Source organism: Nonomuraea sp. NPDC049419, from assembly GCF_040676995.1.
In the GTDB taxonomy this organism is placed as follows: Bacteria; Actinomycetota; Actinomycetes; order Streptosporangiales; family Streptosporangiaceae; genus Nonomuraea; species Nonomuraea salmonea.
Genome location: NZ_JBFAQB010000009.1, coordinates 164,432 through 277,310, shown reverse-complemented (window position 1 = coordinate 277,310; position 112,879 = coordinate 164,432). Strand labels below are relative to the sequence as shown.

Below are 112,879 nucleotides of genomic sequence, written 5' to 3'. Positions count from 1 at the left end.
ATGAGTCGGCGTGCTGGGTCATCATGGCCGCTTGAGCGGGGTTGCCGAGTGCGATGGAACCGGCCGCGATCGCTCCTGTGACCACGACTTTGCCGACTACCGTCACGACGCTTCCCTCCGTCGAGAGCCTCGCGTCGCTTTGAGCACCCTCGGGGCGCCCATGCGACGACCGGAAGTGCAGTCCGCCCGGTCGATAACGGTCACCGACCGACCTCGGGCCGCACCCTGGCGACCGTGTTCCTGCTCCCCCACACTCCTTGTCGCAACTGGCATGGACCGAGGGTAAGCGGAACCTTACGGGAGCCAGTCAACTCTTGGACACATCGTCTAAGAAGTCGTGATTCGATTGCGACCTAGCCCCTTTGACCACAACCGGTACACCAGCAGTAACGGCCCCACACGCTCGCACACCGCATGCCGTATGGCCGCAGCCCCACAGCAGTTGCCCACGGCTCAGGCGGCGAGCGGAGGTCAGCGATCGACCGACTGGTCGAGGGTGGGCCGGTCGAGGGTGGGCCGATCCGGGGCGGGCCGGTCGGTGCTGGGCCAGTTGATGGTGGCGAGGAGCTCCAGTTGCTCGATCTGGGCCTTTATGGACGGGACCGCGAGGCGGCAGACGAGGTGCGCTGCGCCGGCTTCCACGTAGCGGGCCAGCGTGGCGGCCACGTGCTCGGCCGGGCCCGCGACGATCGCCTGGATGGTGCGGACCGACTCGTACGGCAGCCCGTACGTCGCCCGGCAGTACGCGTCGAGCTGCCGTACACCGTCTGCCACGTCGTCGGTGATCAGCACCGTGACGAACAGCGCCGGAGTGACCACGTCCGCGGCGCGACCTGCTGAAGCCGCGGCGCGACGTACGGTGGCCAGACCCGACCGGTAGTCCGCGGGGTCGGGCGGGTAGGGCAGCCAGCCGTCGTAGAGCGTCCCGGTGCGGCGCAGTGCCGATGGGCTCGCCCCGCCCAGCCAGATCGGCGGCCCGCCCTCCTGAAGGCAGGGCGTGGACACGGGGAGCTCGTCGAAGCGCAGCACCTGGCCCGAGAACGCCCGCTCGCCCGCCCACAAGGCTCGCCACAGCGCCACCGTGTCGTCCAACCGGGCGAAACGGCGCTGCCACGGCACCTCCGACATCGCGTACTCGGGCTCCGACCTGCCGGGGAAACCCGCGCCCACCGCGATGGTGAGCCGGCCTGCCGACAGGTGGTCGATGGAGGCGAGCTCTTGTGCCGCTGTGACCGGGCGCCGGAAAGCGGGCAGCAGGGTCGCCGTGCCGAGCCTGACGCGTTCCGTCGCGGTCGCGAGTGCGGCTAGCGTGGCCAGCGGTTCGAGGCGCGGGCCGAGCAGGGTGTCGTTGGCCCACACCGAGTCGTAGCCCAGCCGTTCGGCGCGGACGCCCATGTCGATCAGCTGCCGGGCGTCGTCCCACTGGCTCTGGTTCGTCGGGAGAAGCACCCCCATGCGCACGTTCATGGGAGGGATCGTGCGCCGGTGCCGGGAATGGCGGCAATTCCCGCGAAGGAATGGACACGTCCTGCACACTGACGTGGTGGACTTCCCGCAGGCATTGCGCTCGGTCCGGCAGCGTCACCGTCTCAGCCAGCTCGAACTGGCGCTGCGGGCGGGCACGACGCAACGCCATCTCAGCTTCCTCGAAAGCGGGCGCTCCCGGCCCGGCCGATCGCTGGTGGTACGGCTCGGCGAGGCCATGGAACTGACGCTCAGGGAGCGCAACGAACTCCTGCTCGCCGGAGGGTACGCCCCCGTCTATCCGCAGACGCCGTTGGACGACCCGGCCCTGGAGCACGTACGCACCGCGCTGCGGCATGTCTTGGACGGTCACCTGCCGTACCCGGCGATCGTCGTGGACGCGCGGCATGAGCTGGTGCTCGCCAACGACGCGGTCGGGCTGCTCACCGAAGGCGTCGCCGGCCATCTGCTCCGCCCGCCGGTGAACGTGCCGCGGCTCTGCCTGCACCCCGAGGGCCTGGCACCGCGGATCGCCAACCTCGACCAGTGGGCACGGCATGTGCTCGACCGCCTCCCTCCTGGCGAACTGCACGACGAACTGTCCGCGTACGTGCCGCCCGCCGAACCAGGCCCCGACCACGTCGGCTTCGCCGTGCCCATACGGCTGCGCTCGGCTCGCGGCGAACTGCGGTTGACGACGACCATCACGACGTTCGCGACCGCCACGGACGTCACGGTCGCCGAGCTGAAGCTGGAAGCCTTCCTGCCCGCCGACGCGGCCACGGCCGCACTGCTGTCCGGCTGAGCTCGGCTCCTGGCCGCTGCGGAGAGCCCTCCGCACCTGGCGGCCCCGCGGTCCCTCGGGCTCACCGTCACGTGCACGACTTGGGCCGCGTCGCTCATCTTTGCTGAGGGGTCGACCTGGGTGAGCTTGAGTCATCGTGGCCTCGTCATTCCTCTGGTCAGTGAGGGTTGTTGGGTGGGGTGGGGGGTGCTGGGCCGGCTCGGGATCTGCCGGTCAGGGTTGTTGCGCCTAATAACGGGAGTGACAGGGGGACGGCGGTCCAGATGTCGGCTCTGTCGGTGGTGATTGCGCATTTCGTCAGCCTGGCGCCGTTCTCAGTGGCTAGTTCGGCGGCTCGGAGGCAGGCGCTCTCCGGGTCGATCAGCGCGAGCTTGGCCGCTGCCAGGGCGCTGAGGTCGGCGGCACTGTTGACGCGATGCTGGGCCACTCGTACGGAGCCGATCGTGGCGAATGCCATGGCCACCGCCATCAGCAGGCCCATCAGGGCCACGCCCCAGAGCGTGGCTGAGCCGCGTTCCCTGGCTTTGAGCAGCAGTTTCCTATGGGAGGTGGTCACGTGTTCCTCCGGCTCTTCGTCGTCATGGCTCGGTGACCGCGGTTGCTGCGGCTGACACCTGGACCGCGGGGAGGGAGACCGCCCACGGGGGGCGTACCTCGACGGTGATGTGCACCCTCGTGAGGTCGGGGTCTCGTGTGAGGGCTATCTCGGCGTTCGGGGTTGTGGCTGCTCGGACGTAGTCGCGGACCTGGTCGAGTGGTTCTCCCCTGGCGGCTGCTCGGGCTGCGGCGCGGGCGGCGTCGACGCATTCGAGCTGTACGGCGACCGCCTGGATCGCCCACAGAGCGGCGGCCAGGACGATCATGAGGGCGGGCAGCATCGCGGCGGTTTCGGCGGTGACCGAACCCCGCGATGCCGGCCCTCTGGCGCCCCTGCGTGTCCGCGAGAGGCGCCGGCTCATTCCTTGGCTACGTTGAGTGCTCGATTGATCAGGGCTGTCAGCATCTCCTGGACTTCTGTGCTGCTCACGACCTTGTAGAGGAGTGCGGCGAAGGCGCAGGCCGCGATCGTGCCTACTGCGTATTCGGCTGTGGACATGCCGCGTTCGCGGTTGACGGCCGCGTAATGGAGCCACTTGCCGACGCGCGGCCAGGGTGCTTTCGCCCGGCGGGTCGAGGAGGGCTCAGCGGCTTGGTGTGGGGTTGTGGATGGCTGCTGGGATCGGGCTTCGCCTGTGCGATCGGAGTGTTCTGGGGTGGCTTTGATGTCGTCTGGCGTGGTGGCGGGACTAGGCATCGTGCCTCCAGGTGTTGAGGGCCGGAGGTTGTCCGGCGGGGGGTTCAAAGGGTGGCGGAGGCGGGGTGGCAGACGATGGCCCGAACGCGATTCTGTGGATGAGCCTGTTGGAGGGCTCGTGGCCTGTGGATGAGCAGGTTCTGGCCGTGAGTTGTCGGGCGCCTCATCCCTGGTCCCGCCTCATTCAGTCCCTGCGCTCGACTCGTCCCGATGAGTTTTCTGCGGGGCGGGGGTCTACTACGGCGGCGGCACGCGACTGCATGTGGAGGACGACATGGCCCTTGATCTGTTCGCCGGCATCCCCGTCCGCGACTACCAGGCGGCGTTGCGGTGGTACGAGCAGTTGTTCGGGGAGAAGCCGTCGTTCATCCCGAACGACGTCGAGGCCGTGTGGGAGCTTGCCGAGCATCGGTACGTCTACATCGTCCGAGAGCCGGAACGGGCCGGGAACGCACTGGTGGTGTCGTTCGTCGAGGACCTGCGGGAACGGGTCGCGGCGATCACTCGACGCGGCATCGAGCCCGTCAAGCGGGAGACGTACGAGAACGGCGTGACCAAGGTCATCTACGAGGACCCGGAAGGGAACGAGATCGCCTTCGGCGGCATGGCGGATGACCGGCGTCCCGGAGATGACGAACCAAAGTAAGGCCCGCGCTGTCTCAATGAGTGGCGGTGACGGATAAGGCCGGTTCGCCGCGAATGTTCGCGATGCCCCTGGAGGTTCTGTGGTCGAGCGGCGGCATCTCGAATGGGAAGGGTGCTTCAACGTACGGGACCTCGGCGGGATCGCCGTAAGCGGGGGCGGGTCCGTACGTGCGGGAGCCCTGGTTCGGTCGGATAATCCTGAGCGGCTGACGGCGGCGGGATGGCGGGCACTCGTCGAGCACGGGGTTCGGACCGTGGTCGATCTGCGGAACGACGATGAGCGCCGCGGTGATGCGAGTCCTCGGCCTGAAGAGGTGACGACCGTCCACGTGCCGTTGGACGACTCCGCCGACACCGTGTTCTGGAATCAGATCTGGGAGAACGAGCTCGATGGTTCTCCGCTCTACTACCGGGTCTTCATCAAGCAGAAGGTGCGGTTCTGTGCGGAGGCCGTCGCGGCCGTGGCGCGGGCTCGGCCTGGTGGGGTGCTGGTGCACTGCGGGCTTGGGCGGGATCGGACCGGGCTCATCGTCATGTTGGTGTTGGCGCTGGCCGGGGTCTCGCCCGATGACATCGCCGACGACTATGCGTTGAGCGCGGGCCGGTTGCCTCCCTTGTTCCAAGCCCTAGGGGTCGCGGACCAGACCGATGAGATTCGCCGCATTCTCGCCCGTAAGGGCACGACTGCTCGGGATGCCCTTCTTGCGGCGCTGGACGGGTTGGAGGTGGAGAAGCAGTTGCGGGCGGCTGGGCTGACAGATGGAGATGTAGCCGAGCTCCGTGCCCGGCTGATTGAGGTGCCCACTACATAGGACTGATGAGCTGACTTTCCTGTCCTTCGGCTCCCTAGTACATAGCGCTGATGACGCATGCTGCACGGCTCATGGCTCGGCTGATGTAGTGAGTGGCTACGGGATGATGATGGTCGACGCCAGACCCGCCACTACCGGGATGATTCCCAGCAATACGAACGCCGGTAGGAAGCACAGGCCCAGCGGGGCCACTGCTTTCACGCCGACGCTTCTCGCGGCGGCGACTGCGGCTGCTCTCGATGCTTCTCTGGCGTCGTCGGCCAGGCGGGTCAGTACGTCGGCCACGGGGGCGCCGGTTTGCGCTGCTCGGCTCATGGCTCTCGACAGGTGGCCCATGGACGGGTCTTTGGCCAGGTAGGCCCAGGTCGGTTCTGGGTCGGCGCCCAGGCGTAGCTGGGTGCTCGCCCACGTCAGGCGCTCGCCCAGTGGGCCGCCTATGGCCGTCGCGGCGATCTCGGTGGCGGTGCTCACCGGGCGTCCTGCCCGGAGGCACGCGGTCATGAGGTCGGCGGCGAAGGGGAGGTCGGCGGCGATTCTGCGCTGGTCGTCCTGGGACTTGGATGGGGTTTTGCGGTGGAGGTAGAGGGCTGTCGCGGGGGTCAGGAGAGCGCCGGTGATCAGGCCTGGGGTGCCGCCGATGAGGAGTAAGGCGAGCAGGCCTGCGCATGCTGCGGTGAGGATCGTTCGCTTCGTGAGTCGGTGGGTGGCCGGTTCCGGCCAGCTGGGGGCCGGATGACGTTTTTCGGGTGGTTCTTTCGGTGGGCGTAGGCGGGTGAGGCGTTCTGCCGGGGTTTTCGGGGAGAGCCAGAGCCAGGCGGCCATGCCGGCGCACAGGGCTGACAGCAGGTGGATCATCGCAGGGTCCGATCGGGGCCGGGTCAGGATTGGGCTCGGGTGGCCATGCGGTTGGTCCACCACAGGCCGCAGACGTCGAGGGCCACGCCGGCTGTCAGGCATATGAGGCCCGGGATGCTGCCGAACAAGAAGCCCAGGGGATGCATGTTCAGGGCGGCGGCCATGAGGAGGCCGAGGGCTGGGAGGACGGCGAGCATCCTGGCCGTGGTGCGGGGGCCTGCCAGTTGGGCGGCGACGTCCTGGCGGTGGGCTTGGGCCGCTCTCAGCGTTTGCGCGACCCTGTCGATCAGGGCGGCCATGCCCGCGCCCACCGTGGTGCCCACCTCCCAGCAGGCCGCCAGCTGGTGCAGGCCCTCGCCGCCCCGGGGTGGAGCGGCCGTCCTCAGGGCTGTGGAGACGTCGCCGCCGTCTCGTGCGGCTGCCAGGACGGGGCGGAGGAGGGCTTGGTCGGGGAAATCCACTGCGGTCAGGGCTCGGGCCATCGATTCGGCTGGGGTTCGGCCGGCGGAGAGTTCCGCTGACAGGGATTGGCAGAGCTCGATCGACGCCTTTCGCCAGGCTTCGGCTTGGCGGGTGGGGCTGGGCCGGGCGAAGAGTCTCGACGGTGATGGGCGGGGGCGGGGTGGCGAGTTCCTGGTCCGCAGCAGGTTGGTGAGGCGGGTTGTGGGGGTGGAAGGGGCTGTCCACAGCCATAGGGCGCAGGCTGTGGACAACGCGGCTATGAGGGCGCTGGTCATGGGTGGCCATCCGGGTCGGCTGCGCCGGGTGGCGGTGGGCTGTAGGTGGTGCGATGGACGAGGGCCTCGTAGGCGGGGCCGGGGTGGGTGGTGCCTTGAGGGGTGAAGGTCAGGGCTGGGACGGCCTCCACCAGACCGGTTGAGGCTCTGGTCAGGAGGCAGACCTGGGCTATGCGTCTTCTGCCGGTCATTCGGTCTCGGGTCAGGTGGATGACGGCGTCCAGGGCGGCGGACAGCTGGCTGTGGACGGCTTCCCTGGTCAGGCCCGCTGCGCAGCCCAACGCCTCCAGGCGTGGGGGGACGTCGGCCGCGGTGTTGGCGTGCAGCGTGCCGCAGCCGCCCTCGTGGCCGGTGTTGAGCGCGGCCAGCAGGTCCACCACTTCCGCGCCTCTCACCTCGCCTACGACCAGGCGGTCGGGGCGCATCCGCAGGGCCTGCCTGACGAGGTCGCGAAGGTTCACCTCGCCGGCGCCTTCCAGGTTGGGTGGGCGGGTTTCGAGGCGTACGACGTGGGGGTGGAGGGGGCGGAGCTCGGCGGAGTCCTCCACCAGGAGGAGGCGTTCGCGCTGGTCGGCCAGGGAGAGCAGGGCGGACAGCAGCGTTGTCTTGCCTGTGCCCGTGCCGCCCGAGATCAGGAAGGCGAGTCGCGCGGTGACCATGGCGGTCAGGATCGGAAGGGCGGGTGGGGTGATGGTGCCGGCCTGGACGAGGTCGGTCAGGGTGAAGGTGCGGCGGGGCGGGAGGCGGAGGGAGATGCAGGTGCCTCCTGGGGCCACCGGTGGGAGTAGGGCGTGGAGGCGGACTCCTCCTGGCAGGCGGGCGTCGACGTATGGGGAGGCGTCGTCGAGGCGTCTGCCTGCCGCGGTGGCGAGGCGCTGGGCCAGGCGGCGTACGGCTCCGTCGTCGGCGAACGTCACCGACGTGCGGCGCAGGCCCGCGCCGTCGTCCACCCAGACCTCCCTAGGGCCGTTGACCAGGACGTCCGTCACGTCGGGGCGGGCCAGCAGCGGCTCCAGGGGGCCCGCGCCGATCAGATCCGCGCACAGGGCTCGGGCCACGGCGAGGATCTCGGCGTCTCCGTAGACCGCCTTCTCCGCTCTCAGCGCCACCGCCACCTGGGCTGCGGTCGGCTCGACGCCGGTTCTGGCCAGGCGTACGCGGACGGCCTCCACCAGCTCGGGAGAGACGGCCGCCGTGACAGGGATGGCGGTCATGTCGCCGGGAGCAGGTCGCGGAGGAGGGACGTGCACAGGGCGCCGAGTACGGTGCGGGGGCCCAGCCCGGGGAGTTCGCCGCGGTTGAGGGTGGCGGTGAGTCTGGGCTGGTCGGGGAGGTTGCCGGCGGACGGGATGCCCAGGGAGGACATGACCAGGTCGTCGTCCAGCACTCCCGGACGGAGGATCGCTCGGACGTCGAGGGTGTGTTTGCGCACCTCGGTGAGCACCTGGACGGTGGCCAGGATGCCGCGTACGTCGGCCGGCGCCACAGCCAAAGTCGTCTTCGCCCTGGTGAGGGCCTCTATCGCGGCCGGGTCGAGGTGTCTCGGCAGGTCGGCGACCACCAGGTCGAAGCCGCGGCGGCCCGCTTCGAGGACTGAGCGCATGGCCTGCGCGGGGATCGGGGCGACGTCGCCTCTGTGGAAGGAGAGCACGGCCAGGTCGCCGAACGCGGGAAGTGCTGCTTGCAGGGCGCTGGAGCTGATGCGCCCCTCCCTCGCCACCAGGTCGCCCCAGCGTGAACCCTTCGCCTCTTCATGGCCCAGGAGGGCGTCTATGCCTCCGCCAAGTGGGTCGGCGTCCACGAGGAGGGTGCGGAGGTGGTCGGCCGAGGCTCTCAGGGCCAGGCAGGCGGCCAGGACGCTGGCTCCCGCGCCGCCTCTGCCGCCGATCACGCAGATGGTCGCGCCCGATCTCGGGTCGGGCTCCATCGCGTCGGCCAGGCGGTCGACCAGCCTGCGCTCGTCGGTCGGCAGCGCGAGGACGGTCTGGGCGCCCACGGCCACGCATTTTCGCCACGTGTCGGGGTCGTCCGGGTCTCTGGTGACCAGGAGGACCTGGTCGCGGGACGGGGGTGAGGTGGCGGCCACGGCCTCCGCCTGGTCGGCGCCGATGGCGACGAGCGGGGCCAGGTTCCAGAACGGGCGGGCGTGGGCGGGGGCGTGAGCCACGTCGAGCTGGGCTCCGGCGGCGGCCGCTATGCGGACGAGGTCGTCGAGCAGAGCGTGGTCTTCGGTGATGACCAAGGGGCGATGCATGGTGGGCCTCCCTGCGGCCGGCGAGTGGGGAGGTCCGAGCTTGGCCGAGCGGGGCTGGGCGGCGGGGGGCCGAACGCGGTTCTGGGGATGAGTGGCGAACGAGACCTGGCCCCTGTGGACAACGCGCCTTCAAGGACTCCCAGGCTCGGCGCGGCCGGCGCCATCGGGCGCGACGGCTCGGCGCGGGAGGTGGGGAAAAGGGGCGACCCCCGCCGGGGGGGAGAGCGGGGGTCGCCTGATCGGTCCGGCTCCGGGGGGGTAGAGCCGGTCCCGTTTCAGAAGAAAGCTTTCATCACCAGACCAGAACCTGGCAAGGGACTTGCAAAGCCATCCCGAGCGAGAGCGCTCCAGTTTCGGGCGATACCTCCGTATGCTGCCCGATCGACTCGAGTTTCGTCGAGGAGCAATCTCGCATTTCCGCCAAGTTTTTTCCTCCGACCATAACGATCACATAAAGACGATCACGGAGAGTGACGACACAAGGGGGCAGGCCCATGATCGGGTAAAGGTCTTGCCCGCAGGGGTTCCCATCAGCGCGGATTCGACATAGAACGGTGTTACGGACCACCTTGTCCGGGTGCATCGACCGGGCACCCACGTGCGACCAGCCGCGGGAGGCGCGTCGTGACGGGCTTGACCCGCTCCGACGGATTGAGGTGCACGCTTGGTAACCCGGTGCGATGCACCGGCAGACGGCGTCTCGTGACAGGGACGCCGTCCGCTATGTGTGAGCCTCACTCAGCCCCGCTGCAGGGCCTCACAGATTGCAGTCGTCTCTCTGACGCCCAGGGTTACCGCAGAGGCACAGTGTTGTACCCAGGTCGCCACGCCCTCCGGAGTACCCGTCAGGTACGCCCTGAGCGCCTCGGCGTAGTCCGGCTCCAGATGCCCCACTTCGACCGCCACCAGCGACTTGGGGTCCAGCCCGTACTCGACCAGGGTCAGCCGCCCTGCCGCCCGTCCGACGACCCCGTCGGCCGAGCCGAAGGGGCGCAGCACCGCCAGCTCCCCGTGCACGACGGCGGCGAGGACGATCGCGGGCGCCTTCGTGGGGCGTTCGAGCAGGGTGAGCAGGCTCTCCATGCGCGTCGCGGTGTCGGCCGCGCCCGGCGCGGGACCCAGCGAGAGCGGGTCGGGAGCCTCGTCAGAGGACCGGGGACGTCCGAGGCTCGCCTGCTCGGTCAGACCGGCCGCGGCGACGGTGTGCAGGCGCGCGAGCACCTGCCTGGGTGCCTTGCGCCACGTCGGCCCGAGCCGCCCCATCTCAGCGGACGCCCGCAGCGCGCCCTGGACCAGCGGATCATGCACCTCGTCGCGGCGCAGCGCGTCGAGGGCCACGTCGGTGCCCTCGATGGCGGCCGACGCACGGGCGCCGCGCAGGGACGACTCCGCGGACACCGCCGGGCTGGCGCGGCGCAGGACGCGATGCCGGTAGAGCCGGTCCACGGCCTGCCGGGCCTCGTCCACCGCCTCGGGAACGCCGGGAAATTGCGCGATGACGGCCAAGGGGTCACTCACGCACCCGACCTTACCCGCGGGTAAGGGCCGGCACGGCACCCGGTGGTTCGCGGCGTGATCCGGTTGCGTACGGTAGGGCCATGGGAAGGTCGGACGGCCCGCGGAAAGGCCCGCCGGCGCCGCGCGACGGCGCTCACGAGCGGCGCTCCCCCCATTCCAGGACCCGCGCCCACGCCGTTGTCCGCCACCCCATAAACCCCGGCGAGGGGGGCCCATAAAGCATGCCCATTCCCCCGCCCGCACATTCTGAAGATTTCAGGATGACAACGTTTCAATTGCTGTTGTCATCCGCCCAGATAACCCAGGCACCCGCCGCGCAGGTCGGTACAGACCTGTCTAGACCTCTTGTGTACGGAGGCCGTGAGCTGGTGAAGTGGGACACGAACCTATCCATTCTGGCCATAGAAGGAGCACGAGGTGGCCCCGGAGACCGCTGGTAACGAGACCCAGGCGCTGTCCAACCTGCTGCAGGAGAACCGCCGGTTCGAACCGCCGGCTGACCTGGCGGCGGCCGCGAACGTGACCGAAGCCGCGTACGGCGAGGCCGCGGCGGATCGCCTCGCGTTCTGGGAGAGCGCGGCCGATCGGCTGACCTGGGCCAAGAGGTGGGACAAGACGCTTGAATGGAACCCCCCGTTCGCGAAGTGGTTCGTGGGCGGTGAGCTGAACGTCGCCTACAACTGCGTGGACCGCCATGTCGAGGAGGGCCGCGGCGACAAGGTCGCCTACCACTGGGAGGGCGAGCCCGAGGGCGACACCCGCACGCTGACCTACAGCGACCTGAAGAACGAGGTCAGCAAGGCCGCGAACGCGCTGCAGGAGCTGGGCGTCGGCAAGGGCGACCGGGTGGCCATCTACATGCCGATGATCCCCGAGCTGCCGATCGCGATGCTGGCCTGCGCCCGCATCGGGGCGATCCACTCGGTGGTGTTCGGCGGGTTCTCCGCCACGGCGCTCAAGAGCCGCATCGACGACGCCGACGCCAAGGTGGTCATCACGGCCGACGGCGGCTACCGCAGGGGCAAGCCGTCGGCGCTGAAGCCGACGGTGGACGAGGCGGTCGCGGAGTGCCCGCAGGTGGAGCACGTCGTCGTCGTACGCCGCACCGGCCAGGAGGTCGCCACCAGCGAGAAGGACATCTGGTGGCACGACCTGGTCGACCGCCAGAGCGACCAGCACGAGGCGCGGCCGGTCGACGCCGAGGACCCGCTCTACATCCTCTACACCAGCGGCACCACGGGCCGCCCCAAGGGCATCCTGCACACGACCGGCGGCTACCTCACGCAGACGGCCTACACCCACCACGCGGTCTTCGACCTCAAGCCGGAGACCGACATCTACTGGTGCACGGCCGACATCGGCTGGGTGACCGGCCACAGCTACATCGTGTACGGCCCGCTCGCCAACGGCGCCACCAGCGTCATCTACGAGGGCACGCCCGACACCCCGCACCGGGGCCGGTTCTGGGAGATCGTGCAGAAGTACAAGATCACGATTCTCTACACGGCGCCGACGGCGATCAGGACGTTCATGAAGTGGGGAGACGACATCCCCGCCAAGTACGACATGTCCAGCCTGCGCATCCTGGGCTCCGTGGGCGAGCCGATCAACCCCGAGGCGTACGTCTGGTACCGCCAGCACATCGGCCAGGACCGCTGCCCCGTCGTGGACACCTGGTGGCAGACCGAGACCGGCGCCATCATGATCAGCCCGCTCCCCGGCGTCACGGCCGCCAAGCCCGGCGCCGCCATGCGCCCGCTGCCCGGCATCACCGCCGACGTGGTGGACGACCAGGGCAACAGCGTGCCCAACGGCGGCGGCGGCTTCCTCGTGGTGCGCGACCCGTGGCCGTCGATGCTCCGCACGATCTGGGGCGACGACCAGCGCTACATCGACACGTACTGGAGCCGCTTCGACGGCATGTACTTCCCCGGCGACGGCGCCAAGAAGGACGACGACGGCGACCTGTGGCTGCTCGGCCGCGTCGACGACGTCATGCTCGTCTCCGGCCACAACATCTCCACCACCGAGGTGGAGAGCGCGCTGGTCAGCCACCCGAAGGTGGCCGAGGCGGCGGTGGTCGGCGCGACCGACCCGGTGACCGGCCAGGCCATCGTGTCCTTCGTGATCCTGCGCGGCACGGCGGAGGAGGGCGACGACATCGCGGCCGAGCTGCGCAACCACGTCGCCAAGACGCTCGGCCCGATCGCCAAGCCGCGCCAGATCCTGGTGGTGCCCGAGCTGCCCAAGACCAGGTCCGGCAAGATCATGCGGCGCCTGTTGCGCGACGTGGCCGAGAACCGCAGCATCGGCGACGTCACCACGCTGGCCGACAGCACGGTGATGAACCTCATCTCGGAGAAGCTCCCGTCCGCCAAGTCGGAGGACTGAGCCTCGTAGGTCCACGGCAGACGGCCGCTCCCAGCTCAGGGGGCGGCCGTCCGCATTTCCCCGAAAGACTCAAGGGGGCGCGGCCGAGGGCCGATAACCGGAAGCGCTATCTTGTCCGATCAGGTAGTTCTGGGAGTGGACTCGTGCTCGGTAAGTTCCCCGGCGTGTTCGGCGGCGCCTGGCGGTCCGTACGGCGTCGCGCTGGATGATGTTTGACACGGCCACCCGGCCTCGATAGGAGACGTTCATGCCGCAGACTCCCGAGGAAGAATCCCTGGGCTCGCTGGTCGCCCAGGCGAGCAGTCACATCTCGGCCTTGATCCGCTCGGAGATCGAGCTGGCCAAGGCCGAGTTCAGGTTCGACGCCAAACGGGTGGGCACGGCGGTGGGGATGTTCGCCGCCGCGGCGTTCATGGCGCACCTGTGCCTGATCCTCGCCTCGTTCACGATCGCGTACGCGCTGGCCCAGGTGCTGCCCAACTGGCTGGCGTTCCTCATCGTGACGGTGTTCTACCTGCTGGTGGCGGGCCTCGCGGTGCTGTTCGGGGTGCGCAGGCTGAAGGGACTGGCCGGGATGAAGCGGACCGCACGGTCGATCAAAGGGCTGAAGGAGATCGCCACGCCCGACGAGCAGGAGCGGCTGCCGACGCCCGCCCCCGATCGCGAGCCGGTGACCCGCGATGGCACCTGACGAGACGGCCGTCCACATCGAGGGCCCGTGGACCCACCGGGCGGTGCACGCGGGCGGCACGCGTTTCCACGTCGTCGAGGCCGGCGAGGGCCCGCTGGTGCTGCTGCTGCACGGGTTCCCGCAGTTCTGGTGGACGTGGCGGCACCAGCTCGTGTCGCTGGCCGACGCCGGCTACCGCGCGGTCGCGGTCGACCTGCGGGGCTACGGCGGCAGCGACAAGCCGCCGCGCGGCTACGACCTGCCGACGCTGGCGGCCGACGCGACGGGGCTGATCAGGGCGCTCGGCGAGACAGGCGCGATCGTGGTGGGTCACGACTGGGGCGGGCTGCTGGCCTGGACGATGGCCGTGCTCGACGCCAAGTGCGTACGCCGCCTCGTCGTCGTCTCGGCCCCCCACCCGCTGCGGCTGCGCAGCGCGCTGGTCACCGACCCGTTCGGGCAGCTCAAGGCGAGCGGGCGGCGCATCGGCTTCCAGCTTCCGCTGCTGCCCGAGCGCCGGCTCACCCGGCACGACGCGGCGCTGGTGGGGCGGCTGCTCGACGCGTGGTCGCGGCCGGGCTGGCCGGAGCCGGCGGAGTCGCGTACGTACCGGGAGGCGTTCCGCATCCCCGCCGTCGCCCACTGCGCGCTGGAATACCACCGCTGGTTCGGCCGTTCGCAGCTGCGCCCCGACGGCCGGCGCTACGCGCGCACGATGCGCACCGAGATCGAGGCCCCCACGCTGCAGTTGCACGGCGCGCTCGACACGAGCGTGCTGCCGCGCACGGCGCAGGGTTCGAGCCGCTACGTGGCGGCCCCCTACCGGTGGCGGCTGCTGGAGGGCGCCGGCCACTTCCCCCACGAGGAGATCCCCGACGTGTTCGACACCGAGGTGCTCGGCTGGCTCAACGACCCGGAGCCCGACCGATGAGAGACCGCGATCCCGAAGGCAGGCCGCGCAACGCCAGGCCGCGCGACCCGTACGGCCGGCCGCTCCCCTACGGCTCGCCCGGCATGCCGCGCGTCCCCGACGACTACGCCCCCACCACCGAGCAGGCGCTCGCCGACGGCCGCCGCTTCCTTGAGGAGGGCCTGCCGTTCAACGCGCACGAGGTGTTCGAGGGCCGGTGGAAGTGCGCGCCCGACGACGAGCGCGAGCTGTGGCAGGGCCTGGCGCAGATCTGCGTCGGCCTGACGCACCTGCAGCGGGGCAACGGGCGCGGCGCGGTGACGTTGTTCAGCAGGGGCGCGGCCAAGGCGCAGTCGTACGGCGGCGCGTACGACGCGGTCGGCAAGGCCGCCTCAGGCCTGACCCAGGACAGCGACCCCGCCGAGGCCGTCGCGCTGATCCTGGCCAGCCTGCCCCGCTAGTCGCACTTGCGGGTGCTGGCGGGCGCGGTGTCGTTGCGGCCGGCCGCCGCGTCGGGGGCGACCTCTTCGGCCGTGAGCACGTAGCCGGTCTGCTCCTCGTTGATCGCGGCGGCGAAGATCACGCCGTAGACCTTGCCTTCGGGGGTGAGCAGCGGGCCGCCCGAGTTGCCGGGCAGCACCTGGCCGCGGATGACGTAGACCTTCCGCCTGACTGTGGTGTCGCGGTAGATGTCGGGGCCCTCGGCCTCCAGCTGGCCGCCGATGCGGGCGGGCTCGGCGGTGAAGCCCTTGCCCTTGGGGAAGCCGGCGACGATGGCGCTGTCGCCGCGCGAGCCGTCGCCGTCGAAGGCGAGCTGCGGCAGGTCGAGCCCGGGGACGTGGAGGATGGCGATGTCGCGGCGCGGGTTGTAGCGGACGACGGTGGCGGCGTGGCGGTTGTCGGCGGCGTCGATGACCTCCAGGCCGCGCGTGACGCCGGCCACGACGTGGGCGTTGGTCATGATGCGGCCGGGCGCGTAGACGAAGCCGGTGCCCTCGATGTGCTTGTTGCAGCTCTCGGCGTTGCCCTGCACCTTGACGATCGCGCGGCGGGCCCGCCGCAGCTCGGCGCCCTGCAGCACGCTCTGGTCGGGCGGCTGCACGTCGATGAGCTGCCCGGCGCCGATCGCGTCGAAGACCGGCGGGAACTCCGAGCGGTCGATGAACTTCTTGAACGGCTGCTGCCAGTTGCGCGCGGCCTGCGGGATGGCTTCGTCGACGGTGGTCAGCAGCGCGGAGTTCTTGACCTGGTCGACGAGCGGGGCGAAGGACGTGGAGACGATCAGCGAGCCGATCAGCCAGGCGATGACCAGCACCGACAGCGCGCTGGCGAACGTGCCGCCGACCGCGTCGGCCACCTTGGCGGGCTCCCACGTGACGTGGCTGCGGACGACCGCGCCCAAGGTCGAGGAGGCGAACTGCCCGATCGTCGCCGCCAGGAACACGATCACGATCGCCAGCAGCGCCTGCGGCGTGTCGCCGTCGACGAGGGACTTCGAGATGGGCGGGGCGATGAACACCCCCAGCACGGCGCCGCCCACGAACCCCACGAAACTCATCGCACCGATGATGAAACCCTGCCGGTAACCCGAGACGCCGAAGGCGATCACGAGGCCGATCAGAATGAGGTCAAGCAGATCACCGCGCACGCTTCAAAGGTAACCAGCGATAGGGTCAAGTGTGCACGTCTTCGATCAGGACGGCGTCACCCTGCTGACTATCTTGAGCTTCATGCCGCCGGACGAGACAGCAGTGCGCGACCTCATCCAGGCAGCTCTGCGCGACAGCGATCCCGACGGGGCCCTGCGCTGGCACGTGATCTCGTTGCTGCGCGAGCGGGGCGACCTGGAGTCGTTCATCGAGGCACGCCGGCTGTGCGCCGCCGACAGCGTGAGCGAGCGGCTGCTGGGCGTCGACATCATGGGCATGTTGCGGCCCTTCGTCGACCGTACGCTGCCGGTGCTGCGTTATCTCGCGGCCAGCGAGGACGACGCGATGGTGCTCTACTCGGTGCTCATCGCCTTCGGCCACCTGGCCGACCCGCGCTCGCTCCCGTCGGTGATCGACCTCGCGGCGCACGACGACCCCAGGGTGCGGTACGGCGCCGCGTACGCGTTGCAGCACGTGCTCGGCGACCCGCCCGACCGGGCGGGGCTGGAGACGCTGCGCGCGCTCGCGGCCGACGACGACGCCGACGTGGCCGGCTGGGCCGCCCTCGGCGTGGCGCTCAGATCGGGCGCCTGAACGCGCGCTGAGCCTGACCCGCTCAGGTCGGGCGCCTAACGGGCGCTGAGCCTGACCACCTCGGGCGGCAGCTCCTCCACCCGCGTCGCGTCCCACGGGAGCTCCAGCCCGCCCTCGCGCAGCACGGTGTCGAGCACCATCGCGGTGAACCCCCACACCAGCATCCCCCGCACCCGGAACGCGGGCCCCGCCGTGTCGCCACGGGGATGGCGGAGCATGACGCGGTTGGCCGGATCGACCAGCTCGGCGATCGGCACCCGCTCAACAGAGTCGACCTCGTCGGGCGAGGCCGCGTGGACCGCCGACGGCTCACGCCACCAGGCGATGACCGGCGTGACGCGGTTGTCGCTGTAGGGCAGGTAGAGCTCTGGCATCGTGCAGATGACGTGCACTCCGCGCGGGTCGGCGCCGGTCTCCTCCTCGGCCTCGCGCAGCGCGGCCTCGATCGGCCCCGCGTCCTCGGGATCGACGCCGCCGCCCGGGAAGGCGGGCTGGCCCGCGTGTCTGCGCCCGCGGGTGCTGCGCTGGATGAGCAGCACGTCAGGACCGTTGGGCCCGTCGCCGAACAGCATGAGCACCGCGGCGGCCCGCCCGCGCCCGTCGACCGGCCGGAGGGGAAGGGGGACGCTGATCAGCTGCGCTTGTGTCGCCAGTTTCTCCAGCCATTCGGGCACTCGGGTCACGCATCCTCCAACACGCCGCGGGGTCGTTCACTTCCCTTCTCAGGAGAAGGGGCCTGGCCTGACGAGCTTGTCCGCCTGGGCGGGGTCGGTGGGGCCGGTGCCGTAGGAGGGGCAGAGCGCGGCGAGCGGGCACACCCCGCAGGCCGGCCGGCGGGCGTGGCAGATGCGGCGGCCGTGCCAGATCACCCGGTGGGAGAAGATCGTCCACTCGCGCCTGGGCAGCAGCCCGCCCACGACGTGCTCGATCTTGACCGGGTCGGTCTCCTCGGTCCAGCCGAAGCGGCGTACGAGGCGCTGGAAGTGGGTGTCGACGGTCAGGCCGGGCACGTCGAAGGCGTTGCCGAGCACCACGTTGGCCGTCTTGCGGCCCACGCCGGGCAGCGTGACCAGGTCTTTCAGCGTGCCGGGCACCTCGCCGCCGTAACGCTCGCAGACGCCCTGCGCCATGCCGATGATGCTGTTGGTCTTGGCGCGGAAGAAGCCCGTGGAGCGGATGATCTCCTCCATCTCCGACGGGTCCGCGGCGGCGTAGTCCTCCACCGTCGGATATTTGGCGAAGAGGGTGGGGGTCACCATGTTGACCCGCTTGTCCGTGCACTGCGCGGACAGGATGGTCGCGACGAGCAACTCCAGGGGGTTGGTGAAGTCGAGCTCGCAGTGGGCGTCGGGGTAGGTCTCCGCGAGGATGCGGTTCATCTTGCGCGCCCGCCGCACCAGGGCAAGCTGGGTCTCCGGTTTGCGCCCCGCTTTCGTCGCCATGCCGCAACTGTAGAAGCTCCCGCGAACGGTTGAACCCATGACCGGTTTTCCGCGTACAACCAGCAGGCGCGAGAAGGGGGTCCTGGGATGAGGGAGCAGGGAGCGAGGCTGGCGGAGTTCGTCGGGCAGGGCGGGCCGCTGCGCGGGCAGGCGCTGCACCGGTTCGCGGTCGGCACGGTGGCGGCCGTGGCGAAGCTGCACGCCCGGGGCGCGACCGGGCTGCGGCTCGGCAAGGAGAGCGTGGCGCTCGGCCCCGGCGGTCAGGTGCTCATCGGCTGGCGTACGTCCGGGCCGCCCGCCCACGCCGACGACGTCCGCGCGTGGGCCGACCTGGTCGTCTTCGCCGCCACCGGCTCGGAGGACGGCGACACGACCGTGCTCCCGCCCGCCCTGCGGATCGCGGTCGCGCAGTGCCGCAGACCCGACCCCGCGAGCCGTCCCACCTCGGGAGACGTGCTCAGGGTGCTGCTCAGCAGGTCCGTCGCGGCGGCGGTGGCGTCGGTGGACGACCTCTTGCACAAGGCGGGTTGAGCTTCAAAGGTGGTGCCGGTCACGATACGGGAACGGACGTCATGTACCTTTCCCTCCTGGTCCCTCCCGGACTCGACATGTCCGGGCAAGACCCGACCACTCCGGCGTTCCCCTAACCTGTGTACGCACGCCTGGAGTGGGGTGAGTCACAATGGCAGCAGAGGAGGCAGAGTGAACACCGAAGATGTGCTGGGCAAGGCCCCCCTGTTCGCCGCGCTCGACCGCGAGAGCGCCGCGGCGCTTCGCACGAGCATCACCGAAGTCCAGCTGTCCAAGGGACAGACGCTCTTCCACGAGAACGAGACCGGCGACCGGCTCTACGTCGTGCTGGAAGGCAAGATCAAGCTCTCCCGCACCTCGCCCGACGGGCGGGAAAACCTGCTCAGCGTGCTCGGGCCGAGCGAGATGTTCGGCGAGCTGTCGCTGTTCGACCCGCGGCCCCGCACGGCCACGGCTACGGCGCTGACCGAGGTCCGCCTGGCCGGGCTCGGCCACGACGACCTGCGGCCCTGGCTGACCGGCCGCCCCGAGGTGGCGCTCCACCTGCTGCGCGCGCTCGCGCAGCGGCTGCGCCGCACCAACGACGTGCTGGCCGACCTGGTGTTCACCGACGTGCCCGGGCGGGTGGCCAAGCAACTGCTCGACCTCGCCGAGCGGTTCGGCACCAAGACCGACGACGGCCTGCGGGTGCACCACGACCTCACCCAGGAGGAGCTGGCGCAGCTCGTCGGCGCCTCCCGCGAGACGGTCAACAAGGCACTCGCCGACTTCGCCGGGCGCGGCTGGCTGCGCATCGAGGCCAAGGCCGTGGTCATCCTCGACATGGACCGCCTCTACAACCGGTCGAGGTAGTCGAGCTGGGCGGCCACCGACATCTCGGCGGCCGGCCAGAGCGAGCGGTCGACGTCGGCGTACACGATCTTGACGATCTGGCGCGGCGTGCGCGCGCCCTGTTCGCGGGCCGCCCTGATCTGGTCGAGGCGCTGTCTGCGGTGGGCGATGTAGCCGTCGAGCGCGGCGATCGGGTCGGGCAGCACGGGGCCGTGGCCCGGCAGCAGCGCCCGCGCCTCCATGCTTTCGGCGGCGGCCCTCAGCTTGTCGAGGCTGCGCAAATAGTCGGCCAGCCCACCGTCGCGGGCGATGATCGTGGTGCCCCTGCCGAGCACGGTGTCGCCGGTCAGCATCGCGCGGTCGGCGGGCAGCCAGAAGCACAGCGAGTCGAACGAGTGGCCCGGGGTGCCGTAGACGCGGATCTCCAGGTCCCCGACGCTCACCACGTCGCCGTCGGCGAGCCCCTCGTCGCCGAGACGGTGGCGGGGGTCGAGGGCGCGGACGGGCGCGTTCACCATCCCGGCGAACCTCTTCGCGCCGCCGCTGTGGTCGAAGTGGCCGTGCGAGAGCAGGATCGCGGTGACCCGCCGCTCGCCCAGATGGTCGCGTACGCGGCTCAGATGCCCCTCATCGTCCGGCCCAGGATCGACAACGACCACGTCATCACCCGCGCCGATCACCCACGTGTTGGTGCCGTCGAGCGTCATCGCCGACGGGTTGGGCGCGAGCAGGTTCTCGGCGTGCTCGGTGCGTGAGCCGTCGGGCGTGCCGATCGGGATGTGCAGGCCGCTCACGACACCACCAGCCGCATCTCGCCGTCGATCTCGACGGCCTTCGGCATGACGGTCACGATGTCGCGCGGCGTGGCCAGCACCTCCGCGACGTCCGCGCAGCCGGCCAGCTCGCTCAGCGTCCGGTACGTCGGCGGCATCAGGAAGATCTCCCCCCGGTGCGCGAGGTCGAGCGCCTCGGCCGGCTGCCGCCAGACGACCTGGTCGGCCTCGCCGCCCACGTCGCGGGTGCGCTGGCCCTCGGGCAGCACCGCGACGAAGAAGCGCGTGTCGAACCGCCTGGTCTCGACCTCGGGCGTGATCCAGTGCGCCCATGCCTTGAGCAGGTCGGTCCGCAGCACCAGCCCCCGCCTGGCCAGGAACTCGGCGAACCCGAGCGCGTGGTCGATCAGCGCGAGCCGGTCGGCCTCCCAGTCGTCGCCCGTCGTGTCGGCCACCACGTCATGAGGTCCTGGACCGGCCAGCAGCACGCCCGACTCCTCGAACGTCTCGCGTACCGCCGCGCACACCAGCCCGCGCGCCACCGCCTCGTCGGCGTGCAGGACGGCGGCCCACTCGGCGGGCGAAGGACCGGCCCAGGCGACGTCGTGGTCGGTGTCGCGGACGTCGACGGAGCCGCCGGGGAAGACGTACGCGCCGGCGGCGAAGGCCATGGTGGCCTTGCGCCGCAGCAGGTAGACCTCGGGCCCCGGGCGCAGGAGCACCACCGTGGCGGCGTCCCGCGCCTGGACCGGCTTGACCCGCCCGGCCAGGACGTCCCGGGCCCGGGCGGCGAGCTCGGCTGGAAGCAGCAATCCGGTCACATGACCTCCTCTAGAACTTCACTCGGTCATGGTGACATATGCCCATTCAGCCGACTTCGGCGATCAGCTCCACCTCCACCGGCGCGTCCAGCGGCAGCGCCGCCACGCCCACAGCGCTGCGCGCGTGCTTGCCGGCCTCGCCGAACACCTCCGCGAGCAGGTCGCTGGCGCCGTTGGCCACCTGCGGCTGCTGCACGAAGTCGGGCGCGCTCGCCACGAACACCACGACCTTCACGATCCGCCGCACCCGCGACAGCTCGCCCAGCTCGGCCTTGAGCGCGGCCAGCGCGTTGAGCACGCAGACGCGGGCCTGCGCCTTGCCCTCGTCCACGCCGAGGTCCACGCCGAGCTTGCCGGTCTGGTGCAGCTTGCCCTCCAGCATCGGCACCTGACCCGAGGTGTAGACCAGGTCGCCGGTGCGCGTGGTGGGGATGTAGGAGCCGGCCGGCGTGGCGGGCGCCGGCAGCGTGTAGCCGAGCTCCTCGATCTTCTGCTCCGGCGTCACTGCTTCTCCCGCTTGAAGTAGGCGACGAGCTGCTCGGGCGTCTGGCCCTGCACGATCTGGACGAGCTCCCAGCCGTCGGCGCCGAAGTTGTCGAGAATCATCTTGGTGTTGTGGATCAGCACGGGTGCTGTCAGGTACTCCCACTTCTTCATGACGGCAGCTTATTGTGAGCAATCTCAAACGGTGGTCGTCGGCTTTCGACAAGTGACCGTTCGGTAGCCTCGAATCGTGGACTCTCCGGACACGGATTGGGCCGACGTACGTCTCCATGTCGTCACCGGCAAGGGCGGCACCGGCAAGACGACCGTCGCCGCCGCCCTCGCGCTCGCGCTGGCCGCCGGCGGCCGCAAGGTGCTGCTCGTGGAGGTCGAGGGCAGGCAGGGCATCGCGCAGGTCTTCGACCTGCCCCCGCTGCCGTACGAGGAGCGCAAGATCGCCGTCGCCCCCTCGGGGGGCGACGTCTACGCGCTGGCCATCGACCCGGAAGAGGCCATGCTCGAGTACATGGAGATGTTCTACGGCATGCGCAGGGCCGGCCGGGCGCTGACCAAGATGGGCATCGTCGACTTCGCCACCACCGTGGCCCCCGGCTTCCGCGACGTGCTCGTCACGGGCAAGACCAGCGAGGCCGTACGCAGACGCGGCAGGAACGGCCGCCGCATCTACGACGCCGTCGTCATGGACGCGCCGCCCACGGGCCGCATCACGCGCTTCCTGAACGTCACCCAGGAGGTCGCCGGCCTGGCCAAGGTCGGCCCCATCAAAAACCACTCCGACCTCGTCAGCGGCGTCGTGAAGTCCCCCGAGACGGCCGTGCACTTCGTCACGCTGCTGGAGGAGATGCCGGTCCAGGAGACCCTCGACGGCATCTCCGAGCTGCGCGCCGCCGGGCTGCCCGCGGGCGGCGTCTTCATCAACATGGTGCGCGAGTCCCAGCTGCCCCAGACCGCCCTTGACACGGCTGTCAAGGGCCGCTTCGACCCCGATGAGCTGGTGCTCGGCCTCAAGGCCGCGGGGGTCGCCGACGGCGCCCAGGCCGCCGAGCTGGCCAAGGCGCTCGGCGACGAGGTCGTCGAGCACGCCCACCGCACCGAGCTGGAGCGCGCCGAACGCGAGACGCTGGCCGGTGCCGGGCTGACCGGCTACGAGCTGCCGCTGCTCGCCGACGGCGTCGATCTGGCCGGCCTGTACGAGCTGGCAGAGAGCATGCGCACCCAGGGAGCAGCGTGAAGAAGCCGCCGGCACTCGACGTCGACGCGATCCTCGACGATCGGGGCACCAGGATCATCGTCTGCTGCGGCGCCGGCGGCGTGGGCAAGACCACGACCGCCGCGGCGCTCGGCCTGCGGGCCGCCGAGCGCGGCCGGTGCGTGGTCGTGCTGACCGTCGACCCGGCCAGGCGGCTCGCGCAGTCGATGGGATTGACCGAGCTGGACAACACCCCGCGCCTGGTCAGCTCGCCCGAGGGCGGCGGCCAGCTCTACGCGATGATGCTCGACATGAAGCGGACGTTCGACGAGATCATCGAGGCGCACGCCGATCCGGAGCGGGCCCGCCAGATCCTGTCGAACCCCTTCTACCAGTCGCTGTCCTCCAGCTTCTCCGGCACGCAGGAGTACATGGCGATGGAGAAGCTCGGGCAGCTGCGCCGCTCCGACGAGTGGGACCTGATCATCGTCGACACGCCGCCGTCCCGCTCGGCGCTCGACTTCCTCGACGCGCCCGAACGGCTCGGCCGCTTCCTCGACGGCCGGTTCATCCGGCTGCTGACCGCGCCCGCCAAGGCCGGAGGACGCAGCGCGTTCCGGCTGCTCAACGCCGGGTTCGGGCTGATGGCGGGAGCGATGACCAAGCTCCTGGGCGCGCAGGTGATCAAGGACCTGCAGACGTTCGTGTCCGCGCTCGACGCCGTCTTCGGCGGGTTCAGGCAGCGGGCCGAGATGACGTACCGGCTGCTGCAGGCGCCCGGCACGGCCTTCCTCGTGGTGGCCGCGCCCGAGCGGGACGCGATGCGCGAGGCCTCCTACTTCGTGGAGCGCCTCGCCGAGGAGCGCATGCCCCTGGCCGGCCTGGTGGTCAACCGGGTGCATGTCTCGCCCGCTTCCGGGCTCTCCGCCGCCCGCAGCGCCGCCGCCGCGGAGGACTTGGAGTCGAGGGGCGAGCACGAGCTCACCGCGGCCGTGCTGCGGCTGCACGCCGGGCGAATGCAGCTCGCCGCCCGCGAGAACCGCGAGCAGGAGCATTTCGTCTCGGCCCACCCCACGGTGCCCGTGGTGCAGGTCCGCGCCATGTCCGAGGACGTCCACGACTTGACGGGTCTGCGTCAGATCGGGACCCTGCTGGCCACCGCATAGAAGTACGGCCGGCGGCGGCGCCGGCCGTACGCGGTCGCCTGGCTGGGGTCAGCCGGCGATCAGCTCATTGGTGCGTTCGTACTCTTCCTTGGCGGACTCGAGCAGCTCTCGCCACGAGTCCACGTCGGGCCGCCGTCGAAGCAGCGCGCGACGTTCCCGTTCGGTCATACCGCCCCAGACCCCGAACTCGATGCGGTTGTCCAGCGCATCGGCGAGGCACTCGGTGCGGACCGGGCAACCCCGGCAGATCAGCTTCGCTCTGTTCTGCGCGGCGCCCTGCACGAACAGGGCATCCGGATCCGCACCCTTACAGGCGGCACGGGAGGTCCAATCCGTGATCCACATTTTTCGACCCCACTCCCCTTAGGTGGTCAGTCGTCATTTGGGGCCGACGGGCGCGGGCGCCGAGCCTCCGTATTCAGTTGCCGCAGGGAGAACGTACGCAACCAGACGTTCGGGCCGACAGACCCCAGAGGACCAATTTCTCGCGGCCATCTTGACCGGGAATGACTAGTCACCCCCGTCAGTCAAGGCGAAATGGAGTCGTGCTACCGATTCGGTCTGTCTTTCGACGTACTCTTGTAGGCGTGCAAGCCCAGGGCAAACGTCGTTCCAACCCCATCCTCAGTGTCCTGCGACTCCTCATCGCGGGCTCGGCCGCCGGGGTGCTCGCCGCCGCCGTGGCTTTGCCGGCGGTGGGCGGAGCGGGCATGTCGACCAAGACCGCCGTCGAGGGGCTCAACCTCAAGCCCGAGGACCTCGACGAGCCTCCCCTGCCGGAACGCACCGAACTCTTCGACGCTGACGGCAAGAAGATCGCGCAGTTCTACTTCGAGAACCGGCAGTCCGTCAGCCTCGACGAGGTCGCCCCGATCATGCGGACCGCTCTGATCGCGATCGAGGACTTCCGTTTCTACCAGCACGGGCCAATCGATGTGGAAGGAACGGCAAGAGCGCTGCTGAAGAATGTGACCAGCGGCGGCGTCACGCAGGGTGGTTCGTCCATCACCCAGCAGTACGTCAAGCAGGTGCTGGTCAACAAGGCCGAGACGCCGGAGGAGCAGGCGGCGGCCATCGCGCCCACGATCTCGCGCAAGCTGTCGGAGCTGCGCTACGCCATGGCGATCGAGGAGAAGTACTCCAAGGACCAGATCCTGGAGAAATACCTCAACATCGCCTACTTCGGCGCCGGCGCCCACGGCGTCCAGGCCGCCGCCAAGCGCTTCTTCGACAAGCCGGCCTCCAAGCTCAACCTGGTCGAGGCCGCCACGCTCGCCGGCGCCGTCCAGAACCCCGCGCGCACCGACCCCAACGTCGGCCCCGAGTCGCGGCAGCGCCTGCTGGAGCGGCGCAACACCGTGCTCGATCGGATGGCCCAGCTCAAGAAGATCACCCCGCAGGAGGCGGCGGCGGCCAAGGCGAAGAAGCTGGGCTTCAAGGACATCAAGGCGCCTGGTGGCTGCGAGGCCAGCAGATATCCGTACTTCTGCCTCTACGTCCAATACGAGATCCTCAACAACGAGGACTTCGGCAAGAACCGCGACGAGCGCAGGAAGCTGCTCCAGCGCGGCGGCCTGCGGATCAAGACCACGCTCGACACCAAGATGCAGGCGGCCGCCGAGAAGGCGATCAAGAGGTACGTCAGCTCCAAGGACAAGCCCGTCGCCTCGCAGGCGATGGTCGTCCCCGGCACCGGCGAGATCAAGGCCATGGCCGCCTCGCGCAAGTTCGGCCGCAGCAAGAAGAAGAACGAGATGAGCTACAACATCGTGGCCGACGCCGCGCACGGCGGCGGCCGCGGGTTCCAGCAGGGCTCGACGGCCAAGGTCTACACGCTGGCCACCGCCCTGGAGGAGGGGCTCAAGTACGGCGACGGCTTCCCCTCGCCGGCCGGCTACAAGGCCAGCGGCTACAGCGCGTTCAAGAACTGCAAGGGCCAGAACGTCGGCGACCCGTCCCACACCGTGCGCAACTCCAGCGAGGGCGGCGGCGGCTTCAAGACGCTCGAGACCGGCACCTGGGGCTCGGTCAACACGTTCTTCATCAAACTGCAGGAGAAGGTCGGCCTCTGCGACGTCGTCAAGATGGCGAAGAAGCTCGGCGTCGAGCGGGCCGACGGGCAGAAGCTGTCGGAGGTCGAGACGTTCACGCTCGGCGTCAACGAGGTCGACCCCGTCACCATCGCCAACTCCTACGCCGTCTTCGCCGCCCGCGGCAAATACTGCAAGCCGCTCGCCATCACCGAGATCAAGGACAGGAACGGCAAGGCCAAGCAGTACAAGCCGAAGTGCTCCCAGGTCCTTGAGGAGGAGGTCGCCGACGCGGTCAGCGGCATCCTGTCCGGGGTGTTCACCAAGGGCACGATGACCGACGTCGGCGGCATCGGGCGCGACGCGGCGGGCAAGACCGGCACCACCGACAACTACATGTCGGCCTGGTTCTCCGGCTACACCCCCAACCTCGCCTCCGCCGTCAGCCTGGGCGACCCGCGCGGCACCTCCGCGCACAAGCTGATCGGCATCACCATCGGCGGGCGCTACTACCCCTACGTGTACGGCTCGTCGATCTCCGGGCGCATCTGGAAGGACTCCATGCTGGAGGCGCTCAAGGGGGTCGAGCCCACCGAGTTCAAGTCGGTCGACCGGTCGCGGTTCGGCGGGTGCACCGACAACTGCGCGCCCAAGCCGAAGAAAAAGAAGAAGGGCGACGGGGGGAACCCGTTCGACATCTTCGACCGCGACGGCGGCGACCGGTTCGGTGACCGGTTCGGCGACGGGCCCGATCGCGGGCGCGGCGGTGGTGACGACCGGCGGGGCGGCCCCTTCGGCCGCGGCGGCGACACCGGCTCCCTCATCACCCCCAACCGCTGAGACGCTCTGAGGCCTCCGCCCGGGAGGGAGGAGGCCTCAGCTGCTCCAGGATGCCACCTGGCGGCCCGCCGCGGCGCAGAGAGGCGCTGGGGGCCGGGTACGCCGCGTTACTTGGCGGCGAGGCGGGCGCGTACCTGCGCGGCCACCCTGCCGCCCTCGGCGCGGCCGGCCACCTTCGGGTTGACCGCCTTCATGACCTGCCCCATGGCCTGCGGCCCCGAGGCGCCCGTCTCGGCGATGGCCTCGTCGACCAGCGCGCCCAGCTCCTCGTCGGACAGCTGCGCGGGAAGGTATCCCTCCAGCACCGCCTGCTCGGCCAGCTCGGCCTCGGCCTGCTCCTTGCGCCCGGCGTTGCCGAACGCCTCGGCGGCCTCGCGCCGCTTCTTCGCCTCCCGGGTCAGGACCTTGATGACCTCGTCGTCGGTCAGCTCTCTGGCCTCCTTGCCCGCGACCTCCTCGACGTTGATCGCGGCCAGGGCCATGCGGACCGTACGGAGACGTACCTCGTCCTTGCTCTTCAGCGAGGCCGTCAGATCGGCCTTCAGCTTGTCCTTCAAAGCGCTCATGCGCTTTATCTTGCCGCCTGCGCGGACCACCCCGACGCCATCCGGACTTCCCGTGCCGGATCTCGGGCATCATGAAGAGGTGAGGAAAGCCGCCGCAGTGCCCCTGTCCCTGCTCGGTCTCGGCCTTGCCGGGCTGGGCTACGCGTCCGTCGTCGAGCGCAACTGGTTCCGGTTGCGCCGCTTCGACGTGCCGGTGCTGGAGCGGGGGCGGCGTCCCGTACGCGTGCTCCACCTGTCCGACCTGCACCTGACGCCGCGCCGCACCATGCTCATCAACTGGGTGCGCTCGCTCGGCGCCCTGGAGCCCGACCTCGTGGTCAACACCGGCGACTCCATCGCCCACCCCGAGGCCGTCCCCGCGCTCCTGCACGCGCTCGAGCCGCTGCTGTCGCGTCCCGGCCTGTTCGTGTACGGCTCCAACGACCTCTACGCCCCCCAGCCGAAGAACCCGGCCCGCTACCTGTGGCGCACCTCCAAGAACGACCGCCGCCAGCACACCCCCAACCTGCCCTGGGAGGAGCTGGGGGCCGGCATGGCGGCCGAGGGCTGGCTCGACATGAACAACACCACCGCCCGCATCAAGGTGGGCGACCTCGACGTGGCCGTGGCCGGCATCCACGACAGCCACATCAACCGCGATCGCTACGACGTCGTGGCCGGCCCCGCCCCCGCCGACGCCGACCTCCGCCTCGGCGTCATGCACTCGCCCGAGCCGCGCAACATGACCCGCTTCGCCGCCGACGGCTACCAGCTCCTGCTGGCCGGCCACACCCATGGCGGCCAGCTCTGCGTCCCGTTCTACGGCGCTCTGGTCACCAACTGCGGCATCGACCGCGCCCGCGTCAAGGGCCTCAGCCGCCACGACTCGGCCTGGCTCCACGTCTCGGCCGGCCTCGGCACCTCGCCGTACGCCCCGGCCCGCTTCGCCTGCTTCCCCGAGGCGACCCTGCTGACGCTGGTGCCCCGGAGATAAAGGCGGTCACAAGCACCTTGGAAGTCCGCTAGACTTTCTGAAGCACGCGCAAGACGGGCGTGCGACCGGGGTGTAGCGCAGCTTGGCAGCGCGCTTCGTTCGGGACGAAGAGGTCGTGGGTTCAAATCCCGCCACCCCGACCCAGTTAGAGGGCCGCTTTCGATCATCGGAAGCGGCCTTTCTCGTTCTCCGGGTGACGAACCGCGTGGCTACGATCCCCCGTGCTCGTTGACTCCGCGTCAGGCTGTGCGTGGGACACCAAATCGATACGGAACGGTCCAAGATCGGCTCATGATCCTCCATAGGATCTTTCGCGATAAGTCTCACCACTCAGGAGGCGTCCCCGTGCGTAGCCGATCTCTGCTGACCGCCGCCCTGTTAGCCGCGTCCGTCGTCGCCGTCGCGCAGCCCGCGTACGCCGCCGCGCCCGCCGTACAGATCACGAAGATCTACTATGACTCGCCCGGGTCGCCGGACAACGGTGGGAACAGCAGCCTCAACGGCGAGTACGTGCAGGTCAGGAACATGACGAAGAAGGCCGTCAACCTGCGTGGCTGGACCGTGCGCGATGCGACGCGGCGGCAGGATCACATCTACACGTTCGGGACGTTCGCCCTGAAGCCCGGCAAGACGGTCACTCTGCGCACCGGGAAGGGCAGGGACACCGGCACCACCCGCTACTGGGGCAGGAGCGGGGGGACGCTGGCGTACATCTGGAATCAGAGCAAGGACACCGCCTACCTGCGGAACGCGGCGGGGAAGCTGATCGACTCCTGCTCGTACAACTCCTCGCGGGGGGACTACAAGATCTGCTGAGCCCGTAAGGAGCTCAGACCCGGGTCCGGCCCCCGTTCCCGCTGGTCAGAAAAGGGCCAAGGGGTGGAGGTCCTGGTACGCCACCAGCGGGCGCCCGCGCCACGTAGTTCAGGGTGCGATGTGAAAACGGCAGGGTGGCACGGTAGTGACTTCAGGCCACCTGCACCATCGAGGCGTGTGGAACCATACGGCTGTGCCAGACGATGCCATCCACGGGGGTTTCAACCAGTTCGCCGCTCATCTCGTGGCCACCGCCGCCGCTCCGCTCGACCCCGCGTCGGCGGACGGTCCGCAGGTGCTGTACTGGCCTGGGCGCAGGCTGCTGGTGCAGCGTGGGGACACCGAGCTGGCCGTCCGCGACCTGGACGGGGAGGGGATGGAGGTCCGCTTCCCCGCGCCCTGGCCCCGCCGGTACGGCTCGGTGGCGGTCTCTCCCACCGGTGATCTCGCCGTGTTCGCCGGCGTGCACGCGCTGCGAGCCGTGGATTCGACCGGCACGGTGCGGTGGGAGATCCGGCACGGTTGTTGGTCCGCCGCCGTGTGCACCAAGGCCCATGCCTCGTTCTCCGAGTACGCCGACGACTACCACCACGGCCACGCTGACAGCGGCTCGGCGGCCTTCTCCTCAGACGGCAAGCTCCTCTGGGCCCACATCCGCAACCACGAGGGACGCGACGTCAACGAGGAATGGCTGATCCTCGACCCCGCCGACGGCACGGTGCTGACCCGCGCCGAGACGATGACCGTGGGATCGGGCTCCATCCACTTCCCCCATCCGGACCCGGCGTACATGGGGCTGACGGTCGGCGGAGGCGAGGAGAACTCGCCCGTGCTGTGGGGGCACTGGGACGGCGCGAACCTCACCGTCCAGCGGTTCGTCGAGGAGGTCCTCCTAGCCGTGAGCCCGTCCGGGGAGCACTTCCTGACCACGGACCCGGGGCAGTGGACCCTCTATCTGCACCGGGCGAAGGATGGCCTCGAACTACGGCATCTGGACTCCGACGAAGCCGTGCCCCTTCCCCTGGGCTCGGACGACGACCGCGTTCGGTGGGACTACGAGGCGGCGGCGTTCCCCTATGACGACACTGCCGTGGTCGGCACCGAGGGCTACGCGGAGGACCCCCGCCACTGGCTCGTCGACCCACGTACGATGGCCCTGCGCGGCCAGGTCGCCTACCCCTTCGCCGTCTCGGGCGCTCCCCGATCAGCGGGGCAGGCCGCCTGGTACACGGTCTCCAAGGACCGAACCATCCTCCACCTGTGGAACCTGCCGCACCGGGATTGCTGAGTCAATGGGCTCCACCCCAAGACCCTGGCACTCGGCGACCGCGCCGCCTTCAGCCCACGATGAAAGGCTCACTACTGGCGCGTACGGAAGACCGTGAGGAGGATCATCAGGACATAGACCGCCACCACGAGCAGGGCCGAGCCCATCACCAGGAGGATCGGCGGGAAGAAGAAGGAGCCCACGGCGCAGATCGCGCCCAGGAGCATCAGGGCCAGGCCGCCCGCGCGCTGTGAGCGCTGCCAGGCCAGGGCCAGGGCGCCGTTGGGGCCGTCCGGCATGCGGGACGGGCTGATCTTGGGCAGGACGTTGCCCAGGCCGATCAGCATGATCCCGATCGCCACCCCCATCGCCTGCTCCAGCGGGAACTCGTGGCCGGCCGCCCTGGACAGCAGGCCGGTCTGGAGGGTGACCAGCAGCAGGGGCAGGACGACGAAGAGCACGTTCATCGATCGCGTCTGGGAGCGCGGCGAGGCGACGAGCCGGGGGTCGACGTAGTGACGCATGCGGCCGCCGATGACCGTCGAGACGGTCATGATCGCGCCGACCACGACCAGCACGCCGGGCAGGGCGAAGGCCATGACGACGCGCGGCACGGTGACGCCGGAGCGGGTCTCGGTGGCCTCGCGGGTGACGATGGTCTCCGGGAGGGAGTCCCACAGCGTCCAGGCGATGGCGACCATGACGATGAAGCCCACGGCGGAGACCACGATGCCCGCCCACGGCAGGCGTGCCGCGGTGGGATCCGCGGGCTCTTGGTTCTGGACGCGGGTCCGGTCCATGCGGCCTCCTCCGATCGACGTGACATTTCAGAACGTAGATCAACTGCACCGGCCGCGGCATCCCTCGTGCGGCACGGACAGGTCATGTTGAACGGCCGGGCGGCCATGACCGAAGTCATGGGCGACCATTTGTCGCCGTTATTACTTTTTCATTCTTTCGCGACGCATCAAAATAGCCTTTTTTCTCGACTTTTTCTCCGGGCCGCTGACACGCTCCGTGTTCGCGCCCGTTTAAACCATCGACCATAACGCCGCCTGCGGCATATGGCCAGACGCCGGAAAGAAATGCCAGAGAACTTTCACGGAGCGTGACTTTCCAGATCCTTATCGCGTCCCGCTCCAGCCCAGCCGACAAGCTCCCGGCAGGTCCATACGACCGCCATTCCTCACTCTGGGTGATTGGACAAGTCTTCCGGCCTGCTTATCGTTTTGAGCTGTACCCGGAACATCGGTGCGGGAGGCGCTGGGATGAAACTGCAGTACTTCGAATACTGTTTCGCCGACCGGCTCTTCTATGAGGAGCCGGCCAAGTGGGAGACCGCGCAGAAAGGCTACCGGCAGGCGGAGAGCCCGGCGCCCGACGGCTGGCGTACCGGCCGTAAAGGCCCTTGGTACAACTACATGTGCGAATCGTCGGACCTTCCCGCGCAGGGCTGGAAGATTCACGTCTCGGCCACCCGGGAAACCGCGCAGCAGGTGCTCGACATCACCGCCGATTACTGTTTCGAGCGGAAGATCCCGTTCAAATTCCTGACCAGTGAGGCGGCGTTCATCGGCCGCAACCTCAAGTACGCCGAACGCGGCGGCAGCGGGAAGTTCATCACCGTCTACCCGGCCGACGACGTCCAGCTGGAGAAGATTCTGGACGACCTGGACCCGAAGCTGCAGGGGCTCGGCGGGCCGTACATCCTGAGTGACCTGCGCTGGAAGGACGGGCCGCTCTACCTGCGCTACGGCGGGTTCGTCGAGCGGTTCACCCGTAACGACCTGGGTGAGCCCGCCATGGCCATCGAGACGCCCGACGGCGAGCTGGTGGTCGACAAGCGCGACCCGGTCTTCCACGTGCCCGACTGGGTCGAGCCCCCGCCATTCCTGCAGCCGTTCCTCGAGGACCGGAAGAACAGCGAACCGCCGGCCGACTTTCCGTACGAGATCGAATCAGCCCTGCATTTCTCGAATGGCGGCGGAATCTACAGCGCGGTCGAGAAGGCCACCGGCAGGAAAGTGGTGCTCAAGGAGGCGCGGCCTGGCGCCGGGCTCGACCAGGTGGGCCGCGACGCGGTGAGCCGGCTCAAGCGGGAGTACGAATTCCTCAAGCAGCTCGCCGACGTGGACGCGGTCGTCGACTGCTACGACTACTTCGAGCTCTGGGAGCACCACTTCCTGGTGCAGGAGCTGGTGGACGGCGTCACGCTGAACAAGCGCATGGTGGCGAAGACCCCGCTGATCAGGGCGAACGTCACCGACGAGGAGCTGCGCGAGTTCACCGAATGGGCGGTGGACATGGCGGACCAGCTCGAAGAGGTGGTGGCGACGCTGCACGAGCGCGGCATCGCCTTCGGTGACCTGCACCCGAACAACATCATGGTCACCGAGGACGGCCGGGTACGGCTGGTCGACTTCGAGCTGGCCACCTACGTGGACCAGGAGCAGCGCATCGGCATGGGCGCGCCCGGCTTCGTACCGCCGGACACGCGCGAGGCACTGTCCGCCGACCTGTATGCGCTCGGCTGCCTCAAGATCGCGCCCTTCATCCCGCTGACCGTCCTGTTCACCCTCGACACCACGCGGGCCCGCGCGCTGGTCGAGTTCGTCGAGAGCCGGTTCCCCACGCCTGCCGGCTGGGGCGAGCGCGTGCTCGAACTGCTCGACCTCGGCCCGTCCGACTGGGCGGGCACCGAGGAGCAGATGGCGCGCACCAGCGTCCTCATCGGCGGCTACGACGGCACCGAGCGCGACTGGCCGGCCATCGAGGCCTCGATCGCCCGGGCCGTGTGGGGCAGCGCCACCCCGGACCGCGCGGACCGGCTCTTCCCCGGTGACGTCGAGCAGTTCAAGCTGGACGGCTACGGCTTCGCCTACGGCGCCGCCGGCGTCCTGTACGCGCTGGCGAAGTCCGGCCACGGCCGGAACGAGGAGCACGAGCAGTGGCTGCTCGACCGGGTACGCGACCACAAGGGCCTGCACCGCCTCGGCTTCTACGACGGCCTGCACGGCATCGCGTACGCGTTCGAGGAGATCGGCCGCAGGGACGCCGCGCTGGAGGTCCTCGACCTGATCTCCAAGGCGGGCCGGGTCACGCTCGCCGACGAGTTGCTCACCGGGCTCAGCGGGGTGGCGCTCAACCAGCTCTACTTCGCCACCAAGCTGGACGATCAGGGCCTGCGGGACGCGGCGCTGAAGAACGCCCAGGAGATCGCGGACAGGCTGCTCAACCAGCCGCCCCTGGCCCTGGGCGAGGACGGCAGGCACCGCAGGGCTGGACTGCTGCACGGCGCCTCCGGCCAGGCCCTGCTGTTCGTCCGGCTCTTCGAGGACACCGGTGACTCGGCCTTCCTCGACCTCGCCGAGCGCGCCATCGGCTACGAGCTGGACTGCTGCACGCACTTCGAGGACAACGACGTCCTGTACGTCAACGAGGGCTGGCGCACCATGCCCTACATCGGCACGGGCTCGACCGGCATCGGGCTGGCGCTGAGCGAGCTGCTGCGGCACCGGCGTACCGACGAGCTGTCGACGGCCATGGACCGGTTGCAGCGCGCCGCGCACGCGGAGTTCCACATCTGCCCGATGGTGTTCTACGGTACGGCCGGCCAGATGGGCTTCCTCCAGCACATCCGCCGGCTCTACGAGGGCACCGGCCATCTCGACGAGCTGATCGCGACCAAGCGCGACCGCCTGCGCCTGTACATGGTGGGGCTCAAGGGCGAGATCGCCTTTCCCGGTGACCAGCTCATGCGGCTGTCCATGGACTTCGGCACCGGAAGCGCGGGCATCCTGCACGCCCTGGCCACCCTGCGCGACCCGGACCTGCCCCTGCTTCCCTTCCTCCATCCCTTCTCGAGCCGCGAGAGCGGCTGAGAGACAAGACCGGCCCCAACCGGCGGGAGGCCACAAGGCCCTCCGATCCGCCCCCCATATCACGAGAAAGGAAAACCCACCATGTCGTTCATCCTCGACCTGCAGAGCCGCACCGTCGCGGCCGACCGGGCCAACGGCGACTACGAGCCGCTGGGCCCGAGCAGCCTCAGCCCGTCGCTGTGCGTCAGCGGCTGGACCCTCGTCGGCTGCTGATTCTCACCCCCGAAAGGAGAAAGCCGATATGTCGTACATCCTGAACCTCCAGGGCATCCGCGCCGAGCAGAGCGCCGACCGCGGCATGGCCCAGCCGAGCTCGGCGAGCCTGTCCTTGTGCTTCAGCAACGCCAGCTGGGCCTTCTGCTGAGCCTGCGCCGACCGCTTAAGGAGACATCGCCATGGGTTACGTGCTCAACCTCCAGGAGATGACGCGGAACGGCGCCCCCGCCGACGACGACGCCGCGCTCTCGATCAGCACCAACAGCTGGTTCGCCTGCCAGAGCAGCGCCAGCCAGATCTTCTGCATCACCACCTGATTCCGGCAGACCACGCGCAGAAACGGAGAAACCCATCATGAGCTTCGTTCTCGACCTCCAGGTGAAGAGCGTCAGCGAGGGCAAGGCCGCCGACGGCCCCGAGCCGCAGAGCCTCAGCTTCTTCAGCCCCGTCACCTGCTTCAGCACCACGAGCGTCGTCCTCTGCTAGTCCCCCTCCCCGAAGAACGAACGAAAGGAAACGATCATGGGTTACGTCCTCAACCTCCAGGGCCGCGCCGCGGGCGGCGACGGCGCAGAGCCGGCCTCGACGGTCTTCAGCTCCGTCAGCGCCACCTTCGTGTGCGCCGCGAGCGCGCTCAGCTACTCGGCGTGCGCCACCCTCAGCACCATCAGCGCCGCCGTCTGCATGTGACAACCGCATGACCCGGCCGGGGTGCCCGCACCGCACCCCGGCCGTCCCCTTTCCCGACCACGGAGGCACCACGCATGACCTGGACAGACGCGGACCGCCTTCTCGCGCGTACGGTGCGGTCCGGCTGGGCCTGGAACGCCGCGCTCCTCACCGTGAACCTCTGCCGCTCCGCCGGGGCCATCGCCCTGCCCGCCCTGGTCGCCGCAGCCATCGACGAACGGCTCACCGGCTCAGCTGACACCGCGCTCCTGCGGCTGACGGCCCTGGTGGGCCTGCTGCTCCTGACGGAGGTGGCGAACCAGCTCATCGCCACCTGGTGCGTGAACTCGCTCGTCCTCGACCTTCGCCGCCGGTTCCTCCAGCACGTGCTGCGGCTCGGGGTCAGGGACCGCGGCAGGTTCGCCGGCGGTGACCTGACCAGCAGGCTGCTGACGAACGTCACGGAGGCGGCGTCCGTCGTGCCGCTGTTCACCGTGTGGGCGTCCTCGCTGCTGGTGTCGGGAGGTGCGCTGGTCGCGCTGTGCCTGATCGACCTGCGGCTGGCGGTCGCCTTCTTCGTCGGCGCTCCCCTGGCGACGCTGATGATCCGCGCGTTCGTCGGCCGGATCTCGCCGCTGCTGACCACGTACCTGGCCATCCAGGGGCGGATCTCGGGACGGCTGGTCGAGGTGCTGACCGGCATCCGCACCGTGCGCGCGGCCGGCACCGAACGCCAGGAGATCGACCGCGTCCTGTCCGAGCTGCCCGGCCTGCACGAGGCCGGGCGCGACTCATGGGAGCTCCAGGGCCGGCTCAACCTGCGCGCCGCCCTGCTCATGCCGCTGATCCAGGTCGCGGTCCTCGGCACCGCCGGGTACGCGCTGGTGGGCGGCGACATCACGCCTGGCCAGCTCACGGCCGCGGCCGGGTACGCGGGGATGGCGCTCGGCCTGCTGAGCCAGGCCAACATGTTCATGGCGCTGGCCCAGGCACGGGCGGGCGCCCGCCGGGTGCAGGAGGTGCTGTCCGTCCCCGTGACCGGGCACGGCGACCGTACGCCGCCCGCCGGGCCAGGCGAGCTGGTCTTCGAGAACGTCACGGTCGCCGGCCCGGACGGGCCGGTGCTCGACGGGATCGACCTGCGGGTGCCGGGAGGTGGCACGGTCGCGGTGGTGGGCGCGTCCGGCTCCGGCAAGTCCACGCTCGCGTCCGTCGCGGGCCGGCTGATCGACCCGGACGAGGGCCGCGTGCTCCTGGACGGCGTGCCGCTGCGCGAGCTGTCCGCCGGCGCGCTGGCCTCCGCCGTCGGCTGGGCGTTCGAGCGGCCTTCCTACCTGGCCGGTACGTTCGCCGAGGCCATCCGCTTCGGCGCCGCCCCCGACAGGACCCGCGAGGCCGCCATGGCCGCGCAGGCGGACCTGTTCATCAGCCGCCTGCCCGACGGCTACCTCACCCCGTGCGCGAGCACCCCGCTGTCGGGCGGCGAGCAGCAGCGGCTCGGCCTGGCCCGCGGACTGGCGCACCAGGGCCGGCTGCTCATCATGGACGACGCCCTGTCCAGCGTGGACAGCGTCACCGAGCTGCGCATCTGCCAGGCCGTCGCCGCGCGTACGGACCTCACCAGGCTCCTCGTCACCCACAAGCTCTCGGTGGCCGCGCGCGCCGACCTGGTGGCCTGGCTCGACCAGGGGAGGATCCGCGCGCTCGCACCCCACGAGGAGCTGTGGCGCGTCGCCGACTACCGCCGGCTGTTCCAGCCCGGCCCCGAAGACCACCATCGCGAGGAACGGGAGCTGAGCCGTGCCTGACGAGAACGTCGTGAGCTGGCGGCTGATCCGCCGCTCGCTGCTGCGCCGCCGCCGGTCGCTGATCGTCCTGGCCGGCTGGTCGGTGCTGGAGGCCGTGCCGGCCATGACCACCGGCGTGCTGATGGCCAAGGCCATCGACGAGGGGTTCCTGCGGGGCTCGGTGACCACGGGGCTGTGGTGGCTGAGCGGCATGCTCCTCGCGTACGCGATCGGCGCCGTGGCCTCGCGTTTCACCTCCCCCGTCGTCGGGGCGATCGTCGAGCCGCTCCGCGACGACCTGCTGCGGGCCGTGGTCACCGGCGTCGTGCGCGGGGACGGCGTGGACGACGCGGCGGTCTCGCGGGCCACGAGCCAGGTCGAGTCCGTACGCAAGGCCGTCTCGTCGCTGCTCAACGGGTTGCGGCGGTTCGTGTTCACCGTCGTCGCGGCCGTCGCGGGGCTGAGCGCGCTCGCCCCCGAGATCGTCTGGCTGACCCTGCCGCCGGTGCTCGTGGCGGCGCTGCTGTTCGCCGGGCTGCTGCGGCAGCTCGTCAACCGCCAGCGCGCGGCGATCGCCACGAACGAGCGCGTCGCAGGCGAGGTGGGCGGCGCGCTGGCCGGGCACCGCGACATCGCGGCGTTCGGCCGCCAGGACGCCGTCGTCGGCGCCGTCACCACCGCGATGGCCGGCGAGCGGAGCGCCCAGCAGCGCCTGGCGCACGCCACCGCGACCCGCAGCGTGATCACCACGCTCGGCGGGCAGCTGCCGCTGCTGTGCCTGTTGTTCGCCGCGCCGTGGCTGGTGAGCAACGGGACGACCGTGGGCGTGCTGGTCGGCGCGGCGACCTACCTGAGCACGCACCTGGAGCCCGCCATGCGGATGCTCACCGAGGTCATCGGCGGCGCGGGCCTGCAGCTGGCGGTCACGGTCCGCAGGCTCGCCGAGGCCGGCGCGGCCCGCAGGGAGCTCTCGGGCGACCCGGCGGCGGTGCTGCACGGCACGGACATCACGGTCGAGAACCTCACCTTCTCCTACGGCACGCAGGTCGAGCCGGTCCTGCGCGACCTGTCCTTCACCGTCGAAGAGCACGGCCACCTGGCCATCGTCGGCCCCAGCGGGATCGGCAAGTCGACGCTGGCCATGCTGCTGGCCGGCCTCGCCGTGCCGGACGGCGGCCGGATCAGGGTCGGCGGGACGGCGCCCGACCGGCTGCCGTCCGACCGGCGCAGGGAGCACATCGTGCTGGTGCCGCAGGAGTCGTACGTCTTCTCCGGAACCGTCGAGGAGAACCTGCGCTACCTCGCCCCCGATGCGAGCGAGGAGGAGCTCGATCACGCCGTACGCGAGGTCGGCGCGGACGACCTGGTGACGGGTCTCGGCGGGCCGGCGGCGCCGGTGGACCCGGCCCGCCTGTCGGCAGGGGAGAAGCAGCTGATCGGCCTGGCCAGGGCCTACGTGAGCCGGGCCCGCGTGGTCATACTCGACGAGGCGAGCTGCCACCTCGACCCGGTCGCCGAGGCCCGCGCCGAGCTGGCCTTCCGCGCCCGTCCCGGCACGCTCATCGTGATCGCGCACCGGGCGTCGTCCGCGCTGCGCGCCGACCGGATCCTGTTGCTCGACGGCACCCGCGCCTGCTTCGGCGACCACCGGGAGCTGCTGGGCTCCTCACACCTCTACGCCGAGCTGGTCGGCGGCTGACCGGCCTGCTGGGGCAGGTTCTGCTGGGGCAGATTCTGCTGGGGCGGGTTCTGCGACACCCAGACCGCGAGCTGGGTGCGGTCGCGCAGCCCCAGCTTGCGCAGGCAGTTGGAGATGTGGTTCTTGGTGGTGCCCTCGGTGATGTAGAGGCGGCGCGCGATCTCCCTGTTGGAGGCGCCCGAGCCGACCAGCATGGCGATCTCGTACTCGCGGTCGGACAGGCCGCAGGGCGGCTCGGCCGGCGGCACCGGCTCGGGCTCGGGCTCGGGGTCCGGCTGGTGCGCGCCGTCGCGGAAGGCCGCCACCAGGCGTTCCGTCGCGGTGCCGCCGAGCACGGTCTCGCCGCGCGCCACCCGCCTGATCGCCGTCACCAGCTCGTCAGGCGGGATGTCCTTCAGCAGGTAGCCCTTGGCGCCCGCGCGCAGCCCGCCGAAGATGTAGTCGTCGTCGTCGAACGTCGTCAGGATCACCGAGGCGATCCGCGGAAAGTCCGTACGCAACCGCTCGACCAGCTCGACACCGTCCATCACGGGCATGCGGGCGTCCACGAGCGCCACATGGGGCTGCTCGGCCGGCGGGGTGTTCGCCAGCAGCGCGAGGGTGTCGGCGCCGTTGCCGATGGAGCCGGCGATCTCGATGCCCGGCTCGATCTCCAGCAGCTTGCGCAGGCCCTCACGCATCAAGATCTGGTCGTCGACCAGCATGACCCGGATCACGTCGTCGTTCTCCCCATATCCGTGGCTCGTGCCGGCACCGTGGCCTCAAGGGTGAAGCCCTCCCCCGGATCGCTGTGCACGTCCAAAGACCCGTCGATCGACTCCAGGCGTTCGCGCAGACCGCGCAGCCCGAACCCGTTCGTGACCGCCTCCCCCTCGGCGCCCGCGCCGTCGTCGGAGACCGTCACCCGCACCCGCTCGGGGGTGGCGTCCACGGTGACCGTGATGTGGCGGGCCTTGGAGTGACGCAGGGCGTTGGTCAGACCTTCCTGGACGATCCGGTAGCAGACGAGCTCGCCGTTCTCGTCCACGTCGGGCCAGGCGCCCGTGGCGGTGAAGGTCACGTCGGTGTCGGCGGAGCCGTACGACTGCGCGAGCGCGCGCAGGGCGGCGATGCCCGTACGGCCCTCCATGCGCAGCGGTTTGAGCGCGCGCACCCAGCGGCGGGTGTCGGTCAGGGCCTCCAGGGTCAGTTCCTTGGCCTGCCGCACCTCCTCCCAGGCGGCCTCCGGGCGCGCGGTGCGGTAGCGCTGGGCGTTGGCCAGGCCCACGTTGATGACCGTGAGGTAGTGGCCGACGGAGTCGTGCATGTCCCTGGCCATCCTGGCGCGCTCCTGGGCGATGGCCAGGTCGCGGGTCTGGGCGGCATAGCGGCGCAGCTCGGAGTGGGCCTCTTCGAGGTCGGCCAGGAGCTGCCTGGTGACCTCGGCGCGGCGCTGCGACTCGATCATCGCGATCACCACGACCATGATGACCAGGCACAGGAGCAGCACGCTCGCCCCGTTGAGCACGGCCGCCAGCGTCGCCTGCCCGGGATTGACGGCGCCGACCCCGAAGTGGAACAGGCCCGCCGTCGTCGCGTACGCGATGCTGCCCCGCAGCCCGAACACGACCAGCGCGTTGCCCACCGCCACGCTGACGATCAGCAGCGCCGCGATGCCGCCGGCCAGCATGAGCAGCAGGCTCGTGGCGAGGAACGCCACCGTCACCGCCTTGCGCAGCGGCGGCGGCTGCGTCCGCCACGGCAGGAACGGCCAGAGCACGCAGCTCGGCGCCAGCGCACCGGCACTGATCAGCACGAACACCTGCGTCAACGGCCAGTCGGCCGGGCCGAGCCGGCCTAACTCCGCTAGTCCGGCCAGGAACACCAGAGCGCTGATGAGCGCGGATCCCCAGAAGAAGACACCGAACACGAGAGGAGGACGGTCGTCGGTGAACCCCACCCAACGGCTCATGTCTCGAATGGACCCCGCGCCCGGCACACCGCGAGCATAACCGTCCACTTGCCGCAGCACAGCGTGGTGATGGTCATGCTTCGCCACTGCCCGGCCATGACTCGGGTCATGGTCATCTGACTCCCGGCCATGACCCGTATGTGCCCCGGGCAGGATACTGAGCCCTGACCGTCCAGATCTACGATGTACGCCTTGGGCAGCGGGGAGCTCGCCGAAGACCAGCGTTGAAACAGGTGGTCGAGGTGCCGGTAAATCACACATTCGAAGCATTGGCCCACGTACGACGACGCGAAGTGTTACGCATTCTTCGGAAACATGATCGCCTTTCGGCCGGCCAGATCGCCGAACGCCTGGCGATACCCAGGCCGACGTTGTCCGGCCATCTCAACATCTTGAAAGGCGCCGACCTCATCATCGGGGAAAGGGAGGGCACCACCATCTGGTACCGCCTCAACCTGACCGTGATGGAGGAGGCGCTCGGGCTGGCCCTGTCGCTCCTGAGCCGGCAGCCGATCGAGGAGGGCCAGTTGTCCTCCGTCTTCGCGGCGTCGCCCTCGGCGGCCGTCTACGCGGCCTCACCGTCGCGCATTTACGCGGCGTCACCGTCGAAGTCCTAGTAAGGAGGTCGCCGGGCGGGCGGGAGGCCGCGGTCAAGGTCGTACGTCCCGAGCCGGCCGACGATCCCGACGTCCGGCGCCGCTTCGCCACCGAGATCACCGTGGCGCGCCGCGTCGGCGGCTTCCACGCCGCCGAGGTCGTGGCCGCTCGCGGAGCTGATCGGCGCCTGCCTGGCGAAGGACCCCGCCGACCGCCACACCGACGCCCTCGCGAGCTAGCCCGCCAGGGCCGTCCCGTAGTTCTCGATCCCCAGGTACGGGTTCAGGTGGGGATGCCGGCTGCCCACGGACACGTCACGCCAGAACCGCTGCAGCGGGTTCGCCGTGGCGAAGCCGCCGGTGCCGTGCAGGTCCATCACCCGCTCGACCGCCGCCCTGCAGTCCCTGCCGGCCTCCGCCAGCTCCATGCGCAGGCGCGGGATCTCGGCCTCGGGCAGGTCGTCGTCGTCCGCCGCGCGGGCCACGGCGAGCATGGTGCGCCGCGCGCGCTGGGCGAGGTGGGCCGCCTCCGCCAGCCAGTGCCGCGCCCCGGGCGAGTCGCCCATCCTGGCGTACGCGGTCATGAACGGCTTGCGGTCGGAGGCGAACATGGCGCCGGTCAGGTCGAGGGCTCCCCAGGTGGCGCCGACCACGGGCGCGAGCACCGTCGTGCCGTACAGCAGCAGGTCGCGGCCCCCGAACGGGTCCGCAGCCCGTACGTGCGCGTCCGGCACCACGACGCCTGAGGCGACGAGCGTGTGGCTGCCCGTCCCGCGCATGCCGGCCATGTGCCAGGTGCGCTCGACGACCAGGTCGGCCGTCGGGACGACGGCGAAGGAGAACCGGCCGTCCACCATGAGGCCGAGCCCGGCCCAGGTGGCGTCCTCGCAGCCTGAGACGTACGACCAGCGGCCGTCGATCCGCACGCCGTCGGCCGTGCGCTCGCCACGGGCGCGCGGCACCCCGGAGCCGCAGAAGAGCGCGTCCGGGTCGGCGAAGCACGAGCGCAGCGCCTCGTCGGGCAGGCACCGCGTGGTGAGGTTCTTGGAGGTGACGCAGGTCCCCGCGATCCAGGCGCTCGACGGGCAGGCGCGGCCCAGCTCGCTCAGGCGCAGGGCGATGGCCTCCGTGCCCGCCCAGGCGCCGCCGTACGCGCGGGGCGTGCGCAGCGCGAACGCGCCGTCGGCGCGCAGCGCGTCGAGGCTCTCCCTGGTGGGCCGGTCACCCTGCTCGGTCTTCTCGGCGTGGAGCCGCAGGATCTCGGTGGTTTCATCGGACACGTCGTCGATCCCACCCTTTGACCGACCGGAACGCCATACGCGGGACGTACCGGTCCATACGTGTTCCGCTCTTACCATCGAGACCATGGACCTGCTCAGCGAGGTGATCCGCACCGTACGCGTCGGCAGCGCGGCCGGCCGCGTGATCAGGTCGTCGGGCTCCCCCGGGCTCCGGTTCCCGGCGTTCTCCGGCAGCGGGATCCACATCGTGCTGCGCGGCACCTGCTGGCTGATCACCGAGGACGCCGAGCCGGTCGCGCTGGAACCGGGCGACGTCGTCCTCACCTCCTCCGGCGCCGGGCACGGCCTGAGCAGGACGCCGCTGGCGCTGCGCGACCTGCCGCCCGTCGAGATGGGCCCGATCCCGCCGGCGCCCGGCCCGTTCGACTTCGAGTTCCTGTGCAGCTCCTACCGGCTCGCGCACGGCGCCGCGCCGCGCTACCTGCGCGCGCTGCCCGACCTCATCGCGATCTCGCCCGACTACGACGCGCACCCCGAGCTCCGGGTGCTGGTCGATCTCCTCGGCTCGGACGTGTCGGGCAGGCAGATGGGCACCGGCGCGACGCTGCCGGCGCTGCTGGACCTGATCCTGGTCCACGTGCTGCGCCAGTGGCACGAACGGCACGGCGACGGCTGGCCGGGCACCGAGGACCCGGGCGTCGCCGCCGCGCTGCGCGCGATGCACGACCACCCCGAACGTCCGTGGACGGTCGATCGCCTCAGCACGGCGGCGGGCATGTCGCGTACGGCGTTCGCCCGGCGCTTCGCCGCCGTGATGGGGCAGCCGCCGATGAGGTACCTGATCGGCCTGCGGCTGGACCGGGGCGCGCGGCTGCTGCGCGAGACGGACGCGCCGCTGGCCGCGATCGCCAGGCAGGTCGGCTACGCCACCGAGTTCGCCTTCTCCGGCGCCTTCCGCCGCGAATACGGCATCTCACCGAGCCACTTCCGCCGCGCCCCCTACTTGGCGGCGGACGGCGACGGTGACGGCGTGGGCGAGGCCGTGCCGGACGGCGTCGGGGAGGGGGACGTGGACGCCGTGGCCGTGGGCGGCGCGGTGCCGGCGGAGGGCGGCTGGTCGTTCCCGACCGACAGGTACGCCAGCACGCCGATCGCCACGAACACCACCGACAGGACGGCGGCGGCGCCGTAACCGATCCGGCGTCCGAGCCGCCTGCGCTGCTCCCGCAGGAGGGCTTCCTCGCGTCGCATGGCGGCCCGCCTGCGCTTCGCCTTTCTCTCTGACATGGGCTGCTCCCGAGGTACGGTTTCGGGCGTCACGATAAAAGGCGGCGCGTAATGCGGATCTAAGCGTCCACGTGAATTTTCCGCGGGCCTCACAAGGGCGTTCACGGCACCGCACCTCGGCGCGGCGCCCGCGCTCACGGCCAGGCGTCAGAGTCCGAGCAGCTTGGCGGGCTCGGCGATGATCTGCTGGATGACCAGCCCGGCCGCGCCGAGCACGGCGGCGTCGGAGCCGGTGGCCGAGACCACGAGGTCGGGCGGTGCCCCGCGCATCTGCGCGAGCCGCGTGCCCAGACCGTCGGAGACCGGCGCCGCCAGCCAGGGGAACAGCGGCGCGAAGATCCCGCCCAGCACGATCGTGCCGGGGTCGAGCAGGTGCACGGCCGAGGTGAGCGCGACGCCGAGCGCGTGCCCGGCCCGCCGGCACGCCTCCAGGGCCGCCTGGTCGCCGGACTCCAGGCGGGTCACCAGCTCGCGGACCGAGCCGAGGTCGCCGAGGAGGGCGTCCTGGCCGGCGTACACCTCCAGGCAGCCCCGTCCGCCGCAGCGGCAGCCGGGCCCGTCGGGCACGACCACGACGTGGCCCAGCTCGCCGGCCAGCCCGTACGTGCCCTTGAACACGCCGCCCTGCACCACGAGGCCGGCGCCGATGCCGATCTCGCCGGAGACGTAGAGGAAGTCGCTCTCCCGCGGCCCGAACCACAGCTCGCCGAGCGCCGCCAGGTTGGCCTCGTTGTCGATCTCGAACGGCATGTCCACGAGGTCCGACACGCGGACGTGGCGCCAGCCGAGGTGCGGGGCGCTGCGCAGCATGCCGCCCTCGACCAGGCCGGGGACGGCGAGCGCGGCGCCGATGACGCGCAGCCCTGCGGCGGCCGCCTCGGCGGTGGTCTCCTTGGCCAGGGCGCGCAGGCCCTCCAGGATGGCGGCGGGGTCGGAGTTGCGGTTGTCGGCGGGGATGATGCGCCGCAGCCGGACCGTACGGGTGAGGTCGACGACGCAGGCGGCGAGATAGTCGATGTTGATCTCCAGCCCGAGCGCGGCCACCCGGTGCCCGCTGAGGCTGACCGCCACGCCGGGACGCCCCCGCTCGCCCGCCCGCACGGCGCCGCTCTCGGTCACCGCGCCCGCCTCAAGGAGGTCGGCGACCAGGCTGGATACGGTGGTCTTCGTGAGCCCGGTCCGCTCAGCGAGCGAGGCCCGGGTGTGAGGTCCTGATCGGTGAATGGTCGCCAGCACTACGGCCAGGTTACGGGCGCGCATGGAATCATGCCTGACCCCTCTTGACGACATGGCATCCACCTCCTCAGGATAAGTACAGATTATGGACTAAAAGTTACAGGGGCCCGAAAATGACCGCATCCTTCACGCCGACTCCCGACGACCGCTTCACCTTCGGCCTGTGGACCGTGGGCTGGCAGGCCCGCGACCCGTTCGGCGACGCCTCCCGGCCGGCGCTCGACCCGGTGGAGAGCGTCCACCGGCTCCACGAGCTCGGCGCGTACGGCGTCACGTTCCACGACGACGACCTGCTCGCCGTCGAGTCCGACCGCGACAAGGCCGTCGCCGCCTTCAGGAAGGCCATCGACGAGACCGGCATGAAGGTCCCGATGGCGACCACGAACCTCTTCACCCACCCGGTCTTCAAGGACGGCGCCTTCACCAGCAACGACCGCGACGTCCGCCGCTACGCGCTGCGCAAGGTCATGCGCAACCTCGACCTCGCCGCCTCGCTGGGCGCGAAGACGTACGTGTGCTGGGGCGGGCGCGAAGGCGCCGAGTCCGACGCCGCCAAGGACGTCAAGGCCGCCATGGACCGCTACAAGGAGGGCCTGGACCTCCTCTGCCAGTACGTCATCGACAAGGGCTACGACATCCGCTTCGCCCTGGAGCCGAAGCCGAACGAGCCGCGCGGCGACATCCTCCTGCCCACGATCGGCCACGCGCTGGCGCTGATCAACGAGCTGGAGCACCCCGAGATGGTGGGCCTCAACCCGGAGGTCGGCCACGAGCAGATGGCCGGGCTCAACTTCGTGCACGGCATCAGCCAGGCGCTGTGGCACGGCAAGCTCTTCCACATCGACCTCAACGGCCAGCACGGCCCCAAGTACGACCAGGACCTCATCTTCGGCCACGGTGACCTGAAGAGCGCGTTCTTCCTGGTCGACCTGCTGGAGAACGGCGGCTACGACGGCCCCCGCCACTTCGACTACAAGCCGCTGCGCACCGAGGACCCGCAGGACGTGTGGGACTCGGCGGCGGCGAACATGCGCACGTACCTGATCCTCAAGGAGAAGTCGCGCGCCTTCCGCGCCGACCCCGAGGTCCAGGAGGCGATCAGGGCCTCGCGCGTCGACGAGCTGGCCAAGCCCACGCTCGCCGAGGGCGAGACCTGGCAGGACCTCGCCAAGGACGACTTCGACGTGGAGGAGGCGGCCGCCCGCGGCTTCCACTTCACCCGGCTCAACCAGCTCGCGCTCGAGCACCTCCTGGGGGTACGCGGATGAGCGGACCGATCAGCGTCCAGCTCTACACGGTCAGGCAGGCGCTGGCCGCCGATCGCGACGGCACGCTGCGCCGGGTCGCCGAGGCCGGCTACCGGGCCGTCGAGCCGTACGACCCGCTGAACGACCCGAAGGGCTTCCGTGCGGTGGCCGACGACCTGGGGCTGAGCGTGTCGGGCACGCACGCGGGCGCGGTGCTCCAGCGTGAGCCCGCCGAGGTGTTCGAGGCGGTCGCCACCATCGGCACGGACAAGGTGATCGTGCCGGCGGGCATCGCGCCCGAGGAGTTCACCACCCGCGACGGCATCGCCAGGGCCGCCGACCTGCTCAACGACCTGGCCGTGCAGGCCGCGCGGCACGGCATGCGGATCGGCTACCACAACCACTGGTGGGAGCTGGAGCCGAAGGTGGACGGCCGGCACGCCATCGAGGTGCTGGCCGACCTGCTGGCGCCCGAGGTGTTCCTGGAGATCGACACCTACTGGGCGGCCGTGGGCGGCGCCGACGTGCCCGCGCTGCTCGGCCGCCTGGCGGACCGGGTGATCGCGCTGCACGTCAAGGACGGCCCGGTGGTCAAGGGCGAGCCGCACACGGCGGTGGGCGCGGGCGCCATGCCGGTGCCCGAGATCCTCGCCGCCGCCCCCGACGCAAGGCGTGTGGTCGAGCTCGACGAGTGCGCGACCGACGTCTTCGCCGCCCTGGCGGAGAGCCACACGTACCTCACCTCCTTGGAGGGGCATTGAGCAACGGCCCGGTCGGCGTCGCGCTCGTCGGCGCCGGTGTGATCAGCGGCCAGTACCTACGCAACCTCACCTCCTTCCCCGACGTGCGCGTGCTCGCCGTCGCGGACATCGACACCGGCAGGGCCGCCGAGGTGGCCCGCGAGTACGGCGTCGAGGTGTCCGGCACCCTCGCCGACGCCCTGGCGATCCCCGAGGTGGAGATCGTCGTCAACCTCACGGTCCCGTCCGCGCACGCGGCCGTCGCGCTGGAGAGCCTGCGCGCCGGCAAGCACGTGTACGGCGAGAAGCCGATGGCGATGACCACCGACGAGGCCGCCAAGGTCATGGCCGAGGCGGCCGACCGGGGGCTGCGGGTCGGCGGCGCCCCCGACACGTTCCTGGGGGCGGGCCTGCAGTCGGCCCTGCACGCGATCTCCTCGGGGCTGATCGGCAAGCCCGTCGCGGTCACCGCGGCCACGCAGAGCCTCGGGCCGGAGTCCTGGCACCCCAGCCCGGAGTTCTTCTACCAGCCGGGCGGCGGACCGCTGTTCGACCTCGGGCCCTACTACCTGACCGCGCTGGTCTCGCTGCTCGGTCCCGTCGTCCGGGTGGCGGCGGGCACGCGCAGGGCCCGCGACCAGCGCGAGGTGGGCTCGGGGCCCAAGGCGGGCAAGCTGTTCCCGGTGGACGTGCCCACCCACGTCAACGCCCTGCTGGACTTCCCCGGCACGGCGACGGCGTCGGCCACGTTCAGCTTCGACTCGGCGATCAACCGGCGGATGATCGAGGTGATCGGCTCCGAGGGCGCGCTCTCGCTGCCCGATCCCAACACGTTCGAGGGCCCGCTGCTGGTCCGCGGGCTGCGCGACGCCGACTGGCGGGAGCTGCCGATCACCGGCACGACCGCGGGGCGCGGCATCGGCGTGCTCGACATGGCGAGGTCGCTGCGCGCCGGCACGCCGCACCGCGCGTCGGGCGAGCTGACCTACCACGTGCTCGAACTCATGGCGGCCATCACGGAGTCGGGTGAGCGGGCGGAGTTCCGCGACATCGGCTCCGCTCCGGACGCCCCCGAGCCGCTGCCGGACGACTGGGACCCGCACGCCGCAACCTTGTGAGAGGAATCCCCTTGAGGAGACCGGGCACGATTACGATGTGTAATCGTTCGGTCACAGCAACCTCAAGGGGATCCCCATGCGTGTCCTGATCCAGCTCCGGCCCGCCCCCGACGTCGTCGCCTCGGTGATGGACGCCGGCGTCCGCAGCGTGGCGGCCGACGTCGCCGGCGACCTGCCAGGAGTCCTCATCGACCCGGCGTACGAGCCGGTCGCCGTCCCCCGCCCGCTCTCGCTCTCGCCCCACCAGCGCATGCAGTTCTCGCTCGCGCCCGAAGACGCCTCTGTGCTGGTCAGGGGCGAGATCTCCGACGGCGAGCTGGCCACCCGCGCGGCGCTGCTGTCCTCCTCCGTACGCGAGGTCGCCGGCGTCTTCGCCGACCCCTACATCCAGCCCAGCCCCACCTGCGGCGGCGACGGCCCGGTCGGCGACTGGGCGGAGGTCAGGCGGCTGCTGCACGTCCAGGACCTGTGGTCGGCGGGCCACGACGGCGCCGGTGTGACGGTCGCGGTCGTGGACGGCGGCGTCAACACCGGCCACGTCGCCGCCCGCATCGGCCACGACGTGACGCTCGACGCGCAGCGCAGCTGGAGCCCGCCCGGCGTGCCCGCGCGGCCGGGCCGCCACCCGGTGGGCCACGGCTCGATGTGCGCGTTCGACGTGCTGCTCGCCGCGCCCAAGGCGACCCTGATCGACATCCCCGTCCTGCTCAGCAGGCGCGAGGGCGGCACGCTCGCCGACGGGCTGCTGTCGGACGCCGTCGCCGCCTACGCCCACCTCGACCGCGTGCTGCGGGCCATGCCGGCCGAGTCCAGGTCGCTGGTGGTCAGCAACAGCTGGGGGCTGTTCTCCCCCGACATGGACTTCCCGCCGGGACACCCGGGCAACTACTCCGACAACCCGGCACACCCGTTCAACCTGATCGTGGGCAGCCTGGAGGCGGCGGGGGCCGACATCCTGTTCTCGGCGGGCAACTGCGGGCGCGAGTGCCCAGACGGGCGCTGCGGCTACCCCGACCGGCCCATCACCGGCGCCAACTCGCACCCGTCCGTGCTGTCGGTCGGCGGCGTGGACACGCGGGGCGAGCGGGTCGGCTACTCCTCCCAGGGTCCTGGCCGGCTGTCGGAGCGCAAGCCCGACCTGTGCGCCTACACGCACTTCGCCGGGTCGGAGGCGGTCGGCCCGGCCGACACCGGCACCTCGGCGGCCTGCCCCGTCGCGGCCGGCGTGGTGGCCGCCGTCAGGACCGGGCGCCCGGCGGCCGAGCTGACGCCCGCCCAGCTCCGTACGCTGCTGCACCGCACCGCCGACGACCGCAGCACGGTCGGCTTCGACCACGACTACGGCTTCGGCGTCATCGACCCGCCCGCCGTGCTCGCCGCGCTCGCCCGCCACAACCGCACGCGCGCGGCCTGACATGGCCATCATCCAGATCCGCCTGCCGCCCGACGCCACCCTCGACGACGCGCTGCGGCTGCTCGGCCTGTCCGACGACGACGCCGACGCCGGCTTCGGGCTCGTGGCGGTCGCCCCCGGCCGCCACGTGCTGCGGGTCACCGAGGAGGCGGCCAGGCGGGTCAGTCACGAGCTGGCCGAGGTCTTCTCCGACCCCCGCATCGAGCCGCACGACCCCGGCTGATCGCGTAACGCGTTGGCTTCACCCGCGCCGACCCGCGACAATGCTGCGATGGCTGACAGTAAGGAGACCGACTGGGTCTCCAGGTTCGCGGACGAGGTGATCTCCGAGGCGGAGCGGCGCGCCCCGGGCCGGCCCATCGTCTGCGCCTCGGGGCTGAGCCCGTCCGGCCCGATCCACCTGGGCAACCTGCGCGAGATCATGACGCCCCACCTGGTCGCCGACGAGATCAGGCGGCGCGGCCACGCGTGCGTCCACCTGCTGTCGTGGGACGACTACGACCGCTTCCGCAGGGTGCCCGCGGGCATCGACCCGTCGTGGGCCGAGCACATCGGCAAACCGCTGACCTCGGTGCCCGCGCCGCCCGGCAGCCCCCACTCCTCCTGGGCCGAGCACTTCAAGGCTCCGCTGAGCGAGGCGCTGGCCGAGCTGGGCGTCGAGGTGCACGCCATCAGCCAGACCGAGCAGTACACGTCGGGGGCCTACCGCGAGCAGATCCTGCTGGCCGTGCGCGAGCGGGCCAGGATCGACGGCGTGCTCTCCCGCTACCGCACCAAGGAGGGCGAGCCGCCGCGCGGCGGCGACTACTTCCCGTACAAGCCCTACTGCGACCTGTGCGGGCGCGACCTCACCACGGTCACCAACTACGACGACGAGACCACTGAGCTGGCCTACACCTGCGAGTGCGGCTTCGGCGAGACCGTGCGGCTGGCCGAGCACGACCGGGGCAAGCTGGTGTGGAAGGTCGACTGGCCGATGCGGTGGGCGTACGAGGGGGTCGTGTTCGAGCCCTCGGGGGTCGACCACCACTCGCCGGGGTCGGCGTGGGTCGTGGGCGGGCAGCTCGTCCGCGAGGTGTTCGGCGGGCAGCAGCCCATCGGCCCCATGTACGCCTTCGTCGGCATCTCCGGCATGGCCAAGATGAGCAGCTCGAAGGGTGACGTGCCGACGCCGTCCGACGCGCTGCGCATCATGGAGGCGCCGGTCCTGCGCTGGCTGTACGCCCGCCGCAAGCCCGCCCAGTCCTTCAAGATCGCCTTCGATCACGAGATCCAGCGGCTCTACGACGAGTGGGACGCGCTGGGCCGCAAGGTCGCGGGCGGGCAGGCGCAGCCCGCTGAGCTGGCGGCGTACGACAGGGCCGTGTCCACCGCGGCGGGGCCGCTGCCCGCCACGCTCCACCCGGTCGCCTATCGCACGCTGGCCTCGGTGCTCGACATCACCACCGGCCACGCCGAGCAGACCCTGCGCATCCTGGGCGACCTCGACGGCGTCGAGACGCTGGACGCGGCGCGGCCCAGGCTCGATCGGGCGCAGCGCTGGGTGGACGAGCACCTGCCCGCCGACCAGCGCACGCGCGTGCGCGAGTCGCCCGACCAGGAGCTGCTCGACTCGCTCGGCGCCGACGACCGCGAGGCGCTGCGGCTGCTGGCCGACGGCCTCGACGACTGGACGCTCGACGGCCTGACCGACCTGGTCTACGGCGTGCCGAAGCTCCAGGCGGGCCTGCCGGCCGACGCGAAGGCGACGCCCGAGCTCAAGGCGGCCCAGCGGGCCTTCTTCGCGCTGCTCTACAAGCTGCTGGTCGGCCGCGACACCGGTCCCAGGCTGCCCACGCTGCTGATGGCGGTGGGCGCCGACCGGGTGCGCAAGCTGGTGGGCGCTTGAAGGGCGTCGTCGTGATCACCGGGGTCTCGGCCGCGGGCAAGTCCACCGTGGCCCAGGCCCTGGCCGAGCGGCTGCCGCGCGCCGCGCACGTACGCGGCGACGTGTTCCGCCGGATGGTGGTCGGCGGGCGCGCCGAGATGACGCCGGAGGCCGGCGACGAAGCGGTGCGCCAACTCCGGCTGCGTTATCGTCTGGCGGCTTCCACAGCCGATATGTATTTCGACGCCGGATTCACGGCAATTGTTCAGGATGTGATTATCGGCGGGGATTTGCAGCGATTCACGGAAATGATCCGTTCGCGCCCGCTGTATGTGTTCGTATTGGCGCCCGATCCGGCCGCCGTCGCGCGCCGCGAGGCCGCCCGCGCCAAGTCCGGATACGGCGGTGGCTGGACGATCGCCCAGCTGGACGCCGCCCTCCGGGAGGAGACCCCGCGCATCGGCCTATGGCTGGACACCTCCCATCAAACGGCCGAGGAGACCGTTGATGAGATCATTTTGCGGGCCGAAGAAGGACAAATAACCGGCCCGCCGGAATAACCGCTATCCATGCAAGGCATTGGCAAGTGAATTGCATGTGTTCGGGGCAACCTTGGGTCCATGAACAAGCAGCCTTTCGCCGCGAGCGTCAGTGTCATCGTCCCCGCGATGAACGAGGCCGAGAACCTTCCTCACGTCTTCGCCACGCTGCCCGACTGGATCGACGAGGTGATCCTGATCGACGGCAACTCGACCGACGACACCGTCGCCGTCGCGCGCAGGCTGCGCCCCGGGCTCCGGGTCGTCGTCCAAACCCGGCGCGGCAAGGGCAACGCGCTCATCGAGGGCTTCCAGGCCGCCCGCGGCGACATCATCGTCATGATCGACGCCGACGGCTCCACCGACGGCAGGGAGATCCGCTCCTTCGTCGCCACCCTCATCAACGGCGCCGACTTCGCCAAGGGCTCCAGGTACGCCCCTGGTGGCGGCTCGGACGATCTCAGCCCGATCCGCTCGCTCGGCAACAGGTTCCTCACCGGCATCACCAACCTGCTCTACGGCACCCGCTACACCGACCTCTGCTACGGCTACAACGCCTTCTGGCGGCGCCACCTGGAGGTGCTCGACCTCGACTGCGACGGCTTCGAGATCGAGACCCTGATGAACGTCCGCGCCGCCCAGGCCGGCCTGGTCATCCGCGAGGTCCCGAGCCGCGAGCGCTCCCGCATCCACGGCACCAGCAACCTGCACGCCGTCCGCGACGGCTGGCGGGTGCTGCGGACCATCTGGCGCGAGCGCTCGCGCGGCTCCGCCGTCACCGCGCACACCCAGGTGGCGCTGGCCAAATGAGGAGTGACATCCTCGGACGATGCGCTACATAGTCATCGGAGCAGGAGCGGTCGGGGGCACCATCGGCGCCCGCCTGTTCCAAGGCGGGCACGAGGTCGTCCTCATCGCGCGCGGAGCCCACTACGAGGCTCTCAAGCGTGACGGCCTGCGCCTGCTCACCCCCGGCAACACCGAGACCCTGCCCGTGCCCGCCGCCGACGGTCCCGTGCCGGCCCGCGACGGCGACGTGCTGATCGTGGCCACCAAGTCGCAGGACACCGTCGCGGCGCTGGCTCCGTGGTCGTCCGACCTGCCCGTGGTCTGCGCCCAGAACGGCGTCGCCAACGAGCGCATGGCGCTGCGGCGCTTCGAGCGGGTCTACGGCATGTGCGTGTGGCTGCCGGCCCAGATCCCCGCGCCGGGGACCATCGCGGCGCACGCCTACCCCTACTCGGGGATGCTGCACGTCGGGCGCTATCCCCAGGGTGTGGACGAGCTCGGCGAGCAGATCGTCACCGACCTCGGCAAGCACGGCCTGGTGGCGCACGCGTCCGACGACGTCATGCGCTGGAAATACCTCAAGCTGCTCGGCAACCTGGGCAACGCCGTCGAGGCGCTGGTCGGCCACGCGCCCGGCATGGCCGAGCTGGCCGAGCTGGCGCGGGCCGAGGCGCGTACGGTGCTCGACCGGGCCGGCATCGCCTACCACACGCCCGAGGACGAGGCCGCGGTCCGCGGCCACAAGGTGGACGCCAAGCCCATCGAGGGCGTCGAGCGCGGCGGCGGGTCGTCCTGGCAGAGCCTGGCCAGGGGCAGCGGCTCGATCGAGGCCGACTACCTCAACGGCGAGATCGTGCTGATCGGCCGCGAGCACGGCGTGCCCGCGCCGGTCAACGAGACGCTGCGACGGGAGGCCAACCGGGTCGCGCGCGAGCGGCTGGCCCCCAGCTCGATGACGCCGGAGCAGGTGCGCACGCTCATCGACGCGCGTTCCGCATCCTGATGCCGCTGAACTCCAGGGTGCTGGCCGTCACCTCGTTCCAGAACGGCCAGAGGTTGTCCAGCACCCTGAGCTGGATGCCCGCCTCCTCGTGCAGCTCGAACAGGTCGCCCACCTGCTCGGGCGGGCCGAGCGGCGTCACGGGGACCGTCGAGACCATGGCGTGCGGCGGGTCGCCGATGGGCTCGAAGGTGCCGGCGGGCAGCCGGTAGGCGTAGAGGCGGACGTCCATGATCGCCTTGAGCCAGGCGTACTCGACGGCGTGCACGCGCGTCCCGCAGCCGGCGCCGAGGATGCGCAGCGCGTCGTGCTCGCTGGTGCGCGGTCCCGTCCAGGCCATCGCCCGCGGGCAGGCGCGCGGGAACCAGTAGTCGGGGCAGCGGTCGTGGCCGACCGCCCACACGTAGGGCTCGCTCTGCCGGCTCGTCGGCGCGACATGCGGCTCGAACCTGTCGATCGCCGGGTCTTCCGAGAAGTGCAGGACCTCCCCTGCCGCTGGTCTCATGAACGTCATCTTCGCGCATATCCCGCCGATCTCCGGGCAGTGGAGAGCCTCTCTTTCCGACAAGGGGTGAGTTGGATGATCGTGTTGGGACTGCTCCTGATCCTGCTCGCCGGTGCCGCCTTCGCCCTGGTGCTCTTCGAGCAGAGCTCCAGGTACATCCTGTTCGGCTACACCTTCGAGCTCGGCCACGTCGAGATGTTCCTCGCGGGGGCCGCCGCCGCGGCGCTCCTGCTGGTGGGGCTGTGGCTGATGGGCTCGGGTTCGCGCAGGACGGCCCGGCAGCGGCGCCGGCTGCGCAGCGCCAGGGCCGAGGCCTCCGACCGGGTGGCCCGGCTGGAGGACGAGAAGCGCGACCTGGAACGGCGGCTCGAGCGCGAGCACGCCACGACCAAGGGCGACCACCTGGTCGCCGGCCGTGCCGAGGAACGCCGCTAGTCAGGCGTCTGGTCAGGCGTCTGGTCAGGCGTCGGCGTGCGGGCGCGAGGGCAGCAGCCTGCCCTCGCGCCACAGCGCGACCCCGGTGACCACGGCCCCCAGCCCCTCCCACAGCCCGACGCCGATGAACTCGCCCGGCGCGGCCCCCGTCACCACGAGCGTGGTGAACACCGTGAACGTGACCAGCCGGAACGGCACCGTCCACCGGAAGAACGGCACGTAGTCCGCGCAAGCGGCGAAGACGTAGTAGGCGCCCATGTTGACCGCGGCCATCGACGAGGCGGCCAGATAGACCAGCGTGTAGTCGCCGGCCGCCCGCGCCTCCGGCACCTCGAAACCGAGCATCGTGAGCATCGTGCCGGGCGAGAGCAGCCCGAGCAGGCCCAGCGCGAAGGCCAGAACGCCGAAGACGCCGATGGTCCAGCCGGAGAAAGATCGCGGAAGACGCACGGAAATCCTCTCAAAGGGGGGTGTAATCTGCGAGGCGGTCTCATCATGCACCCGGAGGTCGCATGCCCCCCACGCGTGGCCGCCCCATCACCGTCAAGCTGCTCGTCCTCCTGCTCGTCCCCCTGCTGTCCCTGGTGGGGCTGTGGGCGTTCGCGGCCGGCCTGACCGGCGGCGACGGCCTGCGCCTGCTGGCCGCCAAGGACATGTCGGACAACCTCACCGGCCCGTCCGTGCAGGTCAACGTGGCGCTGCAGAACGAGCGGCTGCTGTCCGTCGGGCTCATGATGAACGGGCGCGGCTCCGACGAGCTGGTCGAGCAGCGCCGCGCCACCGACCAGGCGATCACGCGTTTCCAGACGTCGGCCGCCCGCGTCAGCAACCTGCCGCCCGAGATGCTCAACCAGCTCAGCGCGCTCAACGTCAGGCTCGCCCAGATCATCGACATCCGCCGCCAGGTGGACGCCTCCGTCGTCGAGCCCATCGACGTCATCGACGGCTACAGCGAGATCGCCGACGCCTCCTTCCGCCTGTACGACAGCATGATCCTGGTTCCCGACATGGCGCTGTACCAGCAGGCCAAGGCGCTGATCACGATGGGCGAGGCCACCGAGGTGCTCTCCCGCGAGCGGGCGGTGATCGCGGCCGTGCTGGCCAGGGGCCGGGTGGACGGGCGCGAGCGGGAGGCGTTCACCGGCATGGTGGCCACCAGGCGGCTGCTCTACGCGCAGGCGATGTCGTACCTGGACGGGGGGTTGCGGGCGTCGTACGAGCGGCTGGCGGCCTCGCCGGTCTACAAGGAGTGGCTGGAGGCCGAGGACGCCGTCAAGGACCAGTCGCCGAAGGACGGCCTGCCCGCGGCGGCGGCCACCTGGCCCATCGACGGCGAGAACCTGTGGGCCGCGGTCCAGCACAACCAGACCACGTCCACCAAGACGCTGGCCGATCGGGTGACGCCGGACGCGGTCGGCATGCTCATCAAGATCGGCGTGGCGGCCGGCGCCGGCCTCCTCGCGGTCATCGCCTCGATCCTGCTCTCCCTGCGCTTCCGCAAGCGGCTGGTCCGCGAGCTGGCCGCGCTGCGCGACGCCGCCACCGAGCTGGCCGAGGTACGCCTGGCCGGGCTGGTCAAGCGGCTGCGGACGAACACCGAGCCGCCCACGGCCGAGGAGGTCGCGCCCCTCCAGGTGGAGGCGGACACCACGGAGGTCCGCGACATCGTGCAGGCGTTCAACGACGTGCAGGCCACCGCCGTGGAGGCCGCCGTGGACCAGGCCAGGCTGCGCCACGGCGTCAGCCAGGTCTTCGTCAACCTGGCCCGCCGCAACCAGTCGCTGCTGCACCGCCAGCTCCTGCAGCTCGACAGCATGGAGCGGGCCGAGGAGGCGCCGGAGACGCTGTCCGACCTGTTCAAGCTCGACCACCTCACCACCCGCATGCGGCGCCACGCCGAGAGCCTGATCATCCTGTCCGACCAGACGCCAGGCCGCGGCTGGCGCAACCCGGTGTCGGTGCACGACGTGCTGCGCGCCGCCGTCGCCGAGGTCGAGGAGTACGAGCGGGTCGAGGTACTGCAGCCGCCGCCCGTCGCGCTCATAGGCTCCGTGGTCACCGACGTGGCCCACCTGATGGCCGAGCTGATCGAGAACGCCACCCTCTTCTCACCGCCCAGGACCCGCGTGGACGTGCGCAGCGCGCTCAGCCCGCACGGCATGGTCGTGGAGGTGGAGGACCGGGGGCTCGGGCTGCCCAGGGCCGAGCTCGACGAGCTCAACGACCGGCTGACCAACACCCCCGAGTTCGACCTCGCGCAGAGCGACCGGCTCGGCCTGTTCGTGGTCTCCCGGCTGGCGGCCAGGCACGGCATCAAGGTCCGGCTGGTGTCCTCGCCGTACGGCGGCCTGACCGCCACGGTGGCGCTGCCGTCGTCGCTCCTCGCGGACCAGCCGGCCATGGCCGGCCGCTGACCTTCAGAGGGAGCGGCCCTTTCAGACGGAGCGGCCCTTTCAAGAGAGCGGCCCGGCGTCATAAGCGGCGTCAGAGGCGGTGGAACGGCTCGCTGAAGTGGGCCGTGGCGAGGATCGCCTGCTCGGCCCTGAGCCCGGCGAGCACGTCGGCGCGGGTGCGCGCGGCCGTCTCCTGGTCCTCGTCGTAGAGGTAGCGGATCGCGGGATCGGCCAGCTGCACCGGATGCAGGACCAGGTCGCCGGTCATGGCCAGCTCTCCCGCGCGGGCGATCTGGTGCCCGGGGGTGTGGCCGGGCGTGGCGTGCACGTGGACGCCGGGCGCGACCTCTACGTCGCCCTCGACGACGTGGAGCTGGTCCTTGAGCGGGGTGACGACCTCGTCGAGCATGCGGCCCGCGGCGGCGTCCAGCTCGGCCCTCTGGAGCACGTGGCGCGCGTTCTCGAACACCGGCCTGCCCTCGGCGACCGTGCCGGAGGCGTGGTCGCTGTGCAGGTGGGTGAGGATGACCGTGCCGATCTCGGCGGGCGTGACGCCCGCGGCGGCCAGCTCGCCGGCCAGTGTGCCGGGGACCGGCGCCCAGCTCGCGGCCGGGGAGTCCGCGGCGCCGATGCCGGTGTCGACCAGGGTCAGCCGGTCGGCGGCGTCGCGGAGCAGATAGCAGTGGAAGTGCAGGACCCAGGGTTCGTCGGGGAGCCCGGAGCCGGGAAACAGCTCGGCCGGCGGGCGGCGGATCGACGGCCCCATGGGCCCGACGGCGTCGCAGAGGGGTGTGACCTCGACGCCGGAGCCGGTGATGATCGGTTGGTGCGGCATCCGCCCAGACTAGGCGGCGACGGGCTGCCGGGGAACGTACTCGTTCTCGATGTCGGCGGCGTAGACGGCGCGGCGGCAGTTGGCGCAGCGGTAGATGATCGGGCCCTCGTCGAGCTCGTGGTGGCACCGCGGGCAGCGGCTGACGGTCTTCATGGTGCTCCCCCAAGGAGTTTCTTCGTATGTGCCTATGGAACCCTCATCGAGTTGCAGGGATCCTGCATGCCACTTGACACGATGACGCTGCGCCGATGGGGGCTCTGTGCCGTTCGATACACCGGCTGCGGTCATTTTCCTCGCGGGCCGGTGCTACGAAGAACATTGTCACTCGCCAGAGACTTCCACGCGGGCGAAGACACGAGAACAGCCCCGGAATAGCCCAACAGGGCTAGGCGTTGTATGAACCAGATCGTGTGGTATGTTCCCACCAAGCGTTGAGCTTCAGCTCCGCTTGGATCTCTCTCGACTCGGGCCTCGCCCGTTCTCTTCCGGTTTCCACTGGACGACGGCGGCCCGCTCTTTCACCACCGCCGATCGTGACGCACGATCTGGCGCATCTCCCTCAAAGGGGCCCACCATGTCTGTGCACACCATTCCCGAGCAGCGTTCGTCCGCTCAGGTCCGCCTTGTGAGCGGCCTGCTGGACGTACGCGACAAATCCGCTTTCATCAGGGCGGCTCACCTGCCGGGACCCGGCGACGTCCGCGTCCCGCCCGAGAAACTCCGCCAGTACGACCTGCGCCCCGGCGACCACGTCACCGCGCGCTTCGCCGGCAACAGGCTGGTCGGCGTCGAGTCGGTCAACGGCCTGTCCGACTGGCACGACAGGCCCGCCTTCGGCGCCCTCACCCCCCTCCACCCCACCGAACGGCTGAGCATCGAGACCGAGTCGCTCAGCACCCGCGTCATCGACCTGTTCGCCCCCATCGGCAAGGGACAGCGCGGCCTCATCGTGGCCCCGCCCAAGGCCGGCAAGACGATGGTCATGCAGGCCCTGGCCGCCGGGATCGCCCGCAACCACCCCGAGGTGCACCTGATGGTGCTGCTGGTGGGCGAGCGGCCCGAGGAGGTCACCGACATGCGCGCCCACATCGACGGCGAGGTCTACGCCTCCACCTTCGACCACCCCGACCGCGACCACACGGCGCTCGCCGAGCTGGTCATCGAGCGGGCCAAGCGGCTCGTCGAGGCGGGCCAGGACGTGGTGGTGCTGCTCGACTCGCTGACCAGGCTCGGGCGGGCGTACAACAACGTGGCGCCCAACGGCGGCCGCGTGCTGACGGGCGGCATCGACGCCCGCGCGCTCTACCCGCCGAAGCGCTTCTTCGGCGCCGCGCGCAACGTCGAGGGCGGCGGCTCGCTCACCATCATCGCCACCGCGCTCGTGGACACCGGCTCCCGCATGGACAACAGCCTGTACGAGGAGTTCAAGGGCACCGGCAACATGGAGCTGCACCTGACCCGCGAGCTGGCCGAGCGGCGGCTGTTCCCCGCCGTCGACCTCGACGCCTCGGGCACCCGCCGCGAGGAGATCCTCCTGCACGACCAGGAGCGGCAGATCGTCTGGCGGCTGCGCCGCTCGCTGTCGGCGATGGAGCGGACCCGCAAGATGGAGGTGCTGGTGGAGCGGCTGCGCTCGACGCCCTCCAACGCCGCCTTCCTCCTGGAAGCCGCCGCCGCCTGAGCGTGCACCAGAATGGCCGCATGCTCGCCGACATCGTCGAACACCTCATCTGCCCCGTCTGCCGAGCCGACCTCCGGCTGGACGGCGCCGCCCTGCGCTGCGCGGCCGGGCACTCCTTCGACGTGGCGCGCCAGGGATACGTCAGCCTGCTGGTCGGATCGCGGCCGCCGGGCACCGCCGACAGCGCCGCGATGGTGGCGGCCAGGGCCGAATTCCTGGACAAAGGACATTACGCACCGCTCGCCGACGCGCTCGCCGGCGCCGTGCGGAGCCGAATCGTTCCAGCAGAACATGAGTCCTCCACCGAAACGAATGACGGCGCGGAGTTGAGGGCGTACCGTGGGGCGGGAGTGGAGGCCGGTGACGGCACGGGACCAGCGGGTTCCGGGCAGGAGCCGGACATCGTCGACGACCGTGGCGTGGTGGGCAGGATCTCGCCTGTGGTGGTCGACGCAGGCACGGGCACCGGGCACTATCTGGCGGCCGTGCTCAATGCGATGAACGATGGCATCGGGATGGCGTTCGATGTGTCGAAGCACGCTGTACGCCGGGCGGCGCGGGTGCATCCCAGGGCAGGGGCGTTCGTGGCCGACGTGTGGCGCCCGCTTCCGATCAGGAGCGGGGTGGCCGATGTGGTGATCGACGTGTTCGCGCCCAGGAACGGGCCCGAATTCCGGCGCATCCTGCGTCCCGGCGGCGCGGCGGTGGTCGTCACTCCGGCGCCGCATCACCTGAGTCCGCTGGTCGAGCAGCTGGGGCTGCTCTCGGTGGACGAGGAGAAGGAGCGCAGGGTGGCACGCAGCCTCGAGGGTTTCGTGGAGATCGACCGGCGCTCGATCGAGTTCGAGATGGAGCTGGGGCATGGTGACATCGCCCAGGTCGTCGGCATGGGTCCCAACGCGTGGCATAACGAGCCGGACACGCTCGATGCGCGAATTGCCGCATTTGTGGGCAGAAATGTCGCCGCAGGAAAGCAGCGCGTAGTAACCCGTGCAGCGTTTCAGCTGTCTATCTTCGAACCGGCGCCCCGATCAAGATCTGTTTCTTGACGGGCATGTGTGACTGGTGTTACTGATGGGGCATTTAGTCCGAAATTCCCCCACATTCTCGGAGAATTTCCCCGGCACAGGCGCAATACTGGACGACATCCCACGCCCCGGGGCGCGGGACACCAATGGGAGGGGGCGCACCGGATGAAGGCGGAGGAACGCTGGCAGGCCAGGTTCCGGGCGTCGCGCATGACGCTGCCGTCCTGGGCGCGCCAGGCCCCGAACCGCTCCATCTACCGCTCCAACGCGACCGGCAAGTGGGAGGTCTACGCCTGGGACCGCGTCGCCGGCACCACCCGCCAGGTCACCGACCAGCCCAAGGGCACCGCGTACGCGGCCATCGACCCGACCGGGCAGTGGATCTACTGGTTCGCCGACACCGACGGTGACGAGCTCGGCGGATGGTGGCGCCAGCCGTTCACCGGCGGCCAGGGCGAGCCGGTCGCGACCGATTTGGAGCCGGGCCAGCCCAGCGGCATCGCGCTGTCCACCACCGGCGCCGCCGCCATCAGCCTGGCCAGCGGCGACAGGTTCCGCGTGCACCTCGTACGCCCAGGCGCGCCCACCGAGACCCTCTACGAGCACACCGAGGCCGCCTGGGTGGCCGCCATGTCCCTCGACGGCTCCCTCATCGCCATCAACCACGGCGAGTACGGCGACTTCCGCCACCCCGCGCTGCGCGTCGTACGCCAGGACGGCCGCGTGGTCGGCGAGCTGCACGACGGTCCGGGCAAGGGCGTGGTCGGCCTGAGCTTCGCCCCCGTCGTCGGCGACCGCCGCCTGCTGGCCCTGCACGAGCGCCGCCGCCGCAACGAGCCCCTCGTCTGGGACCCGGTGACCGGCGAGCAGCGGGAGATCTGGCTGCGCGACTCGGGCGAGCTGTCGGCCGAGTGGTACGACGACGGCCGCGGCCTGCTCATCCTGCGCGACGACCGCGCCCGCACCTACCTGCACCGCTACGACCTCAGAGGCGGCGGGCTGACCCTCATCGAGACGCCGCACGGCGTGATCGAGGAGGCCGCGCCGAGGCCCGGCGGCCACGTCGAATACTCCTGGTCCAGCGCCTCGCGCCCGCCGGTCATCCGCTCGACCAGCGGCCAGGTCGTGCTCAACGCCGGCGGACCGCCCGCGCCGCCGAGCGTGCCCGTCGAGGACATCGACGTCGAGGGCGAGGGCGGGCGCATCCACGCGCTGGTGTCCAGGCCGGAGACCGGCACTGCCCCCTACCCCGCGGTGTTCCTGCTGCACAGCGGGCCGACCTCGCACGACCGCGACGAGTTCGCGCCCGAGGTCGCGGCCTGGGTGGACGCCGGGTTCGCGGTGGTGCGGGTCAACTACCGCGGCTCCACCGGCTACGGCTCCGACTGGCGCGACGCGCTGCACGGCGACGTCGGTCACATCGAGCTGGCCGACGTGGCGGCCGTGCGCGAGTGGGTGGTCGATCACGGCATCGTGGACGGCACGCGTACGGTGCTGGCCGGCACGTCCTGGGGCGGCTACCTCGCGCTGCTCGGCCTCGGCACCCAGCCCGGCCTGTGGGCGTGCGGCATCGCCGCGGTGCCGATCGCCTGCCACCAGACGTCGTACGAGGACGAGGCCGAGAGCCTGCGCGCCTACCATCGCGCGCTGCTGGGCGGCTCGCCCGACGAGCAGCCCGAGCGGTACGCGGCCAGCTCTCCGATCACGTACGTCGACCAGATCAAGGCCCCGCTGCTGATCCTGGCCGGCGAGAACGACACGCGCTGCCCGCTGCGCCAGATCGAGAAGTACGTGGCGAGGCTGGCCGAGCACGGCCGCGAGCACGAGGTCTACACCTACGACGCCATCCGCGGCTCGCTGGTCGTCTCCGAGCGCATCGCCCAGACGGCCCTGCAGCTCGACTTCGCGCGCAAGCACGTCGGGTGCCCCTGACGAGAGGGCTTGACCTCCGGTCAGGGAACGTGCCAGCATCACGGCACCCTGTTACCCGGCTGGAAGAGCGTACGTGAGCAGCAAGAACCCGGGCCCGCCATGATCGGGCAGGCGCTAGCGGGCGCGCAGCACCACGATCGCGAGGTCGTCGGCGCTCGGCTCGGAGGCGAACTCGGCCGCGCCCCTGCGGATGCGCTCGGCCACCGCCCTGGCCGACAGGCCCGCGCACTCGGCCAGCATCTTGGCCAGGCCGCCGTCGTCGTCGAGCAGCCGCCCGCCGGAGCGGCGCTCGGTCACCCCGTCGGTCACGGCCAGCAGCACGTCACCGGGGTCGAGCCGCACGGTGTCGGCCTCGAACATGACCTCGTGGAAGACCCCGAGCAGCGACTGCGGGGTGGTGACCGCCTCGACCTTGCCGCTCGGCTTGAGCCGCAGCGCCTCGGGATGGCCGGCCGAGACCAGGCGCACCTCCAGGCCGCCGTCGGCCACCGGCGTGATGTCGCCGTGCAGCAGCGTGAGGAACCGCGCCCGCTCGCCCTCCTCCAGGATCGCCTGGTTGAGCCGGCCGAGCACGGCGGCCACGCCGTAACCCTCTCTCGCCAGCAGCCGCAGCGTGTGGCGGGCCAGGCCGGTGACGGCGGCGGCCTCTGGGCCCGTGCCGCACACGTCACCGATCGCGAAGCGCCAGGAGTCGTCGCCGGCCTTGAACAGGTCGTAGAAGTCGCCGCCGACCTCGTTGGCCTCGCCGGCGGGCTCGTAGATGACGCCGTAGTCGAGGCCGGGCACCTCGGGCTCGTTGGGCGGCAGCAGGCTGCGCTGCAGCGCCCGGTTGGCGGCGGCCTGCTGGGCGTAGAGGCGGGCGTTGTCCATGGCCAGCGCAGCGCGCCTGCCGATGTCGTCGGCGAACTGGATGACCTCGTCGGGGAAGCGGTCGGGGCGGCCGAGGCACATCATGCCGAGGCTGCGGCCGCGGGCCATCAGCGGCACCGCCAGCACCTGCCACTCGGCGAGGTGGATGGTGGAGGTGACCCTGGTGTCGGCGGCGGCGACGTCCATCTCCGTGAGCTGCTCGCGCAGGCCGTCGATGCGCGCCTCGTCGGCGTGCCACAGATAGACCAGCCGCGGCGGCGCGTTGTTGTCGGAGGTGTAGACGGCGCACCAGTTGGCCAGCCGCGGCACCACGACCTGGGCGATGATGGCCGGCACCATGTCGGGGTCGAGCGTGCCGGCGAGCAGGTCGCTGGCGTCGGCGAGGAAGCCCAGCCAGTGGGGCCCTCTGCTGCTCTCCTCCATCCACTCGGCGGCCATGCTGTCCGTGGAGCCGGGTAGCGTGAGCCTAGCCCAGTGGACACGGGAATCGCCCGCAAAGGTGACTCCCCACTCCTCGACGTGCACGGAAGGAGCCTTCGGATCAGCTTGGGAGAGGTTTCGCTGCCGCAGCTCGACCTGGACCGCGTCCCCGAAATGCTTCCAAATCACCTCAAACGGCTCGTCAGCGGCCTGCGCGGTAAGATCTCCGGCGACCTGCTCGGCGGTGTGGAGCATGCCGCCAGTGGCCCACGCGGTCATCACCTCGCGCGTGAACCTCATCGCAGCCGTCACAGCGGCCTCGCCGGGCGCGAACGTCGCAGCGAGCACCGCATGGGGAGAAGCAGTCATCCTCACGTGCCTACCACACTTCCCGCTGACTTGGGGTAAATCCAAGGACAGGACTACGAGCTACTCATCGTGACAGACTTGAATCACTCGCCGGAGCCAGCCGCGAGTGAAGGAGGCCCCATGACCACGGCCAAGGCCGAGCCAAGCCCGGAGGAGAGGACGTACACCGAGTCGGATCTCGTGCCCATCCTGGAGACTCTGTTCTCCTGGCGTGACGGCGACTTCCGGCGTCGGGTTCCTCATGCTCCTCCCGGCATCCTGAGCGAGGTGCGGCTGCTGCTCAACGAAGTGGCCGACCGTCGCGAACACCTGGCCAACGAGCTGACCCGCGTACGTAAAGAAGTGGTCAAGGAAGGCCGCTTCGGCGAGCGGCTGACGCCGGGGCCCGGCGTCGGCGCATGGGCGGAGAGCGTCGAGTCGGTCAACCAGCTCATCGACGCCCTGGTGAGCCCGGTGAGCGGCGCGGCCGACGTCATCGACGCGGTCGCCAAGGGTGACCTGTCGCGCCGCATCGACCTCGACAGGTCGGCGCGCGGCGAGGTGCGCCGGCTGGGCAAGGCCATCAACGGCATGGTCGACCAGCTCGCCCTGTTCAACTCCGAGGTCACCCGCGTGGCGCGCGAGGCCGGCACCGAGGGCCGCCTGGGCGGCAGCGCCAACCTGCGCGGCATGTCGGGCAGCTGGCGCGACCTGACGGAAGCGGTCAACACGATGTCCTCGCGCGTGGCGGCGCAGGTGCGCGACATCGCCGTGGTGACCACCGCCGTGGCCAAGGGCGACCTGAGCCGCAAGGTGACGGTCGACGCCGTGGGCGAGATGTTCGAGCTGAAGAACACCGTCAACACGATGGTCGACCAGCTCTCCGGCTTCGCGGAAGAGGTCACCCGAGTCGCCCGCGAGGTCGGCACCGAGGGCCAGCTCGGCGGCCAGGCGCAGGTGACCGGCGTGTCCGGCGTCTGGAAAGACCTCACCGACAACGTCAACTTCATGGCCAACAACCTCACCTCGCAGGTGCGCAGCATCGCGACGGTGGCGACGGCCGTGGCCCAGGGCAACCTGTCGAAGAAGATCACCGTCGACGCCCAGGGCGAGATCCTGCAGCTCAAGGACACCCTCAACACGATGGTGGACCAGCTGTCGTCATTCGCCGACGAGGTCACCCGAGTCGCCCGTGAAGTGGGCACCGAGGGCAAGCTGGGCGGCCGGGCCGAGGTCAAGGGCGTGTCGGGCGTCTGGAAGGACCTCACCGACAACGTCAACTCCATGGCGGCCAACCTGACGTACCAGGTGCGCAACATCGCGCAGGTCACCACCGCGGTCGCCAACGGCGACCTCACCCGCAAGATCGACGTCGACGCGCAGGGCGAGATCCTCGAGCTCAAGTCGACCATGAACACGATGGTCGAGCAGCTGTCGTCGTTCGCATCCGAGGTGACCCGAGTCGCCCGCGAGGTCGGCACGGAAGGACAGCTGGGCGGGCAGGCACAGGTAAGAGGTGTGTCGGGGGTCTGGAAGGACCTCACCGACAACGTCAACTCCATGGCCAACAACCTCACCTCCCAAGTACGCCAGATCGCCGCGGTGTCCTCGGCGGTGGCCCAGGGCAACCTGTCGAAGAAGATCACCGTCGACGCCCAGGGCGAGATGCTCCAGCTCAAGGACACCCTCAACACGATGGTGGACCAGCTGTCGTCGTTCGCCGACGAGGTGACCCGTGTCGCCCGTGAAGTGGGCACGGAAGGCCAGCTCGGCGGCCAGGCGCGGGTGAAGGGCGTGTCGGGCGTCTGGAAGGACCTCACCGACAACGTCAACTCGATGGCCAACAACCTGACCTACCAGGTGCGCAACATCGCCGAGGTGACCACCGCGGTCGCCAACGGCGACCTGACCCGCCGCATCGACGTCAACGCCCAGGGCGAGATCCTCGCCCTCAAGACCACCGTCAACCGCATGGTCGACCAGCTGTCGTCGTTCGCCTCCGAGGTCACCCGCGTCGCCCGCGAGGTCGGTACGGAAGGCCAGCTCGGCGGCCAGGCCCGCGTCGAGGGCGTCGAGGGCACGTGGAAGCGGCTCACCGAGAGCGTCAACGAGCTGGCGGGCAGCCTCACCACCCAGATCCGCGCCATCGCCACCGTGACCAGCGCCGTCGCCCGCGGCGACCTGACCCGCTCCATCGCCATCGAGGCGCAGGGCGAGCTGGCCGAGCTCAAGGACAACATCAACTCCATGGTGGGCAGCCTGCGCGAGACCACGCAGGCCAACCAGGAGCAAGACTGGCTCAAGTCGAACCTGGCCCGCATCTCCCGGCTCATGCAGGGCCACCGCGACCTGCTCGAAGTGGCCAAGCTGACGATGAGCGAGCTGACCCCGCTGGTCTCGGCCCGCTACGGCGCCTTCTACAGCATCGACCCCGAGGGCGACCACGAGCTGATCCTCATCGGCGGCTACGGCGTACGCCCCGACCGGGGGCCGCGCCGGCGCTTCGCCATCGGCGAGGGCATCGTCGGGCAGGCCGCGGCCGAGGGCCGGCACATCGTGCTCGACGACGTGCCGCCGGAGTTCATCACCATCGACAGCGGGCTCAGCCGCTCCACGCCCGCGCAGATCGTGGTGCTGCCGATCCTGTTCGAGAACCGCGTGCTCGGCGTGCTCGAGCTGGCCTCGTTCACGCCGTTCGGCGAGGTGCACCTCGACTTCCTGACGCAGCTCGTCGAGACCATCGGCGTCACGATGAACACGATCATCGCCAACTCCCGCACCGAAGACCTGCTCACCGAGTCGCAGCGGCTCACCCGCGAGCTGCAGGAACGCTCCGACGAGCTGCAGCGCCAGCAGGAGGAGCTGCGCAGGTCCAACGCCGAGCTGGAGGACAAGGCCGCGCTGCTGGCCAAGCAGAACCGCGCCATCGAGATCCAGAACTTCCAGATCGAGCAGGCCCGCCGCACGCTGGAGGAGCGCGCCGAGCAGCTCGCGGTGTCCTCGCGCTACAAGTCCGAGTTCCTCGCGAACATGTCCCACGAACTGCGCACGCCGCTCAACAGCCTGCTGGTGCTGGCCAAGCTGCTCACCGAGAACGCCGAGGGCAACCTCACCTCCCAGCAGGTCGAGTTCGCCCGCACGATCCACAGCGCGGGCTCGGCGCTGCTGCAGCTCATCAACGACATGCTCGACCTGTCGAAGGTCGAGGCCGGCCGGATGGACATCCACCCGATCCAGGTCTCGCTGCCGAAGATGGTCGACCTGCTGGAGGCCGCGTTCGCGCCGCTGGCCCAGGACAAGGGGCTGGCCTTCCACGTGGAGGTCGAGCCCGACGTGCCGCAGGAGCTGCGCGCCGACGAGCAGCGGCTGCAGCAGGTGCTGCGCAACCTGCTGTCCAACGCGGTCAAGTTCACCCCGCGCGGCGAGGTCAAGCTGCGCGTCTCCACGCCGCCGCCTGGCATGCAGTTCGACGACGACACGCTGCACGACGCCGACGACCTGCTCGCGTTCCAGGTCATCGACACCGGCATCGGCATCGCGCCCGACAAGCGCGACGTCATCTTCGAGGCGTTCCGGCAGGCCGACGGCACCACCAGCCGCAAATACGGCGGCACCGGCCTGGGCCTGGCCATCTGCCGTGACATCGCGCGGCTGCTCGGCGGCGAGATCCACGTCGACAGCGAGCTGGGCAAGGGCAGCACGTTCACGCTCTACCTGCCCGCCTCCTACACCGGCCCGCTGGCCGCCACCGACGGCGGCTCCGCCTCGCGGCGCCAGCTCATGACGCCGCCGTCGGAGGAGGTGCCCACCGCCGCCGCCACGCCCGAGCCGCCGCTGCCGCTCGACCTGCCGATGCCCGAGCTGGTCGAGCCGCCCGTGGAGACGCCCAGCCAGTGGCAGGGCGACGACCCGCTCAGCGGTGCGAAGATCCTCATCGTCGACGACGACATCCGCAACGTCTTCGCGCTGACCAGCGTGCTGGAACGACACGGCTCCACGGTGGTCTACGCTGAAAACGGACGGGAAGGCATCGAACAGCTCGAACGGAACGAGGACGTCGCGCTCGTGCTGATGGACATCATGATGCCGGAGATGGACGGCTGGGCCACGACCTCGGCCATCCGCCGCATGCCGCAGTTCGCCGACCTGCCGATCATCGCGCTGACCGCCAAGGTCATGCGCGGCGACCGGGAGAAGTCCATCGCGTCCGGCGCGTCCGACTACGTGCCCAAGCCCGTCGACGTCGACCGCCTGCTCGAACGCCTGCGCGGCTGGCTCAGCCGAGGGCGTGGCAGCACCTCAGACACGTCCGCAGCACCATCCGAAGGGTCGTGATCGATGCCGGAGCGTGCCAAGATCCTCCTCGTCGATGACCGCGAGGAGAACCTGATCGCCCTCGAAGCCATCCTCAGCTCGCTCGACCTGGTGCCGGTGCGCGCCAGATCGGGCGAGGAGGCGCTGAAAGCGCTGCTCAACACCGAGTTCGCGCTGATCCTGCTGGACGTGCGGATGCCCGGCATGGACGGTTTCGAGACGGCCGCCCACATCAAGCGGCGTGAGCGTACCCGGAACATCCCGATCATCTTCCTCACCGTCGTCGACAGCGCGCCCGACTACGCCTTCCGCGGCTACGCGGCGGGCGCCGTCGACTACCTCACCAAGCCGTTCGACCCGTGGGTGCTGCGGGCGAAGGTGTCGGTGTTCACCGAGCTGTACAACATGAACAAGCGGCTCGCCGAGCAGGCCGCGCTGCTGCGCGACCGCCTCAGCGGCGAGCTGCCTCCGGGCGCCGGCGATCAGGCGTCGGTGCTGCCCGAGCTGTCGCGGCGGCTGACGGCCGTCGAGGACGAGTTGGCGAGGGTGCGCGAGCTGGCCCGCAAGTCGCAGGATCCCGCGCTGGCCGTGCCGCTGGCCGATCTCGCCGAGCGCGTGACCCGCCTGCGCGCCGGCTTCGACGCCCTGTCCTGATCTCTCACCGCCGCGGCGGTGAGGATCACTGGCGGGCGCGTTCCAAAGCGTCCCAGAAGCCGCGCCGCAGCGCGTGGCGTACCTCGTCGTGCAGCAGGAAGTCGATCGGCAGCGACGAGCCCTGGAGCAGGCGGGCCTCAAGGTCGGACGGCATGCGGGGCTTGCGGGCGAGCACCGCCTCAAGCCAGAGGGCGGGCGCGTCGCGGGCGACGGACTCGCCGAAGTCGTGGCCCTCCCTGTGGGCGGCCTTGACGGCGTCGGCCAGCGTGGTCGCGCCTGCCGTGGCGGCGGGAGCGACCGGCGCGGGCTGGGGGCCGGTGTAGGGGCCGAGCTGCGCGGGCTGGTAGGAGCCGCTCGACTGCCCGGCCTGCTGCTGGTAGCTCGTGCTCGGCTGGCCGGCCTGGCTGGGCTGCTGGTATGACGTGCTCGACTGGCTGGGCTGCTGGTATGACGTGCTCGACTGGCTGGGCTGCTGGTATGACGTGCTCGACTGGCTCTGCTGCTGGTATGACGTGCTCGACTGGCTCTGCTGCTGATAGCTCGTGCTCGGCTGGGCGGGGAACTGGCCGGTGCCGTTGCCACCCGACTGCGGCTGCGCCTGGATGGGCCCGGTGGCGGGCGCGGGCGCGGGCGGCTGCTCGGGCTGGTAGTTCGCGTACGTCGGCAGCACCGGCGGCGACTGCTGCTGCCCGCGCCCTGACGAGGACCCGCCGGAGGAGGCGGCCTGGCCGCTCGACGAGGACCCGGCCGCGTGACTGCCGGTGGACTGCGGCGTCTGGGGCGTCTGCGCGCTCGGCATGGGCGGCAGCGAGGACGCCGGCAGCGACGGCGGCGAGGGCTGGGCCGGCGGCAGCGAGTGGGTGGCCTGGCCGTTGCTGAGCGGCTGGTGGTGGCCGTTGGACGCCTCGGTGACGCCGGTGACCAGCGTGACGTAGGGGCGCAGGTGGACCGCCCCCAGCTCGACCAGGTCGTCGCACTCCTGGCGCAGCGACCGCGAGACGGCCCAGCCGCCCTCGGCCGCGATGTGGATGACGCTGACCCTGATGCCGAGGTCCTGCGCGTCGCACACCACCTGCGCCAGGTCCTCGTCGCCGCTGACCACGACCGCGTCGCAGATGGCGTTGTTGCGGGCGAGCGTCATGAGGTCGCGGTGCACCTGGGCGTCGACGCCCTCGCGGCGGCCCGGCCTGATGCGCGAGAGCCGCAGCTTGAGGCCGGGGATGTCGGCCAGCACGTCGTGCTCGGGGGTGCGGCGGCCCTCGACCGTCGCTTCGTACCAGTAGCAGCGCAGCAGCGGCAGGCCGGTGCGCTCGCGCGAGAGGCTGGTCATCAGCTGGAGCAGCCCCGGGTAGTCCCAGGCGACCGCTTCGCGATGACGCGTGCCGTGCACGGCCATCGCGCCATCAGCCAGCAGATAGCCAGCGTCCACGAACAGCGCGCAGCGATCCACTGACCCCGCCCCTTTCCTGGTGGTCCGACCTTGCTGGCTCTGCACCGTCAGAGACCGGACTCGGCGGCCCTCTCTCAGGGTAATGAAAGCAGGTGATCGCGCGAGGCTTAATCCCGACGATTCGACTAGCGCTCGCCGTCATGCCAGACCAATCAGGCGCACCGTACCAGTTTGTCCCGTTCGTGGTCACGGCCGCGCCCTCACGCTCAGCGCGGCCACCCCGAACAGGACCACGTCCTTGTCGGTCACGATCGTCAGCCCGGGATCGACGCCGAGCTCGGCGCTGACCGTGTCGACGTCCACCCCGAAGGTCAGCTCCGCCACGCCGCCGGAAGAGCCGTCGAAGACGTTCGCGCGGTCGCGGCCGCCGCCCACAGGGGCCAGCGGGCCTGAGCCGAGCGAGACCTTGTCACCCTGGAGGTCGGCGTCGCCCTCCCAGGCGACCAGCTCCGCCCTCGCGGGCGCGGCGGCGGGCGTGAGGCCGCCCAGCGGGAGGCGTACGCGGCGGGCCGCGCCGCCGACCACGGTAGCCGTGTCGAGCACCATGGCCTGGCTGTACGGCTCGTCCGGGTCGGTCACGACGAGCACCAGGCTCCAACCGGCGTGGCGGGCGGCGCCCTCGCGCATGGGGGCGTCGGCGGCCCACCACGTGCCGCTCCTGCGGGCGCCCGCCACGAAGTCGCTGACGTCGGCGAACGCCTGATAGACCGGGCCAGGGGGCAGCTCGCGGACCGCCACGTCTGCCGGCCTGACCGTCACATAGTGCCGCCGGCCCGGCGGGCGCAGCTTGATCGGCCCCGCCTCCTCACCGGCCGCCGACCAGTAGAGCCCCGCCCACACGATCTCGCCGCCCTTCGGCAACGTCAGCGCCGCGCCGCTCGACGACCCGGTCTCCGGCCGGTCGTCCAGGTCGAGCGCGCTCATCGGCCACAGGTCGTTGTCACGCTGGGTGCCGGCCCTCCTGCGGGCCTCGGCGCAGCTCATGGCGTTACGCGGGCAGCTCAGCAGCGTGTTGCCGATCGCCCTCACACTCACCCGCCCGTCGGTGGCGAACCTGGCCGGCGCTCCCGTCGCCCGTACGCCATGCTCGGCTCTGGCGCGCACCCGGAGCCCCCCGGCCGCGACGAGCACAGAAGGCCCCTTGCTCTGAGGCGCCTCTCCTGCCACCGCCACGCGCAGGAACACCGCCGTGCCCTGACCGGCCGCCAGCGACTTCCTGACACACCTCGCCCCGCTCGCGGCCGGCCGGCAACTCCACCCGTCCACCATCCGCACCGGCCCCGCGACGGCGAAGCCCGGGCCGCCCTTCGCGGCGGGGATGAGGGTCACGCCCGCCGGCAGGCGGACGTCGGCGGTCAGGGTGGCGCTCGGGGAGCCGCCGTGGTTGCGGAGGCGGAGGGCGATCATGCCGGGCTCGGCGCGGACGAGGGCGCCCAGCGGCTCGATCGTGGCGCGCAGCCGTGCGGGGCCCGGTTTCGGCTCGGGGTCGGCCGGTGGTGGCACCCGGGCGGGGGCCTCGCTGGGCGTGGGGGCGCGTACCGGGACGGGGGTCTCGGGAGGCGCCTCGACCTGCACCGGATCGGGCGTGGCGGGCGACTGCGCGACCGGCGTGAACGCGGGCGGCTCGGCCCGTAGCGGGCGCCCGTCGGACACCAGCAGCAGCCCGGCCGCCGTGGCCACCAGCACCGCCGTGCCGCCCGCCAGCATGGCCTGCTGCTGCCTGGGCGCCCGGCGCAGCCGCCGCACCACGCCCAGCAGGCCCCCGGCGCCGCCGCCCGCCATCACCTTGGCCAGCGCCGCCGCGTAGCCGCCGAACATCGGCCCGGCGATCAGCGGGCCCACCATGACGCGCAGGCCCCTGTTGACGTCGGTCAGCTCGAGCAGCACCCCATGACACTCCTCGCACGCCTTGACGTGGTCGTCCACCGTCTTGGAGTCGCGCCGCGCCAGCCCGCCGCGTACGTAGGCGCCCATCTTGCCCAGCACGGGACGGCACTCGCGCTGCGGCGGCGCGCCCAGATGCATCTGCAGGTACGCCTGCCGCAGCCCTTCCCTCGCGCGGTACGCCAGCGCCGCCACGCCGTTGGCCGACAACCCCAGCAGCGGCGCCACCTCCACCGGCCTGGCCCGCTCGACCTCGGTGTGCCACAGCACGGCCCGCCACCGCTCGGGCAGCGACAGGTACGCCCTGGCGATCAGCGACTTCTCCAGCCCCACCAGGGCGGGGTCGACGAAGGGCACACCCGGGTCGTACTGCTCGATGTCGCCCGTACTCACCTGGCGGCTCTCGACGCGCGACCGGTCGTGGACCGTGCGGCGCACGACGGTGAGCAGGTAGGTGCGGAAGCCCGAGTCGGGCCCGCCGCCCCTGCCGACCAGGTCGAGGATCTTCGTGAACGCCTCCGCCACGACGTCCTCGGCCTCGGCGCTCCTGACGAGCTGCCGGGCCAGGGCGCGCGCCGCCGCCACGTGACGCTCGTAGAGCTGCCCGTAAGCAGCGGCATTGCCCTCTCTGACCGCCTGAAGCAGCTCTGCGTCGCCCTGCGGCGATTCAGTACCCATAGTGACCTCACGATTACGCGGGGTTGCCCGCGCAATCATTCCGCACTCCCCCCAATGACTAAACCGGGTATGCGCCTTTACTCCAGCACCCGTAGGGACCGCAGGCTCGCGCCCGCGCGGGGCGAAAGCCGTGGGAGGGGGACGGGACCCCCGCGTGCGGAGCTGGGCGAGCGGGCTGGGCGAGCGGGGCTGGGCGAGCGGGGCTGGGCGAGCGGGGCTGGGCCCTGGCTGGGGTGGAGCCTAAGCTTGGGCGCATGACGGATCGCGACACCCTCCTGGCCGAGATCAAGAAGAAGGCCATCGTCCACGGCAAGGTCATCCTGTCCTCAGGCAAGGAGGCCGACTTCTATCTCGACCTGCGGCGCATCACGCTCGACGGTGTGGCGGCGCCGCTCGTCGGGCGGGTGATGCTCGACCTGACCGCCGACCTCGGCTACGACGCCGTCGGCGGGCTCACCATGGGGGCCGACCCGGTGGCGGTCGCGATGCTGCACGCGGCGGCGGCTCGGGGGCGGACGCTCGACGCGTTCGTGGTGCGCAAGGCGCAGAAGGCCCATGGCATGCAGCGGCGGATCGAGGGGCCTGAGGTCAAGGGGCGGCGGGTGCTGGTCGTCGAGGACACCTCCACCACGGGGTCGTCCCCGCTGGCCGCTGTGGAGGCGTTGCGTGAGGCGGGCGCCGAGGTGGTGGCCGTCGCGACGATCGTCGACCGCGGGGCCACCGAGCGCATCACGGCAGAAGGGCTCGAATACCGCACGGGTTACACACTGGCGGACCTCGGCCTCTAGTTCAGTTTGGCGTCCTGTGCGCCAGCCGGCCTCGGCCTCTAGCTCGGCTTGGGCGTCCTGTGCCTGGCCGGCGCAGGATTCCGGCCCGGCTCGCGTCCCCACCGAGCGGCACCGCCTCAGCCGTGTGGCCGGTCAGTCGGGGGATGTGACGGTGAAGGCTTCGCGTTCGCCTTCGGTGCCCTGTTCGCGGGGCTCGCCGTTCTCCGTCACGCGGACGGTGCCGGCGTCGGTCAGGACCACGTCCAGCTCCGGCTCGAAGTAGCTGACCTCCTCACCGCGGCTCATGTCGCGGTAGTGGAGGACGTCGCCGCCCGGTACGCGGACCGTGACCAGGGGGCAGGTCTCGGCGAGGCATTCGATGCGTACGGTGGGCACCCGCGCGGTGCTCGGCGGGGCGGCGTCAGAGGTCGCATCAGGCGTGGCCGGAGTGGTGACGGTGGCGGGGGCGCGCTCGCGCGAGCGCTCGGGGGCGGCCTCGCCGATCGAGCCGACCGAGCCGAGCAGTGCCCGCCCGCCGACGAACAGGAGTGCCACCACCGCTGACGCGCCCAGGACGAGGAGCGCTAATCGGGCGAGGCCCATCGGTTCAGACCTGTGGCGTCCCACAGGGGGCAGCGTACCTGGAGATGATCCGCCCCGCCCGGCTCATGGGCGGCCGGGCGGCGGGCGGTCAGAATTGGCCGTCGAAGCCCGTCGGCACGCGGTGGTGCTTGCCGCTGGGCTCGGGGAGCTGCTTGCCCGCCCTGCGGTGCTTGATGGCCTCGACGAAGATCGGGATCAGCGAGATGAGCACGATGAGGAAGACGCCGGGCAGGATGTACTTGTCGATCTGCTTGGGGTCGACCTGGCCGCCGAGGAAGTAGCCGAGGAAGAGCAGGCCCTCGACCCAGACGAGGCCGCCGATGACGTTCCAGAGGAAGAAACGCTTGGGGGTCATGCCGAGCACGCCGGCGACGGGATTCATGAACGTGCGGACGATCGGCACGAACCTCGCCAGAATGACCGCCTTGGCGGGACCGAACTTCTCGAAGAACTCCTCCGCCCTGACCACGTGGTCGCGCTTGAACAGCCGCGAATCGGGTTTGTCGAACATCTTGCGGCCGAATCGCGCACCGAGGAAATGCCCGAGCTGGGCGCCGGCGATGGCGCAGAGGGGTGTGCCGATCACGAGGAGGGGGAAAGAGAGCGGTTCGATGCCCATCCCTTTCGCGACCTCGGCCGCACTGAAAATCCCCGCCGCCACCAGCAGCGAGTCGCCAGGCAGGAAGAACCCGAGCAGGAGCCCTGTTTCGGCGAAGATGATGGCGAGCACTCCGATAGTGGCAAAAGCCCCCAAAAGGGTCAGCCACCATGTCGGGTCAAGGAGATTCAAGAGCGAGTCCACGGGGGGAGAGCCTACCTGTAGCCGGGATGCGTCAGATGACCATCAAGCGCGCGTTGTCTCTACCACAGCGGGTAGTGAGCCGGGATACTGGGCCCTGGCGCGAAGCCGTAACTTCTCAGGGAGATGAATCATGCCTATTGCGACTCCAGAGGTCTACGCTGAGATGCTCGACCGGGCCAAGGCCGGCGGATTCGCCTACCCGGCGATCAACGTGACCTCCTCCCAGACGCTGAACGCCGCACTGCGCGGCTTCGCCGAGGCCGAGAGCGACGGCATCGTGCAGGTCTCCACAGGCGGTGCGGAGTTCCTCTCGGGCGCCACGGTCAAGGACATGGTCACGGGCGCGACGGCGCTCGCCGAGTACGCGCGGGTGGTGGCCGCGAAATACCCCGTCACGGTGGCGCTGCACACCGACCACTGCCCGAAGGACAAGCTCGACGGCTTCATGCGGCCGCTGATCGACATCTCGCTGGAGCGGGTCTCCAAGGGTCTCGACCCGCTCTTCCAGTCGCACATGTGGGACGGCTCCGCCGTTCCGCTGGACGAGAACCTGGAGATCGCCAAGGAGCTCCTGGAGAAGTGCGCCAGGGCGCGGATCATCATGGAGATGGAGATCGGCGTCGTCGGCGGCGAGGAGGACGGCGTCGTCGGCGAGATCAACGAGAAGCTCTACACGACGGCCGAGGACGCGCTGGCCACCGCCGAGGCCGTGGGCGTGGGCGACAAGGGCCGCTACATGCTGGCCGCCACGTTCGGCAACGTGCACGGGGTGTACAAGCCGGGTCACGTCAAGCTGCGGCCGAGCGTGCTCAAGGAGATCCAGGAGGCGGTGGGCGCGAAGTACGGCCAGGACAAGCCGTTCGACCTGGTCTTCCACGGCGGCTCCGGCTCGCTGCTCGAGGAGATCCAGGAGGCCATCTCCTACGGCGTGGTGAAGATGAACGTCGACACCGACACCCAGTACGCCTTCACCCGCCCGATCGCCGACCACATGTTCCGCAACTACGACGGCGTGCTCAAGGTCGACGGTGACGTCGGCAACAAGAAGACCTACGACCCCCGCTCGTACGGCAAGGCCGCCGAGGCCGGCATGGCCGCCCGCGTGGTCGAGGCGTGCCAGAGCCTGAAGAGCGCTGGGACGAAGATCTCCTAGTCATTTGGGCGGCGCGGCGGGTATGACTTGTCCTATGGATAACCTTCTCGCCGGGCCGCCCCCGACTCAGCTGCCGGACCTCCCCGAGGCCAGGCAGGCACTGGAATCCGGTGCCAAGGCCGCCGACGTGGCCGCGCGTTTTCCCGCCTATCCGGCGGCCTGGGCTGCTCTCGCGGAGGAATACTTCGCCCAGGGCCACGCCGTGACCTCCTACGCCTTCGCCCGTACGGGCTACCACCGCGGGCTCGACGCGCTGCGCCGCAGCGGCTGGAAGGGACATGGGCCCATCCCCTGGGAGCATGAGCCCAACAGGGGTTTCCTGCGCTGCCTCTACGCGTTGTCCCGCGCCGCGCAGGCGATCGGTGAGAAGGACGAGGCCGAGCGGTGCCTGCAGTTCCTCAAGGACAGCACGGCGACCGGCTACGACGCGCTGACCAAGGGCTGACTCTTGGGACGAATAGGCACGTTCGGGTAGTCTCTCTACGCAAGAGCCCCTGTCGCGCTTGCGTCAGGGGTTTTCGTTTTGTGCTCGGGAGACTGAACCATGCCGGCTGCCGTTCTCGTGGGTGCCCAGTGGGGCGATGAGGGCAAGGGCAAGGCCACCGACCTGCTCGGTGGCGACGTCGACTACGTCGTCCGCTATCAGGGGGGCAACAACGCGGGCCACACCGTGGTCATCGGTGATCAGAAGTACGCGCTGCACCTGCTCCCCACGGGGATCCTGTCGCCGGAGGTGGTGCCGGTGATCGGCAACGGCGTGGTGATCGACCCGGGAGTGCTGCTCAGCGAGATCGACGGGCTGGCCGAGCGGGGCATCTCCGCCGAGCGGCTGCTGATCTCGGCGAGCGCGCACCTGATCATGCCGCACCACAAGGCCCTCGACAAGGTGACCGAACGCTACCTGGGCAAGGCCAGGATCGGCACCACCGGGCGCGGCATCGGGCCCGCGTACGGAGACAAGATCGCGCGGATGGGCGTGCGCGTCCAGGACCTGCTCGACCCGGGCATCCTGGCGAAGAAGATCGAGGTCGCGCTGACCGAGAAGAACCAGGTGCTGACCAAGGTCTACAACCGCCGCGGCATCGACCCGGCGGCGGTGCTCGACGAGTACCTCGCCTACGCCGAGCGGCTCAAGCCGCACATCGCCGACACCTCGCTGGTGCTGTCGAAGGCGCTGGACGAGGACAAGTTCGTGCTGCTTGAGGGCGGCCAGGGCACGCTGCTGGACATCGACCACGGCACGTACCCGTTCGTCACCTCCTCCTCGCCGACCTCGGGCGGTGCGTGCGCGGGCGCGGGCATCCCGCCGAACCGGCTCACGAAGATCATCGGCATTCTCAAGGCGTACACCACGCGCGTCGGCTCCGGTCCCTTCCCGACCGAGCTGACCGACGAGGTCGGCGAGTGGCTGCGCAAGACCGGCGGCGAGTACGGCGTCACCACCGGCCGCAACCGGCGCTGCGGCTGGTTCGACGCGGTGATCGCCCGCTACGCGACCAGGATCAACGGCATCACCGACTACTTCCTCACCAAGCTCGACGTGCTGTCGGGCCTGGAGCGGATCCCGGTGTGCGTGGCGTACGAGGTGGACGGCGTGCGCCACGACGAGATCCCGATGACGCAGACCGACTTCCACCACGCGAAGCCGATCTACGAGGAGTTCCCCGGCTGGCAGGAGGACATCTCCAGCGCCAAGTCGTTCGAGGACCTGCCGCCGAACGCGCAGGCGTACGTGCGCACGCTGGAGGAGATGAGCGGCGCCCCGATCTCGGCCATCGGCGTGGGCCCTGGCCGCGACCAGACGATCGTGGTGCGCCCGCTGGTGTGACCCGCGCTACGCGGTGAGGACGGCCGCCGTCACGGGGGTGTGCAGGCTCCACCCGAGCGTGGAGTAGAGCGCCTGCCCCTGGGCGGTGGCCACCAGGACGCCCGTGGTGGCGCCCATCGAGGCCGCCGTGGTCGCGACCGTCTTCATGACGACGGTGCCGAGGCCGCGGCGGCGGTGTCCCGCGGCGGTCTCCACCTGGTCCACGACGGCCGTGCGGCCGGCGATGGCGAACTGGCCGCGCGCCGCGACCTCGCCTGCGGCGGTCAGCAGCCGGGCGACGGTGACGCCGGCCCGGGTGGTGACGGCCAGCGTGTAGCCGGGTGGCGCGGGCACGGGGTCGCGGGTGAGGCGGGCGGTCATCATGAACTCCCGGTCCTGGACGGCCCAGGGGGCCGGGAGCAGCGGTCCGACGGCCTCGGCGGGGGCGCAGAGCTTGAGCCAGGTGCCGGGCGTGCGGATGGTGGCCGTCAGGCGGCGGAGGATCTCGGGGGTCGGCGCGGCCACGATGTGGCGGGCCACGTGACCGGGCAGTCCGACGTCCACGCGCAGGCCCCAGGGCTCGCGTACGGGCCTGGGGGCTTTGCGGGAGATGACCCACCCATCAACCCATGCCCGAACTGTCGGGAAATGGGCTGCTTTGAGAACCTCCGTCATGAAGAACAGCCTATTGTCTGACCCGATCCGCCCGACCGGGCGTATCAGGATGAAAAGGACACGGCGTGGCACTGCCTGAGAGGGCCCCCGGCCAGGTAGGGTCCCGGTTGTGCGCGTTGAGATACATGGTCACCGGGGGGCTCGCGGCCTCTGGCCCGAGAACACCCTGCCCGGGATGAGCCGCACGATGGAGCTGGGCGTCCACGCGCTGGAGCTCGACGTCGCGCTCACCGCCGACCGCCGGCTCGTGCTCACGCACGACCTCACGGTCTCGGCCGTCACCAGCGCCGACCGGCGTCCGGCCCACCCCGGCGATCCCCTCTATCCCTACGTCGGCAAGCCCATCAACTCCCTCACGCTGGCGCAGCTGCGCACGCTCGACGTGGGCGTACGCCTGCCGCGCCACCCCAACGACCCGTTCGCCCTGACGCAGGTCCCCATGCCCGAGACCCGCATGCCGACGCTCGGCGCGGTGCTGGGGCTGATCAACGCCTACGAGGCCGACGGCGTCCGCGTGCACGTCGAGCTGAAGTCCGACCCCACGCGGCCGCACCTGACGTCCGACCCGCGGCTGTTCACCGAGATGGTGCTCGAAGAGCTCGACAGGCACCGCAGGCTCGACAACGCGGCCGTGCTCAGCTTCGACTGGCGGATCATCAGGCACGCCGCCGAGCTGGCGCCGGGCACCCGGCGCTTCGCGCTCATCGAGCTCGACACCCTCCACTGGAACGAGGGCGTCGGCGACGACGTGCCGGCGGCGGCGCGCGACGCGGGCGCCACCACGCTCTCGCCCGAGCACATCATGGTCGACGAGACCCTGATGGCCCAGGCGCGGGCCGCCGGGCTCGACGTCGCGGTGTGGACCGTCAACGACCCGGCCCTGGCGGCCAGGATGCTCGATCTGGGCGCGGCCGGCATCGTGACCGACTACCCCGACCGGATGCGGGACCTGTGGCGGGAGCGGGGCCTTGAGCTGCCCGATCCGGTCGGGCCGCTCAAGCCGGTGGGCGTCTAGCTAGAGCCAGCCGTTGCGGCGGAAGCCCCGGTGCAGCAGCACGCAGGCCGTCGCCATGACGGCCAGCACCGCCGGATAGCCCCACACCGTGTGGGTCTCGGGCATGAAGTCGAAGTTCATGCCGTAGATGCCGGCGATCATCGTGGGCACGGCCAGGATCGCCACCCAGGACGAGATCTTCCGCATGTCCTCGTTGGCGAGGGCGTTAGAGCGTGCCAGCGCGGCCTGCAGGATCGAGCTGCACAGCTCGTTCGACGAATCCACCTGCTCGCACACCCGCGACAGGTGGTCGCCGACGTCGCGGAAGTATTCGCGCATCTCCGACGGGACGACGCGGCGCTGCGGCAGCGCCGACAGCGGCGCCTGCAGCGGCGTGACCGCCCGCTTCATCTCCAGCATCTCGCGCTTGAGCTGGTAGATCCGGTTGATGTCGCGGGAGCTGACGTCGGCGAAGACGGTGGCCTCGACCTCCTCTAGCTCCAGCTGCATCAGGTCGGCCACCTGCAGGTACTGGTCGACCACGTGGTCGGCGATGGCGTGCAGGACGCCCGCCGGGCCGCGGTTCATCAGCTCGGGCCGGTCCTCCAGGCGCTCGCGGACGCAGCTGAGCGGGCAGTGCCGGCCGTGGCGGACGGTCACCACGAAGTCCGCGCCGAGGAACACCATGATCTCGCCGGTGGCGATGATCTCGCTGTTGTCGGTCAGCTCGCCGTGGTCGAGGTAGGCGATGGTCTTGAGCACCATGAACAGCGAGTCGCCGTAGCGCTCGACCTTGGGACGCTGGTGGGCCTTGACGGCGTCCTCGACGGCGAGGGGGTGCAGGCCGAAGACCCCGGCCAGCCACTCGACCTCCGGGGCGGCGGGCTCGTGCAGGCCGACCCAGACGAAGGCGTTGGCGCCGCCCTCGGAGGCGGTGTTGTGCCCGCGTACGAGGTCGAGCGCCTCGTTGATGCCGGTGGCGGGCACCTTCTTGCCCTGGACGTAGGCGCCGAACTCGACGACGGAGTCGCCGGGCGGCACGCGTACGTGGGAGGCGGGCTTCACGTGCTGGTGCGGAGCACGCGAGGGTACGGAGGAGTGTCGGTTGATGCGACGGAAAAGGGTGGACGAGCGCATGGCAGTCCCTTTCCGCCCGACCAGGCACGCTCCACGCGCGACGAAGTCACCTCAATCAAACACAGATGCGTGGAGGCACGATCAGGCTGCCGAATTGGAGTGGTCGGGGGTATGCACGGTGTACGTGTGCGAGCACGTACTGCTGGGATCACCAGGATTCATCCCGGACCACCTCCAATCACGCGAGACGCCGCAAAGCCGCCCTAACCTACCACAGGCGGGAAGAACCTCTTCGACGATACTCGTCCCCAGGCCCCTGCCTAGGGCGAACTCCACAAAGTTTCTTGCCTGTTCCGGCATTCGGTGTCATCGCGCTGTCATCACCGCCGTCATCGCCACCGGCGACCCGCGTCAGGCGGTGGGCCTGCGACAATGGAGCCCGTGCGCGTTCTAGTCATTGGATCCGGAGGGCGTGAGCACGCCCTGTGCCGTTCACTCAAGCTCGATCCGCAGGTCAGCGAGCTGCACTGTGCGCCAGGCAACCCTGGCATCGAGGAGGTCGCCACCGTCCATCCCGTCGATCCGCTCGACCCCGAGCAGGTGGCCGAGCTGGCCAGGCGGCTGCGGGTCGATCTCGTGGTGATCGGGCCGGAGGCGCCGCTCGTGGCCGGGGTGAGCGACGCCGTACGCGAGGCCGGCTTCGCCTGCTTCGGCCCCTCGCGCGACGCGGCCATGATCGAGGGCTCCAAGGCGTTCGCCAAGGAGATCATGACCGCCGCCGACGTGCCGACCGCGCGCTCGCGCACCTGCACGACCGAGGCCGAGGCGGCGGCGGCGCTCGACGAGTTCGGCGCCCCCTACGTCGTCAAGGACGACGGGCTCGCGGCGGGCAAGGGCGTCGTCGTCACCGACGACCGCGCCGCGGCGCTCGCCCACGCGCTGGCCTGCGAGCGGGTCGTCATCGAGGAATACCTCGACGGGCCCGAGGTGTCGCTGTTCGCGCTGTGCGACGGCAGCACGGCGGTGCCGCTGCAACTCGCCCAGGACTTCAAGCGCGCCTACGACGGCGACGAGGGCCCCAACACCGGCGGCATGGGCGCCTACACGCCGCTGCCGTGGGCTCCCGACGGGCTGACCGAGCAGGTCATGCGCGAGGTCGTGCACCCGACGATCGCCGAGCTGACCCGGCGCGGGCTGCCCTACCAGGGCGTGCTCTACGTCGGTCTCGCGCTCACCGCGAAGGGGCCGAAAGTGGTCGAGTTCAACGCCCGTTTCGGCGACCCCGAGACGCAGGTGCTGCTCGACCGGCTGGAGACGCCGCTCGGCGGGCTGCTCATGGCGGCCGCCACCGGTGAGCTGGGGCTCGACCCCGTCTTCAAGGACGGCTCGGCCGTGTGCGTGGTGATCGCCTCCGAGGGCTACCCCGAGTCGCCGGTCAAGGGCGACCCGATCACCGGGCTCCAGTCCACCGACCGGGCCTACGTGCTGCACGCCGGCACGGCCCGGAAGGACGGCGCCGTCGTGTCGGCCGGTGGGCGGGTGCTCAGCGTCGTCGGTCACGGGCCCGACCAGGAGAGCGCGCGGCGGGCGGCGTACGAGCTGGCCGACCGCATCGAGCTGCGCGGCTCCCACCACCGCACGGACATCGCACCCGTCCGCTGACCGCAGGACGACGACACGAGGCGGCCGCTCCGGCGGGAGGGCGGGGGCACTCCGCCCCCGCCGGAAGGCGCACGCCACCCCTCACCCGGTGGCCGGCCGCCCGGTGGCAGACTTGACCCCGTGAAACACGTGCACTCTGGCAAGGTCCGCGATCTCTATGAGACCGCCGACGGCCTGCTGGTGATGGTCGCCTCCGACCGGATCTCGGCCTTCGACCACGTCCTTGAGCCCGACATCCCCGACAAGGGGGCCATACTCACGCAGATGTCGCTGTGGTGGTTCGACCAGCTCAAGGACGTCGTGCCCAACCACGTCGTCAAGCGCGGCGACGACGCGCGCAGCGTGGTGTGCAGGCCGCTGCGCATGGTGCAGGTCGAGTGCGTGGCCAGGGGCTATCTGACGGGCGGCGGCCTGGCCGAATACCGTGCCGGCGGCACGGTGTCCGGGGTGCCGCTGACCGCCGGGCTGCAGGACGGCTCGCGGCTGCCCGAGCCGATCTTCACGCCGTCCACCAAGGCGCCGCAGGGCCGGCACGACGAGCCGATCTCGTACGAGCGGGTCGTGGAAGAAGTCGGTGCGGAGACCGCGGAGGAGCTGCGCCGCATCACGCTGGCCGTCTACGCGCGCGGCGCGGAGATCGCGGCCGAGCGGGGCATCATCGTGGCCGACACGAAGATCGAGCTGGGCTGGGACTCCGACGGCGTGCTCACGCTCGGGGACGAGGTGCTGACGCCCGACTCCTCGCGCTTCTGGCCGGCCGACGAATGGCAGCCGGGCCGCAGCCAGCCGTCTTTTGATAAGCAATTCGTACGGGATTGGCTGCTATCGCCCGAATCCGGATGGGACAAATCCACCGGAAACCCCCCACCGCGCCTTCCCGACCACATCGTCGAGCGCACCCGGCAGCGATACCTAGAAGCGTATGAGCGCATCACGGGGGCTTCCTTTAGCGGATGATTCGGCTGGGCCATGTGGTGTGAGCGACTACTGTTGGCCCGATCGAGCCTCACCGCCAGAATTCAAGGAGCCGCACGAATGGTCCGTTACCGCGTGCGCGGTGGCAACGCACTGCGTGGAACCGCGTTCATCCAGGGCGCGAAGAACGCCGTGCTCCCCATGATCGGTGCGGCTCTGCTGGCCGCCAAGGGCCGCACCGTCCTGCGCAACGTGCCGATCATCGAGGACGTCCGCCGCGCGGTCGAGCTGGCCGAGGCGATCGGCGCGTACGTCGAGCTGCACGAGTCGGAGCGCACGCTGGTCATCGACGCCTCCAAGGTCAGCAGCCCCGTCCTGCCCGCCGAGATCGCCAGGCGCTTTCGCGGGTCGGTGCTGTTCACCCCCGCCCTGCTGCACCGCCTCGGCGAGGCCGTGGTCGAGGGCGTGGGCGGCTGCAACCTCGGCAGCCGCAACCTCGACTTCCACTACCTCGGCTACAAGCGCCTGGGCGCGATCGTCGACGAGGGCGAGACCGTCATCCACGTCAAGGCGGCCGGGCTGACCGGCGCCACCCTTTATCTCGACACGCCCTCCCACACCGGCACGGAAAACCTCATCATGGCCGCGTGCCTGGCCAAGGGCACCACGGTCATCGAGAACGCCGCCCTTGAGCCCGAGGTGCTCGACGTCATCGACATGCTGAGCAAGATGGGCGCCCGCATCAGCGGCGGCGGCACCGGGTTCATCACCGTCGAGGGCGTCGACGAGCTGCACGCCGTCGAGCACACCGTGATGCCCGACCGGCTCGACGCCGGCGTCTTCGCCATGGCGGCGGCGCTCACCCAGGGCGAGGTCAGCCTCGTCGGCACCGGCCTCGACCTCGGCGTGGTGCGCTACAAGCTGGAGCAGATGGGCGTCGAGTTCCACCGGCAGGGCGCCGTGCTCCACGTACGCTGCGACGGCCCGCTACGGCCGATCAACATCATCACCGACACCTACCCCGGCTTCGCCACCGACCTGCAGTCGCCGATGATGACCGTCGCGGCCCTGGCCGACGGCACCAGCTACATCCACGAGCGGATCTTCGACGGCCGGTTCGCGCTGGCCGGCGAGCTGAACAAGATGGGCGCCAACGTCGAGGTGGAGGGCAGCAGGGCCATCGTCCGTGGCCGCACCCCGCTCACCGGCGCGCAGGTGACCGCCCACGATCTGCGCTCGGGCATCGCGCTCGTGCTCGCCGGCCTGGCCGCCGAAGGCGAGACGGTGATCGACTCGGGTTACCTCATCGACCGCGGCCACGCGCATCTCGCGGCGCGAATGCGGGCTCTCGGAGCGGACATTACACGAGAGATTTCTGAACGCTAAAAATCGCCAGAAAAGTGGCGATGAGCTGCATAAACACGTAGTCGGGCGGTCAACCAGAACGGCTTTCCGGAAAAGTCGGGCGTGACATTACGGCCCCCGCGAGCGATCGTTCCAAAAGAGAGCACTGCAACGGACGGCAGGATGGGACGAACATTGGTCGAGAGGGCCGAAGAAACTCCCCGAGTGTCACGCCCGGGCGCTATGACACCGGACCTCACCATCGGCGTGGTCGGACCCCACGACCTGGTCGAGCGAGTCATGCTGATGGGTCACGCCGCGGCGCCGCTGCCGTGTCGCCTGGTCGCCGCGGCCTACCGCGACGAGCAGGAGGCGCCCGACAAGGTGACGCGGCTCGGTCCCGGTGTCGACGCGTGCCTGTTCGCCAGCCCGGTCCCCTATGACCTGGCCAGGCGTTCAGGCGTGCTGACGATGCCCGCGACGTACGTGCAACTCGGCGGAGCGGCACTGGTGGCGGCGCTGGCCAAGGCCGCGCTCGACACCCGCATCGACCCGAAAAGGGTCAGCATCGACGTGGTCAGCAGGGCCGATGTCGAGGAGGCGTACACCGACCTCGGCATCCCCGCGGCGGACGTGCACAGCCGCGACGAGCCGGGAGCCACCGGCACGATCGCGGCCTATCACGAACGCCTGGCCCGGCAGGGCGCTACCACGGGAGCGCTCACATGCCTGCCCGCGGTGGCCGAACGGCTGCACTCGGCAGGCGTACCGGTCATCAGGATCAGGCCGACCTCGGCGGCGGTCCGTACGGCGCTGCACACCGCGGCGCTGCTCGGGGCGCACCACCGGCTGGAGGAGTCACAGCTGACCGTCGTGCTGGTGGAGGTGCCGACGCTGCGCGAGCCCGTGCGGCGCGCGGCCCCCCGCTACTGGCGCGACGAGCTGCGGCTGTCGCTGCACCGGCTGCTGGTCCAGGAGGCGAACAGGATCAACGCCACCGTCTGGCCCATCGACGATCACAGCTACCTGGTGACCGCCACCAGGGGCTCGATCGCGGCGGCGACGGACGGGTTCAGGGTGTTGCCCTTCGCCGCCAGGATCAGGGAGGAGCTGGGGCTGGCGGTCGAGGTCGGTGTGGGCATGGGTCGCACGACGCACGACGCCGAGTCGCATGCACGCGCCGCGTTGGCGCGGACGCAGGCGGGCAAGCAGGCACAGGGCTTCGCGGTGGACCGCGAGGGGCGGGCGCTGATCCCGGCTCCGCGGATGCCACCGACCGGGGCCACCGCACTGAAACCGAAAGGAGTGGAAGTACTGGCCCGGCTGGCGGCCAAGCTCGAAGGCGGCGACACGGTGGTCGACGCCGAAGGAGCGGGCAAGATGCTCGGGGTCACGCCGCGTACGGCACGGCGGTTGCTGCGCACGTTGGTTGACGAGGGACTCGCGTGGCCGCTTCCGCCCAACCGCACGCCGCAGCCGGGGCGTCCGCGCCAGCTCTACCGGCTGATCGTGGAGAAGCTCGGGCCCCGCTGAGCTGGGGTGACAGGGCCGGCCCGCCGCACGTTTCGCGGCGGGCCCGGCTCGCTCGTTGACCGAAGCGTGTCCGCTCCGGGAACATTGCGGGCGCACTCTTGTGAACTCATTGGTTGACCCGTGTAGATGCGGGTATGTTCTCCGTCGCCCCCGATCGACGGGATTCGGACGGGGGCACCAAATCCTTTCGGCACCCGCCGTCCGTGGTGACGATCCCCCTGCTGAGCGTGAGGTTCGACGAGCCTCGTGGATATTTTCGGGCTTGGTTAGGGAATGGGCTGGTGTGTCCGCCCGCACGAACGGTGCCAGGCGGGGCTGTGCGGGGCTGTGAGCGCCTTTCACCCGCAGGTCGGCCTCCTTCCCCATGACCCGCGGCACCGGCCCTGTGAGCGCGTCCGCGCGACGAGTCCAAGGACTGATATTCGCGGGTGTTCTGTCGGTCTTGCGCTGTACAGTCATGAGCCATGAGTGCCAACGCTCCTGACAGCCGCTCCCCCCTTCTCATCTGGAGCGCTCTGGCGATCGTCTACGTCGTGTGGGGCTCGACGTACCTCGGCATCAGGATCGCCATCGAGACGATGCCGCCGCTGCTGCACGGCGCCTCCCGGTTCGTCACCGCCTCGCTCCTGCTGGCCGCGTTCCTGCTGATCAAGAAGGGCAGGGCCGCGTTCAGGATGACGCCGCGCCAGTTCGGCGGCGCCGCGCTCGTCGGGCTGCTGCTGCTGACCGGCGGCAACGGCATGGTGGCCGTGGCCGAGCAGCACATCTCCAGCGGCCTGGCCGCGCTGCTGGTGGCCTCGGTGCCGCTGTGGCTGGTCGTGTTCCGGATCATGGCCCGCGACCGGCCCGCGCTGCTGACGGTCGGGGGCGTGCTCGTCGGGTTCGGGGGCGTGGCCGCGCTGTCGCTCAACGGCGGCGGCGAGTCGGCCGGCACCACCGGCATCGTGGTGATCCTGCTCGCCTCGCTGTCGTGGTCGATCGGCTCGTTCCTGTCCGCCCGCATCCCCATGCCGCCCAACGTGTGGACGGCCAGCGCGGTCGAGATGCTGGCCGGCGGCGCCGGGCTGGCGATCGTCAGCACCTCGATCGGCGAGCACGTCGACCTCGCCGCGATCTCCGGGCGGTCATGGGCGGCGCTGGCCTACCTGGTGCTGGTGGGCTCGCTCGTCGGGTTCACCGCGTACACGTGGCTGCTCGGCAACGCGCCCATCTCGCTCGTCTCGACGTACGCCTACGTCAACCCGGTCGTCGCGGTCATCCTGGGCGTGCTGGTGGTCAACGAGCACGTGACGGTGCAGATCGTGCTCGGCGGCGTGGTGATCCTCATCGGCGTCGCCCTGGTGGTCTCGACAGAGCGACGCGCGAAGAGGACACCGGCACCGGACCCGGCCGACGAGGTCACGGCGCCGCAGAACGCCTGATCAGCCGCGGAAGCGCGCGGCGGCGGCGAGGAAGGCGTCGTTCGCCTCGGGCGAGCCGATCGACACCCGCACGCCCTCGGGCTGGAACGGCCGCACCGCCACCCCGTCCTTCGCGCACTCGGCGGCGAAGTCGAGCGTGCGCTCGCCGAGCCGCAGCCAGACGAAGTTGGCCTCGGAAGGCGGCACCGTCCAGCCCTGCCCGATGAGCGTCTCGCGGACGCGGGTGCGCTCCTTGACCACGCGCTCGACCCGGTCGAGCAGCTCGTCCTCGGCGGCCAGCGAGGCGATCGCGGCCACCTGGGCGAGGCTGTTGACGGCGAACGGGATGATCGTCTTGCGCACGGCGGTGGCCACGGGCTCCTGCGCGATCATGTAGCCGACGCGCAGCCCGGCCAGCCCGTACGCCTTGGAGAACGTGCGCAGCACGGCCACGTTCGGCCGGTCGCGGTAGAGGGTCAGGCCGTCGGGCACGTCCTCGTCGCGGACGTACTCGCGGTAGGCCTCGTCGAGCACGACCAGCACGTCCTCGGGCACCCGGTCGAGGAACGACTCAAGCGCGGCCCTGCGGACGGCGGTGCCCGTCGGGTTGTTCGGGTTGCACACGAACACCATGCGGGTGCGGTCGGTGACGGCCTCGGCCATGGCGTCGAGGTCGTGGTCCTCGCCCGCCAGCGGCACGCGTACGGACGTCGCCCCGGCGAGGTCGGCGAGCAGCGGGTACGCCTCGAACGACCGCCACGCGTAGACCACCTCGGCGCCCGGCTCGCTCACCGTCTCGAACAGCTGCTGCGCCACGGTGACGGACCCTGGCCCCAGCGCGACGTGGGCCTCCGGCACGCCGAACCGCTCCGCGACGGCCTCGGTCAGCTTGACCGCGCCCGCGTCGGGGTAGCGATGGATGTTCCTGGCCCCCTCGGCGATGGCCTCGACCACGGAGGGCAGCGGGTCGTACGGGGACTCGTTGGACGACAGCTTGTACGACCGCCCGTCGGGCGCGGCGACCGCCTTGCCCGGCGTGTAGGGGGCCATGGTGTCGAGAATCTGGCGGAAACGAGGCATGGCATCACCTTAAGAGCAGCGGCCGGGTGGGACATCACCCGGCCGTCATGAAGGGGACCTATTCCTTGAGGCTGCGCAGCATGGGCGGGTGGAGCAGCTCGGCGGGCCCGCGACGGTAGAGCTTGGCGGGCCGCCCGCCGTCGCGGGTCGTGGTGGCGCCGGTCTCGACCAGGAAGCCCTCGGCCTTGGTGACCTTGCGGTGGAAGTTGCGCGGGTCGAGGCTGCGGCCCCAGACGATCTCGTAGACCCGCCGCAGGTCGGCGACCGTGAACTCGGGCGGGCAGAACGCCGCGCCGAGCGAGGTGTACTCCAGCTTGCCGCGCGCCCGCTCGACGCCGTCGAGCATGATGCGCCGGTGGTCGAAGGCCATCACGGTGAGCGAGCCGACCGGCTGCCAGCTCATGTGGGCCTTCTCCGAGGCCGGCAGGTCGGGGGCGAGGCCGAGGTAGGCGACGCTGAGCACGCGCTGGCGCGGGTCGCGGTCGGGGTAGCCGTAGGTCTGGAGCTGCTCCAGGTGAACGGGCGCGCCCGGCAGACCGGCCCGCTCGGCGAGGATGCGGGCGGCGGCGGCCGGCAGGTCCTCGTCGAGCTGGATGAAGCCGCCGGGCAGCGACCAGCGGCGCAGGAACGGCGGGTTGTCGCGGCGCCAGACGAGCGCGCTGAGAGCCTGGTTGCGCACGGTGAGCACGACCAGGTCGACGCTGACCGGGATGCTCGGGACCATGCCCGGCACGTTACACGCGTCCTGTGGAGGCGGCGAACCGTGCAGACCCTGCTGACGATGCTAGGTGACGATGCGGACGTGCAGCGGCTCGGTCGTGCTCTGCCCCGAGGGGAGCTTCACCCCGATGCGCACCCATTCGCCGGCGGGCACCTTGGTCCAGTCGAACGGCACCCACGCCGCCTGCATGCCCTCGGGCAGCTCCTCCTCGATCGGGTCGGTGTCGAGCCAGCCGACGCTCGCGATGTCCATCTCCTCGGTGCCGCCCGACCACTGGACGGTGACGGTGCCGAGGTCGAAGTGGTAGCCGCGGACCTCCACGCCGTCCTGGGCGTCGCGGGGCCGCCGGATGGCGTCCACGGCGATCGGGCGCTGCCAGTCCTTGACGATCTCCTCCTCGACCGACGGGCTGCCGCACGTCATGAAGTCGCTCCACATGTAGGAGACGATCTTCTGGACGTACCGGCCGGCCATCGTGACCGCCTGGTCGAGGCGCTCCTTGTCGGTCTTGCCGCGGGTGCCCGTGGGGGCGCAGGGCTTGTCGCCCGACGGCTCGAAGACCTCCACGTTGGCCCAGAGCTGTACGTGGTAGCCGGAGTCCATCATCTCCTCGCGGGCCTCCGACATGGCGCGGTAGTAGTCGCGGGTGGAGCCGTGGTAGGCCGTCTCGTACGTCGACTCGCCCACCACAGGCCGCAGCCGCTCGTCCACCTCGTCGCCGCGCTCGTCGGGCCAGAACAGGCCGACCTTGCCGGTGCCCCGGCTGTCCTGCGGCGCGATGATGCCGACCCCCGTGCGCACCAGCGCCTTGAAGCCCTCGGCCACCTGCTGCGGCGTCTGCCCGAACGCGACCCGCTTGCGCGCGTCGAGGTAGGGGCTGATGAGGATCGGCTTGCCCGACAGCTCCTGCTGCACGATGCGGTGCTGGTCGGAGTAGACCTCCAGCGTCGGGTTGTCGGCCAGCGTGGCCGACATCTGCACCTCGAACGGCTGGTAGACGCCGCCGAGCGACTCCCTGTCGGCGAAGCGGGCGCCGTAATCCTGCACGATGCGCCTGGTCAGCGTGGTGAGCGTGCCGAGGTGCCGCTTCTCCGCCCTGATCGGCGTCTTGTGGTCGCGCGGGGCCAGCGGCAGCGCGGGGAAGACCCGCATGCCGAACTGGTCGCCCAGGTCGAGCAGCTCCTTCAGGCTGTCGCTGGGCGAGCCGGCCACCAGGATCATGTCGTACGACTGCGCCTTGCTGCTGAAGTCGCAGGTCGCGTCGTCGGAGCCGTCGGCCTGGGTGATGAGCCGGTAGTAGACCCGCTTGCCGACCTCGATGGCGTGCTCCATCTCGGGGCAGCGGTAGAGGCCGGAGCCGAACGCCTCGTCGGTGCGGTAGACGTACATGCGGCCGATGCGGTTGCCGGGGTTGGCCTGCTTCAGGTCGCGCTCGGCGGCGTCGTGGCAGCTCAGGCCGTCCTCGACGCACGGCTTGTAGAGCGAGTCGATCGTGCCGTCCTTGGCACGCACCTGGCCTGAGGCGGTGACCGTCCGGAACTGCAGGCCGTAGCCGATCCTGATGATCGTGTCGCCGCCGACGCGGTGGATCTCCTGGAGCTGCTTGCGCCAGGTGCAGGGGTTCGACTTGGGGGTGATCCAGTAGCCGGTCACCGCGTAGGGGGCGATCTCGCCGGTGTCGAACGTTCCACAGGGGTCGGTGAACTCGCTCACCTTCGGCGTCGGCAGCGTGGCCGACGGCTTGGGCGCCGGCGACGTCGCGGCCGTCGGCTCGGAGTCGCCAGGACGCACCACGATGACGACGGCGGCGATCACGGCCAGGACGGCTGCGCCCACGACCAGTAAGAGCCAGCGCACGTTCAGGAACCTACCCGCCCTTGTCGATGACAGCTGTGAGTTACGGCTTGACCCCGGCCCAGGACTCAAGCTGTGACACGAACCGCTTGGCGGAGTTGGGCCAGTGGTGGTTGGCGCGGGCCGCCGCGTAGCCGCGCGCTCCCTGCGCCCGCCGCTCGCGTACGTCGTCCCGCAGCGTGAGCACGGCCTGCGCGACCGCCTTCGGGTCCTCCCACGGCACGACGACGCCGCTGTCGTACCGCTCGACCAGCTCGACCGCGCGCGGCGACGGCGTGGTGATGACGGGGATGCCGTGCGCCATGTACTCGACGATCTTCGTCGGCATCGAGTGCCGGTAGTTGGGCTCGTCGTGCAGCAGCGACAGGCCGGCCAGCGCGCCGTCGAGCCGCTTGAGCGCCTCGTCGTTGGGCATGAAGTCGCGCCACTCCAGCAGGCCGTCGGTGACGGCCTGGTTGAGCAGCGGGCGGCTCTGCGGGTCTGCGTACCCGATGAGCTCCACCGCCACCCGGTACGGCTGCAGCAGCTTGGCCACCTCGATCGCTTCCAGCACGCCGCGGGCCCGCGACAGCCACCCGAGGTAGACCACCCGGTCGTCGCCTGGCGGCGTCACCGAGTCGGGCACCCAGGTCTCGTTGGGCACGATGAGGTGGGCGTGCTTGAAGCGGCCCGCGTACGCGGTCTCGGCCAGCAGGAGGTGCATGTGCCGCTCGGCCGTGCCCTCCAGCATGCGCGCCAGGAAGCGCACGGGCGGGCGCAGCGGCGCGGGCAGCCACGGCTTCAGCGACAGCGTGGCCGGGGTGTCCTCGTGGACGTCCCACACGATCGGCGGCCTGTTGCGGATGCCCCAGACGGCGAACAGCAGCTCGGGGTCGTGGATGAGGACGAGGTCGACCTTGTCGCGCATCTTCTTGAACAGCCGGCGCGCGGCCAGCACGGCCGCCACCCGCTTGCGCTGGGCGGCCCTCGGCAGGTCGACGCCGTTCACCCAGGGTCGCGGGACGACTCCGTGCGCGGTGTACGAGGCGGCGTACGTGACCTCATGACCGGCATCCACAAGGGCACGGATCTGCCGATGCAGAATTCTCGCGTCCTCGGGGTTATGCACCACCGTCATGACGAGCACGTGCACTGCGCGCAGCCCTCCGTCGCTACAGCCGCTCGACGCGTTCACCCTCGGCGAGCACGCCTCGGGTGTCCAGCACGAGCTTGGCCTTCGCCTCGACCATGTCGAGGTCGAACGCGGCGTGCTGCTGCAGCAGCAGCGTCACGTCCGCGTTGGTCACGGCCTCCGCCAGATCCTCCTCGCGCGGCACCGCGGTGCCGTCTACCGACCACTCCTTGACGTAGGGGTCCGCGAACGAGAGGTCGGCGCCCAGTTCCAGCAGCGCACGCGCCACGGGAAGGGCCGGGGTCTCGCGTTCGTCGGCGATGTCCGGTTTGTAGGTGACGCCGAGCAGGACGACCTTGGCGCCGTTCACGGCCCTCTTGTGCCGGTTCAGCAGCCGCTGTACGCGGGCGACCACGTACGAGGGCATCCGCTCGTTGATCTCTTGCGCGAGCTCGACGAACCTGAAGGGGTAGCCCAGCTTGCGCACGGTGTACGACAGGTAGGACGGGTCGACCGGGATGCAGTGGCCGCCCACGCCGGGACCCGGCAGGAACTTGTGGAAGCCGAACGGCTTGGTGCCGGCGGCCTCGATGGCCTCCCACAGGTCGATGCCCAGCTCGTCACAGAAGATCGCCATCTCGTTGACGAGGGCGATGTTGACGTGCCGGTAGGTGTTCTCGAGCAGCTTGGCCATCTCGGCCTCGCGGGTGCCGCTGACGGGCACGATCCGCTCGATGAACCGGCCGTAGAACGCCGTGGCCCGGTCGCGGCAGGTCGGGGTGAAGCCGCCGACGACCTTGGGCGTGTTGCGCAGGCCGAACTTGGAGTTGCCCGGGTCGATGCGCTCGGGCGAGAAGGCGAGGTGGAAGTCCTCGCCCGCGATCAGCCCCGAGGCTTCGAGCAGCGGCCTGGCCACCTCGTCGGTGGTGCCGGGCCAGGTGGTGGACTCCAGCACGACCAGCGTGCCCTTGCTGAGGTTGCGGGCGACGGCCTTGGTGGCGCCCTCCACGGCCGACAGGTCGGGCCGGTGGTCCTCGTCGAGCGGGGTGGGCACGCAGATGACGATCGTGTTGCTTCTGGCCAGCACGGTCTCGTCGAGCGTGGCGCTGAACCCTTGGGACAGCATGTGCTCGAGGTCGGCGTCGGTCAGGTCGTCGATGTAGGAGCGCCCGGCGTTGAGCGCGTCGACCTTGGCGGGGTCGACGTCCAGGCCGACGACTCGCAGACCGGCGGCCACCGCCTCCTTGGCGAGCGGCATGCCGACGTAGCCCAGGCCGATGACAGCCAAGTCTATTTCTGTCACAGCTGTGCCTTAGAGAGCCGGAAACAACACTTCATGGTGGCAAAGGTTATCTCAAGTCCACCTAGCTCACGCCTAATGCGAGCGAACCAGTCACAAGAGACAGGCATCTGAACGGTCATCGATCGGCAAGGGAACGGTATAGAGCTTGATAAGTCTCGGCAACGCGGCTCCATGTCCGCTTCGCCGCGACCTCCGCCCGGCCCGCCTCGCCCATCTCGGCGCGCTTGGCGGGGTCGTCCCTGAGCCCGCCGATCGCCTTGGCCAGCGCTTCTGGATCGCCTGCCGGCACGAGCATCCCGGCCCCGTCGGAGCCGACCAGCTCCGACAGCGCGGGAAGGTCGCTCAGCACGACCGGCTTGCCGAGCGCCATCGCCTCGACGGGTTTCAATGGCGTAACAAGTCGGCACACCCGCAGGTCCTCACGCGGGCAGGCGAAGATGTCGATCGCGTCCTGGGCCTGCAGGGCCTCGTCGGGGCCCACCCGGCCGGGCAGGATCGCGTCCTTGAGGCCCAGCTCCTCGACCAGCGCGAGCAGGTTCTCGCGCTCGGTGCCGTCGCCGACGATGAGCACGCGTACGGGAGAGCCGCCGTCGCGCAGCAGCGCCGCCGCCTTGAGAAGTGTGGCAAATCCCTCATAAGCCACGATGCTCGACACCGAGCCGACGACGATCTCGCCTTCCTCGATGCCGTACGCGCGACGGAACGCGGCCCCGTCGTAGTGGGCGGTCAGCAGCGAGTCGTCCACGGCGTTGGGCGCGAGGTGGATCTTGTCCCTCGGCACGCCGCGCTCGACGATCTCCGCGGCCATCGTCTCGGCCAGCGTGACGACCGCGTCGGCCGCGCGCATGAGGAACGCCTCACGCTCGCGCTGGAGCACGTGACGCTGGCTGCCGATCCTGATCGGGTCGCGGGAGGCCCACGTCTCCTCGAGGAAGCCGCGGACCTCGTAGACGAACGGCGTGCCCGTGCGGTCGCGCACGGCGTGGGCGATCGAGCCGTTGCGGTGGTCGGTGGCGGCGTGCAGGAGCTGCGGGCGCAGCTCGGTGACGAGCTTGGTGACGCGGTCGGCTCCCCTGATGATGCGGCCCTGCGTCTCGAACGGCATCTCGCCGTGGGGCTCGGGCAGCAGCCGGTGGTAGGGGATGCCGTCGATCTCGTCGTACGGAGCCGCGTCGGCGTGCCCCTGCAGCATCGGCCAGCCCCAGCTCGTGACCACGTGCGGGTCGATGCCCGCGGCCTTCTGGGCGCTGACGATGCGGTGGGTGCGCACGGTGTAGCCGGCCTGCGTGTACGGCAGCGCGTTCGTGACGACGTGCAGGACCCGGTTCTGGACCCGCTCCAGGATGGCCACCTTGGGCGCGGGCGGGATGGGGTCGGGGCTGATCGCGGCCAGCTCGCCCCGGTAATAGGCGGCCCTGCGCTTGACGAAGGGGTATTTGGTGTGGGCCTCCAGGACGGCGGCGGCGTCGCTGACCCGCCCTGCGTCCCAGTGGGTCTTCGCCTCGTTCCACGGGCCCTTGACCACGCGCATGCCGAACTTGCGCACCATGCGGCGGGCCCGGCGGGCGGCCGGCCAGGCGACGCTGCCCACGACGGGTCGCAGCCGGGGCGGGAGCGTGTCGGCGGCGGCCTGGGCCACGCGGACCGGGTCGGACTTGACCTTCGTCCACACCACGCGGGAAACGATGACCGGGTGGTTGACGAAACCTTTGAGAAGCCCACCGACGCCGGCACGGGCGGACTTCGCGGAGACCCGGTCGGAGGTACGGGAGGAGTCTTGACGACTGGCGTCGGATGCCACGGTGGGACCGTACCATAGGCAACGTTTTTTCCCTTCCGCTATGAAAGGCGAGGTCATGAGGGAGAACCCCCTGGTCCTGCACGTATTGGGCGCTCGTCCCAATTTCGTGAAAGCGGCCCCGGTGGTGCGGGCACTCGGCGAGCTCGGCGTGCGGCAGGGCATCATCCACACCGGTCAGCACTACGACGCGCTGATGTCGGACGTCTTCTTCGCCGACCTCGGATTGCCCGAGCCGGTGGCCAATCTCGGCGTCGGCTCCGGCAGCCACGCCAAGCAGACGGCCGCGCTGCTCGTGGGCCTGGAGGAGGTCGTGCAGGAGCACGATCCCGACCTGGTCGTGGTCTACGGCGACGTGAACTCGACGCTGGCCGCCATCCTGGTCTGCGCCAAGCTGGGCGTGCGGACCGCGCACGTCGAGGCGGGGCTGCGCTCGTACGACAGGGGCATGCCTGAAGAGGTCAACAGGGTCGTCACCGACGCGCTGGCCGACCTGCTGTTCGCGACCTCGCCCGAGGCGCTGGCGTACCTCGCGGCCGAGGGGATCCCGGCCGGCAAGGTGCACCTGGTCGGCAACCCGATGATCGACAGCCTGTTCTCCGCGCTGCCGTCGCTCGACCCGGCCCCGATCGTGGCCAGGCTCGGCCTGCCCGAGCGCTACGCGGTGGCCACCCTGCACCGCCCGGCCAACGTGGACACCGCCGAAGCGGCCAAGGAGCTGGTGGACGCGGTGCTGGAGGTGTCGCGGCAGGTCCCGGTCGTGGTGCCGGTGCACCCGCGCGGCAAGGCGCGGCTGGCCGACGCGGGCCTCGTGGGCGGCGAGTCCGTCAAGGTCATCGACCCTCTTGGGTATGTGGACTTCCTCTCACTCGTCCGCGGCGCCGCGCTCGTCGTCACCGACTCGGGCGGCGTGCAGGAGGAGACGACCATGCTGGGCGTCCCGTGCCTGACGGTCCGGCCCAACACCGAGCGGCCGATCACGGTCACGCACGGCACGAACCGCCTGGTCACGCCCGCGCTGCTGCCGGCCGCGGCGGAGAAGGCGCTGGCCGACGGCGCCGCCACGCCGGCCGGTGAGCTGCCGGTGCTGTGGGACGGCAAGGCGGGGCCGCGCATCGCGACGGTGATCGCGGCGTGGCTGAAGGGGGACAACCTCGCTCCCGCATCTCAGGGCAAACGCCCCGAATAGCGGCCATACCCCCCGTAGTATGAATCACCTCCGCTGAGCGATAGGCGTACCACCATGGCCGAAACCCCCGAACAGCCCGCTTTCCAACGGCTCGGGCCCGTCAACTGGCTGCCCGAGGAGCGCAAGCTCATCGAGCGCTACGAGGCCGAGGTCAAGGAGCTGCGCAGGCGGCTGGAGATCGCCGAGGCGAAGGCCGCGTACGCGTCGTGGAAGCTGGAGGCGACCCAGGCCAAGCGCACGTTCAAGCTGGGTGAGGCCCTGGGGTCGAAGAAGCCGGCGAAGATCGTCGAGGCCGTGCGGTCGAAGGAGCGCGCGCCCAAGCCGCCGATGCCGGTGACCGAGGCCGTCGAGCTGGCCGGCAACCGGCCGCCCACGGTCGAGGTGCCGCCGGTTAAGTGGCCGAAGGGCCCGGTCAACCGGCCCGACCTGAAGGTCGCGGTGATCCTCGACGACTTCTCCAGGATGGCCTTCCGCTACGAGTGGGACCAGATCGAGTTCGGGCTCAAGGACTGGCCGGAGATCTTCGCCGAGAAGCGGCCCGACCTGCTGTTCTGCGAGTCGGCCTGGCACGGCAACCAGGGCCGCTGGCGCTACCAGATGACCGGCACGAACGCCCCCAAGGAGCCGCTGCGCGACCTGGTCGCCTGGTGCAGGCAGGAGGGCATCCCGACGGTCTTCTGGAACAAGGAGGACCCGCCGAACTTCGACTTCTTCATCGACACGGCCAAGCTCTTCGACTACGTGTTCACCTGCGACGGCGACATGCTGCCGAAGTATCGCGAGGTCCTGGGCCACGACCGGGTCGACGTGCTGCAGTTCGCCGCCCAGCCGCGCGTGCACAACCCGATCCAGCAGAACAAGGGCCGCCTGCACGACGTGGTCTTCGCCGGGATGTACTTCCGCGACAAGCACCCCGAGCGCCGCGAGCAGATGGAGACCGTGCTCGACCCGGTCAGGGAGCTCGGCCTGCACATCTTCGCCCGCAACGGCGAGGTGGACGAGAAGTACGCCTGGCCGGAGAAGTACCGGCCGCACATCGTGGGCGAGCTGCCCTACGACCAGATGCTGGCCGCGTACCGGATGTACAAGGTCTTCCTCAACGTCAACTCCGTGCTCGACTCGCCCACCATGTGCGCGCGGCGGGTCTTCGAGCTGTCGGCCTGCGCCACGCCCGTCGTCTCCGGGTGGTCACGGGCCATCGAGGAGACGTTCGGCGACCTGATCCCCATCGCGCGGGAGCCGGTGGAGTCGTACAACCAGGTGCTGCACCTGATCAACAGCCCTGAGCTGCGGGCCAGGATGGGGCACCTCGCGATGCGCGAGGTGTTCGACAAGCACCTGTTCTCCCACCGCGTGGACCAGATCCTGCAGAACCTCGGCCACCAGGTGACGCTGCGCTCGCGCTCGATCACCGTCGTGCTGCCCACCAACCGGGCCGCGCAGATCGAGCACGCCATCTCCTCGGTCGCCAAGCAGCGGCACCGGCCGCTCCAGCTCGTCATGGTGCTGCACGGCCTGGACATCGACCCCGTCGTGGTGGCCGACAAGGCACGCATGGCCGGCGTCACCGACGTCGTCGTGCTGCCCGCCGACGCCTCGATGACCCTCGGCGCCTGCCTCAACCTGGGCATCGCCGCCGCCGAGGGCGAGCTGATCGCCAAGATGGACGACGACAACCTGTACGGCGAGCACTACCTGTCGGACCTGGTCAGGGCCTTCGACTACTCCGACGCCGAGCTGGCGGGCAAGGGCGCGCACTACGCGTACTTCGAGGGCTCCAACACGACCATGCTGCGGCTGCCCGGCCTTGAGCACCGCTATTCGTGGCTGGTGCAGGGCGGCTCGTTCCTCGGCAAGGCCGACCTGTTCCGCTCGTATCCGTTCGCGGACATCACCAGGGGCGAGGACACCCATCTCGTACGCCGCCTCAAGGAGGACGGCGTCAAGATCTACTCGGCCGACCGGTTCAACTTCGTCTACTGGCGCAGCGCCGACACCAGGATGCACACCTGGCAGGCCGACCACATCAAGCTGACCAGGAACGCGCAGTTCTCCTTCGTCGGCCGTCCCGACGACCACGTGCTCATCTGAGATCTCCCGGCGCCGGCCGGGAGATCCACATGTGCGTTCTCAGCGGCTCGCCCTCGCGAGGTTCTGGTCGGCGAGGTTGGCGAGCTCGTACAGGCCCTTGGGCTTGACCTGCTGGCCGACCACGAGCATGGACATGATCGTGGTGCCGCGCCTGATCATCACCGAGCCGATCTGCGCGTTCTGCTTGCCGCCCGCCGCCGTCGTCAGGTAGGCCCGCGACTGGTCGCCCTTGGCGGGCATGTCGAGCGTGCGCGTCTTGTACGTGACCGGCGTGCCCCCGACGTCGGCCGTGTAGGAGGCGCACTTCTCGGGCAGCGCGGCGGGGAAGTCGGGCTTCGGCAGCGACACCACGGCCTGGCTGATCGAGCCGCGCTCGGCGGAGAAGGCGATCACCGCGGCGGGCGACTTGGCGACGTCGGTCTTGGCCGCGTCGAGCTGGGCCGCTCCCGCGCACTCGGGGTGCTGCAGCTTGGCCTGGCGGACCGCCTCCAGACCCTGCTGGGTGGACTTGAGCGAGCCGAACGCGCCGGTCTCAGGGCCGTACGCGACGCTCATGCCCTTGGGTACGGGCAGCAGCGCAGCGCGCAACCTGTCGGTCTCGGCCGCCGACGGCGCGGACGGCGCCGAGGCGGCCGGGGCCGCCGGCTTGTCCTCGGTGGCGGAACATCCGGCCAGGACGAGAGTGCCCAGAAATATGCCGGAAACTGCTTGACGCATGGGTTCTCCATTTCACTCCAGCGGCATTGTGGAAACGTTAGAGGAAGTGACGGCTGAGCGGCCGTGCAACGTCGCTATTCGCGGTTATGGCGGCTTCGGGAGCGATTTACCGTTCGCCCGGCCCAGCGGGCTCTACCTCGGCTTATGTGCCGCAAAACGACATCAGCCGTATTGGGATGGGCAAAATGTTCGCCGATGTTCTGCGCGTCTCTGTGCGGCTTTTCTCCGGCCTGCTGATGATCGCGGCATGAGCCTGACCCCGCGCGATCTCGGTATGGATGTGCCCATTTCCCGCCGCGACTTCTTCGACGGGATCGCCGTCTCCTGCGTGGCCGGCGCCTCCGCCGTCTCCACCGCCGCGCCCATCACCGGGCCTGCCAGAACCGCCTCAGAGCCCGCGAGAGCGCCCGCCGCCCTCACTGTGCTCGGGGACACCGGTGAGGCGCTCAGCGTGCCGCACGCGCTGCGGGACGGGCGGTTCTGGGAGCATGCGGGCGCCCCCGCGCCGACGGGGGAGCGCTACGGGCTGGTCGTCGTCGGGGCAGGGCGCAGCGGGCTGAGCGCCGCCGCCGAGTGGTCGCGGCGGCGCCCGCACGACCGCGTGCTCGTGCTCGACAACCACCCCGAGGGCGGGGCAGGGCGGGAGCGGCTGCGCAGGGGCGCCGTGTTCGACGCCGTGATGTGCGACAAGGAGAGCTTCGGCGCCGACACGCTCGTCACGCTCGCCTCCCCCGGCTGGATCGACCGGCTGCCCATCGCCGAGCAGGCGCGCGCGGACCTGCGCACCCTGTACGACGCCCCGCCCGACTGGCTGCCGGGGCTGTCCAGCGATGCCAAGGAGGAGCGGCTGGCCGGGCTGACGTACTCGGCGTTCCTGCGCGAGGTGTGCGGGGCGCACCCCGACGCCGAACGCTTCCTGCGGACCATGTCCGCGCCCGAGTGGGGCTACGACACCCGGGCGTTCGGCGCGATCGACGCCTGGGGGACCGGCTACCCGGGCTTCGCCGGGCTGGGGCTCGACCGGTCGCGGCCGTCCCGGTACAACTCGGCGACCGTACGCGCGGAGTGGCACGGGCCCGCCCCCCGGCCCGCCCCCGAGCCTGCCCCGCCCGGGGCGCGGCACGTGCGGTGGTCGAGCCCGGTCGTGTCCGTGCGCGACGGGGCCGGCGCGGCGACCGTCGGCTACTTCGACGGGCACCAGGTGCGCACGGTCGAGGCCGGGGCCGTCGTCCTGGCCTGCTGGAGCGCGGCCGTGCCCTACCTCGTGCCCGGCCTGCCCGAGGAGCGGCGGCGGGCGCTGAGCCGGGCCGTACGCGTGCCTCTGCTGCGGGCCGAGGTGCGGCTGAGCGACCCGGCGGCGTGGCGGCGGCTCGGCGTGCGCCGGGTGCGGTGGACCGGCGCGTACTGGTGCGCCGCCGAGTTCGCGGCGCCCGACCTGGTGCGGCTGCTGGCCACGCCGTGCCGGTCGGAGCTGGGGCCCGACGCGGGCTCGGCGGCCGGGCGGCGCGAGCTGTTCAGGACGCCGTACGAGGTGCTGGAGCACACCGTACGCGACCAGCTCGCCCGGCTACTCGGCCCGGCCGGCTTCGACCCGGGGCGCGGCGTCGCGGCGATCACCGTGGACCGCAGGGGGCACGCGCTGCCCCCCGAATACTGCCGCCCCTGGCACCCGTTCCACCCGGACGGCCCGTCACCCGCCGACGCGGCGCGCGGGCGCTTCGGCCGGATCGCGATCGCGGGATCGGACGCGGGCGACGGAGCCGCCGTGCGCGCCGTCGAGGAGCTGCCATGAAGACGATGTGGCTGAGGATCTTCCTGACCGGTTTCGTGCTGTGGCTGGCGACCGTGATCGTCACCGGCTGGACGGGCAACTCGAACCTGGTGCCGACGGTGGTGCTGTTCGGCAGCTTTCTGGTGCCGGTGACGTTCGTGGTGTGGGCGTACGGGCGGGGGCGCTCGCCGGTCGTCACCGTGGAGCTGCTGTTCCAGGCGTTCGTGATCGGCGGCGTGCTGGGCGTGCTCGGCGCCTCGCTGCTGGAGAGCTGGCTGATCCGGCCTTCGCTGCTCATGTACGTCCTGGTCGGCCTCATCGAGGAGGCCGTCAAGCTGGCGGCGCTGGTGTTCGTCACCCGGCGCGTCGCCAGGCGCTCGATCAAGGACGGCGTGGTGCTGGGCGCGACCGTGGGCTTCGGCTTCGCCGCGTTCGAGAGCGCCGGCTACGCCTTCAACGCGCTGTTCACCTCGGAGGGCCTGTCGCTGAGCCAGCTCGTCGAGACCGAGGTGCTGCGCGGCATCCTCACTCCGGTGGGCCACGGCCTGTGGACGGCGATCGCGGGCGGCGTGCTGTTCGCCGCGCGGGGCCGGTTGTCAGTGCCCGTCGTGCTGACCTACCTAGGGGTCTCGCTGCTGCACGCGCTGTGGGACTCGATGAGCGCGATCGCCATCGCGATCACGCTGGTGCTGACGGGCCGTCCGTGGCAGTTCGAGCTGCTGCGCATCGGCCGGGTGCCGCACGTGTCCGCGTGGCAGGTGCACGTGTACACGCTGCTCAACTGGGTGGGACTCATCGTGATCTCGCTGGTGGCGCTCGGGTGGCTGTGGGGTGTGATGTCCGCAGGACGCCGCGAGAGGGAGACCTTGTCCCAATAATCACGGTAATGAACGTCTTCCCCCCACTGCGCCGGAAGCATAATCGGTGCTAGTCTCCTGTGCGATCTTCCGGAGGTGTATTTACACAAGGTGTGGAAATGCCCCCGACTCGAGGTTGGGACATGGGCTCGCGAAACCGGTCAATTCGGTTCAAGATCTTCTTATTGCTGCTGCTACCCCTCCTGTCTCTGAGCGCGCTCTGGGGTTTCGTCCTCAACCTCACCATGGGCGACGCCCAGTCACTGCTCCGCGCGAACACCCTTTACGACACCATCGGCGTCGCATCCACCGACCTGGGAATACAGCTGCAGGCCGAGCGCGTGCGCTCCGCCGAGACGGTGACAACGCGTCAGCTCACCGAGGTGCTCGGCGCCCAGCGCGCCCGCACCGACCGGTCCGTCGCCGAGTTCAGGCAGGCCGTCGCCGACGCGGGCGGCGCGGCCGACGGCGTCCTCCGCCGGCCGCTCGACACCCTCGACAGGTCGCTCGGCAACCTCGGCGCCATCAGGGCGAACATCGACAACGGCAGCGCCTCACGGCTGTCCGGGCTCAACGCCTACAACCGCATGCTCGACGCGCTCTTCGCCGTCTACGACAACCTGGTCACCGTCCCCGACCTGCCGCTCTACCAGCAGGCGGCGTCGCTGCAGGCCATGGGCATGGCCAGGGAGTACATCTCCAGGGAGCACGCGCTCATCGTCGGCGCGCTCGACGGGCAGCGGCTCACCGAAGACGAGACCACCGCCTTCACCGAGTACGCCGCCTCCAGGAAGTTCCTGCACGCCCGCGGCCTCGCCGGGCTCGACGTGGCGCTGCGCCGGCCGTACGAGCAGGTCTTCGCCACCGAGCCCTACCTCAGCTTCGCCACGCTCGAAGACCGCGTGGTCAAGACCGGCGCGCCGCCCACCGACGCCTCCTCCTGGCACGAGACCGTCGACAAGCTGGCCTCCCGCCTCGACGACCTCAACACCGCCTCCACCGCCACCCTCGCCGCCCGCGCCTCCGACGCGGCCACCTCCACGATCGTCAGGATCTCCCTCGCCGGCGGCCTCGGGTTGATCGCCGTGCTCGCGTCGATCATCATCTCTGTACGCTTCGGTCGTCGCCTCGCAGGAGAGCTGGCCGGGCTGCGCGCCGCCGCGGTCGAGCTGGCACAGCAGCGGCTGCCCGCCATCGTGGCGCGGCTGCGCAAGGGTGAGGACGTCGACGTGCGGAAGGAGGCCAAGGCGATCAAGGTGAGCGGTTCCGCTGAGATCACCGACGTGGCCAGGGCCTTCGGTTCCGTGCAGCGCACCGCCGTCACGGCGGCGGTCGGCCAGGCCGCGCTGCGGCGCGGGGTCGGCCAGGTCTTCCTCAACCTCGCCCGCCGCAAGCAGGGCCTGCTGCACCGCCAGCTCGCGCTGCTCGACGGCATGCAGCGGCGTACGCACGACCCCGACAAGCTCGAAGAGCTGTTCCGGCTCGACCACCTGACCACCCGCATGCGCCGGCACGCCGAGAGCCTCATCGTGCTCTCGGGCGCCGCGCCGGGACGGGCCTGGCGCAAGCCGGTGCCGGTCATCGACATCGTCAGGGCCGCGGTCGCCGAGGTCGAGGACTACACCCGCGTCTCCGTCGAGACCATGCCCGCGGGCGCCGTCGAGGGCACCGTCGCCGCCGACCTCACCCACCTCGTCGCCGAGCTGGTCGAGAACGCCACCATCTACTCGCCGCCCGACACCACCGTCCAGGTGCGCGGCGACCTCGTCAGCAACGGCTACGCCATCGAGGTCGAGGACCGCGGCCTGGGCCTGACGGCCACCGAGTACGAGCGCATCAACGCGCTGCTGTCCAGGCCGCCCGAGTTCGACCTGGCCGACAGCGACAGGCTCGGCCTGTTCGTGGTGGCCAGGCTGGCCGAGCGGCACGGGATCAACGTGCTGCTGCGCCGCTCGCCCTTCGGCGGCACCACCGCGATCGTGCTGGTGCCGCGGTCGGTCGTCACCGAGCAGACCGCGCAGGAGGCGGCGGGCGGTGACGGCAAGGCCGAGCTGCCCAGCCGTACGAGGAAGAAGGCGCTGGCCGTCGTGACCTCCGGCACCCACGCCGGGCTGCCACGACGGGTGCGCCAGGCCAACCTGGCCCCGCAACTGAAGGAACCACCGCCGGAGCAGGAGCGGCAGGAAGAACGCTCTCCCGACGAGGTACGCGACCTGTTCTCCGCCTTCCAGCGGGGGACCCAACGCGCCCGAGAAGAAGCTCCTGAGGAGGGGCCCATGACCAAGGGGGATGCATGACTGCGCCGACCACCAACACCGGTGAGCTCAACTGGCTGCTCGACGACCTGGCCACCAGGGTCGCCGCGGTACGCCAGGCGGTGATCCTGTCGACCGACGGCCTGGCCGTGGGCTATTCCAAGGGCCTGACACGCGAGGACGCCGAGCACCTGTCGGCCGTGGCCGCCGGGTTCCAGAGCCTGGCCAGGGGCACCGGCCGGCACTTCGGCGGCGGCGACGTGCGCCAGACCATCGTGGAGATGGAGTCGGCGTTCCTGTTCGTCACCGCGGCCGGCCAGGGCACCTGCCTGGCCGTCATCGCCGAGGCGAACGTGGACGTCGGCCAGATCGCCTACGAGATGGCGATGCTGGTCAAGCGGGTGGGCCAGCACATCACCACCAACCCGCGCGCTGGAGCGTCATGAGCGACAGCCCGCAGTGGTTCGATGAGGAGGCGGGCCCTGTCGTCCGCCCCTATGCTCTGATTCGCGGCAGGACGCGGTCGTCGGGCGACGCGTTCGACCTCGTGGCCACCGTACGCGCCGTCGCCGACCCCGAAGGGGAGCCCGGCGACGACCTCGGCCCCGAACAGCAGCAGATCCTGCGGGCGGCGCGCAACCCGATCTCGGTGGCCGACCTGGCCGTCGAGCTCGACCTGCCCGTCGGTGTCATCCGGGTCCTGCTGGGTGACATGCGTGACCACGGCCTCATCTCGGTGACGTCGCCCTCCGCAGGAGGGTCGCGGTCGAATGAGCGCATTCTCAAGGAAGTGATCAATGGACTCCGTGCTCTCTGAGGACCCCGTCGCGCTCAAGATCCTGATCGCGGGCGGGTTCGGCGTCGGCAAGACCACCCTGGTCGGGTCGATCAGCGAGATCAAGCCGCTGCGCACGGAAGAGGTGCTCTCCGACCGCGGGATCGGCATCGACGACCTCGACGGCGTCGAGGGCAAGAACACCACCACCGTGGCGATGGACTTCGGCCGCATCACGATCCGCGAAGGGCTCGTCGTCTACCTGTTCGGCACGCCGGGGCAGGAGCGGTTCTGGTTCATGTGGGACGAGCTGTCCTACGGCGCGCTGGGCGCGGTCGTGATCGCCGACACCAGGCGGCTGACCGACTGCTTCCCGTCCGTCGACTACTTCGAGCAGCGCGGCACGCCCTTCGTGGTGGCCGTCAACTGCTTCGAGGGCGCCGAGCAGCACAGCGTGGACGACGTGCGCATCGCGCTCGACCTCGACGACGACGTCCCCGTCATGCTCTGCGACGTGCGGCGGCGGACCTCGGCCAAGGAGGTCATGATCACGCTGGTCGAGCACTCCCTGCGGACGCTCACCTCGGCGAACTAGCCGCCCTGGGCCCTTCTGCTAAAGGGCCCGCAAGCCGTTGATCACCTCGCGGAGCAGGCTCTCCGACGGGGTGGCGGCCTTGTCGCGCGGCGGGCGCACGGTCACCAGGTTGTGCTCCAGCAGGTCGCCGAGCAGCACCCGGACGACGCCGACGGGCAGCCCGAGATCCGACGCGACCTCGGCGACCGGCTTGTTGTGCCCTGACACGACGTTCAGCAGCCGGCGGTGCTGAGCGCTCAGCTCGGCCCTGGCCGGGGCGGGCACTCCCGTCAGCACGACGGTCGCCAGCAAGTCGACCTCGGCGGAGGCGGGCCTGGTGCGTCCGCGCGCGACCGCGTACGGCCGCACGACGGGCCCCGCCTCCTCGTCAACCCACTCGTGCTCGCGGCTCACGATCGAGATCCCCCATCCTGCTCGCTTTCCTGCCGGCCGCGCTGCCAGCCCGACTGGAGCGAGGAGAGCAGCGCCCTCGCCTCCTCCGGCGAGCGCTCCTCGACGGCCGGCGCCGGGCCCTGAGCCGGTCCCTGCGCCTGTCCCTGGGTGGTGCCGGGCTCAGGAGCCTGGCGCAGCCGCTGCGGCAGCGCCGTGGCCCGCTCACGGCGCGGCAGCTGCCGCGGCGGCGGGTCGTCCTGAGGCGGCGCCTGCTTCGGCAGCATCGCGCCGCCGTTGCGCTTGCTCGTACGGACCCTGCGCGGCAGCTCGCCAGGCCCCGTGGTGTCCGTCCTGATCACCGACACCGGGACCGGCTCGAACTCGGGCTGCTGCGGCTGCGTCATCGGCTCGACCAGCGTGGCCGGCACGAGCACGATGGCCGTGGTGCCCCCGTACGGTGACTGCTTGAGCGTCACCTTCACCCCGTGCCTGGCGGCCAGCATGCCGACCACGGCGAAGCCGAGCCGCTCGGTCTGCGCGGGGTCGAACTCCGGCGGGCTGGCCAGGCGGGCGTTGATGGCCCTGCGGGTGGCCTCGTCCATGCCGAGCCCGCGGTCCTCGATCTCGACGGCGAAGCCCCTGCCGACCATCTCGCCGTGCACCGAGACCTCGTTGTTCGGCGAGGAGAACGTGGTGGCGTTCTCGATCAGCTCGGCGAACAGGTGCATCAGGTCCGCCACGGCCGCGCCCGACAGGCCGCACTCGGGCATCGGGTAGACGCGGACCCGCGTGTACTCCTCGACCTGGGCGGCGGCGCCGCTGAGCACGTCCTCCATCGGGATGACGCCGCGCCACCTGCGGCCGGCCGCGCCGCCCGACAGCAGCACCAGGCCCTCGGCGTGGCGGCGCATGCGGGTGGTGAGGTGGTCGAGCCTGAACAGCCGCTCCAGCGCCTCCGGCTCCTCCGTCTGGCGCTGCATGTCGTCCAGCAGCCTGAGCTGGCGCTGAAGCAGCGACTGGCTGCGGCGGGCGAGGTTGCGCAGCGCCTCGGCGACGCCCTCGCGCATCCTGGCCTGCTCGACCGCGGCGTCCACCGCGGTGCTCTGCACGCTGTCGAACGCCGCCGCGAGGTCCCTGACCTCGCTGGTCGCCTTCTCGCTGACCGTGATCGGCGGCGCCTCGGTCGCGATGTCCACCTTGTCGCCCTTGCGAAGCTTGGTGACCACGTCAGGCAGCCTGATCTCCGCCAGGTCCAGCGCCGTACGCCGCAGCGCGCCCAGCTCCCGGGTGAGCCGGCGGCCGACCTTCACCGAGATGACGATCGAGAACACCACCGCGATCAGGCCCAGCGCGCCCGCGACCGCGGCCCTGGTCACGACCGCCGCACCGGCCGGCTCCATCCTGGCCAGCAGCTTGTCGCCGGTGCTCGAGATCGCCTCGCGGTATTCCCTCTGCACCTGCTCGGAGATGCCCCGCCACAGGTCGAGGTCCATGGGCTGGCCGTTGATGTACGCCTCCAGGAGGTTCTCCATGGTGACGTAGCGGGAGCTGTAGTACAGCTTCTCGAACGGGGCGCGCAGCTCGGTGTCGAGGTTGGCCAGGGCCTTCGGGAACTCGTACGTCCTGGCGCCGTCGATGCCCGCCAGGATGTGCACGTCCATCATGCCCGCCTTGCCCTTCGAGGCGATGACCAGGGCGTTCTCCCTGGACAGCAGCTCGCGGGCCTGGTCGGCGGCGATCAGGCCCTGGGCCTGCAGGGCGAGCTGCAGGTCGGTGCTGACCGTGAGACGGGAGTACAGCAGGTGGATCTCGTCGGAGATCCTGGCGTACTCGGTGACCAGGGTGCTCGGGGTGAGCCGGCGCTCGTCCAGCTTGCGGCGGATGTCCGGCAGCCGGTCGATCGTCTCGAAGACGGTGCCGAGCTGGGTCTTCATGTCCTGCGTCAGCGCCGACTGCGTGTCCTCCGACATGGCGGCCTGGCGCAGGGTCTTGCCGGCTTCGTCCACCTTGGCGCGGGCCTGGGCGATGGCGTCCTCGTCGCCGCCCGTGCCGGCGAGGCGCTCGGCCGAGGCGAGCCGTTCCGTCTGGAGGTCGGAGACCAGCCGGTCGGCGTTGTTGATCACGCCCGTCCAGATCGTCTCGACCTTGAGCAGATTGAGCGCCTCTCCCGACGTGGTGCTCGCGGCGAAGCCCCAGAGCGCGACCAGGGAGACCAAAGGGATGACGAGCAGCGTCGAGATCTTGAATCTGATGGATCTGCCCGATGCCATGACACCTGCTCCCGGATAGAAGATCGCGGGAGAGAATAGCATCGAAACAGATGGTTTTAAGATCGACTAGCGATAAATCTGTGATATGTCGGGAAATTTATGGCCTTGCCGCTGGAGCCGCGCTGCCACGCCAGCCGCACCAGCCAGCCCGCCAGCACCGCGAGCAGCGCCACCTCCGCGCCCAGCAGCAGCCGCTCCACCAGACCGATCATCACCCGCTCGCCCGGCAGCGCCACGTACGTGATCGCCAGCAGCCCGAATCCCCCGGCCAGCGACACCCACTCCACGGCCCGCGCCACGGGCTTCCAGGCGGCGTCCTTGCTCAGTCTGGGCACCAGCAGCGCGCCCGCCGCCGGGAGGCTCACGAAGGCCGCCACGGACACGTAGCGGTGGATCTGCGCCGCCAGGTCGAGGTCCTCGCCGATGGGTGTGGTCGGGATGACCGCGGCCACCATCAGGGCTCCCGACCACACCATCAGCAACCGCTCGGGCCACCCCCGCACGGGCGCCCCCGACGCCCGCAGGCCCAGCAGCAGCGCCAGCGACCCGATGCCCAGCACCGCCATCGCGATCTCCGTGACGCCCCCGCGGTCGGACACGGCGTACTCGCTGATGGTGACGTTCAAGGGGTCGAGCTGCGGATCGGGGACGAGCTGCCCCACCACCACGGCCACCACCGAGAACAGGATCGATGCACAGGCGATCCAGGGCGCCAGCCTCTTCGCTGCTGCGGTCATGCCGAAACTCTCCCGCGAAGGGGTGCGGACCCACATCCGGCTACACCCCCGACCCACCCCTGACCTGACCCCGAGACCCCGCCCCTGCCGCCTTCGGCCGACCCCGTAGGGCCCCGACCCTCCACCCTGCGAAGACGCCCTCAGAGGGCAGGAGCACCCGACCTCGCCTGGTGAGGCAACCAGGTCACTTCATCCCACAATCCCCCTAGGGGACCCAAGCCGACCACTCAAACTTTCCCGCCGTGGGGGGTGCTGTCCTTTGAGACGCAGGGTGGGGACTCGTCTTCGGCCCCCTCGCCCGCCGCCCGGGGCACCGTCCCTTGAGGGCCAGGGAAGGGGGCTCGCCTTCGGCACCCTCGCCCCCCGTGGGGGTGCTGTCCTTTGAGGGGTACTGGGGTGCGGGGGCCTTGTGCCGCGTTGAGCCCCTCCTCCAAAAGGACAGCACCCCCGGCGGCGGGGAAGGGCCGATGCCGGGGGTGCTGGGGGCGAGTCCCCTAATCGAGGATGTGGGTGGTGGCGCGGTGGTAGCGGGCGCGGAGGGAGGGGAGCGGGTCCCCCGTGTACGTCTCCGCGTCCCCGGAGCGCCAGTCCGGCGACGTGGTGACCAGCGTGGCCGCCTGGTACGCGGCGCCGTCGGCGACGTACTCGGCGGGCGGTGGCACGCTGATCGGGAGCCCGAAGACGGTGGGGGCGATGCGGCGGACGGCTTCTGATCGGGCCGCGCCGCCGATGAGCAGCACCCGTTCGGCCTGCATCGACAGCGCGTCGAGCGCGTCGGCGAGCCCGCACAGCATGCCCTCGATGGCGGCCCGCGCGAGGTGGGCGGGGGTGGAGGTGGCGAGCGTGAGCCCGTGGACGGATCCGGTGGCGGTGGGCCGGTTGGGCGTGCGCTCACCCTCCAGGTACGGCACCAGCGTCAGCCCGTCGGCCCCGGGAGGCGCCTGGAGGGCGAGCGCGCTGAGCTCGTCGAGCCCGACGCCGGCGATGCGGGCGGCGGCGTCCATGACCCGGGCGGCGTTGAGCGTGCAGACCAGCGGCAGGAACCGCCCGGTGGCGTCGGCGAACCCGGCGACGAGCCCCGCGGGGTCGGCGCTGGGCGTCTCGGCGACCGCGAACACGGTGCCGGAGGTGCCGAGCGAGACGACGACGTCACCGGACCGCGCGCCGACGCCGAGCGCCGCCGCCATGTTGTCGCCGGTGCCGGGCCCGACCAGGATCGGCCCGTCGTTGGCGGGCTCGACGGGCCCGAGCACGCGCGGCAGCAGCGGCACGGTGCCGAGCGCCGTCTTGAGCAGGTCCGTACGGTAAGAGCCGGACGCGGGCGACCAGTAGCCGGTGCCGGAGGCGTCACCCCGGTCGGTGACGAGCCGGTCGAGCGGAGGGGTGGGCGCGTCGGCCCAGGCCGCGACGGAGAACGGCCCGCTTTCGAGCGCCCCGAGCAGCCGCCAGGTGAGCCAGTCGTGCGGCAGGCACACGGCGGCGGTGCGGGCCACGTTGGCGGGCTCGTTCTCGGCGAGCCAGCGCAGCTTGGTGACGGTGAACGAGGCCACCGGCACGGATCCGACGGCGTCGGCCCACGCCTGCGGCCCGCCCTGCTCGGTGATCAGGTCGGTGGCGGCCTGCGCGGAGCGGGTGTCGTTCCACAGCAGGGCCTCGCGTACGACCTCGCCGGACTCGTCGAGGCAGACCATGCCGTGCTGCTGACCGCCCACGCTGATGGCGGCCACGCCGTCCAGCCCGCCGGCCTCCTCGATGGCCTGCAACAGTGCCGTCCACCAGTGGGACGGGTGTACTTCCGTGCCGGTGGGGTGGGGTGCGCGGCCCTGCCGCACCAGCTCACCGGTCTCCGCGTCTCGAATGACGACCTTGCAACTCTGCGTGGAGGAATCGACCCCTGCGACCAGCGTCACCCACGAACTCCTAACAAGTGCTCCAGCGCAAGCTGGTTGAGATGCGTGAAATGGTATCCGCGGGCGGCGGCCGCCTCGGGATCGAAGTCGTCGTCCGCGAGATCGGCCAGCGTCTCGCCGCGGTTGAGCGTGGGCAGGCCGAGCTCGTCGACACGAGATGCGCGCATCGCCTCCCGCACCTCCGGATCAGCCCTGAAGTTTCGCGCTTTATCCCGAAGTATGAGGTATGTCCGCATATTAGCGGCGGCCGAGGCCCAGACGTCAGCGTGGTCCTCCGTACGCAGCGGCTTGTAGTCGAAGTGCCGTGGACCGTCGTAGCCGCCGTGTTCGAGCAGGTCGACCAGGAAGAACGCGCTCATCACGTCGCCGTGCCCGAAGATCAGGTCCTGGTCGAAGCGGGGCCCGTGCTGCCCGTTGAGGTCGATGTGGAACAGCTTGCCCTGCCACAGCGCCTGGGCGACGCCGTGGACGAAGTTGAGGCCGGCCATCTGCTCGTGGCCCACCTCCGGGTTGAGCCCCACCATCTCCGGGTGCTCCAGCTGGGAGATGAACCCCAGCGCGTGCCCGATGGTGGGGAGCAGGATGTCGCCCCTGGGCTCGTTGGGCTTGGGCTCGATCGCGAAGCGCAGGTCGTAGCCGCGCTCGCGGACGTAGCCGCACAGCAGGTCGAGGGCCTCCTTGTAGCGCCCGAGCGCCGCGCGCACGTCTTTCGCGGCGTCGGACTCGGCGCCTTCGCGTCCGCCCCAGCACACGTACGTGGTGGCGCCGAGCGAGGCGGCCAGGTCGATGTTCCTGGTGACCTTGCGCAGGGCGTAACGCCGTACGTCGCGGTCGTTGCTGGTGAAGGCGCCGTCGCGGAAGACGGGGTGGGTGAACAGGTTGGTGGTGGCCATGGGCACTTTCATGCCGGTTTCGGCAAGCGCTTTCCGGAAGGCCGCGATCGCCCGTTCGCGATCGGGATCGACGGCGAGCAGGTCGTCGTCGTGGAAGGTGACGCCGTAGGCCCCCAGCTCGGCCAGGCGATGCACGCTCTCGACGGGATCGAGGGGCGCCCGTACGGCGTCCCCGAACGGATCGCGCGCCTGCCAGCCGACCGTCCACAGACCGAACGTGAATCGATCGTCAGGGGTTGGCTCGTACATGGTTCGATGCTCCCCCGGTGATCAGTTGTGCACAACCATGCCGGGCACAATCGCACGATCTCGGGCCCGCCACCGGACGCCCCGCCGCCCCAGAGACCCCGCCCCAGAGACCCTCAGAGCCCTTCAGAGACCGGAGGGATCGCGCCCCACGCTGATCTCCTCGGCGATCTTGCGGATCTCCGTCACCTCGAGGCCAGGAGCCTTGGGCAGGTGGCGCAGCAAAGCGTCCATCACCACGGGGACAGGCTGGCCGGCGAACCGGCCGGCGATCCCATGAACCGCCCTGAACAGCGCCTCTTCGGTGTCGTGCATCGGCCTCTCCTCGGTCGGGTACCCGGCAACGCTACGGCCTCCGTCCGACACTTCGCGCCCTAAGACTCCAGCGTGTTCCTGACCGTGGCGCAAATCTCGTCCAGCCGGCGCACCTGCTCGGGCGTCAGCGCGTCGAACAGGCTGCGGCGCACCTCCTCGACGTGTCCTGGCGCGGCGGCGGCCAGCACGGCGTACCCCTCGCCGGTGAGCACGGCGAAGCTGCTGCGGCGGTCGGA

The 112,879-nt window shown here is 70.5% G+C and carries 109 protein-coding genes and 1 tRNA gene (2 of these 110 cut by a window edge); 61 read left to right on the top strand and 49 right to left on the bottom strand.

Going from position 1 to position 112,879, the window contains the following annotated elements; genetic code table 11:
- Positions 1-106 carry the 5' portion of a hypothetical protein gene (locus AB0K12_RS26890; RefSeq protein WP_364566697.1) on the bottom strand. It extends 1,790 nt beyond the left edge of the window, so the window shows 106 of its 1,896 coding nt (coding positions 1-106); it begins with the start codon at positions 104-106; its stop codon lies beyond the left edge, outside the window.
- Positions 107-471: 365 nt separating this feature from the next.
- Positions 472-1,467, bottom strand: a complete 996-nt coding sequence (locus AB0K12_RS26885) for an LLM class flavin-dependent oxidoreductase (protein WP_364566694.1) — start codon at positions 1,465-1,467, stop codon at positions 472-474.
- A gap of 76 nt (positions 1,468-1,543) precedes the next feature.
- Between AB0K12_RS26885 and AB0K12_RS26880 the strand changes: the two genes are divergently transcribed.
- A complete protein-coding gene (locus AB0K12_RS26880; protein WP_364566691.1) occupies positions 1,544-2,269 on the top strand; it encodes a helix-turn-helix transcriptional regulator in 726 nt (241 codons plus the stop codon).
- A gap of 157 nt (positions 2,270-2,426) precedes the next feature.
- On the opposite strand, the gene AB0K12_RS26875 is transcribed toward AB0K12_RS26880, so the two are convergent.
- The 3 genes from AB0K12_RS26875 to AB0K12_RS26865 are packed head-to-tail and all read right to left on the bottom strand — an operon-like array spanning position 2,427 to position 3,563.
- Positions 2,427-2,825: an Rv3654c family TadE-like protein gene (locus AB0K12_RS26875; protein ID WP_364566688.1), complete on the bottom strand. Its 399-nt coding sequence runs from the start codon at positions 2,823-2,825 to the stop codon at positions 2,427-2,429.
- Between the two features lie 22 nt (positions 2,826-2,847).
- Positions 2,848-3,228 carry a TadE family type IV pilus minor pilin gene (locus AB0K12_RS26870; protein ID WP_364566684.1) on the bottom strand — a complete coding sequence of 127 codons (381 nt, stop codon included), beginning with the start codon at positions 3,226-3,228 and terminating at the stop codon, positions 2,848-2,850.
- Positions 3,225-3,563: a DUF4244 domain-containing protein gene (locus tag AB0K12_RS26865; protein ID WP_364566680.1), complete on the bottom strand. Its 339-nt coding sequence runs from the start codon at positions 3,561-3,563 to the stop codon at positions 3,225-3,227. Before AB0K12_RS26865 ends, AB0K12_RS26870 begins: the two co-directional genes overlap by 4 nt.
- A gap of 274 nt (positions 3,564-3,837) precedes the next feature.
- On the opposite strand from AB0K12_RS26865, the gene AB0K12_RS26860 reads away from it, so the two are divergent.
- The gene (locus AB0K12_RS26860) at positions 3,838-4,209 is read left to right on the top strand and encodes a VOC family protein (RefSeq protein ID WP_364566677.1); all 372 of its coding nucleotides are present in this window, start codon (positions 3,838-3,840) and stop codon (positions 4,207-4,209) included.
- A 79-nt stretch (positions 4,210-4,288) separates the two neighbouring features.
- Positions 4,289-5,020 (top strand): tyrosine-protein phosphatase, encoded by a 732-nt coding sequence (locus tag AB0K12_RS26855; protein ID WP_364566675.1) that lies wholly within the window; start codon positions 4,289-4,291, stop codon positions 5,018-5,020.
- 96 nt (positions 5,021-5,116) lie between these two features.
- Here the strand turns inward: AB0K12_RS26855 and AB0K12_RS26850 are convergent, their stop codons facing one another.
- From AB0K12_RS26850 to AB0K12_RS26830, 5 genes are all read right to left on the bottom strand, one after another.
- Positions 5,117-5,875 carry a type II secretion system F family protein gene (locus tag AB0K12_RS26850; RefSeq protein WP_364566672.1) on the bottom strand — a complete coding sequence of 253 codons (759 nt, stop codon included), beginning with the start codon at positions 5,873-5,875 and terminating at the stop codon, positions 5,117-5,119.
- A gap of 23 nt (positions 5,876-5,898) precedes the next feature.
- On the bottom strand, positions 5,899-6,612 hold the full coding sequence (locus tag AB0K12_RS26845; protein ID WP_364566669.1) for a type II secretion system F family protein: 714 nt from the start codon (positions 6,610-6,612) through the stop codon (positions 5,899-5,901).
- The gene (locus AB0K12_RS26840; RefSeq protein WP_364566666.1) at positions 6,609-7,826 is read right to left on the bottom strand and encodes a TadA family conjugal transfer-associated ATPase; all 1,218 of its coding nucleotides are present in this window, start codon (positions 7,824-7,826) and stop codon (positions 6,609-6,611) included. Before AB0K12_RS26840 ends, AB0K12_RS26845 begins: the two co-directional genes overlap by 4 nt.
- Positions 7,823-8,866 carry a septum site-determining protein Ssd gene (gene ssd / locus AB0K12_RS26835; RefSeq protein WP_364566663.1) on the bottom strand — a complete coding sequence of 348 codons (1,044 nt, stop codon included), beginning with the start codon at positions 8,864-8,866 and terminating at the stop codon, positions 7,823-7,825. The genes AB0K12_RS26840 and ssd overlap by 4 nt, the downstream gene beginning before the upstream one ends.
- A gap of 738 nt (positions 8,867-9,604) precedes the next feature.
- Positions 9,605-10,384: an oxidoreductase gene (locus tag AB0K12_RS26830; RefSeq protein WP_364566661.1), complete on the bottom strand. Its 780-nt coding sequence runs from the start codon at positions 10,382-10,384 to the stop codon at positions 9,605-9,607.
- Between the two features lie 417 nt (positions 10,385-10,801).
- Between AB0K12_RS26830 and acs the strand changes: the two genes are divergently transcribed.
- The 4 genes from acs (at position 10,802) to AB0K12_RS26810 (ending at position 14,816) form a co-directional block, all read left to right on the top strand.
- A complete protein-coding gene (gene acs / locus AB0K12_RS26825; RefSeq protein ID WP_364566659.1) occupies positions 10,802-12,775 on the top strand; it encodes an acetate--CoA ligase in 1,974 nt (657 codons plus the stop codon).
- Positions 12,776-13,022: 247 nt separating this feature from the next.
- Positions 13,023-13,466 carry a phage holin family protein gene (locus AB0K12_RS26820; protein ID WP_345393991.1) on the top strand — a complete coding sequence of 148 codons (444 nt, stop codon included), beginning with the start codon at positions 13,023-13,025 and terminating at the stop codon, positions 13,464-13,466.
- A complete protein-coding gene (locus tag AB0K12_RS26815; RefSeq protein ID WP_364566657.1) occupies positions 13,456-14,376 on the top strand; it encodes an alpha/beta hydrolase in 921 nt (306 codons plus the stop codon). The genes AB0K12_RS26820 and AB0K12_RS26815 overlap by 11 nt, the downstream gene beginning before the upstream one ends.
- Positions 14,373-14,816 (top strand): DUF309 domain-containing protein, encoded by a 444-nt coding sequence (locus AB0K12_RS26810; RefSeq protein ID WP_364566654.1) that lies wholly within the window; start codon positions 14,373-14,375, stop codon positions 14,814-14,816. Before AB0K12_RS26815 ends, AB0K12_RS26810 begins: the two co-directional genes overlap by 4 nt.
- On the opposite strand, the gene AB0K12_RS26805 is transcribed toward AB0K12_RS26810, so the two are convergent.
- The gene (locus AB0K12_RS26805) at positions 14,813-16,003 is read right to left on the bottom strand and encodes a MarP family serine protease (RefSeq protein WP_355415357.1); all 1,191 of its coding nucleotides are present in this window, start codon (positions 16,001-16,003) and stop codon (positions 14,813-14,815) included. The genes AB0K12_RS26810 and AB0K12_RS26805 overlap by 4 nt on opposite strands.
- Before the next feature lie 82 nt (positions 16,004-16,085).
- Between AB0K12_RS26805 and AB0K12_RS26800 the strand changes: the two genes are divergently transcribed.
- Positions 16,086-16,598, top strand: coding sequence for a HEAT repeat domain-containing protein (locus tag AB0K12_RS26800; RefSeq protein ID WP_364566651.1), 513 nt, complete (start codon positions 16,086-16,088; stop codon positions 16,596-16,598).
- A 35-nt stretch (positions 16,599-16,633) separates the two neighbouring features.
- Here AB0K12_RS26800 and AB0K12_RS26795 read toward each other — a convergent pair whose 3' ends face one another.
- Together AB0K12_RS26795 and nth are read right to left on the bottom strand one after the other, a co-directional pair.
- A complete protein-coding gene (locus AB0K12_RS26795; protein ID WP_364566648.1) occupies positions 16,634-17,281 on the bottom strand; it encodes a CoA pyrophosphatase in 648 nt (215 codons plus the stop codon).
- Positions 17,282-17,320: 39 nt separating this feature from the next.
- Complete coding sequence (gene nth, locus AB0K12_RS26790; RefSeq protein WP_364566645.1) at positions 17,321-18,040, bottom strand: endonuclease III; 720 nt, start codon at positions 18,038-18,040, stop codon at positions 17,321-17,323.
- A gap of 87 nt (positions 18,041-18,127) precedes the next feature.
- Between nth and AB0K12_RS26785 the strand changes: the two genes are divergently transcribed.
- Positions 18,128-18,571: a hypothetical protein gene (locus AB0K12_RS26785; RefSeq protein ID WP_345393976.1), complete on the top strand. Its 444-nt coding sequence runs from the start codon at positions 18,128-18,130 to the stop codon at positions 18,569-18,571.
- A 171-nt stretch (positions 18,572-18,742) separates the two neighbouring features.
- The gene (locus AB0K12_RS26780) at positions 18,743-19,423 is read left to right on the top strand and encodes a Crp/Fnr family transcriptional regulator (RefSeq protein ID WP_364368145.1); all 681 of its coding nucleotides are present in this window, start codon (positions 18,743-18,745) and stop codon (positions 19,421-19,423) included.
- Here AB0K12_RS26780 and AB0K12_RS26775 read toward each other — a convergent pair.
- From AB0K12_RS26775 to AB0K12_RS26760, 4 genes are read right to left on the bottom strand one after another with little or no spacing between them, the layout of a single operon-like run.
- Positions 19,405-20,196, bottom strand: coding sequence for an MBL fold metallo-hydrolase (locus tag AB0K12_RS26775; protein ID WP_364566641.1), 792 nt, complete (start codon positions 20,194-20,196; stop codon positions 19,405-19,407). The genes AB0K12_RS26780 and AB0K12_RS26775 overlap by 19 nt on opposite strands.
- Positions 20,193-20,987 carry an NUDIX hydrolase gene (locus tag AB0K12_RS26770; RefSeq protein ID WP_364566938.1) on the bottom strand — a complete coding sequence of 265 codons (795 nt, stop codon included), beginning with the start codon at positions 20,985-20,987 and terminating at the stop codon, positions 20,193-20,195. The genes AB0K12_RS26775 and AB0K12_RS26770 overlap by 4 nt, the downstream gene beginning before the upstream one ends.
- 55 nt (positions 20,988-21,042) lie before the next feature.
- Positions 21,043-21,501 carry a RidA family protein gene (locus AB0K12_RS26765; protein WP_345393970.1) on the bottom strand — a complete coding sequence of 153 codons (459 nt, stop codon included), beginning with the start codon at positions 21,499-21,501 and terminating at the stop codon, positions 21,043-21,045.
- Positions 21,498-21,653, bottom strand: a complete 156-nt coding sequence (locus AB0K12_RS26760) for a hypothetical protein (protein ID WP_345393967.1) — start codon at positions 21,651-21,653, stop codon at positions 21,498-21,500. The genes AB0K12_RS26765 and AB0K12_RS26760 overlap by 4 nt, the downstream gene beginning before the upstream one ends.
- Positions 21,654-21,729: 76 nt before the next feature.
- Between AB0K12_RS26760 and AB0K12_RS26755 the strand changes: the two genes are divergently transcribed.
- Positions 21,730-22,731, top strand: a complete 1,002-nt coding sequence (locus tag AB0K12_RS26755) for an ArsA-related P-loop ATPase (protein ID WP_364566636.1) — start codon at positions 21,730-21,732, stop codon at positions 22,729-22,731.
- On the top strand, positions 22,728-23,855 hold the full coding sequence (locus tag AB0K12_RS26750; protein ID WP_355415341.1) for an ArsA family ATPase: 1,128 nt from the start codon (positions 22,728-22,730) through the stop codon (positions 23,853-23,855). The genes AB0K12_RS26755 and AB0K12_RS26750 overlap by 4 nt, the downstream gene beginning before the upstream one ends.
- Before the next feature lie 48 nt (positions 23,856-23,903).
- Here AB0K12_RS26750 and AB0K12_RS26745 read toward each other — a convergent pair whose 3' ends face one another.
- Positions 23,904-24,200: a WhiB family transcriptional regulator gene (locus tag AB0K12_RS26745; RefSeq protein ID WP_020542548.1), complete on the bottom strand. Its 297-nt coding sequence runs from the start codon at positions 24,198-24,200 to the stop codon at positions 23,904-23,906.
- 242 nt (positions 24,201-24,442) lie between these two features.
- Here AB0K12_RS26745 and AB0K12_RS26740 point away from each other — a divergent pair, with 242 nt between their 5' ends.
- Positions 24,443-26,725, top strand: a complete 2,283-nt coding sequence (locus AB0K12_RS26740) for a transglycosylase domain-containing protein (RefSeq protein WP_364566633.1) — start codon at positions 24,443-24,445, stop codon at positions 26,723-26,725.
- Positions 26,726-26,832: 107 nt separating this feature from the next.
- On the opposite strand, the gene AB0K12_RS26735 is transcribed toward AB0K12_RS26740, so the two are convergent.
- Positions 26,833-27,291, bottom strand: a complete 459-nt coding sequence (locus tag AB0K12_RS26735) for a GatB/YqeY domain-containing protein (protein ID WP_364566630.1) — start codon at positions 27,289-27,291, stop codon at positions 26,833-26,835.
- Positions 27,292-27,370: 79 nt separating this feature from the next.
- Between AB0K12_RS26735 and AB0K12_RS26730 the strand changes: the two genes are divergently transcribed.
- The 4 genes from AB0K12_RS26730 to AB0K12_RS26715 all read left to right on the top strand — a co-directional run bounded on the left by AB0K12_RS26730 (position 27,371) and on the right by AB0K12_RS26715 (position 30,368).
- On the top strand, positions 27,371-28,264 hold the full coding sequence (locus tag AB0K12_RS26730; RefSeq protein ID WP_355415335.1) for a metallophosphoesterase: 894 nt from the start codon (positions 27,371-27,373) through the stop codon (positions 28,262-28,264).
- A 66-nt stretch (positions 28,265-28,330) separates the two neighbouring features.
- Positions 28,331-28,404, top strand: a tRNA-Pro gene (locus AB0K12_RS26725).
- A gap of 205 nt (positions 28,405-28,609) precedes the next feature.
- On the top strand, positions 28,610-29,080 hold the full coding sequence (locus tag AB0K12_RS26720) for a lamin tail domain-containing protein (RefSeq protein WP_364566626.1): 471 nt from the start codon (positions 28,610-28,612) through the stop codon (positions 29,078-29,080).
- A gap of 193 nt (positions 29,081-29,273) precedes the next feature.
- Positions 29,274-30,368 (top strand): hypothetical protein, encoded by a 1,095-nt coding sequence (locus AB0K12_RS26715; RefSeq protein ID WP_364566623.1) that lies wholly within the window; start codon positions 29,274-29,276, stop codon positions 30,366-30,368.
- A gap of 71 nt (positions 30,369-30,439) precedes the next feature.
- Here the strand turns inward: AB0K12_RS26715 and AB0K12_RS26710 are convergent, their stop codons facing one another.
- Positions 30,440-31,147, bottom strand: coding sequence for a hypothetical protein (locus AB0K12_RS26710; protein WP_364566620.1), 708 nt, complete (start codon positions 31,145-31,147; stop codon positions 30,440-30,442).
- 468 nt (positions 31,148-31,615) lie between these two features.
- Between AB0K12_RS26710 and lanKC the strand changes: the two genes are divergently transcribed.
- The 8 genes from lanKC to AB0K12_RS26670 all read left to right on the top strand — a co-directional run bounded on the left by lanKC (position 31,616) and on the right by AB0K12_RS26670 (position 38,599).
- The gene (lanKC, locus tag AB0K12_RS26705) at positions 31,616-34,228 is read left to right on the top strand and encodes a class III lanthionine synthetase LanKC (RefSeq protein ID WP_364566617.1); all 2,613 of its coding nucleotides are present in this window, start codon (positions 31,616-31,618) and stop codon (positions 34,226-34,228) included.
- A gap of 81 nt (positions 34,229-34,309) precedes the next feature.
- Complete coding sequence (locus AB0K12_RS26700) at positions 34,310-34,441, top strand: hypothetical protein (RefSeq protein ID WP_345393918.1); 132 nt, start codon at positions 34,310-34,312, stop codon at positions 34,439-34,441.
- A gap of 28 nt (positions 34,442-34,469) precedes the next feature.
- Positions 34,470-34,592, top strand: a complete 123-nt coding sequence (locus AB0K12_RS26695; RefSeq protein WP_364368185.1) for a SapB/AmfS family lanthipeptide — start codon at positions 34,470-34,472, stop codon at positions 34,590-34,592.
- A 31-nt stretch (positions 34,593-34,623) separates the two neighbouring features.
- Complete coding sequence (locus AB0K12_RS26690; protein ID WP_364566612.1) at positions 34,624-34,761, top strand: hypothetical protein; 138 nt, start codon at positions 34,624-34,626, stop codon at positions 34,759-34,761.
- 37 nt (positions 34,762-34,798) lie between these two features.
- On the top strand, positions 34,799-34,930 hold the full coding sequence (locus tag AB0K12_RS26685; RefSeq protein ID WP_364566609.1) for a hypothetical protein: 132 nt from the start codon (positions 34,799-34,801) through the stop codon (positions 34,928-34,930).
- A gap of 36 nt (positions 34,931-34,966) precedes the next feature.
- A complete protein-coding gene (locus AB0K12_RS26680) occupies positions 34,967-35,134 on the top strand; it encodes a hypothetical protein (RefSeq protein ID WP_364566606.1) in 168 nt (55 codons plus the stop codon).
- A 74-nt stretch (positions 35,135-35,208) separates the two neighbouring features.
- The gene (locus AB0K12_RS26675; protein WP_364566603.1) at positions 35,209-36,921 is read left to right on the top strand and encodes an ABC transporter ATP-binding protein; all 1,713 of its coding nucleotides are present in this window, start codon (positions 35,209-35,211) and stop codon (positions 36,919-36,921) included.
- Positions 36,914-38,599: an ABC transporter ATP-binding protein gene (locus AB0K12_RS26670; protein WP_364566600.1), complete on the top strand. Its 1,686-nt coding sequence runs from the start codon at positions 36,914-36,916 to the stop codon at positions 38,597-38,599. The genes AB0K12_RS26675 and AB0K12_RS26670 overlap by 8 nt, the downstream gene beginning before the upstream one ends.
- On the opposite strand, the gene AB0K12_RS26665 is transcribed toward AB0K12_RS26670, so the two are convergent.
- Both AB0K12_RS26665 and AB0K12_RS26660 read right to left on the bottom strand, forming a co-directional pair.
- Positions 38,575-39,303, bottom strand: a complete 729-nt coding sequence (locus tag AB0K12_RS26665; RefSeq protein ID WP_364566935.1) for a response regulator transcription factor — start codon at positions 39,301-39,303, stop codon at positions 38,575-38,577. The genes AB0K12_RS26670 and AB0K12_RS26665 overlap by 25 nt on opposite strands.
- Positions 39,304-39,311: 8 nt before the next feature.
- Positions 39,312-40,550: a sensor histidine kinase gene (locus AB0K12_RS26660; protein WP_364566596.1), complete on the bottom strand. Its 1,239-nt coding sequence runs from the start codon at positions 40,548-40,550 to the stop codon at positions 39,312-39,314.
- A gap of 233 nt (positions 40,551-40,783) precedes the next feature.
- On the opposite strand from AB0K12_RS26660, the gene AB0K12_RS26655 reads away from it, so the two are divergent.
- Positions 40,784-41,167 (top strand): metalloregulator ArsR/SmtB family transcription factor, encoded by a 384-nt coding sequence (locus AB0K12_RS26655; protein WP_364566932.1) that lies wholly within the window; start codon positions 40,784-40,786, stop codon positions 41,165-41,167.
- Positions 41,168-41,382: 215 nt separating this feature from the next.
- On the opposite strand, the gene AB0K12_RS26650 is transcribed toward AB0K12_RS26655, so the two are convergent.
- Positions 41,383-42,426 (bottom strand): acyl-CoA dehydrogenase family protein, encoded by a 1,044-nt coding sequence (locus tag AB0K12_RS26650; RefSeq protein ID WP_364566593.1) that lies wholly within the window; start codon positions 42,424-42,426, stop codon positions 41,383-41,385.
- Between the two features lie 85 nt (positions 42,427-42,511).
- On the opposite strand from AB0K12_RS26650, the gene AB0K12_RS26645 reads away from it, so the two are divergent.
- A complete protein-coding gene (locus AB0K12_RS26645; RefSeq protein ID WP_364566590.1) occupies positions 42,512-43,579 on the top strand; it encodes an AraC family transcriptional regulator in 1,068 nt (355 codons plus the stop codon).
- A 242-nt stretch (positions 43,580-43,821) separates the two neighbouring features.
- Here AB0K12_RS26645 and AB0K12_RS26640 read toward each other — a convergent pair whose 3' ends face one another.
- Complete coding sequence (locus AB0K12_RS26640; RefSeq protein ID WP_364566587.1) at positions 43,822-44,934, bottom strand: ROK family transcriptional regulator; 1,113 nt, start codon at positions 44,932-44,934, stop codon at positions 43,822-43,824.
- 89 nt (positions 44,935-45,023) lie between these two features.
- Here AB0K12_RS26640 and xylA (AB0K12_RS26635) point away from each other — a divergent pair, with 89 nt between their 5' ends.
- The 9 genes from xylA (AB0K12_RS26635) to AB0K12_RS26595 all read left to right on the top strand — a co-directional run bounded on the left by xylA (AB0K12_RS26635) (position 45,024) and on the right by AB0K12_RS26595 (position 53,627).
- Complete coding sequence (gene xylA / locus AB0K12_RS26635) at positions 45,024-46,178, top strand: xylose isomerase (protein ID WP_355415287.1); 1,155 nt, start codon at positions 45,024-45,026, stop codon at positions 46,176-46,178.
- Entirely contained in the window at positions 46,175-46,918 is a 744-nt protein-coding gene (locus tag AB0K12_RS26630) for a sugar phosphate isomerase/epimerase (protein ID WP_364566584.1), read from the top strand. Before xylA (AB0K12_RS26635) ends, AB0K12_RS26630 begins: the two co-directional genes overlap by 4 nt.
- The gene (locus AB0K12_RS26625; RefSeq protein WP_364566581.1) at positions 46,915-48,015 is read left to right on the top strand and encodes a Gfo/Idh/MocA family oxidoreductase; all 1,101 of its coding nucleotides are present in this window, start codon (positions 46,915-46,917) and stop codon (positions 48,013-48,015) included. Before AB0K12_RS26630 ends, AB0K12_RS26625 begins: the two co-directional genes overlap by 4 nt.
- A gap of 76 nt (positions 48,016-48,091) precedes the next feature.
- Positions 48,092-49,429 carry a S8 family serine peptidase gene (locus tag AB0K12_RS26620; protein WP_364566578.1) on the top strand — a complete coding sequence of 446 codons (1,338 nt, stop codon included), beginning with the start codon at positions 48,092-48,094 and terminating at the stop codon, positions 49,427-49,429.
- A 1-nt stretch (position 49,430) separates the two neighbouring features.
- Positions 49,431-49,652, top strand: a complete 222-nt coding sequence (locus AB0K12_RS26615) for a hypothetical protein (RefSeq protein WP_364566576.1) — start codon at positions 49,431-49,433, stop codon at positions 49,650-49,652.
- 48 nt (positions 49,653-49,700) lie between these two features.
- Complete coding sequence (gene lysS, locus AB0K12_RS26610; RefSeq protein WP_364566573.1) at positions 49,701-51,317, top strand: lysine--tRNA ligase; 1,617 nt, start codon at positions 49,701-49,703, stop codon at positions 51,315-51,317.
- Entirely contained in the window at positions 51,314-51,856 is a 543-nt protein-coding gene (locus tag AB0K12_RS26605; RefSeq protein ID WP_364566570.1) for an AAA family ATPase, read from the top strand. Before lysS ends, AB0K12_RS26605 begins: the two co-directional genes overlap by 4 nt.
- Positions 51,857-51,916: 60 nt before the next feature.
- Positions 51,917-52,645: a glycosyltransferase family 2 protein gene (locus AB0K12_RS26600; protein WP_364566568.1), complete on the top strand. Its 729-nt coding sequence runs from the start codon at positions 51,917-51,919 to the stop codon at positions 52,643-52,645.
- Positions 52,646-52,664: 19 nt separating this feature from the next.
- Positions 52,665-53,627 carry a 2-dehydropantoate 2-reductase N-terminal domain-containing protein gene (locus AB0K12_RS26595; RefSeq protein WP_364566565.1) on the top strand — a complete coding sequence of 321 codons (963 nt, stop codon included), beginning with the start codon at positions 52,665-52,667 and terminating at the stop codon, positions 53,625-53,627.
- Here the strand turns inward: AB0K12_RS26595 and AB0K12_RS26590 are convergent.
- Complete coding sequence (locus AB0K12_RS26590) at positions 53,602-54,129, bottom strand: DUF6886 family protein (RefSeq protein ID WP_364566562.1); 528 nt, start codon at positions 54,127-54,129, stop codon at positions 53,602-53,604. The genes AB0K12_RS26595 and AB0K12_RS26590 overlap by 26 nt on opposite strands.
- A gap of 75 nt (positions 54,130-54,204) precedes the next feature.
- Here AB0K12_RS26590 and AB0K12_RS26585 point away from each other — a divergent pair, with 75 nt between their 5' ends.
- Entirely contained in the window at positions 54,205-54,564 is a 360-nt protein-coding gene (locus tag AB0K12_RS26585) for a hypothetical protein (RefSeq protein WP_364566559.1), read from the top strand.
- Positions 54,565-54,588: 24 nt separating this feature from the next.
- On the opposite strand, the gene AB0K12_RS26580 is transcribed toward AB0K12_RS26585, so the two are convergent.
- Complete coding sequence (locus tag AB0K12_RS26580) at positions 54,589-55,014, bottom strand: hypothetical protein (RefSeq protein WP_364566557.1); 426 nt, start codon at positions 55,012-55,014, stop codon at positions 54,589-54,591.
- A 62-nt stretch (positions 55,015-55,076) separates the two neighbouring features.
- Between AB0K12_RS26580 and AB0K12_RS26575 the strand changes: the two genes are divergently transcribed.
- On the top strand, positions 55,077-56,978 hold the full coding sequence (locus AB0K12_RS26575; protein ID WP_364566554.1) for a nitrate- and nitrite sensing domain-containing protein: 1,902 nt from the start codon (positions 55,077-55,079) through the stop codon (positions 56,976-56,978).
- A gap of 70 nt (positions 56,979-57,048) precedes the next feature.
- Here the strand turns inward: AB0K12_RS26575 and AB0K12_RS26570 are convergent, their stop codons facing one another.
- Both AB0K12_RS26570 and AB0K12_RS26565 read right to left on the bottom strand, forming a co-directional pair.
- The gene (locus AB0K12_RS26570) at positions 57,049-57,792 is read right to left on the bottom strand and encodes an MBL fold metallo-hydrolase (RefSeq protein ID WP_364566551.1); all 744 of its coding nucleotides are present in this window, start codon (positions 57,790-57,792) and stop codon (positions 57,049-57,051) included.
- Positions 57,793-57,801: 9 nt separating this feature from the next.
- The gene (locus AB0K12_RS26565; RefSeq protein WP_355415261.1) at positions 57,802-57,945 is read right to left on the bottom strand and encodes a hypothetical protein; all 144 of its coding nucleotides are present in this window, start codon (positions 57,943-57,945) and stop codon (positions 57,802-57,804) included.
- A 421-nt stretch (positions 57,946-58,366) separates the two neighbouring features.
- Between AB0K12_RS26565 and rho the strand changes: the two genes are divergently transcribed.
- From rho to AB0K12_RS26550, 3 genes are all read left to right on the top strand, one after another.
- On the top strand, positions 58,367-59,473 hold the full coding sequence (gene rho / locus AB0K12_RS26560) for a transcription termination factor Rho (RefSeq protein WP_364566547.1): 1,107 nt from the start codon (positions 58,367-58,369) through the stop codon (positions 59,471-59,473).
- A gap of 20 nt (positions 59,474-59,493) precedes the next feature.
- Entirely contained in the window at positions 59,494-60,522 is a 1,029-nt protein-coding gene (locus AB0K12_RS26555) for a putative RNA methyltransferase (protein ID WP_364566544.1), read from the top strand.
- Between the two features lie 144 nt (positions 60,523-60,666).
- On the top strand, positions 60,667-62,433 hold the full coding sequence (locus tag AB0K12_RS26550; protein ID WP_364566541.1) for a prolyl oligopeptidase family serine peptidase: 1,767 nt from the start codon (positions 60,667-60,669) through the stop codon (positions 62,431-62,433).
- Between the two features lie 114 nt (positions 62,434-62,547).
- On the opposite strand, the gene AB0K12_RS26545 is transcribed toward AB0K12_RS26550, so the two are convergent.
- A complete protein-coding gene (locus AB0K12_RS26545; protein WP_364566538.1) occupies positions 62,548-63,741 on the bottom strand; it encodes a GAF domain-containing SpoIIE family protein phosphatase in 1,194 nt (397 codons plus the stop codon).
- A 471-nt stretch (positions 63,742-64,212) separates the two neighbouring features.
- On the opposite strand from AB0K12_RS26545, the gene AB0K12_RS26540 reads away from it, so the two are divergent.
- Both AB0K12_RS26540 and AB0K12_RS26535 read left to right on the top strand, forming a co-directional pair.
- Positions 64,213-68,406, top strand: coding sequence for a HAMP domain-containing protein (locus AB0K12_RS26540; protein ID WP_364566535.1), 4,194 nt, complete (start codon positions 64,213-64,215; stop codon positions 68,404-68,406).
- A gap of 3 nt (positions 68,407-68,409) precedes the next feature.
- On the top strand, positions 68,410-69,039 hold the full coding sequence (locus AB0K12_RS26535) for a response regulator (protein WP_364566532.1): 630 nt from the start codon (positions 68,410-68,412) through the stop codon (positions 69,037-69,039).
- Positions 69,040-69,064: 25 nt separating this feature from the next.
- Here the strand turns inward: AB0K12_RS26535 and AB0K12_RS26530 are convergent, their stop codons facing one another.
- Together AB0K12_RS26530 and AB0K12_RS26525 are read right to left on the bottom strand one after the other, a co-directional pair.
- A complete protein-coding gene (locus AB0K12_RS26530) occupies positions 69,065-70,489 on the bottom strand; it encodes an NYN domain-containing protein (protein WP_364566530.1) in 1,425 nt (474 codons plus the stop codon).
- Between the two features lie 186 nt (positions 70,490-70,675).
- Entirely contained in the window at positions 70,676-73,051 is a 2,376-nt protein-coding gene (locus AB0K12_RS26525; protein ID WP_364566527.1) for a sigma-70 family RNA polymerase sigma factor, read from the bottom strand.
- 254 nt (positions 73,052-73,305) lie between these two features.
- Between AB0K12_RS26525 and pyrE the strand changes: the two genes are divergently transcribed.
- Entirely contained in the window at positions 73,306-73,839 is a 534-nt protein-coding gene (gene pyrE, locus AB0K12_RS26520) for an orotate phosphoribosyltransferase (RefSeq protein ID WP_364566524.1), read from the top strand.
- Between the two features lie 132 nt (positions 73,840-73,971).
- On the opposite strand, the gene AB0K12_RS26515 is transcribed toward pyrE, so the two are convergent.
- Both AB0K12_RS26515 and AB0K12_RS26510 read right to left on the bottom strand, forming a co-directional pair.
- Entirely contained in the window at positions 73,972-74,445 is a 474-nt protein-coding gene (locus AB0K12_RS26515) for a hypothetical protein (RefSeq protein ID WP_364566521.1), read from the bottom strand.
- A gap of 64 nt (positions 74,446-74,509) precedes the next feature.
- Positions 74,510-75,223 (bottom strand): VTT domain-containing protein, encoded by a 714-nt coding sequence (locus AB0K12_RS26510; RefSeq protein WP_364368249.1) that lies wholly within the window; start codon positions 75,221-75,223, stop codon positions 74,510-74,512.
- A gap of 130 nt (positions 75,224-75,353) precedes the next feature.
- Between AB0K12_RS26510 and fbaA the strand changes: the two genes are divergently transcribed.
- From fbaA to AB0K12_RS26495, 3 genes are all read left to right on the top strand, one after another.
- Complete coding sequence (fbaA, locus tag AB0K12_RS26505; RefSeq protein ID WP_364566518.1) at positions 75,354-76,376, top strand: class II fructose-bisphosphate aldolase; 1,023 nt, start codon at positions 75,354-75,356, stop codon at positions 76,374-76,376.
- A gap of 34 nt (positions 76,377-76,410) precedes the next feature.
- Positions 76,411-76,821, top strand: a complete 411-nt coding sequence (locus tag AB0K12_RS26500) for a DUF3151 domain-containing protein (protein ID WP_345393820.1) — start codon at positions 76,411-76,413, stop codon at positions 76,819-76,821.
- A 99-nt stretch (positions 76,822-76,920) separates the two neighbouring features.
- Complete coding sequence (locus tag AB0K12_RS26495; RefSeq protein ID WP_355415233.1) at positions 76,921-78,204, top strand: adenylosuccinate synthase; 1,284 nt, start codon at positions 76,921-76,923, stop codon at positions 78,202-78,204.
- A gap of 6 nt (positions 78,205-78,210) precedes the next feature.
- Here the strand turns inward: AB0K12_RS26495 and AB0K12_RS26490 are convergent, their stop codons facing one another.
- Positions 78,211-78,747: a GNAT family N-acetyltransferase gene (locus AB0K12_RS26490; protein WP_364566514.1), complete on the bottom strand. Its 537-nt coding sequence runs from the start codon at positions 78,745-78,747 to the stop codon at positions 78,211-78,213.
- A 220-nt stretch (positions 78,748-78,967) separates the two neighbouring features.
- Between AB0K12_RS26490 and AB0K12_RS26485 the strand changes: the two genes are divergently transcribed.
- Positions 78,968-79,873 (top strand): glycerophosphodiester phosphodiesterase family protein, encoded by a 906-nt coding sequence (locus AB0K12_RS26485; RefSeq protein ID WP_364566511.1) that lies wholly within the window; start codon positions 78,968-78,970, stop codon positions 79,871-79,873.
- Here the strand turns inward: AB0K12_RS26485 and corA are convergent, their stop codons facing one another.
- Entirely contained in the window at positions 79,874-80,917 is a 1,044-nt protein-coding gene (corA, locus tag AB0K12_RS26480; protein ID WP_364566508.1) for a magnesium/cobalt transporter CorA, read from the bottom strand.
- 453 nt (positions 80,918-81,370) lie between these two features.
- On the opposite strand from corA, the gene purD reads away from it, so the two are divergent.
- The 5 genes from purD to AB0K12_RS26455 all read left to right on the top strand — a co-directional run bounded on the left by purD (position 81,371) and on the right by AB0K12_RS26455 (position 87,804).
- A complete protein-coding gene (gene purD, locus AB0K12_RS26475) occupies positions 81,371-82,591 on the top strand; it encodes a phosphoribosylamine--glycine ligase (protein WP_364566505.1) in 1,221 nt (406 codons plus the stop codon).
- A 120-nt stretch (positions 82,592-82,711) separates the two neighbouring features.
- The gene (locus AB0K12_RS26470; RefSeq protein ID WP_364566502.1) at positions 82,712-83,548 is read left to right on the top strand and encodes a phosphoribosylaminoimidazolesuccinocarboxamide synthase; all 837 of its coding nucleotides are present in this window, start codon (positions 82,712-82,714) and stop codon (positions 83,546-83,548) included.
- Positions 83,549-83,626: 78 nt separating this feature from the next.
- Positions 83,627-84,892: a UDP-N-acetylglucosamine 1-carboxyvinyltransferase gene (gene murA, locus AB0K12_RS26465; protein WP_364566500.1), complete on the top strand. Its 1,266-nt coding sequence runs from the start codon at positions 83,627-83,629 to the stop codon at positions 84,890-84,892.
- A 201-nt stretch (positions 84,893-85,093) separates the two neighbouring features.
- On the top strand, positions 85,094-86,383 hold the full coding sequence (locus AB0K12_RS26460; protein WP_364566496.1) for a GTP cyclohydrolase IIa: 1,290 nt from the start codon (positions 85,094-85,096) through the stop codon (positions 86,381-86,383).
- Positions 86,384-86,847: 464 nt separating this feature from the next.
- Positions 86,848-87,804 (top strand): EamA family transporter, encoded by a 957-nt coding sequence (locus AB0K12_RS26455; RefSeq protein WP_364566494.1) that lies wholly within the window; start codon positions 86,848-86,850, stop codon positions 87,802-87,804.
- Here the strand turns inward: AB0K12_RS26455 and hisC are convergent, their stop codons facing one another.
- The 6 genes from hisC to AB0K12_RS26425 form a co-directional block, all read right to left on the bottom strand.
- Positions 87,805-88,863, bottom strand: coding sequence for a histidinol-phosphate transaminase (gene hisC / locus AB0K12_RS26450; RefSeq protein ID WP_364566492.1), 1,059 nt, complete (start codon positions 88,861-88,863; stop codon positions 87,805-87,807). It lies immediately after the preceding gene.
- 58 nt (positions 88,864-88,921) lie between these two features.
- Entirely contained in the window at positions 88,922-89,587 is a 666-nt protein-coding gene (locus tag AB0K12_RS26445; protein WP_364566490.1) for an NUDIX domain-containing protein, read from the bottom strand.
- A gap of 60 nt (positions 89,588-89,647) precedes the next feature.
- The gene (locus AB0K12_RS26440) at positions 89,648-91,441 is read right to left on the bottom strand and encodes a DUF4434 domain-containing protein (RefSeq protein ID WP_364566487.1); all 1,794 of its coding nucleotides are present in this window, start codon (positions 91,439-91,441) and stop codon (positions 89,648-89,650) included.
- 40 nt (positions 91,442-91,481) lie between these two features.
- Positions 91,482-92,570, bottom strand: a complete 1,089-nt coding sequence (locus AB0K12_RS26435) for a glycosyltransferase (RefSeq protein WP_364566484.1) — start codon at positions 92,568-92,570, stop codon at positions 91,482-91,484.
- A gap of 19 nt (positions 92,571-92,589) precedes the next feature.
- A complete protein-coding gene (locus tag AB0K12_RS26430; RefSeq protein WP_364566929.1) occupies positions 92,590-93,843 on the bottom strand; it encodes a nucleotide sugar dehydrogenase in 1,254 nt (417 codons plus the stop codon).
- A 124-nt stretch (positions 93,844-93,967) separates the two neighbouring features.
- Positions 93,968-95,527, bottom strand: a complete 1,560-nt coding sequence (locus tag AB0K12_RS26425) for a glycosyltransferase family 4 protein (RefSeq protein WP_364566481.1) — start codon at positions 95,525-95,527, stop codon at positions 93,968-93,970.
- A gap of 181 nt (positions 95,528-95,708) precedes the next feature.
- On the opposite strand from AB0K12_RS26425, the gene wecB reads away from it, so the two are divergent.
- Together wecB and AB0K12_RS26415 are read left to right on the top strand one after the other, a co-directional pair.
- Positions 95,709-96,839: a UDP-N-acetylglucosamine 2-epimerase (non-hydrolyzing) gene (gene wecB, locus AB0K12_RS26420; RefSeq protein WP_364566478.1), complete on the top strand. Its 1,131-nt coding sequence runs from the start codon at positions 95,709-95,711 to the stop codon at positions 96,837-96,839.
- 54 nt (positions 96,840-96,893) lie between these two features.
- On the top strand, positions 96,894-98,930 hold the full coding sequence (locus AB0K12_RS26415; RefSeq protein WP_364566475.1) for a glycosyltransferase: 2,037 nt from the start codon (positions 96,894-96,896) through the stop codon (positions 98,928-98,930).
- Positions 98,931-98,969: 39 nt separating this feature from the next.
- On the opposite strand, the gene AB0K12_RS26410 is transcribed toward AB0K12_RS26415, so the two are convergent.
- Positions 98,970-99,647 (bottom strand): hypothetical protein, encoded by a 678-nt coding sequence (locus AB0K12_RS26410; protein ID WP_364566471.1) that lies wholly within the window; start codon positions 99,645-99,647, stop codon positions 98,970-98,972.
- Positions 99,648-99,894: 247 nt separating this feature from the next.
- On the opposite strand from AB0K12_RS26410, the gene AB0K12_RS26405 reads away from it, so the two are divergent.
- The 6 genes from AB0K12_RS26405 to AB0K12_RS26380 all read left to right on the top strand — a co-directional run bounded on the left by AB0K12_RS26405 (position 99,895) and on the right by AB0K12_RS26380 (position 105,900).
- The gene (locus AB0K12_RS26405) at positions 99,895-101,439 is read left to right on the top strand and encodes a hypothetical protein (RefSeq protein ID WP_364566469.1); all 1,545 of its coding nucleotides are present in this window, start codon (positions 99,895-99,897) and stop codon (positions 101,437-101,439) included.
- A complete protein-coding gene (locus tag AB0K12_RS26400; protein WP_364566466.1) occupies positions 101,436-102,296 on the top strand; it encodes a PrsW family glutamic-type intramembrane protease in 861 nt (286 codons plus the stop codon). The genes AB0K12_RS26405 and AB0K12_RS26400 overlap by 4 nt, the downstream gene beginning before the upstream one ends.
- 164 nt (positions 102,297-102,460) lie before the next feature.
- The gene (locus AB0K12_RS26395) at positions 102,461-104,572 is read left to right on the top strand and encodes a nitrate- and nitrite sensing domain-containing protein (RefSeq protein WP_364566463.1); all 2,112 of its coding nucleotides are present in this window, start codon (positions 102,461-102,463) and stop codon (positions 104,570-104,572) included.
- The gene (locus tag AB0K12_RS26390) at positions 104,569-104,976 is read left to right on the top strand and encodes a roadblock/LC7 domain-containing protein (RefSeq protein ID WP_364566460.1); all 408 of its coding nucleotides are present in this window, start codon (positions 104,569-104,571) and stop codon (positions 104,974-104,976) included. The genes AB0K12_RS26395 and AB0K12_RS26390 overlap by 4 nt, the downstream gene beginning before the upstream one ends.
- Positions 104,973-105,347 carry a DUF742 domain-containing protein gene (locus tag AB0K12_RS26385; protein WP_364566457.1) on the top strand — a complete coding sequence of 125 codons (375 nt, stop codon included), beginning with the start codon at positions 104,973-104,975 and terminating at the stop codon, positions 105,345-105,347. The genes AB0K12_RS26390 and AB0K12_RS26385 overlap by 4 nt, the downstream gene beginning before the upstream one ends.
- Entirely contained in the window at positions 105,328-105,900 is a 573-nt protein-coding gene (locus AB0K12_RS26380; RefSeq protein WP_364566455.1) for an ATP/GTP-binding protein, read from the top strand. The genes AB0K12_RS26385 and AB0K12_RS26380 overlap by 20 nt, the downstream gene beginning before the upstream one ends.
- 18 nt (positions 105,901-105,918) lie before the next feature.
- Here AB0K12_RS26380 and AB0K12_RS26375 read toward each other — a convergent pair whose 3' ends face one another.
- The 7 genes from AB0K12_RS26375 to AB0K12_RS26345 form a co-directional block, all read right to left on the bottom strand.
- On the bottom strand, positions 105,919-106,293 hold the full coding sequence (locus AB0K12_RS26375; protein ID WP_364566452.1) for a DUF742 domain-containing protein: 375 nt from the start codon (positions 106,291-106,293) through the stop codon (positions 105,919-105,921).
- The gene (locus tag AB0K12_RS26370; RefSeq protein WP_364566449.1) at positions 106,290-108,542 is read right to left on the bottom strand and encodes a nitrate- and nitrite sensing domain-containing protein; all 2,253 of its coding nucleotides are present in this window, start codon (positions 108,540-108,542) and stop codon (positions 106,290-106,292) included. Before AB0K12_RS26370 ends, AB0K12_RS26375 begins: the two co-directional genes overlap by 4 nt.
- Before the next feature lie 56 nt (positions 108,543-108,598).
- Positions 108,599-109,279: a DUF998 domain-containing protein gene (locus AB0K12_RS26365; protein WP_364566447.1), complete on the bottom strand. Its 681-nt coding sequence runs from the start codon at positions 109,277-109,279 to the stop codon at positions 108,599-108,601.
- Between the two features lie 494 nt (positions 109,280-109,773).
- Positions 109,774-111,189 (bottom strand): FGGY family carbohydrate kinase, encoded by a 1,416-nt coding sequence (locus AB0K12_RS26360; protein WP_364566444.1) that lies wholly within the window; start codon positions 111,187-111,189, stop codon positions 109,774-109,776.
- Positions 111,186-112,331, bottom strand: coding sequence for a xylose isomerase (xylA, locus tag AB0K12_RS26355; RefSeq protein ID WP_364566441.1), 1,146 nt, complete (start codon positions 112,329-112,331; stop codon positions 111,186-111,188). The genes AB0K12_RS26360 and xylA (AB0K12_RS26355) overlap by 4 nt, the downstream gene beginning before the upstream one ends.
- Positions 112,332-112,454: 123 nt before the next feature.
- Complete coding sequence (locus tag AB0K12_RS26350) at positions 112,455-112,643, bottom strand: hypothetical protein (RefSeq protein WP_138690643.1); 189 nt, start codon at positions 112,641-112,643, stop codon at positions 112,455-112,457.
- A 59-nt stretch (positions 112,644-112,702) separates the two neighbouring features.
- On the bottom strand, positions 112,703-112,879 hold the 3' portion of the coding sequence (locus tag AB0K12_RS26345) for a MarR family transcriptional regulator (protein WP_364566438.1). The gene runs 273 nt beyond the window's last position; only the last 177 of its 450 coding nucleotides appear in the window; its start codon lies off the right edge, out of view; it ends in the stop codon at positions 112,703-112,705.

Coding starts and splice junctions, on each gene's coding strand:
- AB0K12_RS26885 (WP_364566694.1), bottom strand. CDS start 1,467: ATGAACGTGCGCATGGGGGTGCTTCTCCCGACGAACCAGAGCCAGTGG.
- AB0K12_RS26870 (WP_364566684.1), bottom strand. CDS start 3,228: ATGAGCCGGCGCCTCTCGCGGACACGCAGGGGCGCCAGAGGGCCGGCA.
- AB0K12_RS26865 (WP_364566680.1), bottom strand. CDS start 3,563: ATGCCTAGTCCCGCCACCACGCCAGACGACATCAAAGCCACCCCAGAA.
- AB0K12_RS26860 (WP_364566677.1), top strand. CDS start 3,838: ATGGCCCTTGATCTGTTCGCCGGCATCCCCGTCCGCGACTACCAGGCG.
- AB0K12_RS26850 (WP_364566672.1), bottom strand. CDS start 5,875: ATGATCCACCTGCTGTCAGCCCTGTGCGCCGGCATGGCCGCCTGGCTC.
- AB0K12_RS26845 (WP_364566669.1), bottom strand. CDS start 6,612: ATGACCAGCGCCCTCATAGCCGCGTTGTCCACAGCCTGCGCCCTATGG.
- AB0K12_RS26840 (WP_364566666.1), bottom strand. CDS start 7,826: ATGACCGCCATCCCTGTCACGGCGGCCGTCTCTCCCGAGCTGGTGGAG.
- ssd (WP_364566663.1), bottom strand. CDS start 8,866: ATGCATCGCCCCTTGGTCATCACCGAAGACCACGCTCTGCTCGACGAC.
- AB0K12_RS26820 (WP_345393991.1), top strand. CDS start 13,023: ATGCCGCAGACTCCCGAGGAAGAATCCCTGGGCTCGCTGGTCGCCCAG.
- AB0K12_RS26815 (WP_364566657.1), top strand. CDS start 13,456: ATGGCACCTGACGAGACGGCCGTCCACATCGAGGGCCCGTGGACCCAC.
- AB0K12_RS26810 (WP_364566654.1), top strand. CDS start 14,373: ATGAGAGACCGCGATCCCGAAGGCAGGCCGCGCAACGCCAGGCCGCGC.
- AB0K12_RS26800 (WP_364566651.1), top strand. CDS start 16,086: ATGCCGCCGGACGAGACAGCAGTGCGCGACCTCATCCAGGCAGCTCTG.
- nth (WP_364566645.1), bottom strand. CDS start 18,040: ATGGCGACGAAAGCGGGGCGCAAACCGGAGACCCAGCTTGCCCTGGTG.
- AB0K12_RS26785 (WP_345393976.1), top strand. CDS start 18,128: ATGAGGGAGCAGGGAGCGAGGCTGGCGGAGTTCGTCGGGCAGGGCGGG.
- AB0K12_RS26760 (WP_345393967.1), bottom strand. CDS start 21,653: ATGAAGAAGTGGGAGTACCTGACAGCACCCGTGCTGATCCACAACACC.
- AB0K12_RS26745 (WP_020542548.1), bottom strand. CDS start 24,200: ATGTGGATCACGGATTGGACCTCCCGTGCCGCCTGTAAGGGTGCGGAT.
- AB0K12_RS26735 (WP_364566630.1), bottom strand. CDS start 27,291: ATGAGCGCTTTGAAGGACAAGCTGAAGGCCGATCTGACGGCCTCGCTG.
- AB0K12_RS26710 (WP_364566620.1), bottom strand. CDS start 31,147: ATGGACCGGACCCGCGTCCAGAACCAAGAGCCCGCGGATCCCACCGCG.
- lanKC (WP_364566617.1), top strand. CDS start 31,616: ATGAAACTGCAGTACTTCGAATACTGTTTCGCCGACCGGCTCTTCTAT.
- AB0K12_RS26700 (WP_345393918.1), top strand. CDS start 34,310: ATGTCGTTCATCCTCGACCTGCAGAGCCGCACCGTCGCGGCCGACCGG.
- AB0K12_RS26695 (WP_364368185.1), top strand. CDS start 34,470: ATGTCGTACATCCTGAACCTCCAGGGCATCCGCGCCGAGCAGAGCGCC.
- AB0K12_RS26690 (WP_364566612.1), top strand. CDS start 34,624: ATGGGTTACGTGCTCAACCTCCAGGAGATGACGCGGAACGGCGCCCCC.
- AB0K12_RS26685 (WP_364566609.1), top strand. CDS start 34,799: ATGAGCTTCGTTCTCGACCTCCAGGTGAAGAGCGTCAGCGAGGGCAAG.
- AB0K12_RS26680 (WP_364566606.1), top strand. CDS start 34,967: ATGGGTTACGTCCTCAACCTCCAGGGCCGCGCCGCGGGCGGCGACGGC.
- AB0K12_RS26675 (WP_364566603.1), top strand. CDS start 35,209: ATGACCTGGACAGACGCGGACCGCCTTCTCGCGCGTACGGTGCGGTCC.
- AB0K12_RS26665 (WP_364566935.1), bottom strand. CDS start 39,303: ATGCTGGTCGACGACCAGATCTTGATGCGTGAGGGCCTGCGCAAGCTG.
- AB0K12_RS26660 (WP_364566596.1), bottom strand. CDS start 40,550: ATGAGCCGTTGGGTGGGGTTCACCGACGACCGTCCTCCTCTCGTGTTC.
- AB0K12_RS26645 (WP_364566590.1), top strand. CDS start 42,512: ATGGACCTGCTCAGCGAGGTGATCCGCACCGTACGCGTCGGCAGCGCG.
- AB0K12_RS26640 (WP_364566587.1), bottom strand. CDS start 44,934: ATGCGCGCCCGTAACCTGGCCGTAGTGCTGGCGACCATTCACCGATCA.
- xylA (WP_355415287.1), top strand. CDS start 45,024: ATGACCGCATCCTTCACGCCGACTCCCGACGACCGCTTCACCTTCGGC.
- AB0K12_RS26630 (WP_364566584.1), top strand. CDS start 46,175: ATGAGCGGACCGATCAGCGTCCAGCTCTACACGGTCAGGCAGGCGCTG.
- AB0K12_RS26620 (WP_364566578.1), top strand. CDS start 48,092: ATGCGTGTCCTGATCCAGCTCCGGCCCGCCCCCGACGTCGTCGCCTCG.
- AB0K12_RS26615 (WP_364566576.1), top strand. CDS start 49,431: ATGGCCATCATCCAGATCCGCCTGCCGCCCGACGCCACCCTCGACGAC.
- lysS (WP_364566573.1), top strand. CDS start 49,701: ATGGCTGACAGTAAGGAGACCGACTGGGTCTCCAGGTTCGCGGACGAG.
- AB0K12_RS26600 (WP_364566568.1), top strand. CDS start 51,917: ATGAACAAGCAGCCTTTCGCCGCGAGCGTCAGTGTCATCGTCCCCGCG.
- AB0K12_RS26595 (WP_364566565.1), top strand. CDS start 52,665: ATGCGCTACATAGTCATCGGAGCAGGAGCGGTCGGGGGCACCATCGGC.
- AB0K12_RS26590 (WP_364566562.1), bottom strand. CDS start 54,129: ATGAGACCAGCGGCAGGGGAGGTCCTGCACTTCTCGGAAGACCCGGCG.
- AB0K12_RS26585 (WP_364566559.1), top strand. CDS start 54,205: ATGATCGTGTTGGGACTGCTCCTGATCCTGCTCGCCGGTGCCGCCTTC.
- AB0K12_RS26575 (WP_364566554.1), top strand. CDS start 55,077: ATGCCCCCCACGCGTGGCCGCCCCATCACCGTCAAGCTGCTCGTCCTC.
- AB0K12_RS26570 (WP_364566551.1), bottom strand. CDS start 57,792: ATGCCGCACCAACCGATCATCACCGGCTCCGGCGTCGAGGTCACACCC.
- AB0K12_RS26565 (WP_355415261.1), bottom strand. CDS start 57,945: ATGAAGACCGTCAGCCGCTGCCCGCGGTGCCACCACGAGCTCGACGAG.
- rho (WP_364566547.1), top strand. CDS start 58,367: ATGTCTGTGCACACCATTCCCGAGCAGCGTTCGTCCGCTCAGGTCCGC.
- AB0K12_RS26555 (WP_364566544.1), top strand. CDS start 59,494: ATGCTCGCCGACATCGTCGAACACCTCATCTGCCCCGTCTGCCGAGCC.
- AB0K12_RS26550 (WP_364566541.1), top strand. CDS start 60,667: ATGAAGGCGGAGGAACGCTGGCAGGCCAGGTTCCGGGCGTCGCGCATG.
- AB0K12_RS26545 (WP_364566538.1), bottom strand. CDS start 63,741: ATGGCCGCCGAGTGGATGGAGGAGAGCAGCAGAGGGCCCCACTGGCTG.
- AB0K12_RS26540 (WP_364566535.1), top strand. CDS start 64,213: ATGACCACGGCCAAGGCCGAGCCAAGCCCGGAGGAGAGGACGTACACC.
- AB0K12_RS26535 (WP_364566532.1), top strand. CDS start 68,410: ATGCCGGAGCGTGCCAAGATCCTCCTCGTCGATGACCGCGAGGAGAAC.
- AB0K12_RS26525 (WP_364566527.1), bottom strand. CDS start 73,051: ATGGGTACTGAATCGCCGCAGGGCGACGCAGAGCTGCTTCAGGCGGTC.
- pyrE (WP_364566524.1), top strand. CDS start 73,306: ATGACGGATCGCGACACCCTCCTGGCCGAGATCAAGAAGAAGGCCATC.
- fbaA (WP_364566518.1), top strand. CDS start 75,354: ATGCCTATTGCGACTCCAGAGGTCTACGCTGAGATGCTCGACCGGGCC.
- AB0K12_RS26500 (WP_345393820.1), top strand. CDS start 76,411: ATGGATAACCTTCTCGCCGGGCCGCCCCCGACTCAGCTGCCGGACCTC.
- AB0K12_RS26495 (WP_355415233.1), top strand. CDS start 76,921: ATGCCGGCTGCCGTTCTCGTGGGTGCCCAGTGGGGCGATGAGGGCAAG.
- murA (WP_364566500.1), top strand. CDS start 83,627: ATGGTCCGTTACCGCGTGCGCGGTGGCAACGCACTGCGTGGAACCGCG.
- AB0K12_RS26460 (WP_364566496.1), top strand. CDS start 85,094: ATGACACCGGACCTCACCATCGGCGTGGTCGGACCCCACGACCTGGTC.
- AB0K12_RS26455 (WP_364566494.1), top strand. CDS start 86,848: ATGAGTGCCAACGCTCCTGACAGCCGCTCCCCCCTTCTCATCTGGAGC.
- hisC (WP_364566492.1), bottom strand. CDS start 88,863: ATGCCTCGTTTCCGCCAGATTCTCGACACCATGGCCCCCTACACGCCG.
- AB0K12_RS26445 (WP_364566490.1), bottom strand. CDS start 89,587: ATGGTCCCGAGCATCCCGGTCAGCGTCGACCTGGTCGTGCTCACCGTG.
- wecB (WP_364566478.1), top strand. CDS start 95,709: ATGAGGGAGAACCCCCTGGTCCTGCACGTATTGGGCGCTCGTCCCAAT.
- AB0K12_RS26415 (WP_364566475.1), top strand. CDS start 96,894: ATGGCCGAAACCCCCGAACAGCCCGCTTTCCAACGGCTCGGGCCCGTC.
- AB0K12_RS26410 (WP_364566471.1), bottom strand. CDS start 99,647: ATGCGTCAAGCAGTTTCCGGCATATTTCTGGGCACTCTCGTCCTGGCC.
- AB0K12_RS26405 (WP_364566469.1), top strand. CDS start 99,895: ATGAGCCTGACCCCGCGCGATCTCGGTATGGATGTGCCCATTTCCCGC.
- AB0K12_RS26400 (WP_364566466.1), top strand. CDS start 101,436: ATGAAGACGATGTGGCTGAGGATCTTCCTGACCGGTTTCGTGCTGTGG.
- AB0K12_RS26390 (WP_364566460.1), top strand. CDS start 104,569: ATGACTGCGCCGACCACCAACACCGGTGAGCTCAACTGGCTGCTCGAC.
- AB0K12_RS26385 (WP_364566457.1), top strand. CDS start 104,973: ATGAGCGACAGCCCGCAGTGGTTCGATGAGGAGGCGGGCCCTGTCGTC.
- AB0K12_RS26380 (WP_364566455.1), top strand. CDS start 105,328: ATGGACTCCGTGCTCTCTGAGGACCCCGTCGCGCTCAAGATCCTGATC.
- AB0K12_RS26370 (WP_364566449.1), bottom strand. CDS start 108,542: ATGGCATCGGGCAGATCCATCAGATTCAAGATCTCGACGCTGCTCGTC.
- AB0K12_RS26365 (WP_364566447.1), bottom strand. CDS start 109,279: ATGACCGCAGCAGCGAAGAGGCTGGCGCCCTGGATCGCCTGTGCATCG.
- xylA (WP_364566441.1), bottom strand. CDS start 112,331: ATGTACGAGCCAACCCCTGACGATCGATTCACGTTCGGTCTGTGGACG.
- AB0K12_RS26350 (WP_138690643.1), bottom strand. CDS start 112,643: ATGCACGACACCGAAGAGGCGCTGTTCAGGGCGGTTCATGGGATCGCC.